This window comes from Xanthobacter autotrophicus ATCC 700552 (assembly GCF_043194565.1).
Lineage (GTDB): Bacteria > Pseudomonadota > Alphaproteobacteria > Rhizobiales > Xanthobacteraceae > Xanthobacter > Xanthobacter autotrophicus_F.
In genome coordinates this window covers 1-109,731 of sequence record NZ_JBAFVS010000002.1, presented here as the reverse complement: position 1 = coordinate 109,731, position 109,731 = coordinate 1, and the positions used below count along the sequence as shown (strand labels likewise).

General features: G+C 69.0%; 108 protein-coding genes and 1 other RNA gene (1 of these 109 only partly in view). 46 read left to right on the top strand and 63 right to left on the bottom strand.

What is annotated here, in order from left to right; translation table 11 throughout:
* From V5F48_RS02370 to purD, 4 genes are all read right to left on the bottom strand, one after another.
* Positions 1-359 carry the 5' portion of a DUF1254 domain-containing protein gene (locus V5F48_RS02370; protein WP_394040147.1) on the bottom strand. The gene continues 172 nt to the left of window position 1, outside the view, so only the first 359 of its 531 coding nucleotides appear in the window; it begins with the start codon at positions 357-359; its stop codon lies off the left edge, out of view.
* Between the two features lie 146 nt (positions 360-505).
* Positions 506-1,081, bottom strand: coding sequence for a DUF1214 domain-containing protein (locus V5F48_RS02365; protein WP_394039698.1), 576 nt, complete (start codon positions 1,079-1,081; stop codon positions 506-508).
* Positions 1,082-1,160: 79 nt separating this feature from the next.
* Positions 1,161-1,598 carry an acyl-CoA thioesterase gene (locus V5F48_RS02360; protein WP_394039696.1) on the bottom strand — a complete coding sequence of 146 codons (438 nt, stop codon included), beginning with the start codon at positions 1,596-1,598 and terminating at the stop codon, positions 1,161-1,163.
* Positions 1,595-2,938 (bottom strand): phosphoribosylamine--glycine ligase, encoded by a 1,344-nt coding sequence (purD, locus tag V5F48_RS02355; protein WP_394039694.1) that lies wholly within the window; start codon positions 2,936-2,938, stop codon positions 1,595-1,597. Before purD ends, V5F48_RS02360 begins: the two co-directional genes overlap by 4 nt.
* A 186-nt stretch (positions 2,939-3,124) precedes the next feature.
* Here purD and xseA point away from each other — a divergent pair, with 186 nt between their 5' ends.
* Together xseA and V5F48_RS02345 are read left to right on the top strand one after the other, a co-directional pair.
* A complete protein-coding gene (gene xseA / locus V5F48_RS02350; protein WP_394039692.1) occupies positions 3,125-4,588 on the top strand; it encodes an exodeoxyribonuclease VII large subunit in 1,464 nt (487 codons plus the stop codon).
* 186 nt (positions 4,589-4,774) lie between these two features.
* Entirely contained in the window at positions 4,775-4,996 is a 222-nt protein-coding gene (locus V5F48_RS02345; RefSeq protein ID WP_394039690.1) for a DUF2093 domain-containing protein, read from the top strand.
* 74 nt (positions 4,997-5,070) lie between these two features.
* Here the strand turns inward: V5F48_RS02345 and V5F48_RS02340 are convergent, their stop codons facing one another.
* Positions 5,071-6,411: a dihydroorotase gene (locus tag V5F48_RS02340; protein ID WP_394039688.1), complete on the bottom strand. Its 1,341-nt coding sequence runs from the start codon at positions 6,409-6,411 to the stop codon at positions 5,071-5,073.
* A gap of 77 nt (positions 6,412-6,488) precedes the next feature.
* Between V5F48_RS02340 and ygfZ the strand changes: the two genes are divergently transcribed.
* The 6 genes from ygfZ (at position 6,489) to V5F48_RS02310 (ending at position 11,043) form a co-directional block, all read left to right on the top strand.
* On the top strand, positions 6,489-7,367 hold the full coding sequence (gene ygfZ / locus V5F48_RS02335) for a CAF17-like 4Fe-4S cluster assembly/insertion protein YgfZ (protein ID WP_394039686.1): 879 nt from the start codon (positions 6,489-6,491) through the stop codon (positions 7,365-7,367).
* 8 nt (positions 7,368-7,375) lie between these two features.
* Positions 7,376-8,047, top strand: coding sequence for a DNA-3-methyladenine glycosylase I (locus V5F48_RS02330; protein WP_394039684.1), 672 nt, complete (start codon positions 7,376-7,378; stop codon positions 8,045-8,047).
* A gap of 76 nt (positions 8,048-8,123) precedes the next feature.
* Positions 8,124-8,487: a transfer-messenger RNA gene (gene ssrA, locus V5F48_RS02325) on the top strand.
* A 139-nt stretch (positions 8,488-8,626) separates the two neighbouring features.
* A complete protein-coding gene (locus V5F48_RS02320; RefSeq protein WP_394039682.1) occupies positions 8,627-9,211 on the top strand; it encodes an SspB family protein in 585 nt (194 codons plus the stop codon).
* A gap of 22 nt (positions 9,212-9,233) precedes the next feature.
* Positions 9,234-10,493 carry a flavin monoamine oxidase family protein gene (locus tag V5F48_RS02315; RefSeq protein ID WP_394039681.1) on the top strand — a complete coding sequence of 420 codons (1,260 nt, stop codon included), beginning with the start codon at positions 9,234-9,236 and terminating at the stop codon, positions 10,491-10,493.
* A 13-nt stretch (positions 10,494-10,506) separates the two neighbouring features.
* Positions 10,507-11,043, top strand: a complete 537-nt coding sequence (locus V5F48_RS02310) for a dihydrofolate reductase (protein ID WP_394039679.1) — start codon at positions 10,507-10,509, stop codon at positions 11,041-11,043.
* 43 nt (positions 11,044-11,086) lie between these two features.
* Here V5F48_RS02310 and V5F48_RS02305 read toward each other — a convergent pair whose 3' ends face one another.
* Complete coding sequence (locus V5F48_RS02305; protein ID WP_394039678.1) at positions 11,087-15,121, bottom strand: AsmA family protein; 4,035 nt, start codon at positions 15,119-15,121, stop codon at positions 11,087-11,089.
* 63 nt (positions 15,122-15,184) lie between these two features.
* Positions 15,185-16,597, bottom strand: a complete 1,413-nt coding sequence (locus tag V5F48_RS02300; RefSeq protein WP_394039677.1) for an FAD-binding oxidoreductase — start codon at positions 16,595-16,597, stop codon at positions 15,185-15,187.
* 213 nt (positions 16,598-16,810) lie between these two features.
* On the opposite strand from V5F48_RS02300, the gene V5F48_RS02295 reads away from it, so the two are divergent.
* Positions 16,811-17,320: a thioesterase family protein gene (locus V5F48_RS02295; RefSeq protein ID WP_394039675.1), complete on the top strand. Its 510-nt coding sequence runs from the start codon at positions 16,811-16,813 to the stop codon at positions 17,318-17,320.
* Positions 17,321-17,490: 170 nt separating this feature from the next.
* Entirely contained in the window at positions 17,491-17,664 is a 174-nt protein-coding gene (locus V5F48_RS02290; protein ID WP_394039673.1) for a hypothetical protein, read from the top strand.
* Between the two features lie 234 nt (positions 17,665-17,898).
* Here the strand turns inward: V5F48_RS02290 and V5F48_RS02285 are convergent, their stop codons facing one another.
* The 7 genes from V5F48_RS02285 to V5F48_RS02255 all read right to left on the bottom strand — a co-directional run bounded on the left by V5F48_RS02285 (position 17,899) and on the right by V5F48_RS02255 (position 25,365).
* Positions 17,899-18,813, bottom strand: a complete 915-nt coding sequence (locus V5F48_RS02285; protein WP_394039671.1) for a 50S ribosomal protein L11 methyltransferase — start codon at positions 18,811-18,813, stop codon at positions 17,899-17,901.
* Positions 18,814-18,823: 10 nt separating this feature from the next.
* On the bottom strand, positions 18,824-20,098 hold the full coding sequence (locus V5F48_RS02280) for a GGDEF domain-containing protein (protein WP_394039669.1): 1,275 nt from the start codon (positions 20,096-20,098) through the stop codon (positions 18,824-18,826).
* Between the two features lie 152 nt (positions 20,099-20,250).
* The gene (locus V5F48_RS02275; RefSeq protein ID WP_394040145.1) at positions 20,251-22,698 is read right to left on the bottom strand and encodes an ATP-dependent helicase; all 2,448 of its coding nucleotides are present in this window, start codon (positions 22,696-22,698) and stop codon (positions 20,251-20,253) included.
* 115 nt (positions 22,699-22,813) lie between these two features.
* Entirely contained in the window at positions 22,814-23,047 is a 234-nt protein-coding gene (locus V5F48_RS02270) for a hypothetical protein (RefSeq protein WP_394039667.1), read from the bottom strand.
* Between the two features lie 95 nt (positions 23,048-23,142).
* Positions 23,143-23,496 (bottom strand): cupin domain-containing protein, encoded by a 354-nt coding sequence (locus V5F48_RS02265; RefSeq protein ID WP_394039665.1) that lies wholly within the window; start codon positions 23,494-23,496, stop codon positions 23,143-23,145.
* 9 nt (positions 23,497-23,505) lie between these two features.
* Positions 23,506-24,921, bottom strand: a complete 1,416-nt coding sequence (locus V5F48_RS02260) for an MFS transporter (RefSeq protein ID WP_394039663.1) — start codon at positions 24,919-24,921, stop codon at positions 23,506-23,508.
* Between the two features lie 132 nt (positions 24,922-25,053).
* Positions 25,054-25,365 (bottom strand): hypothetical protein, encoded by a 312-nt coding sequence (locus V5F48_RS02255; protein WP_394039661.1) that lies wholly within the window; start codon positions 25,363-25,365, stop codon positions 25,054-25,056.
* A gap of 201 nt (positions 25,366-25,566) precedes the next feature.
* Here V5F48_RS02255 and V5F48_RS02250 point away from each other — a divergent pair, with 201 nt between their 5' ends.
* Positions 25,567-27,381 carry an AI-2E family transporter gene (locus V5F48_RS02250; RefSeq protein ID WP_394039660.1) on the top strand — a complete coding sequence of 605 codons (1,815 nt, stop codon included), beginning with the start codon at positions 25,567-25,569 and terminating at the stop codon, positions 27,379-27,381.
* A gap of 153 nt (positions 27,382-27,534) precedes the next feature.
* On the opposite strand, the gene V5F48_RS02245 is transcribed toward V5F48_RS02250, so the two are convergent.
* On the bottom strand, positions 27,535-32,367 hold the full coding sequence (locus V5F48_RS02245) for an NAD-glutamate dehydrogenase (protein WP_394039659.1): 4,833 nt from the start codon (positions 32,365-32,367) through the stop codon (positions 27,535-27,537).
* Between the two features lie 336 nt (positions 32,368-32,703).
* Between V5F48_RS02245 and V5F48_RS02240 the strand changes: the two genes are divergently transcribed.
* The 6 genes from V5F48_RS02240 (at position 32,704) to V5F48_RS02215 (ending at position 38,367) form a co-directional block, all read left to right on the top strand.
* Complete coding sequence (locus V5F48_RS02240) at positions 32,704-33,285, top strand: peroxidase-related enzyme (RefSeq protein ID WP_394040143.1); 582 nt, start codon at positions 32,704-32,706, stop codon at positions 33,283-33,285.
* 384 nt (positions 33,286-33,669) lie between these two features.
* Positions 33,670-34,440, top strand: coding sequence for an ABC transporter ATP-binding protein (locus V5F48_RS02235; protein ID WP_394039657.1), 771 nt, complete (start codon positions 33,670-33,672; stop codon positions 34,438-34,440).
* 1 nt (position 34,441) lies between these two features.
* Positions 34,442-35,161, top strand: a complete 720-nt coding sequence (locus V5F48_RS02230; RefSeq protein WP_394039656.1) for an ABC transporter ATP-binding protein — start codon at positions 34,442-34,444, stop codon at positions 35,159-35,161.
* Positions 35,162-35,211: 50 nt separating this feature from the next.
* Entirely contained in the window at positions 35,212-36,417 is a 1,206-nt protein-coding gene (locus tag V5F48_RS02225) for an ABC transporter substrate-binding protein (RefSeq protein ID WP_394039655.1), read from the top strand.
* A gap of 65 nt (positions 36,418-36,482) precedes the next feature.
* Entirely contained in the window at positions 36,483-37,364 is an 882-nt protein-coding gene (locus V5F48_RS02220; RefSeq protein ID WP_394039654.1) for a branched-chain amino acid ABC transporter permease, read from the top strand.
* Between the two features lie 10 nt (positions 37,365-37,374).
* Positions 37,375-38,367, top strand: a complete 993-nt coding sequence (locus V5F48_RS02215; RefSeq protein WP_394039653.1) for a branched-chain amino acid ABC transporter permease — start codon at positions 37,375-37,377, stop codon at positions 38,365-38,367.
* Positions 38,368-38,530: 163 nt separating this feature from the next.
* Here the strand turns inward: V5F48_RS02215 and V5F48_RS02210 are convergent, their stop codons facing one another.
* The 4 genes from V5F48_RS02210 to V5F48_RS02195 all read right to left on the bottom strand — a co-directional run bounded on the left by V5F48_RS02210 (position 38,531) and on the right by V5F48_RS02195 (position 42,136).
* Positions 38,531-39,676: a benzoate/H(+) symporter BenE family transporter gene (locus tag V5F48_RS02210; RefSeq protein WP_394039651.1), complete on the bottom strand. Its 1,146-nt coding sequence runs from the start codon at positions 39,674-39,676 to the stop codon at positions 38,531-38,533.
* A 71-nt stretch (positions 39,677-39,747) separates the two neighbouring features.
* Positions 39,748-40,635 carry a penicillin-binding transpeptidase domain-containing protein gene (locus V5F48_RS02205; protein ID WP_394039650.1) on the bottom strand — a complete coding sequence of 296 codons (888 nt, stop codon included), beginning with the start codon at positions 40,633-40,635 and terminating at the stop codon, positions 39,748-39,750.
* Entirely contained in the window at positions 40,635-41,477 is an 843-nt protein-coding gene (panB, locus tag V5F48_RS02200) for a 3-methyl-2-oxobutanoate hydroxymethyltransferase (RefSeq protein WP_394039648.1), read from the bottom strand. The genes V5F48_RS02205 and panB overlap by 1 nt, the downstream gene beginning before the upstream one ends.
* Before the next feature lie 92 nt (positions 41,478-41,569).
* Entirely contained in the window at positions 41,570-42,136 is a 567-nt protein-coding gene (locus V5F48_RS02195) for an NnrU family protein (protein WP_394039646.1), read from the bottom strand.
* A gap of 423 nt (positions 42,137-42,559) precedes the next feature.
* Between V5F48_RS02195 and V5F48_RS02190 the strand changes: the two genes are divergently transcribed.
* Positions 42,560-43,009 (top strand): L,D-transpeptidase, encoded by a 450-nt coding sequence (locus V5F48_RS02190; RefSeq protein WP_394039644.1) that lies wholly within the window; start codon positions 42,560-42,562, stop codon positions 43,007-43,009.
* A 25-nt stretch (positions 43,010-43,034) separates the two neighbouring features.
* Here V5F48_RS02190 and V5F48_RS02185 read toward each other — a convergent pair whose 3' ends face one another.
* Positions 43,035-44,492, bottom strand: a complete 1,458-nt coding sequence (locus tag V5F48_RS02185) for a sodium:proton antiporter (RefSeq protein WP_394039642.1) — start codon at positions 44,490-44,492, stop codon at positions 43,035-43,037.
* A gap of 237 nt (positions 44,493-44,729) precedes the next feature.
* Between V5F48_RS02185 and leuS the strand changes: the two genes are divergently transcribed.
* Genes leuS through holA form a run of 3 tightly spaced genes read left to right on the top strand, consistent with a single transcriptional unit; the run spans position 44,730 to position 49,047 of the window.
* On the top strand, positions 44,730-47,414 hold the full coding sequence (leuS, locus tag V5F48_RS02180; protein WP_394039640.1) for a leucine--tRNA ligase: 2,685 nt from the start codon (positions 44,730-44,732) through the stop codon (positions 47,412-47,414).
* The gene (lptE, locus tag V5F48_RS02175; protein WP_394039638.1) at positions 47,401-48,015 is read left to right on the top strand and encodes an LPS assembly lipoprotein LptE; all 615 of its coding nucleotides are present in this window, start codon (positions 47,401-47,403) and stop codon (positions 48,013-48,015) included. Before leuS ends, lptE begins: the two co-directional genes overlap by 14 nt.
* Positions 48,016-48,018: 3 nt before the next feature.
* On the top strand, positions 48,019-49,047 hold the full coding sequence (holA, locus tag V5F48_RS02170; RefSeq protein ID WP_394039636.1) for a DNA polymerase III subunit delta: 1,029 nt from the start codon (positions 48,019-48,021) through the stop codon (positions 49,045-49,047).
* 13 nt (positions 49,048-49,060) lie between these two features.
* On the opposite strand, the gene V5F48_RS02165 is transcribed toward holA, so the two are convergent.
* From V5F48_RS02165 to V5F48_RS02155, 3 genes are all read right to left on the bottom strand, one after another.
* The gene (locus V5F48_RS02165) at positions 49,061-50,422 is read right to left on the bottom strand and encodes an AmpG family muropeptide MFS transporter (RefSeq protein WP_394039634.1); all 1,362 of its coding nucleotides are present in this window, start codon (positions 50,420-50,422) and stop codon (positions 49,061-49,063) included.
* 124 nt (positions 50,423-50,546) lie between these two features.
* Entirely contained in the window at positions 50,547-51,221 is a 675-nt protein-coding gene (locus V5F48_RS02160) for a response regulator transcription factor (RefSeq protein WP_394039632.1), read from the bottom strand.
* Positions 51,222-51,328: 107 nt separating this feature from the next.
* Positions 51,329-51,802: a secondary thiamine-phosphate synthase enzyme YjbQ gene (locus tag V5F48_RS02155; protein ID WP_394039630.1), complete on the bottom strand. Its 474-nt coding sequence runs from the start codon at positions 51,800-51,802 to the stop codon at positions 51,329-51,331.
* A 157-nt stretch (positions 51,803-51,959) separates the two neighbouring features.
* Between V5F48_RS02155 and V5F48_RS02150 the strand changes: the two genes are divergently transcribed.
* Positions 51,960-52,916, top strand: coding sequence for an alpha/beta hydrolase (locus V5F48_RS02150; RefSeq protein ID WP_394039628.1), 957 nt, complete (start codon positions 51,960-51,962; stop codon positions 52,914-52,916).
* A 7-nt stretch (positions 52,917-52,923) separates the two neighbouring features.
* Here the strand turns inward: V5F48_RS02150 and V5F48_RS02145 are convergent, their stop codons facing one another.
* The 4 genes from V5F48_RS02145 to V5F48_RS02130 all read right to left on the bottom strand — a co-directional run bounded on the left by V5F48_RS02145 (position 52,924) and on the right by V5F48_RS02130 (position 56,076).
* A complete protein-coding gene (locus V5F48_RS02145; protein ID WP_394039626.1) occupies positions 52,924-53,427 on the bottom strand; it encodes a hypothetical protein in 504 nt (167 codons plus the stop codon).
* Positions 53,428-53,663: 236 nt separating this feature from the next.
* Positions 53,664-53,999, bottom strand: a complete 336-nt coding sequence (gene sorB, locus V5F48_RS02140) for a SorB family sulfite dehydrogenase c-type cytochrome subunit (protein WP_463595204.1) — start codon at positions 53,997-53,999, stop codon at positions 53,664-53,666.
* Positions 54,000-54,010: 11 nt separating this feature from the next.
* Positions 54,011-55,234 (bottom strand): SorA family sulfite dehydrogenase catalytic subunit, encoded by a 1,224-nt coding sequence (gene sorA, locus V5F48_RS02135; protein WP_394039625.1) that lies wholly within the window; start codon positions 55,232-55,234, stop codon positions 54,011-54,013.
* Positions 55,235-55,413: 179 nt separating this feature from the next.
* Positions 55,414-56,076, bottom strand: a complete 663-nt coding sequence (locus V5F48_RS02130; protein WP_394039623.1) for a 2-hydroxychromene-2-carboxylate isomerase — start codon at positions 56,074-56,076, stop codon at positions 55,414-55,416.
* Positions 56,077-56,242: 166 nt separating this feature from the next.
* Here V5F48_RS02130 and V5F48_RS02125 point away from each other — a divergent pair, with 166 nt between their 5' ends.
* Positions 56,243-56,491, top strand: a complete 249-nt coding sequence (locus V5F48_RS02125) for a hypothetical protein (RefSeq protein ID WP_394039621.1) — start codon at positions 56,243-56,245, stop codon at positions 56,489-56,491.
* Positions 56,488-56,934 (top strand): hypothetical protein, encoded by a 447-nt coding sequence (locus tag V5F48_RS02120; protein ID WP_394039620.1) that lies wholly within the window; start codon positions 56,488-56,490, stop codon positions 56,932-56,934. The genes V5F48_RS02125 and V5F48_RS02120 overlap by 4 nt, the downstream gene beginning before the upstream one ends.
* Before the next feature lie 151 nt (positions 56,935-57,085).
* Here the strand turns inward: V5F48_RS02120 and V5F48_RS02115 are convergent, their stop codons facing one another.
* The gene (locus V5F48_RS02115; RefSeq protein ID WP_394039618.1) at positions 57,086-57,547 is read right to left on the bottom strand and encodes a DNA polymerase III subunit chi; all 462 of its coding nucleotides are present in this window, start codon (positions 57,545-57,547) and stop codon (positions 57,086-57,088) included.
* Positions 57,548-57,802: 255 nt separating this feature from the next.
* Here V5F48_RS02115 and V5F48_RS02110 point away from each other — a divergent pair, with 255 nt between their 5' ends.
* On the top strand, positions 57,803-58,042 hold the full coding sequence (locus V5F48_RS02110) for a hypothetical protein (RefSeq protein WP_394039616.1): 240 nt from the start codon (positions 57,803-57,805) through the stop codon (positions 58,040-58,042).
* A 309-nt stretch (positions 58,043-58,351) separates the two neighbouring features.
* Here the strand turns inward: V5F48_RS02110 and V5F48_RS02105 are convergent, their stop codons facing one another.
* The 3 genes from V5F48_RS02105 to ffh all read right to left on the bottom strand — a co-directional run bounded on the left by V5F48_RS02105 (position 58,352) and on the right by ffh (position 62,213).
* Positions 58,352-59,851, bottom strand: coding sequence for a leucyl aminopeptidase (locus V5F48_RS02105; RefSeq protein WP_394039614.1), 1,500 nt, complete (start codon positions 59,849-59,851; stop codon positions 58,352-58,354).
* 331 nt (positions 59,852-60,182) lie between these two features.
* Positions 60,183-60,548 (bottom strand): 30S ribosomal protein S16, encoded by a 366-nt coding sequence (gene rpsP / locus V5F48_RS02100; RefSeq protein ID WP_394039612.1) that lies wholly within the window; start codon positions 60,546-60,548, stop codon positions 60,183-60,185.
* Between the two features lie 126 nt (positions 60,549-60,674).
* Entirely contained in the window at positions 60,675-62,213 is a 1,539-nt protein-coding gene (gene ffh / locus V5F48_RS02095; protein ID WP_394039610.1) for a signal recognition particle protein, read from the bottom strand.
* A gap of 343 nt (positions 62,214-62,556) precedes the next feature.
* On the opposite strand from ffh, the gene V5F48_RS02090 reads away from it, so the two are divergent.
* Positions 62,557-63,453, top strand: coding sequence for an alpha/beta fold hydrolase (locus tag V5F48_RS02090; RefSeq protein WP_394039608.1), 897 nt, complete (start codon positions 62,557-62,559; stop codon positions 63,451-63,453).
* 455 nt (positions 63,454-63,908) lie between these two features.
* On the opposite strand, the gene V5F48_RS02085 is transcribed toward V5F48_RS02090, so the two are convergent.
* The gene (locus V5F48_RS02085) at positions 63,909-64,514 is read right to left on the bottom strand and encodes a hypothetical protein (protein ID WP_394039606.1); all 606 of its coding nucleotides are present in this window, start codon (positions 64,512-64,514) and stop codon (positions 63,909-63,911) included.
* 158 nt (positions 64,515-64,672) lie between these two features.
* On the opposite strand from V5F48_RS02085, the gene V5F48_RS02080 reads away from it, so the two are divergent.
* Both V5F48_RS02080 and V5F48_RS02075 read left to right on the top strand, forming a co-directional pair.
* Positions 64,673-64,942, top strand: a complete 270-nt coding sequence (locus V5F48_RS02080) for a DUF6460 domain-containing protein (protein WP_394039605.1) — start codon at positions 64,673-64,675, stop codon at positions 64,940-64,942.
* A 6-nt stretch (positions 64,943-64,948) separates the two neighbouring features.
* The gene (locus tag V5F48_RS02075) at positions 64,949-66,274 is read left to right on the top strand and encodes an MATE family efflux transporter (protein WP_394039603.1); all 1,326 of its coding nucleotides are present in this window, start codon (positions 64,949-64,951) and stop codon (positions 66,272-66,274) included.
* On the opposite strand, the gene V5F48_RS02070 is transcribed toward V5F48_RS02075, so the two are convergent.
* Complete coding sequence (locus tag V5F48_RS02070) at positions 66,275-66,661, bottom strand: DUF952 domain-containing protein (protein WP_394039601.1); 387 nt, start codon at positions 66,659-66,661, stop codon at positions 66,275-66,277. It lies immediately after the preceding gene.
* 324 nt (positions 66,662-66,985) lie between these two features.
* On the opposite strand from V5F48_RS02070, the gene V5F48_RS02065 reads away from it, so the two are divergent.
* Positions 66,986-67,663, top strand: a complete 678-nt coding sequence (locus tag V5F48_RS02065) for a S24 family peptidase (protein ID WP_394039599.1) — start codon at positions 66,986-66,988, stop codon at positions 67,661-67,663.
* A gap of 11 nt (positions 67,664-67,674) precedes the next feature.
* Here the strand turns inward: V5F48_RS02065 and V5F48_RS02060 are convergent, their stop codons facing one another.
* Both V5F48_RS02060 and V5F48_RS02055 read right to left on the bottom strand, forming a co-directional pair.
* Entirely contained in the window at positions 67,675-69,303 is a 1,629-nt protein-coding gene (locus V5F48_RS02060) for a cisplatin damage response ATP-dependent DNA ligase (RefSeq protein ID WP_394039597.1), read from the bottom strand.
* Positions 69,300-70,346 carry a ligase-associated DNA damage response exonuclease gene (locus V5F48_RS02055; protein WP_394039595.1) on the bottom strand — a complete coding sequence of 349 codons (1,047 nt, stop codon included), beginning with the start codon at positions 70,344-70,346 and terminating at the stop codon, positions 69,300-69,302. Before V5F48_RS02055 ends, V5F48_RS02060 begins: the two co-directional genes overlap by 4 nt.
* A gap of 65 nt (positions 70,347-70,411) precedes the next feature.
* On the opposite strand from V5F48_RS02055, the gene V5F48_RS02050 reads away from it, so the two are divergent.
* Positions 70,412-71,338 carry a class I SAM-dependent DNA methyltransferase gene (locus V5F48_RS02050; protein WP_394039593.1) on the top strand — a complete coding sequence of 309 codons (927 nt, stop codon included), beginning with the start codon at positions 70,412-70,414 and terminating at the stop codon, positions 71,336-71,338.
* Positions 71,339-71,386: 48 nt separating this feature from the next.
* On the opposite strand, the gene V5F48_RS02045 is transcribed toward V5F48_RS02050, so the two are convergent.
* Together V5F48_RS02045 and V5F48_RS02040 are read right to left on the bottom strand one after the other, a co-directional pair.
* On the bottom strand, positions 71,387-71,893 hold the full coding sequence (locus tag V5F48_RS02045) for a tyrosine phosphatase family protein (protein ID WP_394039591.1): 507 nt from the start codon (positions 71,891-71,893) through the stop codon (positions 71,387-71,389).
* On the bottom strand, positions 71,890-72,504 hold the full coding sequence (locus tag V5F48_RS02040) for an HD domain-containing protein (RefSeq protein ID WP_394040139.1): 615 nt from the start codon (positions 72,502-72,504) through the stop codon (positions 71,890-71,892). The genes V5F48_RS02045 and V5F48_RS02040 overlap by 4 nt, the downstream gene beginning before the upstream one ends.
* 247 nt (positions 72,505-72,751) lie before the next feature.
* On the opposite strand from V5F48_RS02040, the gene V5F48_RS02035 reads away from it, so the two are divergent.
* The 3 genes from V5F48_RS02035 (at position 72,752) to V5F48_RS02025 (ending at position 74,151) form a co-directional block, all read left to right on the top strand.
* Complete coding sequence (locus V5F48_RS02035; RefSeq protein ID WP_394039589.1) at positions 72,752-73,219, top strand: NUDIX hydrolase; 468 nt, start codon at positions 72,752-72,754, stop codon at positions 73,217-73,219.
* 47 nt (positions 73,220-73,266) lie between these two features.
* Positions 73,267-73,671 (top strand): TIGR02301 family protein, encoded by a 405-nt coding sequence (locus V5F48_RS02030; RefSeq protein WP_394039587.1) that lies wholly within the window; start codon positions 73,267-73,269, stop codon positions 73,669-73,671.
* A 207-nt stretch (positions 73,672-73,878) separates the two neighbouring features.
* The gene (locus tag V5F48_RS02025; RefSeq protein WP_394039585.1) at positions 73,879-74,151 is read left to right on the top strand and encodes a hypothetical protein; all 273 of its coding nucleotides are present in this window, start codon (positions 73,879-73,881) and stop codon (positions 74,149-74,151) included.
* Positions 74,152-74,336: 185 nt separating this feature from the next.
* On the opposite strand, the gene acs is transcribed toward V5F48_RS02025, so the two are convergent.
* Positions 74,337-76,292 carry an acetate--CoA ligase gene (gene acs / locus V5F48_RS02020; RefSeq protein WP_394039583.1) on the bottom strand — a complete coding sequence of 652 codons (1,956 nt, stop codon included), beginning with the start codon at positions 76,290-76,292 and terminating at the stop codon, positions 74,337-74,339.
* A gap of 492 nt (positions 76,293-76,784) precedes the next feature.
* On the opposite strand from acs, the gene V5F48_RS02015 reads away from it, so the two are divergent.
* Positions 76,785-77,156, top strand: coding sequence for a DUF423 domain-containing protein (locus tag V5F48_RS02015; protein WP_394039581.1), 372 nt, complete (start codon positions 76,785-76,787; stop codon positions 77,154-77,156).
* 11 nt (positions 77,157-77,167) lie between these two features.
* Here the strand turns inward: V5F48_RS02015 and lpxK are convergent, their stop codons facing one another.
* From lpxK to V5F48_RS01980, 7 genes are all read right to left on the bottom strand, one after another.
* Positions 77,168-78,229 carry a tetraacyldisaccharide 4'-kinase gene (gene lpxK, locus V5F48_RS02010; RefSeq protein ID WP_394039579.1) on the bottom strand — a complete coding sequence of 354 codons (1,062 nt, stop codon included), beginning with the start codon at positions 78,227-78,229 and terminating at the stop codon, positions 77,168-77,170.
* Between the two features lie 2 nt (positions 78,230-78,231).
* A complete protein-coding gene (locus V5F48_RS02005; protein ID WP_394039577.1) occupies positions 78,232-79,527 on the bottom strand; it encodes a 3-deoxy-D-manno-octulosonic acid transferase in 1,296 nt (431 codons plus the stop codon).
* Positions 79,524-80,222, bottom strand: coding sequence for a lysophospholipid acyltransferase family protein (locus V5F48_RS02000; RefSeq protein ID WP_394039575.1), 699 nt, complete (start codon positions 80,220-80,222; stop codon positions 79,524-79,526). Before V5F48_RS02000 ends, V5F48_RS02005 begins: the two co-directional genes overlap by 4 nt.
* A gap of 169 nt (positions 80,223-80,391) precedes the next feature.
* Positions 80,392-80,637, bottom strand: coding sequence for a DUF4170 domain-containing protein (locus V5F48_RS01995; RefSeq protein ID WP_394039573.1), 246 nt, complete (start codon positions 80,635-80,637; stop codon positions 80,392-80,394).
* 12 nt (positions 80,638-80,649) lie between these two features.
* Positions 80,650-81,516, bottom strand: coding sequence for a 3'(2'),5'-bisphosphate nucleotidase CysQ (locus V5F48_RS01990; protein ID WP_394039571.1), 867 nt, complete (start codon positions 81,514-81,516; stop codon positions 80,650-80,652).
* 94 nt (positions 81,517-81,610) lie between these two features.
* Positions 81,611-82,555 carry a 4-hydroxybenzoate octaprenyltransferase gene (gene ubiA, locus V5F48_RS01985; RefSeq protein ID WP_394039569.1) on the bottom strand — a complete coding sequence of 315 codons (945 nt, stop codon included), beginning with the start codon at positions 82,553-82,555 and terminating at the stop codon, positions 81,611-81,613.
* Positions 82,556-82,592: 37 nt separating this feature from the next.
* Positions 82,593-83,081: a hypothetical protein gene (locus tag V5F48_RS01980; RefSeq protein WP_394039567.1), complete on the bottom strand. Its 489-nt coding sequence runs from the start codon at positions 83,079-83,081 to the stop codon at positions 82,593-82,595.
* A 455-nt stretch (positions 83,082-83,536) separates the two neighbouring features.
* Here V5F48_RS01980 and V5F48_RS01975 point away from each other — a divergent pair, with 455 nt between their 5' ends.
* The 5 genes from V5F48_RS01975 to V5F48_RS01955 all read left to right on the top strand — a co-directional run bounded on the left by V5F48_RS01975 (position 83,537) and on the right by V5F48_RS01955 (position 87,768).
* A complete protein-coding gene (locus V5F48_RS01975; RefSeq protein ID WP_394039565.1) occupies positions 83,537-85,297 on the top strand; it encodes an acetolactate synthase 3 large subunit in 1,761 nt (586 codons plus the stop codon).
* A 195-nt stretch (positions 85,298-85,492) separates the two neighbouring features.
* Positions 85,493-86,008, top strand: coding sequence for an acetolactate synthase small subunit (ilvN, locus tag V5F48_RS01970; protein ID WP_282641254.1), 516 nt, complete (start codon positions 85,493-85,495; stop codon positions 86,006-86,008).
* 179 nt (positions 86,009-86,187) lie between these two features.
* Positions 86,188-87,207 (top strand): ketol-acid reductoisomerase, encoded by a 1,020-nt coding sequence (gene ilvC / locus V5F48_RS01965; RefSeq protein WP_394039562.1) that lies wholly within the window; start codon positions 86,188-86,190, stop codon positions 87,205-87,207.
* 89 nt (positions 87,208-87,296) lie between these two features.
* Positions 87,297-87,611: a BrnT family toxin gene (locus V5F48_RS01960; protein ID WP_394039560.1), complete on the top strand. Its 315-nt coding sequence runs from the start codon at positions 87,297-87,299 to the stop codon at positions 87,609-87,611.
* A gap of 19 nt (positions 87,612-87,630) precedes the next feature.
* The gene (locus tag V5F48_RS01955; protein WP_394029348.1) at positions 87,631-87,768 is read left to right on the top strand and encodes a hypothetical protein; all 138 of its coding nucleotides are present in this window, start codon (positions 87,631-87,633) and stop codon (positions 87,766-87,768) included.
* Positions 87,769-87,880: 112 nt separating this feature from the next.
* Here V5F48_RS01955 and V5F48_RS01950 read toward each other — a convergent pair whose 3' ends face one another.
* The 17 genes from V5F48_RS01950 to V5F48_RS01870 all read right to left on the bottom strand — a co-directional run bounded on the left by V5F48_RS01950 (position 87,881) and on the right by V5F48_RS01870 (position 103,037).
* Positions 87,881-88,366, bottom strand: a complete 486-nt coding sequence (locus V5F48_RS01950; RefSeq protein ID WP_394039558.1) for a YybH family protein — start codon at positions 88,364-88,366, stop codon at positions 87,881-87,883.
* Between the two features lie 122 nt (positions 88,367-88,488).
* Positions 88,489-89,100, bottom strand: a complete 612-nt coding sequence (locus tag V5F48_RS01945) for a cysteine dioxygenase family protein (protein WP_394039556.1) — start codon at positions 89,098-89,100, stop codon at positions 88,489-88,491.
* 21 nt (positions 89,101-89,121) lie between these two features.
* Positions 89,122-89,907, bottom strand: coding sequence for an alpha/beta hydrolase (locus tag V5F48_RS01940; protein WP_394039554.1), 786 nt, complete (start codon positions 89,905-89,907; stop codon positions 89,122-89,124).
* 270 nt (positions 89,908-90,177) lie between these two features.
* Positions 90,178-91,224, bottom strand: a complete 1,047-nt coding sequence (locus V5F48_RS01935; protein WP_394039552.1) for a 5-oxoprolinase subunit C family protein — start codon at positions 91,222-91,224, stop codon at positions 90,178-90,180.
* Positions 91,221-91,994 (bottom strand): 5-oxoprolinase subunit B family protein, encoded by a 774-nt coding sequence (locus V5F48_RS01930; protein WP_394039550.1) that lies wholly within the window; start codon positions 91,992-91,994, stop codon positions 91,221-91,223. The genes V5F48_RS01935 and V5F48_RS01930 overlap by 4 nt, the downstream gene beginning before the upstream one ends.
* Entirely contained in the window at positions 91,978-92,733 is a 756-nt protein-coding gene (locus tag V5F48_RS01925) for a LamB/YcsF family protein (protein ID WP_394039548.1), read from the bottom strand. Before V5F48_RS01925 ends, V5F48_RS01930 begins: the two co-directional genes overlap by 17 nt.
* A gap of 11 nt (positions 92,734-92,744) precedes the next feature.
* Positions 92,745-93,485, bottom strand: coding sequence for an ABC transporter ATP-binding protein (locus V5F48_RS01920; RefSeq protein WP_394039546.1), 741 nt, complete (start codon positions 93,483-93,485; stop codon positions 92,745-92,747).
* A complete protein-coding gene (locus V5F48_RS01915; protein ID WP_394039544.1) occupies positions 93,442-94,176 on the bottom strand; it encodes an ABC transporter ATP-binding protein in 735 nt (244 codons plus the stop codon). The genes V5F48_RS01920 and V5F48_RS01915 overlap by 44 nt, the downstream gene beginning before the upstream one ends.
* Entirely contained in the window at positions 94,173-95,183 is a 1,011-nt protein-coding gene (locus V5F48_RS01910) for a branched-chain amino acid ABC transporter permease (protein ID WP_394039541.1), read from the bottom strand. The genes V5F48_RS01915 and V5F48_RS01910 overlap by 4 nt, the downstream gene beginning before the upstream one ends.
* Before the next feature lie 2 nt (positions 95,184-95,185).
* Positions 95,186-96,061 carry a branched-chain amino acid ABC transporter permease gene (locus V5F48_RS01905; RefSeq protein WP_394039539.1) on the bottom strand — a complete coding sequence of 292 codons (876 nt, stop codon included), beginning with the start codon at positions 96,059-96,061 and terminating at the stop codon, positions 95,186-95,188.
* Positions 96,062-96,114: 53 nt separating this feature from the next.
* Positions 96,115-97,371 (bottom strand): ABC transporter substrate-binding protein, encoded by a 1,257-nt coding sequence (locus tag V5F48_RS01900; protein WP_394039537.1) that lies wholly within the window; start codon positions 97,369-97,371, stop codon positions 96,115-96,117.
* A gap of 96 nt (positions 97,372-97,467) precedes the next feature.
* A complete protein-coding gene (locus V5F48_RS01895) occupies positions 97,468-98,319 on the bottom strand; it encodes a putative hydro-lyase (RefSeq protein WP_394039535.1) in 852 nt (283 codons plus the stop codon).
* Between the two features lie 168 nt (positions 98,320-98,487).
* Positions 98,488-98,955, bottom strand: coding sequence for a RidA family protein (locus V5F48_RS01890; protein ID WP_394039533.1), 468 nt, complete (start codon positions 98,953-98,955; stop codon positions 98,488-98,490).
* Between the two features lie 39 nt (positions 98,956-98,994).
* Positions 98,995-100,062: a DUF4392 domain-containing protein gene (locus V5F48_RS01885; RefSeq protein ID WP_394039531.1), complete on the bottom strand. Its 1,068-nt coding sequence runs from the start codon at positions 100,060-100,062 to the stop codon at positions 98,995-98,997.
* Between the two features lie 108 nt (positions 100,063-100,170).
* Positions 100,171-101,193: a threonine ammonia-lyase gene (locus tag V5F48_RS01880; RefSeq protein WP_394039529.1), complete on the bottom strand. Its 1,023-nt coding sequence runs from the start codon at positions 101,191-101,193 to the stop codon at positions 100,171-100,173.
* Between the two features lie 80 nt (positions 101,194-101,273).
* Positions 101,274-102,188, bottom strand: coding sequence for a LysR family transcriptional regulator (locus tag V5F48_RS01875; RefSeq protein ID WP_394039527.1), 915 nt, complete (start codon positions 102,186-102,188; stop codon positions 101,274-101,276).
* Between the two features lie 156 nt (positions 102,189-102,344).
* A complete protein-coding gene (locus V5F48_RS01870) occupies positions 102,345-103,037 on the bottom strand; it encodes a hypothetical protein (RefSeq protein ID WP_394039525.1) in 693 nt (230 codons plus the stop codon).
* 438 nt (positions 103,038-103,475) lie between these two features.
* On the opposite strand from V5F48_RS01870, the gene V5F48_RS01865 reads away from it, so the two are divergent.
* Together V5F48_RS01865 and V5F48_RS01860 are read left to right on the top strand one after the other, a co-directional pair.
* On the top strand, positions 103,476-104,033 hold the full coding sequence (locus V5F48_RS01865) for a helix-turn-helix domain-containing protein (RefSeq protein WP_394039523.1): 558 nt from the start codon (positions 103,476-103,478) through the stop codon (positions 104,031-104,033).
* A complete protein-coding gene (locus V5F48_RS01860) occupies positions 103,936-105,306 on the top strand; it encodes a DNA-packaging protein (RefSeq protein ID WP_394039521.1) in 1,371 nt (456 codons plus the stop codon). Before V5F48_RS01865 ends, V5F48_RS01860 begins: the two co-directional genes overlap by 98 nt.
* 310 nt (positions 105,307-105,616) lie before the next feature.
* Here V5F48_RS01860 and V5F48_RS01855 read toward each other — a convergent pair whose 3' ends face one another.
* On the bottom strand, positions 105,617-105,895 hold the full coding sequence (locus V5F48_RS01855; protein WP_394039519.1) for a hypothetical protein: 279 nt from the start codon (positions 105,893-105,895) through the stop codon (positions 105,617-105,619).
* 170 nt (positions 105,896-106,065) lie between these two features.
* Between V5F48_RS01855 and V5F48_RS01850 the strand changes: the two genes are divergently transcribed.
* The 5 genes from V5F48_RS01850 (at position 106,066) to V5F48_RS01830 (ending at position 109,638) form a co-directional block, all read left to right on the top strand.
* Complete coding sequence (locus V5F48_RS01850; RefSeq protein ID WP_394039517.1) at positions 106,066-107,247, top strand: phage portal protein; 1,182 nt, start codon at positions 106,066-106,068, stop codon at positions 107,245-107,247.
* A gap of 51 nt (positions 107,248-107,298) precedes the next feature.
* Positions 107,299-107,487 carry a hypothetical protein gene (locus V5F48_RS01845; RefSeq protein ID WP_394039515.1) on the top strand — a complete coding sequence of 63 codons (189 nt, stop codon included), beginning with the start codon at positions 107,299-107,301 and terminating at the stop codon, positions 107,485-107,487.
* Positions 107,488-107,616: 129 nt separating this feature from the next.
* Positions 107,617-107,829, top strand: a complete 213-nt coding sequence (locus V5F48_RS01840; protein WP_394039513.1) for a hypothetical protein — start codon at positions 107,617-107,619, stop codon at positions 107,827-107,829.
* A 3-nt stretch (positions 107,830-107,832) separates the two neighbouring features.
* The gene (locus V5F48_RS01835; protein ID WP_394039511.1) at positions 107,833-108,309 is read left to right on the top strand and encodes an HK97 family phage prohead protease; all 477 of its coding nucleotides are present in this window, start codon (positions 107,833-107,835) and stop codon (positions 108,307-108,309) included.
* 27 nt (positions 108,310-108,336) lie between these two features.
* Positions 108,337-109,638, top strand: a complete 1,302-nt coding sequence (locus V5F48_RS01830) for a phage major capsid protein (protein ID WP_394039509.1) — start codon at positions 108,337-108,339, stop codon at positions 109,636-109,638.
* The last annotated feature ends 93 nt before the right edge of the window (positions 109,639-109,731 follow it).

Genomic DNA, 109,731 nt, shown 5'->3' with positions numbered 1-109,731 from the left:
CGCGCCGTCATGAGGTCGAGTTCGATCACCTTGCCCGCCGCCTGGTCGCTGAGCGCGTAGAAGGCGAGGCCCTCCGCCGTATAGAAGGACACCGAGGTGTAGTCGGCGGTCGCCGGCACCCGCACCTTCAGCGGCGCTTCCGACAGATCGTAAAGGCACACCGCCGAGACGAAGGCGGGGTCCATCATGGGCAGCACCTGCTCCTGGGGCGAGGGGTCCGGCAGCAGGGTGAGGACATTGGACTCCATCCGCTCGGACAGCCGGGCATAGGCGTTGCGCTCGGCGAACGCCGGCATGGCCAGGATGGAAACGATGTGGGCGAGGGCGCCCAGCACCACGGCAAACGCGACGAACAGCAATACCTGCGCGGGCGAGCCGAAGCGTGGCCGCGACAGGCGCGGGCGGGAGAAATGCGGGCGCGGCAGGCCGGCGATGAAACGTCCGGCGCGTCGGGCGAGGCGCCCGGCAACGGTTGTGGCTTCCTCGCGCAGGTCGTCCAGCGTCGTCACAGGCAGGTCTCCTGCGTGATCCTGGGCAGGACGGCCGCGTCCGCCGCACCGGAGGCGAAGGAGAACGGCGCGTCATACAGCCGGAGCGCTACCTTCAGCCGCGGCCGCGCGCCGGTGGGCAGCCAGTTGCCCGCGCGGGCACGGGGCGACAGGCGCACGTCGATGGCGCCGTCGTCGCGATAGACCACTTCGGCGCTGGTGAAGCCGGAGCGGCCGGCATCGTTGGCGATGAGGTGGCCGTCCGGGTCCATCAGCGTCAGCGTCCACAGCCGGGCCTGGGGCAGCACGCCGACGATGCGCGTCTCGCAGCGCCCGTCGATGGGCTTGCCGGCATCGTCGGTGGCGGCGAGGAAGAGCAGGCCGTCGGCCAGTTCCAGCGGCAGCTCGCCGGAGCGGGCGAAGGCGGCGCGCGCGTAGGGGTCGGCCTTGGCCGTGCCGGCGCGCGGCCAGCCCTGCCAGGCCCCGGCGCGCACCACGTCGAGCCCGCGCGAGTGGGTGACGGAAAACCAGGTGACGCCGAGCCCGAGAATGGTGGCGACGAGGAGCGTGAAGGCAAGAGGCAGAAGGCGCACGGCACATCCGGGGCTGTCGGCCCCCTATCTAGAGCACAATGCCGGCCGGCGCAAAGCGGCGGCCGCAAAAGGCCCTCGCCTACCGCACCAGATAGGATTCGAGGATGGCGCGGCTCGCGTCGGGCAGGGGCAGGGGGCGGCGGTGGGTGGTGTCGAACAGGACCACCACGGTCTCGGCGGTGGCAGTGCAGACGCCGTTCTGGAACAGGGCCTGCTTGACGGCCACCGAGCTTCTGCCCACCGAGAGCACGCCCGTGCCGATCTCCACCTCCCCGGGCCAGTGCATTTCGGCGCGGTAGTCGAGGACGAGGCGGGCGATGACGAAGCCGGCCCCTTCCGGCGCCACCTTCTCGCGCGAATCAAGCAGCAGCCGCGTGCGGCCGGTCTCCAGGAAGGTGGAGAAGACGGCGTTGTTCACATGGCCAAGCTTGTCGGTATCGCCATAGCGGATGGTGTCGCGCGCCTTGACGGGGAAATCGTCCAGGACGGGCAGGGGGGGCTTCTCGCGGGCGGTCATCGGGCACCCTTGTCCATGGTGCCCTTGTCCATGGTGCCCTTGTCCATGGTGCCCTTGTCCGTCGTGCTCTCGCCGAATGTATCCTTGCCCAGCGCCCGCCAGCCGATATCGCTGCGGAAGAAGCCATCGGGCCATTCGATCCGGGCCAGTCCCGCATAGGCCCGGTCGCGGGCCTCGCCGAGGGTGGCGCCGGTGGCGGTGACGTTGAGCACGCGCCCGCCGTTGGAGATCAGCCCGACACCCTTGCGCCGGGTGCCGGCCTGGAACACCAGGACGCCGTCCAGTTCCGCCGCCGCATCGAGCCCGCCGATGGGGCTGCCCACCTGATGCGGGCCGGGATAGCCGCGCGAGGCGTAGACCACCGTCATGGCCGCGTCCTGCGACCATTCGGGCGTTACCTCGGCAAGGTGGCCGGTGGCGGTGGCATGCAGCACCTGGACGAGGTCGCCGGTAAAGCGCGGCATCAGCACCTGGCATTCGGGATCGCCGAAGCGGCAATTGTATTCCACCAGCTTCGGGCCATCGGCCGTCAGCATGAGCCCGGCATAGAGCACGCCGCGATAGGGCGTGCCGGCCGCCACCATGGCGCGAGCGGTGGGGATGAGGATTTCGTCCAGCGCCCGGCGTTCCAGCTCGGGCGTCAGCACCGGGGCGGGGGAATAGGCGCCCATGCCGCCGGTATTGGGTCCGAGATCGCCGTCGAACGCGCGCTTGTGGTCCTGGGCGCTGCCGAAGAGAACCACCGTTTCGCCATCCACCAGGGCGAACAGGCTGGCCTCCTCGCCCTCCATGAACTCCTCGATGAGCACTTCGGTGCCGCCGCCGGCGAACACCTGCTCCACCGCGTCCACCGCCTCTTCCTCGGAGAGGGCGACCACGACGCCCTTGCCGGCCATGAGGCCGTCCGCCTTCACCACGATGGGCGCGCCCTGCTGGCGCACATAAGCGGCGCCCTCGGCCGCCGAGGTGAACCGGCCGAAGGCGGCGGTGGGAATCAAATTGGCCTTGCACAGCTCCTTGGTGAAGAGCTTGGAGCCCTCCAGCCGAGCGGCTGCAGCCGTGGGGCCGAAGGCGGGGATGCCGACCGCTTCGAGCCGGTCCACCAGTCCTGCCACCAAAGGCGCTTCCGGACCCACCACCACGAATTCGATGCCGTGGTCCTGACACCATTTCACGATGGTATCGTGGGCCGACAGGGGGATGCCCTCGATCAGCTCTGCGTGCTCGGCGATGCCAGGATTGCCCGGTATGGCATAGAACTGGCTCATGTTTGGGCTCTGCGCCAGCTTCCAGGCGAGCGCGTGCTCGCGGCCTCCCGATCCGAGCAGCAGGATATTCATGCGGCCTCCCCCGTGCGTTGCCCCATGTCTCACTCGAACGTCTCTGCCAACGTCTCTTGCGAGAGTCTTCTGTCACAATCGCCTATCGGCTCAGGGGCGCGCAAACAAGAGGCACGGCTCTGCGCTCGCCGCATGGGGGGCTTTCCCGCTATGCTTATTTCTTAACCAAGCTTTGACTGTGATTCGATGGTGGATGTCGCCGAACCCCGCGCCAATGCCCCGGAATGGAGCGTTTCCGAGCTCTCCGCCGCGCTCCGGCGCACGGTTGAAGATGCCTACGGCCACGTGCGGGTGCGCGGCGAAATCTCCGGCTATCGCGGGCCGCACGGCTCGGGCCACGCTTATTTCAGCCTGAAGGATGCCGGTGCCCGGCTCGACGCGGTGATCTGGAAGGGCACCTTCCAGCGCCTGCGCCTGAAGCCCGAGGAGGGGCTGGAGGTGGTGGCCATCGGCCGCCTCACCACCTATCCGGGCAAGTCCGGCTACCAGATCGTCATCGAGGCGCTGGAATTCGCCGGCGCCGGCGCCATCATGGCCATGCTGGAGGAGCGCAAGCGCCGGCTCGCGGCCGAGGGCCTGTTCGATCCGGCGCGCAAGGTTGCGCTGCCGTTCCTGCCGCAGGTGATCGGGGTGGTCACCTCGCCCACCGGGGCGGTGATCCGGGACATTCTCCACCGCCTCGCCGACCGTTTCCCGCGCCGGGTGCTGGTGTGGCCGGTGCGGGTGCAGGGCGAGACCTCGGCGGCGGAGGTGGCGGCGGCCATCCGCGGCTTCAACGCCCTGCCGCAGGGTGGCGCCATCCCGCGTCCCGACGTGATCGTGGTGGCGCGCGGCGGCGGCGCGCTGGAGGATCTTCTGGGCTTCTCCGACGAGGAGGTGGTGCGGGCGGCGGCGGAAAGCACCATCCCGCTGGTCGCCGCCGTGGGCCACGAGACCGACGTGACCCTCATCGATTTCGCCGCCGATGTGCGCGCGCCCACCCCAACGGCCGCCGCCGAGATGGTGGTGCCGGTGCGCTCCGAGCTGATCGCCGCCGTGGAGGACCTGGGTGGGCGCCTTGCCGCCGCCCCCGTGCGTCTTCTGGAGCGGCGGCGGGCAGACCTGCGCGGCTTGTCCCGCCTTCTGCCCAGCGCGGAGAACCTGCTGTCCGTGCCCCGGCAGCGGCTCGATGCCGCGAGCGAGCGCCTGCCGCGCGCGCTCAGGGCCAATGCTGCCGCCCACCGCCTGCGCCTCGTCGCCGCCCGCGCCCGCCTGTCGCCGGAGGCGCTGAAGCTGCGCCTGGAGCGCGCGAGCGACCGGCTGGAGACGCTCGACGGCCGGCTGAAACGCGCCTTCATCGTGGCGCGCGAGCAGCGGGCGGCGCGGCTGAAATCGGCGGGCCAGTTGCTCGACGCCTTGTCCTTCAAGGGGGTGCTGAGCCGTGGCTTCGCTCTGGTGCGCGATGCGCAGGGCCAGCCGGTGCGCCTTGCCGCCGGCCTCACGCCGGGCACGGCGCTGGACCTTCAGTTCGCCGACGGGCACGTGGCGGCGGTCACGGGGGATGCGGTGCCGGCTGGATCGGCGCCGGTGCCCGCCGCGCCAGGGCGGCCGCGCGGGGCCAGATCCAAGAAGCAGCCCAAGGTGGAAGGGCCGACCCTGTTCGACCCGTGAGAGGGGTGATATCTCGGGTTGAGACGGTGCGCTGGTGCCACCCCCTCTCCCGCTTGCGGGGGAGGGGCCCCCGGTCCCGGCAGCGTTCGCCCCAGCCGGGTCACGATCCGTGAGCCGGCGCCTCTTTCGCGCAGTGGGGCGAATGGCTATGTTAAAAATTCTTCTTTCAGGACGAAGACCGCGGCGATGAACAGATTCGAACGCTTCCCCGAGCCCCATGGCGAGGCGGAGCTCCGTTACCTTGATGGCGAGTTCCGTATCCTCCGGCCGGGCAGCTTCGTGCGCTGCGCGGTGACGGGGCAGGCCATTCCGCTCGACGAGCTGCGCTACTGGAGCGTGGACCTGCAGGAGGCCTATGCCGGCCCCGAGGCGGTGCTGACCCGCGTCAAGGAGCGTCCGGCGGGCTGACGCCTCCGGACCCTGTCCCCGAAAAGAAAGGGCGCGCCGGTGGCGCGCCCTCTTTTGTTTTTAGCAGCTTGCGCTCAGCCCTGGGGCTGCAGCGTCTCCAGGAAGCGGATGGGCGCGCCGGAGGCGGGGCCGGTGAGGTCGCCTTCCCACATCACCTTGCGGCCGCGCACGAAGGTGCCCACGGGCCAGCCGGTGACCTCCTTGCCGTCATAGGGCGTCCACTTGGAGCGCGAGGCGATCCAGTCCGCGGTGATGGTGGCGCGGCGCTTCAGGTCCACCACCGTGAAGTCGGCGTCATAGCCCACCACGATCCGCCCCTTGCCGGCAATGCCGAACAGCCGGGCCGGCCCGGCGCTGGAAAGGTCCACGAAACGCTCCAGGGTCAGGCGGCCGGCGGCGACGTGGTCCAGCATCAGCGGCACCAGGGTCTGCACCCCGGTCATGCCCGAGGGGCTTTCGGGGTAGGGCTTGGCTTTCTCCTCCAGCGTGTGCGGGGCGTGGTCGGAGCCGAGCACGTCCACTACGCCGCTCTGGAGCGCCGCCCACAGGGCGTCGCGGTGGCGACCATCGCGCACCGGCGGGTTCATCTGCACCAGCGTTCCGAGCCGGTCGTAACAGTCCGGCGCCGCAAGGGTGAGGTGATGGGGCGTCACCTCCACCGAAGCTACGTCGCGGGCATCGGCGAGAAACTCCATCTCCTCCGCCGAGGTCACGTGCAGCACATGCACCCGCGCCCCGGTCTCGCGGGCGAGGGTGACGAGGCGGCGGGTGGCCGTGAGCGCGGCGATCTCGTCGCGCCACACCGGGTGCGATGAGGCATCGCCGGGCACGCGCAGGCCCTTGCGCTCCTGCAGGCGCGGCTCGTCCTCGCAATGGAAGGCGGCGCGGCGGCGGATCACCTTGAGGATGTTGCGCACCCCGTCGTCGTCCGGCACCAGCAGGGAGCCGGTGGACGAGCCGATGAACACCTTGACGCCCGCCGCCCCCGGCAGGCGCTCCAGCTCGGGCAGGTCCTTCACGTTGTCGTGGGTTCCGCCCACATAGAAGGCGAAGTCGCAGTGCATGCGGTTGGTCCCGCGCGCGATCTTGTCTTCCAGGGCGGAGGCGGAGGTGGTCTGGGGAATGGTGTTCGGCATCTCGAACACGCCGGTCACCCCGCCCATGACGGCGGCAAGCGAGCCGGTCTCCAGATCTTCCTTCTGCTCCAGCCCCGGCTCGCGGAAATGCACCTGGGTGTCGATGACGCCGGGCAGGATATGGAGGCCCGTGGCGTCCACCACTTCGCCGGCGCTTGCCCCCCCGAGAGCACCGATGGCGCGGATGCGTCCGCCTGTCACTCCGATGTCCGCAACGGCAATGCCGGCGGGGGTCGCGACCACGCCGCCCTTGAGCAGCAGATCGAAAGTCACGGGCATGGCGGAAGCTCGCTCTTGATGGGGACAGGCAAGCGGCCTTAAATCTGGTTTTTATTTTTCTGACAAGGACGGCCCCCATGCCCGTCGTTTATTTGACCGATCGTGTGCTCATTCGTGCCACCGGCCCCGAAGCCTCCAAGTTTCTCCATGGCGTGATCACCTGCAACGTGCAGACCATGGCCAAGGGCGACTCGCGCTACGGCGCGCTGCTCACCCCCCAGGGCAAGATCATCTCCGACTTCCTGTTCTACGCGGAAGGCGAGGATGTCTTCCTGTTCGACGTTCCCGCCGAGCGGGCCGAGGACCTCTTGAAGCGCCTCACCTTCCATCGCCTCAGGGCGAAGGTGACCTTCGAGAAGGCGGACGATTTCGCCGTCGCCGCCGTGTTCGGCGATGCGGGGGAGGTGCCTGACGGCGCGCTTTATCCCGACCCGCGCCTTGCCGCTTTGGGCCAGCGGCTGGTGCTGCCGCTGGCGGTGGCGCAAGCCCTGTCGTCGGACGCGGCGCCCTATGAGGCGCACCGCATCGCCCTCGGCATCCCCAGGGGCGGGCCGGACTTCGTCTATGGCGACACCTTCCCCCACGAGGCCGACATGGACCAGCTGGGCGGGGTGGACTTCAAGAAGGGCTGCTACGTGGGCCAGGAGGTGGTGAGCCGCATGGAGCACCGCTCCACCCCCCGCAACCGGCTGGTGGAGGTGCTGTTCGACACGCCCCTTGCCGCCGGGCAGGAGATCATGGCCGGCGACAAGAGCGTGGGGCAGGTCCTGTCGGTGACCGACGGGCGGGGCATCGCCACGGTGCGGCTCGATCGCGCCAACGACGCCAAGACCGACGGCGTGCCGCTGCTTGCCGGGGACGTTCAGGTGGAGCTGCGCCGTCCGGACTGGGCGGTCTTTTCCATGGAATGGGAAAAGAAGGTGAGCGAGCTGGACCGCAAGTTCAAGGGCAGCTGAGAGGGGCGATGACAGAGCCGAAGGCGGGAAACGCGAAAAAGAGTGCGCCGGAGGCGGGACACGCGAAAGAGGTCGAGCCGGCGGCGAAGGCCGAACGCGCGCCGCTGCTCCAGCACGGGGACGGGCGCGCGCGCTGCTTCTGGTGCGGCACCGACCCGTTCTACATGGCCTATCACGACGACGAATGGGGCGTGCCCGAGCGCGACAGCCGCGCCCTGTTCGAGAAGCTGCTGCTGGACGGCTTCCAGGCCGGCCTCTCCTGGATCACCATCCTGCGGAAGCGGGAGAATTTCCGCCGCGCCTTCGACGGCTTCGATCCCGAGACCATGGCCCGCTACGACGCCGCCAAGGTCGAGGCCCTGATGGCCGACGCCGGCATCGTGCGCAACCGGGCCAAGGTGGAGGGGGCGGTGGCCTCCGCCCGCGCCTATCTCGACCTTCGGGACAAGGGCGTCGCCTTTTCCGATCTCCTGTGGGAGGCGGTGGACGGCAAGACGCAGGTGAACCGGCCCCGCCGCATCGCCGATATTCCGGCGCAGACGGCGCAGTCCGTCGCCTTGTCCAAGCGCCTGAAGGGGCTGGGCTTCAAATTTGTCGGTCCCACCATCGTCTATGCCGCCATGCAGGCCTGCGGCCTGGTGGACGACCACCTTGCCGGCTGCCACTGCGCCAGGGCCTGAGCGAAACCGCCCGGTGCCGTTGGCAAAAGGTGCCGCGACAATGGGTCGGGGATGGCGGCGGACTTTGTGGCACGCGCCCCTTTCATCGACGGCGGGCGACGCCTATATTCGTTCTGCCGACGCAAGTCGGATACGGCGATAAATGGGTGTCGGAATAAGCCTTTCGGACCCGGGGGCGGTACCCGGCGCCTCCACCAAAGCCCAACTTCCCGTCAGGGAGGCGGGCTCCGGCGGGGGCGAAATAGGATCGACGAGGGTGTAAAGGGCATACTTTCGCTCGGCATGGTTCCGCCGTCATCGGGCCGAACTGATAGTTGCGAATGACAACTATGCTCCGGTTGCTCTGGCCGCGTGAGCGGTTTGACGATCGAAATCAAAGTCCTACCGGGTAGCACTGGCTAGGCGGGGTTCGGAGGCACCTGGCAACAGAAGCCTCCACTTCCCTTCCATCCGGCCGGACGAGGGAAGGTTGGAAGCTCCTTAGCCAGACCCTCCGGATACGGCGCGCCCGTATAGCCCCCCGGAAGGTGCCCGGAGCCTTCTGGATCACCGGGCCGGACGGGGAAGTGCTGCGGGCTCATGTCGGTCGATCATATCCGCTACGATCTTCTCGCCCAGGAGGCTTTGCGCTCCGTGGTGCGTCGCGTGCTCCTGGATGTGGCCAAGACGGGCCTGCCGGGCGAGCACCATTTCTACATCTCCTTCGACACCCGCGCGCCGGGCGTCCGCCTCTCCCCGCGCATGCTGGAGAAGTATCCGGAGGAGATGACCATCGTTCTCCAGCACCAGTTCTGGGATCTCATCGTCACCGACACCACCTTCGAGGTGGGCCTGTCCTTCGGCGGCATTCCCGAGCGGCTGCTGGTGCCCTTCTCCGCGCTGAAGGGCTTCTTCGACCCGTCCGTGAAGTTCGGCCTCCAGTTCGAGCTTGCCGCGAACGAGAGCGAGGCTGAGGAACTGGACGATTCGCCGTTCGAAGCGCCCCGCTCCGCCAACGCGCCTTCGCCGCTCAAGCCGGCACGGGGCGCTGCCTCCGAGCCGGTGCTGGCGAGCGCCGTGCCCACCGCCGCATCCGATGCGGCCGAGACCGGCCAGGAGGCCGGCGCCCGGCCCGCGAGCGGCGCCCAGGTGGTGCAGCTCGACGTCTTCCGCAACAAGAAGTAGCCGGCCCTTCGGGACCGCATTGGTGACCGCCGAAACCGATGTGGTGGTGATCGGCGCCGGAGCCTCCGGCCTCGCCGCCGGAACACGCCTGCGCCAGGCCGGCATCTCCTTCCGCATCCTCGAGGCCGCCTCCACCCCCGGCGGACGGGCGGCCACCGATACCACCACCCTCGGCGTGCCGTTCGATCTCGGCTGCCACTGGCTCCACGACGCGCGCGCCAATCCGTTCACGGCTTTGGCCGCGCGGCTCGGCTTCCGGGTGGCTGCGACCAATCCCAGCCCGCGCCGGCTGCACCTCGGCGCCCGCTTCGCCACCCCCGCGGAAAAGGCGCAGGCGGAAGCAGAGGTGGATCAGGTGTTCGCGGCCGTCATCGCCGCCGGACGCGCGGGGCGCGATGTGGCGGCCGCCGAGGTTGCGGGACCGTCCGGCCGCTTCGGGCCGCTGGCGCGCCATTGGCTGGAGCTCATGTCCGCCGCCGGGCCGGATGCCATTTCCTGCGCGGATTTTGCGTTCTATCACGACACCGACGACAACTGGCCGGTGCTCGACGGCTACGGCGCCCTCGTTCTGGCGGCGGCCGGCACCCTGCCGGTGACGCTCGACTGCCCGGTGACGCGGATCGACCGCTCGGGCGCGCGCCTGAAGATTGAGACCGCCCATGGCAGCCTCACCTGCCACAAGGTGATCGTGACGGTCTCCACGGCGGTGATCGCCTCCGGCCGCCTCGCCTTCGCGCCCGCTTTGCCGCCGGACATGGCCGAGGCGTTCGCGGCGCTGCCGCTGGGCTTTGCCGAGAAGGTGGCGCTGGCGTTCGAGGAGGATGTGTTCGGCGTGCCCGAGCGCACGGCCCTCGACGCCATCGACCTCGACCACCCCGCCCGCGCCGGAGCCTCCGCCCTGCTCAAGCCCGGCGGGGCACCGGCGGCGCTGGTCCATGTGGCGGGGCCGGAGGCGCAGGCCATCGCGGCGGACGGGGAGGGGGCGCTCGTCGCCTTCGCGCTCGATGTGCTGGGCGCGGCCTTTGGCTCTGGCCTCAAGACGAAGGTGAAGCGCAGCCGGGTCACCCGCTGGGCCGATATGCCCTATATCGGTGGGGCCTATTCCTGCGCCCTGCCGGGCCGCGCCGGCCTGCGCGCGCGGCTCCATGAGCCCCTCGACGGGCGCATCTTCTTTGCCGGGGAGGCCCTGGGGCGGGAGGCCTTCTCCACCTGCCACGGCGCCCACCTCAGCGGCCTTGCCGCCGCCGACGCGGCCCTCGCCGCCCTGAAAAGCGCCCGATGATGGAGACCGCCCCATGACGCCCAGCCATCCATCTCGCCATCCTCTGGCCCTCGTGGTCGCGGTGTCGCAGAACGGGGTGATCGGCGCCGACGGCGGCCTGCCGTGGCGCCTGCCCTCGGACCTCAAGCGGTTCCGCGCGCTCACCTGGGGCAAGCCGCTGCTGATGGGCCGGCGCACCTATGAATCCATCGGCCGGCCGCTGCCGGGGCGGACCTCGGTGGTGGTCAGCACCGATCCCGCCTTCACGGTACCGGACGGGATGCTGAAGGGCGCGAGCCTCGATGAGGGGTTGCGCCTTGCCGATGAGGCGGCGGACGCCATGGGCGCAGACGAGATCATGGTCATCGGCGGCGCCCGCCTGTTCCACGACACGCTTCCCCTGGCCCGCACGCTGCACCTTACGCAAGTCCATGCCGCGCCGGAGGGCGATGTCTTCTTCCCCGCCTTCGACCATGCCGAATGGCGCGAGATTGCGCGGGAAGGTCCGATCCAGGGCGAGAAGGACGAGGCCGCCTTCACCTCCATGACCCTGGTGCGAACCGGCGCCTGAGCGTAACCCACTTGGCATCGGTCAAAGACCGAGGCCGATGGTATTATTGCGCGCCCACGAGGCCCGGTGGGCGGGGCAGGTCGCCGAAGCCACGGGTGGGCGGCAGCGAGGTCTCCGGTGGCAGCGGCGTGAACGCGCGGGGCGGCGGCTCCGGCTGTGCCCGCTCGGTCCGCCGCGGGGGCGGCTGGCGCACCACGGGGGCGCGGCGCTCGGTGGCGGCAGCCTCCGGGGTGGCGCGGGAGCCTTCGCGCGCGTCCTGATGCGATGGGGCGGGTTGCGATTCGGCCGGGGTTGCGGTGCCGGCGGCGCCCGACGCCGTGGGCACACCGAAGCCGACCGGCGGCGCCTCCCGCCGCTCGATGGCCTGAGGAAACGGAGCCGGCTGAGGCATCGCAGTGGGCTGGGGCGCCGCTGCTTGCGCCGGTGCGGTGGGCGCCGGTTGTTGCTGCGCGGGGGCAGCAGAAACCGGTTGCTGGGCGGGCGCCGCCTGGGCCGCAGGTGCCGCCGGGATCGGGGCCGGGCCGGCCGGCCGCAGTGCCGGGACGGCCGGCGGCGGAGCGCGGGTCTCGGCCGGCGCTGCGGGCTTCGGCGCGGCCGGAGCCAAAGGTGCAGGTTGAGCCTGCGCAGGCAGGGCAGGCGCCGCCGGCGCGAGGGCGGACGGCGCGGGAGATGCAGGAGCGGCCACCGGCTGGGCCACGGGCTGGGCCACCGGCTGGGCCGACGGTGGCGTCTCTTGAGGGACCCGCCCCTGGCGCTCTTCCAGCCGGCGTGTCTCGCGCTCGATGGCGCGCATGGCGATGACGCTGGTGAGGGCGGGGGCGCTCACCCGCCGTTCGGGTCCTGCCACCGGGCCGCGCCAGACGATGCTGCCGCCCGCTGCGCCACCGGCGCCTTCGGGCGCGTCCAGGTCCACGGTGGTGTCCAGGGCGAGGCGGGCGAGATCGAAGCTGCCGTTGAAGCCCACGCGCACGCCATCGGCGGTGGCGCGGGCCGGGGAGAGGCGGGCAATTCCGTTCACCACGCCCAGGGTGGTCTCGACGAAGCCGATGCGTAGCGGCCCCTTGGCAAAGGCACGGTCGAGCATCTGCGCCGCGCGCCGCTCGTCGGGCGGCGGCGAGAGGCCGGCGGCTTCAGCCAAGGCCTGGTCGAGGCCGGCCGGGCTGGCGCCGTCGATGACGAGGTCACGCACGCCCAGGGTGCCCTGGCCGGACAGGTTCTGCACCACGGCCAGCACGCTGCGGCCGGACCCACCGAGATCCACCAGCAGGTTTACCTTGGCCTTGGGCGTTGCGCGCGCGCCGGTGGGAGCCAGCAGCGCCGCCGCATCCACCTGTTCCAGGACGAGGCGACCGTCCGCCTGCACCCCGTCGCCCTGCCGGCGCAGCCGCAAGGCGGCGGCCGCCCGGCCTCCGCCGAAACTGCCGGCCATGTCGCGCACGTCGAGGTCGGCGCCGTCGCTGCCGAGCACCAGGCGGCCGTTGCCCAGGGAATAGGGACCCACCACCGCAAGGCGGGCGGCGGTCAGCTCCAGATTGAGGGCGTAGCCCGAGACCGCAGCCGGCTGCAGGCGCGCCATGCTCCAGATGCCGGCGCCTGCCGGCTCCGCGCCGGTGCGGGCGGCGAACATGCCGAGAATGCGCGGCAGGGAGAGGCTTTCAAACGCGAGCTTGCCGCCGATGCGGGGCACCGGGCCGGGCTCGAATTCGATGTTGCCGGAAACCGGCGCCGCGGCCAGCGAGCCGGTGATGGTGTCGAACCGCCACACCCCGCCGCTGCGGGCGAGGGTGAAGGCGAGGGCCGTGGGCACCGGACCTTCCACCGCCGCCGCGATCTGCGGCAGCACGCGGCCGAGGTCGCCGCCGTCGAGCCGCACGGCGAGGCTGGGCGCGATGGCGCCGCCGGACAGGCGCGCCGTGCCTTCCGCCTGGGCGGTCATGTCGGCGAGGGTCAGTCGGCCGCGCACCTGCGCTTCGCCCTGGGTGAGGGGGGAGACGGACAATTCCACATGGGCGGGGCCGAGGCGCGGGCCGAGCCCGTCCACGCCGAAGGCCGCAAGCGCACGCGCGCCATCCGTGGCATCGGCCTTGAGCGCGATGCGCAGGGGCACCCCGGCATTGCTGCGGGCAAAGGTGACGTCTCCGGAAATCTGTCCCAGCGTGCCGGCCACCGTGATGTTGCGCCCGCCGGCCTCGCTCCACACCACGGTGCTTGTAAGCTTCACCGGGGCAGCAATGGGCTGGAGGGTGGCGAGCACCTGCGCCGTCTGCTCGCCGGCCACGAGGCGGGCGAGGGGGACGAGCCCATCCGCCTTGGCGCCGGACAAGGCGAAGTTGAACTCGCCGCGCGGCGTGGTGGAGAAATTCTCCATGCGGCCCGCGCCTTCGAGGCGAATGCCGGCAAGATCGTCCATGACGATGCGCGACAGCCGCCAGTTGCCGCCGGTGGCCGCCGCATCGAGGGCGAGACCGCGCAGGGGCAGGCCGGAGATGGTCAGGTTGCGCCCGTCGAGCGTCAGGGCACCGTCGGCGCCGCCGCCCACGGCGGCCGCGGCGGTCTGCAGCGCCGCCACCAGCGGGTCGAGGTCGAAGCCGTCGAGGGACAGCTTGAGATTGAGTTTGGGCGGCGCGCCCGCATCGAACGCCGCCACCGCCGAGCCGCGCACCCGGCTCGCCGCGAAGGTGGCGTCGAGCCCGTCCACGGCGATCCGCGCGGGTGCGGCGGAGACCTTGCCGGTGATGCGCACCGGGCCTTTCGCCGCCGCCACGTAGTCGCGCGGCGCGGTGGGCGCCGCCCAGCGCAGGAAGATGGCGGGGTCGTCCGCCGAGAAGGTCATGGTGCCGTCGAAACCGCCGCCGCCGGGCCCGCGCGTGGGCATGCCGGAGAGGCGCAGCGCCGCCTTGCCGGGCAATTGCGCCTCGGCATTGTCCACCCGCCAGCCGGCGGAGGAGCCGGAAATATCGGCCCGCACGTCACGCACCAGCGTGCCGCCGAGCATCAGCTGCTCCACCGACAGGCCGATGCGGGAGGCGATATCCGGCGCCGGCAGGGCCGCGATGCCCGAGAGGAAGCGCGCCAGTGCGGCGGCGGGGTTCTGGTCCGCCGGAGCCTTGTTTACGGCCGTGTCCTTGGCCGCGTTCGGCACGCCGTCGGTGGCGGCGCGCAGGGCGTCGAGGTCGAGGCTGCGGGCATTGAGCACGGCGTCGAGCCCTACGGCCCGTCCGAGCGCGAGGCGGGCGGAACCGGAGAGCTGGGCCGGCGTCTGCGCCCCGCCCAAGGCAAGGTCGAGGCTGTCGGCGAGCACGGCGTCGGGGCTGGCCTTCAGCGTGCCGGACAATTGCCAGGCCTCCAGTCCCTCGCCGCCGTGGCGCGAGAGAATGGCGCGGCCCTCAAATTTGGGCTTGGCGCCGGCGAAGGCGAGGCCGCCGTCGAGGTCGAGGGCATAGGGCCGGTTGCGGCCGTCGAGCACGAGGCGCAGGCGGCCAGTGCCGTCATCACCGATCTTGCCGAGGGTGGAGCGGATGGCGAAGCGCGCGCCCTTGGCCTCCACCTCGCCGTCGAGGCGGAAGGGGCCGGACAGGGAGCGCGCCTCGCCCTTCAGGTTGAGGCCGTCCAGGGTCTGGGTATGGTCGGAGGCGCGGTCGAGGATGTCGAGGGTGCCGTCCTTCACCTCGAACCGGGCAATGGAGAGGGCGGCGGGACGCTGGGCGCCGGTGGGCAGGGCAAGCCGCCCGGCGCTGTCGATGACGAGGCGGATCTGCGGCCGGTCCAGGCTGACGCCGGTGGCCTCCACATCGCCCCGCAGCAGGGCGCCGAGGGAGAGTTCGGCCCGCAGCGCCTTTACCGTGCCGCCGGTGGAAACCACATCGCCCAGGGTGACATCCCGCAGCAGGATGCGCGGGGCGGGCAGGATTTCCGCCTCGATGGGGCCGCGGATGACCACCGGAACGCCGAGCGCCTGGCTGATCTGCGTCTCGAACGTGCCGCGCCAGGCGTTCCAGTCCACCACGAACGGGGCTGCGAACGCCCCGCCGATGGCCAGGATCACCGCCGTGGCGAGGCTGATCAGTATCCCCTGCACGCGTGTCTCCCCCAAAGGTTCCCCTCATATGGGGAACCCGTTCCCTATGCGCAGGGAATGCGATCAGATCGCGACGATCTTGCCCGGATTCATGATGTTTTTAGGATCCATGGCGCGTTTGATGGCGCGCATGACCTCCAGCGCCCCCTCGCCGTGCTCGGGCAGCATATATTTCATCTTGCCCTGGCCGATGCCGTGCTCGCCGGTGGAGGTACCGCCCATGGCGAGCGCCCGCTCCACCAGCCGCTTCATGTAGAGCTTGGCCTTGGCGAAATCCTCCGGGTCGTCCACGTCCACCATGAGCGTGGTGTGGAAGTTGCCGTCGCCCACATGGCCGACGATGGGGGCGATGAGGCCCATCTCGTCGATGTCGCGCTTGGTCTCCATGACGCATTCGGCCAGCCGCGAAATGGGCACGCACACATCGGTGGCCACCGCCTTGGCGCCGGGCCGCAGCGGCAGCACCGACCAATAGGCGTCGTGCCGGGCCTGCCACAGCTTCGAGCGCTCCTCCGGCTTCACCGCGAACACCGAGGGCCCGCCGCCGAACTCGGCCGCCAGCTCGCCGAAGCGGTCGGCCTGCTCGTGGACGCTGGTCTCGGTACCGTGGAATTCCAGAAACAGGGTGGGGGTCTCGGCGAGGGCGAGCTTGGCATAGGCGTTGGAGGCCTTCACCTGCACTTCGTCCAGCAACTCGATGCGGGCCACCGGAATGCCGCTCTGGATGGTGGCGATGACCGTGTTGCAGGCCGCCTCCACGCTGGGAAAGGGGCAGACCGCGGCGGAGACCGCCTCCGGAATGCCGAACAGGCGCAGGGTGATCTCGGTGATGATGCCCAGCGTGCCTTCGGCGCCCACATAGAGGCGGGTGAGGTCGTAGCCGGCGGAGGACTTGCGGGCGCGCGTGGCGGTGGTGATGACCTCCCCGGTGGGGGTCACCACTTTCAGGGAGAGCACATTGTCCTTCATGGTGCCGTAGCGCACCGCATTGGTGCCGGAGCAGCGGGTGGAGGCCATGCCGCCGATGGAGGCGTCGGCGCCGGGATCGAGTGGGAAGAACAGGCCCTGGTCGCGCAGTTCCTCGTTGAGCCGCTTGCGGGTGACGCCGGGCTCCACCACGCAGTCGAGGTCTTCCGTGTTCACGGCGAGGATGCGGTTCATGCGCGAGAGATCCACGCAGATGCCGCCATAGGGTGCGTTCACATGGCCTTCCAGCGAGGTGCCCGCGCCCCACGCGATCACCGGCACCTCATAATCCGCGCAGGCCCGGACCACGGCCTGCACATCTTCTGTGCATTCTGCAAAGACCACCGCATCTGCCGGCTCGTTGGGCAGGTAGGTGGTAACGTTGGCGTGTTGTTCCCGGACAGCGCGGCCGGTCACGACCTTGTGATCAAGCTCGGCCTTCAGCCGTTCAACGACGGCAAAGCTTCGCTCCAGAAGCGTCAGCTCGGATTTCGCGGCTGCAACAACCATTTACGATTCCTTAACTTTGCCTCGCACCTGCCGGCCGGGGGCCGGGCAGGGGCCTTGGAGTCATCCCCAGAAATAGCTCGTTTTGAGCCATATTGAACTTGACAGTGACTTTTGTGATTCGGTTTTCGCGCCGTTTGGGGCGTGACGAATGCCGTTTATCGCGTCACAGTGTGTCCATCAGCGGCACATTAATGCAGATGAAGCGAGGCGGCCATGCTTGACCGGATCGACTTTGAGCCCGTGTTTTTCGCTCCGTTCGTGTCCTCCGCCATGAAGGTGGAGGGGGAGTGGATCGATTATAATGGTCATCTGAACGTGGCCTATTACACGCTCATCTTCGATCGGGCGGTAGACGAGGCGCTATGCCTTCTGGGTCTTGGCCCCACCTATGCCGCGAAACGCGGCGCCTCATTCTTCACCGCGGAAAGCCATATCCGCTACCTGAAGGAACTGGCGCCCCATTCCCCGGTCCGGGTCACCCTTCGCCTCGTGGATTATGACGAGAAGCGCCTGCACCTGTTCCAGACGCTGCATCATGCCTCGGAAGGGTGGGTCGCCGCCACGACGGAGCAGATGGTGCTGCACGTGGACCTGCGCACCCGCCATGTGGCGCCCTTCCCCGACGACGTGCTGGAGCGTATCGCCACCATGCGTGCCGCCCATGCCGCCCTGCCGCCGCCCGAGGGCCTCGGCCGCAAGGTGAACATGCCGGCGCGCTACTGAAGCCAACGGCCCCGGCCCGGCGCCGGGGCCCACCGGTCGCCGTCCCAGGCAAATCTCTTTCCTTGCGCTTGGCGCAGGGCAGGCATGTCGGTTGACCAGTTCTGCTGCGTTGCGCTGGGGGATATATTGCACTGCAAAAGGGCAACAGAGCCCATTTGCAGGAGGCCTCTATGAGCGCCGTCACCTATACCGACAAGATCGTCCGCCCCTCCAAGACCGCGTCTGCTGCCAAGAAGGGCTTTTTTGCCCGTTTCCTTGAGGCCGTCGTCGCGGCCCGCATGGAGCAGGCCGAGCGTGAATACGCCCGCTACGTGCAGGTCAACGGGCGCGATCCCGTCGCCTGAGGCGTTCCGTCCGGATCGCGCTGCGGTCCGGCGGTCACCGTGGAGACGTTACCGCGGGGACCATGCCTTGGCGAGAACGATGCCTTGCCGCTCCGATTGCAAAGCAATCCGGGCGGCACAGGGCTTTCATCTGAGTTCCAGGGCTTTCATCTGAGTTCTCGGTAAGTATTTTCCGACGCCGGACCGACCGCCCGCACCTGTTCGGCGCGGGGGGCTTCGGCATGGGCCTTCCAATCATCTGCGCAGGGGACGCCCCGCATCCGCGGCGAGGGTGAGCGTCGCCCAGCCCTCGATATGCCGCTGCGACACTAGGCGAAGCCCCTGGGCGCGATAGGCCGCGAGCGCCGCCGACACCTGGGCCGTCAACAATCCCGACAGAACGATGCGGCCGCCCGGCGCCATCAGCCGGCGCAGCGGCCGCGCCAGCCGCTTCAGCGGCGGCAGCAGGATATTGGCCAGGATCAGATCGTAGGGACCGCCGGCGCGGAGCACCCGCGCCCCGGCCCCCGCCGCATGGATCATCTGCACGCCCGGCGCCTTGTTGGCCTTGGCATTGGCCCGGGCGGTACGCACCGCGATGGTGTCGATATCGCTGCCCACCACATGGGTGTGAAACAGCCGGTCCGCCGCGATGGCGAGCACGCCGGTCCCGGTTCCCACGTCCAGCACCCGCCGCGGCGCACCACGTCGCGCCGCATCGGTGATGGCGTGGAGGCAGCCCTGGGTGGTGCCGTGGTGACCGGTGCCGAAGGCCAGCGCCGCCTCGATCTCGATGCCGATGAGGTTCGGTCCGACCTGGCCGCGATCATGGCCACCATGGACGACAAAGGTGCCCACGCGCACCGGCGCAAGGCCTTCGAGGCTCGCGGCCACCCAGTCCTTTTCCTCCACGTCGCCGAAGGTGACGCCTTTGGCGATCTCCGGCCCCGCGGCGATCTCCACCATCTCCAGGAGCCGGTCGGGGTCGAAGGCGGCCCCGGCATAGACCTCCACCACCCAGTCATCCTCCGTGCGCTCGAAATTGGCCACCGCCACCTCGGCGGGGTCGAACGTCTCGGAAATCATGTCGGAGATGCGCTGGGCGGCGACGCGCGGCGCTTCCACCCGCATCACATGGGTGGCGTCGTTGGGGGGGAGGCCTTCGAGCATGGGTGCGCAATCATCCGTTCATCTTGAGGGCGTCGGCCTCGGGCCCGCCCGCCGCGCGGTTCCGCCCGGCCGCCTTGGCCACGTAGAGGCGCTTGTCGGCCGCATCCAGCAGTTCAGTCAAGGTGCCACCGTCTTCGGGCGCGCTGGCGACGCCGATGGAGAGGGTCTGCCGCGCGACCCCCGGGGGCAGCGGCATGGCGCCGACGCGACGGCCCAGCTGCGCGGCGAGCGACAAGGCGCCGGCATTGCCCACGCCCGGTGCAAAAACGGCAAATTCGTCGCCGCCGTAGCGCACCACATGATCCGCCTGCCGCAGGCTTTCCGTGAGACAGCGGGCGAGCCGGCGCAGCACCTCGTCGCCGGTGGGATGCCCGAACTGGTCGTTCACCTCCTTGAAGTCGTCCACGTCGATCAGGAGCAGGCTCACCGGTCGCCCCGTGGTGCGCGCCACCGCGAGCAGGTCGCGACCCAGCGGCTCCAACTGGCCCCGATGCAGCACATGGGTGAGCGCGTCGCGGCGGGATTGTTGCTTCAAGTCCTCGTAGCGCTGGCGATAGGTGAGGGTGTGGAAGACGTCGGTGATGGTCCTGCGCGGCGCCTCGCCGGCCAGCTCGAAACGGGCGAGGTACTGGCCGAGCATGACGGCATAGAACCCCGCTGCGGCGAGCTTGCCCAGCCAGCCGCCGAGCCCGGCGGTGAGCGGCACGCCCATGGCGAGGGACAGGACGCCGAAGAACGCCATCTGATCGAAGGTGAGAACCAGCGCCAGCGTGGCCCAGATGGCGAGGATCGGCATGCGCCGCAACGGCCGCGCGATGCGCTCGTAGATCAGGATCATGGCGATGGCATCGATGAAGAGCAGCAGCGTGCCCCACATCATCAGCATGCCCATGGCGTCCATGAAGGACAGGTCCGCCGGCACGCTGGGGGCGGCCACCGCATCGTGCTGGCGCAGCAGGGCGACGAGGCCGATCAGCAGGATGTTGCCGATGAACAGCCCGTAGATGGGCTGGCGGGCGACGAGGGCATCCTCGCGGATATAGATGAGCAGGATCAGCGCAAGCTTGCCGGAAAACAGCACCACCGATCCCGGCGACAGCGAGATGCCGAAGGGCAGGGGCACATAATAGGCCGCTGCGAGATACGTCTCCATGAAATGGAAGCTGCCCAGGGCGCAGAAGAAGACACCCAGTCCCAGGGGCTCGCGCAGGCGAAACAGAGCCAGCATGGCGGTGAAGTATACCGCCATCTCGACGACAAGCAGGAAGATGTTGAAGCCGGCCATGGTGATTCACTGCGCCCGTCCGGATCGCGGCCGGGCGGCGATCCTAGCAGGCGGCGGGCGGAAGAAAACAGGAGATGTGTCAAGCCGGATTGGCAACTTGAGGCTTTATCCAGTCCCGGCGAGATCCTGCCACGGCCATTGGCGTCCGGCGCTCACACCTTGTCGACGAAGGTCTCCAGCACCCGCTTCTCGCCGGCCTTGTCGAACTGCACCGTCAGCTTGTTGCCGTCGATGCCGGTCACCTCGCCATAGCCGAACTTGATGTGGAACACCCGCTCGCCGGTGCTGAAGGCCGATGCGGGGCCGGCGGAGGTGGCCACCAGCGTCCCCTCGATCACCAGGGGGCCGCGCCGGGCGGAGCCGCCCGCATCGTAGCGTCCGCCCCGCTCGGAGAAGCCGCCGCGGGAAGGACCCGAAGACGTGCCCGAAGAGGTGCCATGGTTGGTGCGATTGGCCTGCGCCCGCTGCCAGCCGGGGGTGGAATAGGAGGAGGCGGAAAACGGCTCGGCCCGGTCGAAGCGGCTTTGCCCGTAGCTGCCGCCGCCATAGCTCGACCCGCCCCAGCCGGCGCCGCCGCGGCTTTCCTCCACCCGCACATGGGCGTCGGGCAGTTCGTCGAGGAAGCGGGAGGGAACCGTGGAGTTCCACATGCCGTGGATGCGCCGGTTGGAGGCGACGAAGATCCGCGCCGAGGCCCGCGCCCGGGTGATGCCCACATAGGCGAGGCGGCGTTCTTCCTCCAGCCCCGCCTTGCCCTGCTCGTCCAGTGCCCGCTGGTGGGGAAACAGGCCCTCTTCCCAGCCGGGCAGGAAGACAGTGTCGAATTCCAGCCCCTTGGCGGAATGCAGGGTCATGATCTGCACCGCGTCCTCGCCGGCGCCATTGTCGGTGTCCATGACGAGGGAAATGTGCTCGAGGAAGCCGGAGAGGTTCTCGAACGGCTCCATGGAGCGCACCAGCTCCTTCAGGTTCTCCAGCCGCCCGGCCGCCTCCGCCGAACGGTCCTTCTGCCACATCTCCGTATAGCCGCTTTCGTCCAGCACGATTTCGGCCAGCTCGGTGTGGGACAGCACCCGCGCCTGCTCGCGCCAGCGCCCGAACGCGTCCACGAGGCCGCGCATGGTGGCGCGCACCTTGGGCTTCAGCTCCTCGCTCTCGGTGAGCACGCGGGCCGCCTCCTGCAGCGGCAGGCCGGCAGCGCGCGCCACATCATGGATCTGCTTGACCGTGGCGTCGCCGAGGCCGCGCTTGGGCACATTCACGATGCGCTCGAAGGCGAGGTCGTCGGCGGACGAGTTGACGCAACGCAGATAGGCCAGCGCATCGCGGATTTCCGCCCGCTCGTAGAAGCGCGGTCCGCCGATGACGCGATAGGGCATGCCTAGCGTGACGAAGCGGTCCTCGAACTCGCGCATCTGGAACGAGGCGCGCACCAGGATGGCGATTTCCGAGAGGCGATGCCCGGCCCGTTGCAGCGCCTCGATCTCCTCGCCGACGGCGCGGGCTTCCTCGCCCGAATCCCAGGCGCCGGTGACGGTGACGGGCTCGCCGTCCTCGCCTTCCGAGAACAGGGTCTTGCCCAGCCGGCCCTCGTTATGGGCGATGAGATGGGCGGCGGAGGCAAGGATATGGCCGGTGGAGCGGTAGTTGCGCTCCAGCCGGATTACCTTGGCGCCGGGAAAGTCGCTCTCGAACCTGAGGATGTTGTCGACCTCGGCGCCGCGCCAGCCATAGATGGACTGGTCGTCGTCGCCCACGCAGCACACGTTCTTCGAGCCCTGGGCAAGCAGGCGCAGCCATAGATACTGGGCCACGTTGGTGTCCTGATACTCGTCCACCAGCAAATACTTGAAGCGCTTGTGGTATTCGGCGAGCACGTCGGGATTTTCGCGGAACAGGCGGATGCCTTCCAGCAGCAGATCGCCGAAATCCGCCGCGTTCAGCGCCTTCAGCCGCGCCTGATAGGCGGCATAGAGGGTGCCGCCGCGGCCGTTGGCGAAGACCGCGCCCTCGCCGGGCGGCACGTCCTTCGGCGACAGGCCGCGATTCTTCCAGCTGTCGATGGTGGAGGCCAAAAGCCGCGCCGGCCAGCGCTTCTCGTCGATGTTCTCGGCGGCCAGCAACTGCTTGAGCAGGCGGATCTGGTCGTCGGTGTCGAGGATGGTGAAGCCGGCCTTCAGCCCCACCAGCTCGTGGTGGCGGCGCAGGATGCGCACGCCGATGGAGTGGAAGGTGCCGAGCCACGGCATGCCCTCCACCTGGTCGCCCACCATGGCGTGGATGCGGTCCTTCATCTCCCGCGCCGCCTTGTTGGTGAAGGTCACCACCAGGATCTGTGAGGGATAGGCGCGGCCCTGGGACAGGATGTGGGCGACGCGGGCGGTGAGCACCCGCGTCTTGCCGGTGCCGGCGCCGGCCAGCACCAGCAAGGGGCCGTCCAGCGTCTCCACGGCCTCGCGCTGCTCGGGATTGAGGCCGTTGAGATAATCCGGCGTGGGCGCGGCGGCAGCAGTAGCGGTGGCCCGCGCGGCGATGCCGCCCGCGCGGGGGGCGGGACGCTCGGGCGCCGGCTCAGCCGGGCGCCGGCGCGGATCGGTCAACTGGGTCACGGGCAAACTCTCGCAAGGCCTGATTCTCTCTTGAGAACAAAATGGCACTCAATGGCGGCGATTGCGAGGGCGGGCCGCCGGAACTGGCCCGGCGGTCACGTTCGTGTCATTTCAGCGCTTCAATCGTGCCCTCGCGCCGCCAGGTGCGGGCCCGCAGGCGGGGCGCCAGCCACCAGGACAGCGGCAGCGAAACGACGGTGGTCGCGCCCACCACCCACGGCATGAGGGCCATGGCCTCTTGCGACAGCGGCGTCAACAACAGCAGAAGCAGGCCTGCGAAGAACAGCACCGCCTGGATCATCATGAACAGCATGGCGGCGATCTGAAGCCGGATGGACATGGCTTTCACCCTTCCTGATTTAAGTCTCGGAAGGGCAACAGCTGCCGGCCCTGCAATGTTCCGGGGCGGCAATGCCGTCAAACGTCCTGCGCCGATCAGGCCGGGGGTGCGGAGGTCTGGTCGGCGGGCGCCTTGGGCAGGTGCACCACATAGAATTTACGCACCGCCGTCACGCTCTTCCAGGTCCCGGTGAAGCCCGAGGGGATGAGGAAGGAAGCGCCGGCCTCAAAGGTCTCGGTGTGGCCGGAGGCGTCGGTGAGTTCCACCGTGCCCTCAATGAGGACGCAGAATTCGTCCTCCTCATAGCTCACGGCGATCTCGGAAGGGTGCGAGGCCCAGAAACCGGCGGAGAAGGCGCCGGTGCGGTCCTGATACCACTCATGGACGGTGGTGGCGGCCGCCGCCTCCACGGCCGGCTTGGGATCGAAGCGGATGGAGCGGATGGTCATGGGGCCTCCCTAATTCTGTGTCGCGTCGGCATCATGTCCCCCCGTCCGTCCCGCCACCAGCACGGCGCCGAGGGCGAAGAAGGCGACGAGGACGGCCACCCCCGTCTTCTGGCTGCCGGTGGCGGCCGTCACCAGCGCCACGCTGGTGGGCGCGGCGAACGAGGTGATCTTGCCCGAGAGGGCGAACAGCCCGAAGCATTCGGCCATGTTTTCGGCCGGCGCAAGCCGCACCAGCAGGGTGCGCGAGGCCGCCTGCAGCGGACCGGCCACGGCGCCGATGAGCAGTCCGAGCCCCACATAGACCTTCTCCGGCACCGAGCCGAACAGGCCGTGGCCCGGCGTGGTGGGCACCAGCCCGAACATGATCGCGCCGCGATCCAGCGAGAGCAGGCCGATGCTGGCAAACAGCAGCACCAGCAGCGCGCCGAAAATCACCACGCGTGGCCCCAGAGCGTCGTCGAGCCAGCCGCCGGCCAGCGCCCCCGCAGTGCCGGCGAGGGTGAGCAGGATGCCGAAGATGCCGATCTCGATGGAGCCCCAGCCGAAGGTCCCCGCCGCATAGATGCCGCCGAAGGCGAACAGCGCCACCAGGGCATCCGTATAGACCATGTTGGCGAGGAGGAAGCGCGCCAGCACCGGCCGCTCCCTCAGCCGTGGCAGCAGCCGGCGGATTTCGCCGAGCCCGGTGCGGATGGCTGCGCCCATGGGCATGGCGCGGGGCGCGTCGGGCACGAACAGGAACATGGGAATGACCAGCACGGCATACCACAGCGCCGTCAGCGGGCCGCTGAAGCGGTCGCCCTCCCGTGCCGCCGCATCGAGCCCGAAGGCCGGTGGATGGCCAAGCAGGGTGAGGCCCGTATCGGGCTGGGTGGCGAAGAAGGCGAGCATCAGCGCCAGCGCCACCAGCCCGCCGAAGTAACCCGCGGCCCAGCCGGCGCCCGACAGCCGGCCCAGCCGCTCCTTGGGCACAAGGGCCGGCATGATGGCGTTGTTGAAGACGGTGGCAAACTCCACCCCGATGGTGCCCATGGCGAAGGCGGCGAGCACGAGGGGGATGCGCGCCGTGTTCCCCGGCTCGGCGAACCACAGCGCCGTCGCGCCCGTCATCATCAGGAGCCCGAAGGCGAAGATCCACGGCTTGCGCCGGCCCGCCGCATCCGCCACCGCCCCCAGCACCGGCGAGCACAGGGCGATGACCAGCCCCGCTGCGCCCGTGGCGAAGCCCCACAGGGCCTGCCCCTCAGCCGGCGTCGTGGCCACGGCCGAGGCGAAATAGGGCGCGAAGATGAAGGTGGTGATGAGGGTGAAATAGGGCTGGCAGGCGGGATCGAACAGGATCCAGCCGAAGATGGCCCGGCGCGGCACCGGCAGGGAAGGAACAGGCGGGGATGGGCGAGGCGGGGGAGAGGGGGTGTCGGGCATACGGGATCAGGATGGGACAGGTCCGGCCAAGGGCGCACAGGACGCGCCGCCGCGCAAGGGTGCGGGGGAGGCCGACCGGTCTGGACCGCTGCTCTGCGGGCGACCGTGCATCAGGCTGCCATGCGGGGAAGCTTACTCCGGCAGGTCCGGCATGGGCTCGGCGTCCTTGGGCACCACGTGCACCACCAGCGTCGCCACCGCCTCCTTGACCAGCACGGCGGCGCCGATGGGCGTGGTGGAGAAGAAATCCTCCATCACTGTGTTGCCATCGGGGTCGTCGAAGGCGGATGAGGCCGCGCGCACGCTCACCGCTTCGGTCACGAGGTAGCCGTCCTTCACCAGGTCCCGGGCCATGGCCTTGGGCCGGCGCTTGTCGCGCACATGCATGTCCTCCTCGGGATTTCCGCCCGAGTGGCCACGCAGCATCACGCGATAAATGAACATGCCCTCGTCTCCTGCAGTTATGGGTTTGAACGCCCTTGGCGGCGGTGGCGTTCCGCGCCATCGCCGGACGGGCGCGGATCAACGTGGCTGCGGATCAACTTGGCCGCTTTCAACGTGGCCGTGGATCGCAATGTGGTGCTGGAGCGTTGTGCCTGTCATCGCGAGGCGATCGCGCAGTGCGCGCGTGAAAGGTGTTCGGTGATGCTGCGTTCGGGTGACCCCTCCATCAAGCTGCCTGTGCTCGGAAACGGGCAGGACCGCCTCGTCACCTTCTTCGCCGCCATCGCCATCGTGACCGTGATTTACCTGGGGCGCGACGTGTTCGTGCCCATCGCGGTGGCGATCCTGCTCGCCTTCGTGCTGGCGCCGGTGATCATGGTGCTGCGCCGCATCCGCATCCCCCGCACGGCGTCGGTGGTGGCGGTGGTGCTGGTCACCTTCCTCGGCCTCATGGCGCTGGGCGGCGTGCTGGCCCTGCAGGTCACCGACCTTGTGGCCGAGCTGCCCCAATACCGCATGAACATGCGGGACAAGATCAAGTCCCTGAAGGAGGCCGCCGGCGGCTCCGGCACCTTCGAGCGCACCATGGACCTGGTGCAGGATCTCAGCCGCGCGATCGACGGTGCCGAGGCAGGGCCGGGGCTTGCGGGCGGCGCCGAGGGGCGGCCGGTGCCCGTTGAAATTCGCCAGCCGCCGGCGGGCACCCTTGAGACCCTTTCGGCGGTGGTGGGGCCGCTGCTGCATCCCCTCGCCACCTTCGGCATCGTCTTCATCTTCGTGCTGTTCATCCTGCTGCAGCGGGAGGACCTGCGAAACCGCTTCGTGCGCCTCGCCGGGGCGCACGACCTCCAGCGCACCACGGCGGCCCTCGACGATGCCGGGAGCCGGCTGTCGCGCTTCTTCCTGGCCCAGGTGGCGCTCAATGCCGCCTTCGGCGTGGTCATCGGCCTTGGCCTGTGGGCCATCGGCGTGCCGAGCCCGTTCCTGTGGGGCCTGGCGGCGGCGGTACTGCGCTTCGTGCCCTATATCGGGGCGGCGATTGCCGCGGCGCTGCCCATCGGCCTCGCGCTGGCGGTGGACCCCGGCTGGACCATGGTGGTCTCCACCGTTGCCCTGTTCCTGGTGGTGGAGCCGGTGGTGGGCCATGTGATCGAGCCTTTGCTCTATGGCCGCTCCACCGGCCTGTCGCCGGTGGCGGTGATCGCGGCGGCCACCTTCTGGACCTGGCTGTGGGGGCCGGTGGGGCTTTTGCTCTCCACCCCGCTTACGCTCTGCCTCGTGGTGTTGGGCCGGCATGTGGAGAGCCTTGAATTCCTCGACGTGGCGCTGGGCGACAAGCCGCCCTTGTCGGCGAGCGAACTGCTCTACCAGCGCCTGCTCGCCGGCGATCCGCTGGAGGCGGCGGCCGCGGCCGAGGAGCATCTGAAGCAGAACTCATTTGCCGATTACAGCGACGGCGTGGCGCTGCCGGCGTTGCGCCTCGCCCAGCGCGATGCCGCCCGAGGCGTGCTGGATGAGGCGCGCCAGACCCGCCTCAAGGAAACCCTCGCGGAGCTGCTGGACGATCTGCCGGACGAGGCCGACGAGGCCGGCGAGGCTCAGCCGCACGGGGCGGTGGCCCCCCATGTGCTGGTGGTGGCGGCGCGATCGCCCCTGGACGAGGCGGCGGCCCTGCTGTTCGCCCATCGCCTGCGCCAGTCCGGCACGCCATGCGAAATGCGCCCGCGCAGCGGGCTCGGCCGGCCGGTGGGCGAGGAGGTGTCCCTGCTGGTCCTGTCCTACCTGTCGCCGGCGACGCCCGCGCACCGGCGCTACACCATCCGCCGCCTCAAGCGCGATGCGCCGGGCCGGCGGGTGATCGTCGCCGATTGGGGTGCCGAGGACGGGCAGCCGGAACGGCTCGAAGGCGAGGACGCGGCCGTCGCCTCCATCGCGGCGGCGGTGGAGGCGGTGGAGGCGCCGTCGGCACCCTCGACCTCTTCCGCTGTGGCTCCATTGCGGGCCGGCGCGGCCTGATCCGGCTCACAGGTCATCGGGCGCACGCAGCACCCGGACAAAAATGCGGCCCCGGTCGTGGACCGGGGCCGCAGGTTTGAGGCCGCAGGTTTCATATCAACGGCCCCGGTCCCTGATCAGGGCCGAGCAAGACCTGGGCCGAGAGGGTGCAGCTCAGTTGCGCACCAGGTCCGAGAGCAGGCTCGCCGCCAGCGTCAGCTTGGAGAGGCTGAGGCCGGAGGCCGCGATTTCGCGCACCGTGCGGCGCATGCGCTCCACCTCCTCGTGGCGGGCGCAGATGAAGGCATTCACCGCCGCTTCGCCCGCCACGTCGTCCACCAGCATCAGCTCGGTGATGCGGCGCATGAAGGTCTCCAGCTGCGCCAGAGAGCGGTCGAGGGCGAGCCGGTCGTAATAGTCCGGCGCCAGGATGCTGCGCGCCTGCATGAACAGGTCGTCGATGGCGAAGGTCCGCCCGGCCGCGAAGAAGGTGCTGGCGGCGCTGGGGATGGACTTGCCGGTGGTCTCGGCAATGAGGGCGATGTCGGACGCCGCCGCCAGTCCCGGCATGAAGGCGATCTTGCGGGCGAGCTCTTCCGGCACGTTGTGGCCGATGAGGTCGGCCATGCGCGCCTCGCGCTCACGGCGCCAGGCCTCCGGCAGGCTCTCTTCCAGCACGGCCGCCACCGCCGCGATGCCGGTGCGATAGCGCTCCACCACCCCGGCGATGCCGTCGGCGAAGGAAACATTGCCGAGGAACCAGATGGTGCGCCCCACCACCAGGTCCTGCACCGCGGCGTAGAGGCCGAGCTGAACGGCGCCCGGCACCTTGGTGTCGAGGTCGTCGATGGCGGCGTTCAGTTCCGGCACATGGTAGCTGTCGCGCACGGCGGCGAAGGCGCGGGCGATGGCGGGGGCGTCGGCGCCGGTCTGGTCGGCGATGCGGGCGAGGCACGACGGCCCGCCCTGGTTGACGATGGCGTTGGACAGACCGGTGGCGATGATCTCCCGGTGCAGCCGGTGGGTCTCGATGGCGTGGGGATAGCGCTCCTTGATCTCGCGCGGGAAGTAATTCACCAGCTCCCCGGAGAGATAGGCGTCGTCCGGCACGTTGGAGGCGACGAGGTCCTGGTCCAGCGCCAGCTTGGCGTAGGCGAGCAGTACCGCCAGCTCGGGCCGGGTGAGGTGCTCCCCGCGCGAGCGCCGGTCGGCGATCTCGGCGTCGGAGGGCAGGAACTCCACCGTCCGGTCCAGCTCGCCGCGCGCTTCCAGCATTTGCATCAGGCGCTGCTGGAAGGCGAGGTCGTCGGCGCCCTTGTGCTCGGCCAGGGAGAGCGCCAGCGTCTGCAAATAGTTGTTGCGCAGAACCAGGGTGCCGACCTCGTCGGTCATCTCCTTCAGCAGGGCGGCCCGGTCGGGGGCGGTCAGGTCGCCCCGCTCCAGCGGCAAGGCGAGGGCGATCTTGATGTTCACCTCCACGTCGGAGGTGTTGACGCCGGCCGAATTGTCGATGGCGTCGGTGTTGAGCTTCACGCCCCGGCGCGCCGCCTCGATGCGGGAGCGCTGGGTCATGCCGAGGTTCGCGCCCTCGCCCACCACCTTGGCGCCGAGGTCGGCGGCGGCGATGCGCACCGCGTCGTTGGCACGGTCGCCCACCTGGGCGTCGGTCTCGCCGGAGGCACGCACATAGGTGCCGATGCCGCCGAAGAACAGCAGGTCCACCTGCGCCTTCAGGATGGCGGTGATGAGTTCCGCCGGCGTGGCATGGGCCTTGGGGAAGCGCAGCAGGGCCCGCACCTCGTCCGACAGCTCGATGCTCTTGGCGCTGCGCGGGAATACGCCGCCGCCCCTGGAGATGAGGGCGGCGTCGTAGTCGGCCCACGAGGAACGGGGCAGGTTGAACAGCCGCTGGCGCTCGGCGAAGGAAGCGGCCGGGTCCGGGGTGGGGTCGATGAAGATGTGGCGGTGGTCGAAGGCCGCCACCAGCTTAAGGGCGCGCGACAGCAGCATGCCGTTGCCGAACACGTCGCCGGACATGTCGCCCACGCCGGCCACGGTGACCGGGGTGACCTGGATGTCGATATCCATCTCGCGGAAGTGGCGCTTCACCGCCTCCCAGGCGCCGCGGGCGGTGATGCCCATGGCCTTGTGGTCGTAGCCCACCGAGCCGCCGGAGGCGAAGGCGTCATCCAGCCAGAAGCCGTGGTGGGCCGAGATGGCGTTGGCGGTGTCGGAGAAGGTGGCCGTGCCCTTGTCGGCCGCCACCACGAGATAGGGGTCGTCGGCGTCGAGGCGCACCGTGTCGGCGGGGTGCACCACCTGCCCGCCCTTCAGATTGTCGGTGAGGTCGAGCAGGCTGGAGACGAAGATGCGGTAGGCGGCGGTCCCCTCGGCCATCACCGCCTCACGGCTGCCGCCGGCGGGCAGGCGCTTGGGCACGAAGCCGCCCTTGGCGCCCACCGGCACGATCACCGCATTCTTCACCTGCTGCGCCTTCACGAGGCCGAGCACCTCGGTGCGGAAATCCTGCGGCCGGTCGGACCACCTGAGGCCGCCGCGCGCCACCTTGCCGAAGCGCAGGTGCACGCCCTCCACCCGCGGCGCATAGACGAATACTTCAAAGAGCGGGCGGGGCAGGGCGAGGCCCTCCACCTTGGCGCTCTCGAACTTGATGGCGATGGCCTCCTTGGGCCGGCCGTCGGCATCGCGCTGGTAGAAGGTGGTGCGGATGGCCGCGTCCACGAGGTTCACGAAGCGCCGCAGGATGCGGTCCTGGTCGAGGCTGGACACCTCGGCGAGTTCACTGTCGATGGTGGCGCGCAGGGGCGCCTCCCGGGCAGCGCGCGCCTCGGTGGAGGGGGCGAGCGCGGGGTCGAAGCGGGCGTGGAACAGCGCCACGATGGCGCGGGAGAGCGCGCCGTGGGCGTTCAGCGTCTGCCAGATATAGTCCTGCGAGAACGGGATGCCGGCTTGCCGGATATAGTGGCCGAGGGCGCGCACCAGCGCCGCCTCGCGCCAGGTGAGCCCGGCGTCGAGCACCAGCGCGTTGTAGCCGTCGTTGGCCGCGGCCCCGCGCAGCACCGCGTTGAGGCAGTCCTCCAGCCTTGCCGCCGAGCCTTCGATGGAGATGGCGCCGCCGTCGTGGCGCTCCAGTGTCATGTCGTGGAGCCAGCTGCGTTCGATCTCGCCGGCCGGGTCGATGCGGTAGGTGCGCTCGTTGATGGCCTTGAGGTCCATGTTGTCCAGCATGGGCACCCGTGTGGCGAGCGGCAGCGGCGCGCCATAGGACAGCAGGCGCAGGGAGATGCGACGGTCGTCGTCGCCGCGCCGGCGGTAGAAATCGAGGGCCACCGGCCGCTCGCTGGACAGGCGCTCCATGCTGTCGATGTCGGCCAGCGCCGTGGACACGTCGTAGGCGGCGACATAGCCCGGATCGAACGCGGCGGCGTAGCGCCGCTTCAGCCCCGCGGCGATGTCGGCGTCGATGCCCGGCAGGGCGGAAATGGCGGCGGACAGCCGGTCGCTCCACGACAGGATGGCGTCGGCGACCTGCTGCTCCAGCGCGGCGCGGTCGACGGTCGGGATGCGGCCTTCGCTGCGGTCGATGATGTATTGCACGCGGGTGAGGGGCAGGCCCGGGACGAAGGCCTGGTCGAAGGAGGAGACCTCGCCGCCATAGGCGCGGGCGAGGATTTCGCCGATCACGTCGCGCACCTGGGCGTCGAAGCGCTCGCGCGGCAGAAAGGCGAGCACCGACACGAAGCGGTCGAAGCGGTCGGCGCGGGGCAAGAGCTTGAGGCGCGGCCGGTCGTAGAGCGAGAGGATCTCGCGGGCGTGGCCGAGCAGGGTCTGGGCGTCGATCTGGAACAGGTCGTCGCGGGGGTAGGTCTCCAGCACGGAGGTCAGCGCGCGCGCCGAATGGCTGTCGGGCTCCAGGCCCGCGCCCTTGATGACGGAGGCCGCCTTGAGGCGCAGGTAGGGAATTTCGCGCACCGAATGGGTATAGGCGGTGGACGCGAACAGGCCGATGAGGCGCACCTCGCCGATGAGCCGGCCTTTCTCGTCGTGGGACTTGATGCCCACATAATCCATCACGTCGCTGCGATGGACCCGCGAGCGCAGGCTCGCTTTGGTGAACAGCAGCGGGGTGGGCGCTTCCAGGAAGGCGCGGATTTCAGGCGTCGTCACCACCGGCTTGTCGCCGAAGCGCAGTTCGTGGACGGACGGATCGCGCAGGATGCCGAGGCCGCTGTTGGCCTCCGCCTGAAGGCCGTCCTCGGTGAGTTCGTAGTGCCGCAGGCCGAGGAAGATGAAATTGTCCTCGGTGAGCCATTCCAGCACGTCCGCCGCCTCTTCCTGGGCGTCTTCGTCATACGGGCGCTTCTCGCGGCGATAGCCCTTGCTGAGGCTCTTCACCTGCTTGCGCATGGCGGAGAAGTCCTCGTTGGCGCCGCGCACGTCGCCGAGCGCGGCTTCGAGAGCCGCCCGCAGCTGCAGGCCCTCCGCAGCATCGATGGCGGACACGTGGATGTGGATGAGGCTTTCGCGATTGTCCTCGGAGCGCTCGCCCGTGGTCGAAGGCGTCTCCAGCCCGGTCACGGCGCCCGATGCGTCGCGCTCCACATGCAGGATGGGATGGGCGGCGAGCTTCAGTTCCAGCCCGCGCTCGGCCAGCGCGCCGGCGATGGAATCAAACAGGAACGCCATGTCGTCGTTCACCGCCTCGACCACGGTGACCGCCTCGCCCCTGATTTCGGGGTTGAACACCCGCACGCTCGGCTCGCCCCGGGGGCGGCCGGCCACATGGGTCCACGCCGCCTTCAGCAGCACCGCGAGGCAATCCGGGGTCAAGGGCGCGAGATCTTCAGGCGCCACCGCCGTCAGGACCGCTGCGACGAACCCCGCGGGCAGGTCCGGGGCGTCGGCGGACAGATGCGCGGCGAGCGCCGTGAGGTCGTGGGTCCCGTCCTGCGTCTTGTCGGTGGCTTGAAATCCCAAGACGTTCATGGCCATTCCCCTGTGGAGTGCCGGGCCGAGGGGTTGTCCCCCAACGGATCGCATGACGGGCAGGTTGCGCACCCGGATGTGGGCCCGCAGTCTTGTCCCAAGTTCTGGACCAAGTTCTGGACCAGGCTGGCAACGCGACAATGACGAGGCGACGCTATGGCAACGAAGGTGAAGGCTGGCGTGGGCGTGGAAAAGGGCAAAAGCAGGACCGCTGAAATTAAGGGCACGCCTGTAAAAAAGGCGGCTGCCGGCAAGGCGCCGGCCAAGGCGGCGGCCAAGGCGGCGCCGGTAACCGCAGCAAAGGCGGCAGCGCCCTCCGCCACCCCGTCGGCGCGGGTGCGGGACGATCTTCCCGCCATCGCCCTTCCGCTCGCGCCTGCGGAGCTTGATGCGGCCAACCGCGCGTATTTCGACAAGTGCCTGGAGAAGATCGGCTTCGTTCCGAACGTGCTCCAGGCCTATGCTTTCGACGTGGCGAAGCTTTCAGCCTTCGCTGCCATGTACAATGACCTGATGCTCGCGCCATCCGGCCTGTCCAAGCTGGAGCGGGAGATGATCGCGGTGGTCGTTTCTGCCGTGAATCGCTGCTATTACTGCCTCACGGCCCATGGCGCGGCGGTGCGGCAGCTCTCCGGAGACCCGATCCTCGGCGAGCAGCTGGTGATGAATTATCGCGCAGCGCGGCTCGATCCGCGCCGCCGCGCCATGCTCGACTTCGCCGCCAAGCTCACCGAGCGCCCCAACGAGGTTGAGGAGGAGGACCGCGAGGCGCTGCGCCGGGTCGGCTTTTCGGAGCGGGACATCTGGGACGTGTCGGCGGTGGTGGGCTTCTTCAACATGTCCAACCGAATCGCCTCGGCCACCGACATGCGCCCCAACGAGGCCTACCACGCCCAGGCCCGCACCCTGCCCGAGTGAGGCCGCGCCCGTCCTGTCGGCGTGACCAGGTGTCGGTGTGATCGCCTTTACCGGGGTGCGTGCCTGTCCTGGCCTGCGCAAGAGCCTGCGATTCAGGATTCCCAGCGGTGACGTCCGGCTTCAGGCGTCGGGCGCGGAGGGTGCGCGGCTCGATTTCCTGATCACGCCCGTGGATTAAGCAATCATCAGGCCGCGCTGCACATCCACAAGCTAAGATCGAGATAGACAAACGTCGCGATAGCAGTCTATTGACGCTTCCATGGCGCAACGTGCTAGTTTGCGACGCAAGATGAAGTGCACCGCAAAAGGTGCCGATCCGGAGGAATTGGCCAGGGGAACGCTCGCTGTCTCCGCAGGCCACAATAGCGAGGGCACCTTACGATCATGGACACCGTCTCAGACGTGCCCTTTATCGTTGAAGCGTCTGGTCTTACCAAGGAATTCAAAGGATTTGCTGCGGTCAAGAACGTTGACCTCAGGATCCGCCGGCACACCATTCACGCCCTCATCGGGCCGAATGGCGCGGGGAAGACCACCTGCTTCAACCTGATCACCAAGTTTCTGGAACCGACCCGCGGCACCATCCGCCTGAACGGGAAAGATATCACGCGCACGCCGCCGGCGGATGTTGCCCGGCTCGGCATGGTGCGCTCGTTCCAGATCTCGGCGACGTTCCCGCACCTCACCGTGCTGGAGAATGTGCGCATCGCGCTGCAGCGTCCCATCGGCAACTCCTTCCATTTCTGGAAGTCGGAGACCTCGCTGGACGCGCTGAACGACCGCGCCATGGCGTTGCTGGCCGATGTGGATCTCATCTCCTACGCCCAGCATTTTGCGGTTGAACTTCCCTACGGTCGCAAGCGGGCGTTGGAGATTGCCACCACGCTGGCGCTGGAGCCGGAGATGCTGCTGCTGGACGAGCCCACCTCCGGCATGGGCCGCGAGGACATCGCGCGGACATCGGACCTCATCAAGCGGGTGTCCGAGGGGCGAACCATCCTGATGGTGGAACACAATCTCTCGGTGGTCTCGGACCTGTCCGACATGATCACCGTGCTCGCCCGCGGCGAGATCCTCACCGAGGGACCCTACGCCGAGGTGTCCAAGAACCCGCAGGTGATCGAGGCCTACATGGGCACCGGTGGAGCGCATTGAGATGGCCGCATTGAACGGGACGGCGCCCCTTCTGTCGGTGAAGGACCTGCACGGCCACTATGGCGAGAGCCATGTGCTGCACGGCATGACCTTCGACGTGCATCCGGGCGAGGTGGTGACGCTGCTCGGGCGCAACGGCGCCGGCAAGACCACCACCATGCGGGCCATCATGGGCCTGTTGCGCAAGCGCGCCGGCTCCATCCGTTACGAGGGCACTGAAACGGTTGGGCTGCAGCCCAACAAGATCGCGCGCCTCGGCATCGCCATCTGCCCCGAGGAGCGCGGCATCTTCGCCTCGCTCTCGGTGCGCGAAAACCTGCTGCTGCCGCCGGTGGTCCTGCCCGGCGGGCTCTCCGTGGACGAGATCCACCAACTGTTCCCGCGCCTCGAAGAGCGGCGCAACAGCCAGGGCACCAAGCTGTCGGGCGGCGAGCAGCAGATGCTGGCCATCGCCCGCATCCTGCGCACGGGGGCGAAGCTCTTGCTGCTCGATGAGCCCTCCGAGGGTCTCGCTCCGGTCATTGTCCAGCACATCGGCCAGATCATCCGGGACCTCAAGAAAAAGGGGTTCACGGTTCTGCTGGTGGAGCAGAACTTCCACTTCGCCTCCACTGTCGCCGATCGCCACTATGTGGTCGAGCATGGACGCGTGGTGGACATGGTTCCCAATGACAAGATCGCGGAAAACGCGGCACGTCTCGAAGCGTTCCTCGGCGTCTGAAGCCGGGTTCCTGACAGAAAATCCGGCTTGCAGCCGGTGGGAGGAAACACATGCGTCTTGCAGCCATTTTCCTGGCGGCCAGCAGCCTCATGGGCGCCGGCGCCGCTTACGCCCAGGTTCCGGTGAAGATCGGCGTCCTCAACGACCAGTCCGGCCTCTATGCCGACCTCGGCGGCCAGGGCTCGGTGTGGGCCGCCAAGAAGGCGGTGGAAGACTTCGGCGCCGCCGCCAAGGGGCTCAAGGTGGAGGTGATCTTCGCCGACCACCAGAACAAGGCGGACGTGGGCACCTCGGTCGCCCGCCAGTGGTATGACGTGGATGGCGTGGACGCCATCTTCGACACGCCCAATTCCGGCGTCGCCCTCGCGGTCAGCGGCGTCACCAAGGAAAAGAACAAGGTCTTCGTCAATTCCGGCGCGGCCACCTCCGACCTCACCGGCAAGGCCTGCACGCCCAACACCGTGCACTGGACCTACGACACCTGGGCGCTGGCCAACGGCACCGGCAAGGCCATCGTGAAGACCGGTGGCGACACCTGGTTCTTCCTCACCGCCGACTATGCCTTCGGCCACGCTCTCGAGCGCGACACCGAGGCGGTGGTGGTGGCCAACGGCGGCAAGGTGCTGGGCAAGGTGCGCGTGCCGCTCAACAATGCCGACTTCTCGTCCTTCCTGCTGCAGGCGCAGTCGTCCAAGGCCAAGATCATCGGCCTCGCCAATGCCGGCGGCGACACCATCAACTCCATCAAGCAGGCGTCCGAATACGGCATCGTGGAGGGCGGCCAGAAGCTCGCCGGCCTGCTGATCTTCCTCACCGACGTGCATTCGCTCGGCCTGAAGGTGGCGCAGGGCCTGAACCTCACCTCGGCCTGGTATTGGGACATGACCGACGCCAACCGCAAGTTTGCCGACGCCTTCGCGGCGGCCAATGGCGGCAAGCGGCCCACCATGGTGCAGGCCGGCGTGTATTCCGGCGTCACCCACTACCTGAAGGCGGTGGAAGCCGTGAAGTCGGCCAAGGACGGCGCTGCCGTGGTGGCCGAGATGAAGAAGATCCCCACCGACGATCCGCTGTTCGGCAAGGGCGAAGTGCGCGCCGACGGGCGCCACATCCACCCCATGTTCCTGTTCGAGGTGAAGAAGCCGTCGGAGTCGAAGGGCCCCTACGATTACTACACCCTGAAGGCGACCATTCCGGCGAACGAGGCCTTCCGTCCCATCGGCGAGGGTGACTGCCCGCTGGTGAAGAAGGGCTGATCCTCCAATGCAGGCGGGCCGGCCTTAAGGGTCGGTCCGCATCCTCCTGACGAGACGGATCTTCGATGTTCGAGCTTCTCGGCATTCCTCCCCAGGCCCTGTTCGGGCAATTGCTGCTCGGCCTGATCAACGGCGCATTCTACGCCATGCTGAGCCTCGGGCTCGCGGTGATCTTCGGCCTTCTGAACGTGATCAACTTCACCCACGGCGCCCAATACATGATGGGCGCGTTCGGGGCGTGGATGTTGCTCAACTATGCCGGCATCCCGTTCTGGGGCGCGCTGGTGCTGTCGCCCATCATCGTGGCGGCCGTCGGCATGCTGATCGAGCGAACATTGCTCAAACGGCTGTATCATCTCGATCATCTCTACGGCCTGCTGCTCACCTTCGGCCTCGCGTTGATCTTTGAAGGCCTGTTCCGGCGGCAGTACGGCTCATCGGGCCTGCCCTACAACAATCCGCTGCCGGGCGGCACCAACCTCGGCTTCATGTTCCTGCCCAATTACCGCGCCTTCGTGGTGGTGGCCTCCATCGTGGTGTGCTTCGCCACCTGGTATGTGATCGAACGCACCAAGCTCGGCTCCTACCTGCGCGCTGCCACCGAGCGGCCGGACCTGGTGCAGGCCTTCGGCATCGACGTGCCGCGCATGATCACGCTCACCTACGGCTTCGGCGTGGGCCTCGCCGCCCTCGCCGGCGTGCTGGCCGCGCCGGCCTACCAGGTGAGCCCCACCATGGGCTCCAACCTCATCATCGTGGTGTTCGCCGTGGTGGTGATCGGCGGCATGGGGTCCATCATGGGCGCCATCGTCACCGGCTTCGGCCTCGGCATCGTCGAGGGCCTCACCAAGGTGTTCTACCCGGAGGCCTCCTCCACGGTGATTTTCGTCATCATGGCCATCGTGCTCATGGTGAAGCCCGCCGGCCTGTTCGGCACAGCCAAGTGAGCGCGGCGCGATGAGCACCTCCACCCCCACCCATCCCGCCGGCGCGCCCGCGGCCTCCAGCTCCGGCGCCAGCATCGGCACCATCTTCGGCATCCTCGCCATCGCGGTGCTGCTGGCGGCGCCGTTCGGCGTCTATCCCGTGTTCCTCATGAAGGTGATGTGCTTCGCGCTGTTCGCGTGCGCCTTCAACCTGCTGCTCGGCTACACGGGCCTGCTCTCCTTCGGCCATGCCATGTTCTTCGGCGGGTCGGCCTATGTGTGCGCCCACACCATCAAGGTGATGGGCTTCTCGCCGGAGCTGGGCCTCCTTGCCGGCGTCGTCTTCGCCGCCGCGCTGGGCTTCCTCTCCGGCCTGCTCGCCATCCGCCGCCAGGGCATCTACTTTGCCATGGTGACGCTGGCGCTGGCGCAGATGTTCTTCTTCTTCTGCCTGCAAGCCCCTTTCACCGGCGGCGAGGATGGCCTTCAGGCGGTGCCGCGCGGGGCGCTGTTCGGCCTCATCGACCTGTCGAAGGACATCAACCTCTATTACCTGGTGCTGGCCATCTTCGTGTTCGGCTTCCTGGTCATCTACCGGACGATCCACTCGCCGTTCGGGCAGGTGCTCAAGGCCATCCGCGAGAACGAGCCGCGCGCCATCTCGCTGGGCTACCGGGTGAACCAGTACAAGCTGCTCGCCTTCGTGCTCTCGGCGGCGCTGGCCGGCCTTGCGGGGGCGACCAAGGTGCTGGTGTTCCAGCTGGCCTCGCTCACCGACGTGGCCTGGCAGATGTCGGGCGAGGTGATCCTGATGACGCTGGTGGGCGGCATGGGCACCATCCTCGGCCCCATCGTGGGCGCGGCGGTGATCGTGACCATGCAGAACTACCTGGCGGGCCTCGGCGAATGGGTGCTGGTGATCCAGGGCGTCATCTTCGTGCTCGCCGTGTCCCTGTTCCGCCGCGGCTTCGTCGGCGAGGTCATCGCCATCATCCAGCAGTTCAAGGCCAAAAAGGCGGACTGATGCAGGCGGACTGATGCGCGCCGGCGGACACCGCCGGCTGAGCACATGCAGATCCCACGGGCGACCGGCGTCGCCCGTGGGATTTCTTGTTTCAAGTCCTGTGCGTCACATTCCGCGCTTCAGACCTGAGGTCCCGGTCGCTGGCCGGCCGTGAAGGTCGCGCTCAGACCCGCCGCAGGTGATCCAGGCCGACAATGAGAAGCCCCGCCGCCAGCCCCCACACCGGTGCGCCGAGGCCCAGGGCGGTGACCCCCGAAGCGGTGGTGGCGAAGGTGGCGACCGCCGCCACCCGGTGCTTCTCTTCATTCAGCGCCGCCGTCAGCGCGCCGGTCAGCGGGGACAGCAGGGCGAGGCCGGCGATGGTGGCGATGAGGGCGGGCGGCAGGGCGGCGAACACCCCCACCAGCGAGGCGCCGGCCGCCGCCAGCAGCAGGTAGAAGCCGGCATAAACCGGTCCCGCCAGCCAGCGTCGCTTCGAATCGGGATGGGTCTCCGGCCCCGTGCACAAGGCGGCGGTGATGGCGGCCAGGTTGGTGGCATGGGCGCCGAAGGGCGCGCTCGCCATGGAGGCGAGGCCGGTGACGGCGAGGATGGGCCGCACCGGCGGCATGTAGCCGCTCGCGCGCAGTACCGCGAAGCCGGGCAGGTTCTGCGAGGCCATGGTGACGAGGAACAGGGGCAGGGCGAGCCCCACCAGCACCGAGGGCTCGAACCGCGGCGTGGTCCACACCAGGGCCGACAGTTCCGGCGTCGGCATGGGGCCGACCCGGCCGAGCAGGACGGCCCCGGCGCCGCCCGCCACCAGCGCGGCGGGCACCGCCCAGTTGGGCGACAGAAGCCGCACGATGAAGAACACCGCGATCACCGGCAGCACCAGGGCCGGGGATGCCGCCGCATGCTCGGCCAGCGCCATGACGAACCGGGCAAGCACGCCGGCCAGCATGGCGGCAGCCACCGCCACCGGAATGCGCGCCACCAGCGTGCCCAGGGGCTTCACCGCCGCGCACAGCACCACCAGCAGGCCGGCGACCAGAAAGGCGCCGGTGGCCGAGGCCATGCCGATCCCCGATCCGAAACCGGCGATGAGCGCTGCCCCCGGCGTGGACCATGCGGCGATGATGGGCATGCGGTAGCGCATGGAGAGCAGGGCGGAGCTTGCCGCGATGGCAAGGCAGATGGCGGCGACCCAGGAGGAGGCCTCGGCGGGGCTCGCCCCCACCTCGGCGGCGGCGGCGAGGATCAGGGCGAGGGTTCCGCCGAATCCCACGAGCGCCGCGACGAAGGCGGAGACGATGACGGAGACGCGCACGGGCCTGTCCTTGGCTGAATGGCGTGTGGGCGGGAGCGGCAAAGGAAAGGAAGGGGAAGCCGCCGGCCGGATCAGGGCGCCTGCGCCGCCAGCACCGGGGCGAGGATGGCGATGGCCTGCCGCCGCGCCAGTGGGCCGAGGGGCTCGGGGGCGGCGATGTCGAGGGCGGTGAAGCGTACGAACACCACGGTGTGCGCCGCCTTGCGGGCAAAGCCCACAAACCAGCCGAACGGCCGCCCGCGGTCCAGGCCGCCGTCGGCGAGCCGGCCATAGCCGGTGCCGGTCTTGCCGAACACCAGCCAGCCGGCGGGCTGCTCCTCGATGGCCATGAGGCGCTCGGTGGCGGCGACCGCTTCGGCGGAGACGGGCAGGGTGCCCTTCAGCATGCGGCGCAGGAAATCGATCTGCTCGCGCGGCGAGAGGCGCAGCGACGAAGAGAGCCAGAACCGGACCAGCGGCTCGTCCTCGCCCTGCAGCCCGCCCATGTTCTCGTTGCCGTAGGCGAAGCCCTTCAGGTATCCGGCAATGCGCTCGCGCCCCAGGTCGCGGGCAAGGATCTGGGAATACCAGACCACGGAGTTGCGCATCCAGGAGAGGGGAGTCTGCGGGCCGCGCGCGGCTTCGCGCTCCGGCGTCTCGCCGGCCGGCGGGGAGAAGACCGGCTGGGTCTCGCTCTTCAGCAGGCCGGCATCATAGCCCATGAGGGCGAGGGCGATCTTGAAGGTGGAAGCGGGCGGATGGCGGGTGGCGCACAGGCCCTGCTTGGCCAGCACCCGCCCGGTATCCAGATCGGTGGCGATGAAGCAGTCTTCCGCGGCCCGCGCCGGCGTGGCGGGCACCACGGCGGCGAGGGCGAGGAGAAGGCCAAAAAAGGCGCGACCAAAAACGGCGCGACCAAGAAGGGTGCGGCCGAGAAAGGCGCGATCGAGGGAGACCCCCGCAGTCCGGCGCGCACCCATCAGGAGGCTTTCGCCGGCTTCTCGACCAGGCGCGGGGCGTAGGTGTGCTCGGCGGACGGGAAGGTGCGGGCGCGCACCTCGTCGGCATAGCTGGCCACCGCCTTCTCGATGTCCGGGCCGAGATTGGCGTATTTCTTGACGAACTTGGGCACCCGGTCGCCGAGGCCCAGCATGTCCTCCAGCACCAGGATCTGGCCGTCGCAGGCGGGCGAGCCGCCGATGCCGATGGTGGGCGGCGCCACCTCCTCGGTGATGCGGCGGGCCAAAGGCTCGGCGATGGCTTCGAGCACGATGGAGAAGGCCCCGGCCTCGGCGATGGCGCGGGCGTCGTCGAGGATGATGGAGGCCTCGGCATCGTCCCGGCCGCGGGCCTTGAACGAGCCGAGCGTGTTGATGGCCTGGGGGGTGAGGCCCACATGGCCCATCACCGGCACGCCACGATCCACCAGGAAGCGCACGGTCTCCGCCATGCGGCGGCCGCCTTCCAGCTTCACCGCGCCGGCGCCGGTCTCCTTCAGCACGCGGGCGGCGGTGTGGAAGGCTTCCGTGTGGCTCGCCTCGTAGCTGCCGAAGGGTAGGTCCACCACGATGAGGGCGCGTTTGGTGCCCCGCACCACGGCGCGGCCGTGGACGATCATCATCTCCACGGTGACGGGCACGGTGGTTTCCATGCCGTGCATCACCATGCCGAGGCTGTCGCCCACCAGGATCACGTCCACATGGCGGTCGAGCAGGCGCGCCGTGTGGGCATGGTAGGAGGTGAGGGAGACGATGGGCTCGCCTCCCTTGCGCGCCTGGATCTGCGGCGCCGTGATGCGGCGGGCATCGGCCTGACTGGACATGGCGTTCCTCTTGTTCCCTTGCGGATGCGACAGGCCCGCGCGGCACCTGAGCGAAACCTTCCGGCATCGGTCGAGGTCCGACGCCTGTGGGATCACATGACGGGCACGCCGATCACATATGGATGGAATAGGTAGGCGAGCGCAGCATAGAGCACCAGCCCCCCGCCCACGACGAGGGCGTCGCCGGCAAAATTGTTCGGCGCCACCGGCAGGGGATCGCCGCGCCGCTTCACCGCGATGCGGTCATAGACCGCCCAGGCCAGCACCGCGCCGAACAGCACGATGGAGGCCGCGTCGCCATTGGCGAGGAGGTGGGCGAGGGCCCAGATCTTCACGCCCACCAGCATGGGATGCTTCAGCCAGGCCTTGATGTGGCTCGGCACATAGGCCGCCACCAGCGCGATGGAGGCGAACAGCATCAGCAGCAGGGTGAGGTGGCGCAGGCCCCGCGGCGGGGTCCACAGCTCCGGTGCGCCATTGGCCCGCCACAGGGCAAATCCATAGGCGGTGAGCAGCAGCCCGCTGACGGCAAGCAGGGAGAAGAAGCCTTTGTAGGTCGCCTCCCCGAATTGGGTGATGAGCTTGGCCCGAAGACCCCTGAGGCTAGCCACCACATGGATGCCGAGGAAAACGAAGAGGCCGAACAGCATCATCACCATGGATTGATCTCCCGCGCCGGCGCCCGTCCGGCGGCCGTGAAGGGCCGGCCGGTCCTGAAGGACGGCGCGGGGACCATAGACCATTTTGGAGGAAAGCGGGCGGCGCACCGCGTGAAGAAAATGCGACGGAACAAGCAACTAGGTCGCCTTCGCGCAAGCGTGAAGCGGGTGCGGCCAGACCGTGCAACCGACGCCGTAGCGGAAAGGGCTACCCCTCACCGGGCGGGATCGTGCCGGCCGTGCAGCCTTGCGTTGCAGCCTCGGCGTGGCAGTATGATTTCCCCAAGGGGAGGAGGTGCGGCCATGGCAAGGGTAAGCGCCGGTTTCCATGCTGCGGGACGCACTATCACGTGGTTTGCAGTCACGCGACTTGCAATCATGAGGCTTGCCACCATAACGCTTGGGGCCGTCAAGCGTGAGGTCGTGACGCATCGGACGGGGGCGCCATGGCGGGCCGTACCGGCGGCGGTGGCCCTGCTCCTCCTGTCGGGTGTCCTGTTCCGGGCCGAGGCGGCGGCGGTGGTGGCGCGGGTGGACCTGTCGTCCCAGCGCATGACGGTCTCGGTGAACGGGGTGCCGCGCTATTCCTGGCTCGTCTCCACCGCGCGGCGGGGCTATGTGACGCCCACCGGCGTCTACCGGCCGCAGCGGCTCTACCGTGAGTATTATTCGCGCAAGTACTACAACTCACCCATGCCCTATTCGATCTTCTACAGCGGCGGCTTCGCCATCCACGGCAGCTATGCGGTGAGCCAGCTGGGGGGACCGGCCTCCCACGGCTGCATCCGCCTGCATCCGGCGAACGCGGCGACGCTCTATTCCCTGGTCCGGAGCTATGGCCAAGGCAACACGACGATCGTGATCACGCGCTGAGGCGACCGGCAGCGCGCTCCGCCGGTCAGATGAAGTACAGCACCGTCAGCAGCGCGAAGCAGGGCAAGAGGAACACGATCGACCAGCCCATGTAGCCGAAGAACGTCGGCATCTTCACGCCGCGGTGGCGGGCGATGGAGACCACCATGAAGTTCGGCGCGTTGCCGATATAGGTCATGGCGCCCATGAACACCGCGCCGGCCGAGATCGCCTCCAGCGTCACCGCGAGCGGCCCCATGAGCTGGTGCGGGTCGCCGCCGGCGAGATTGAAGAACACCAGATAGGTGGGTGCGTTGTCGAGGAAGGCGGAGAGCGCCCCCGTCAGCCAGAAATACCACACGTTCACCGGCTGCCCGTCCGCTCCCGTCACGAGGTTCACCAGCGGGGAGAAGGCGCCGCGCGAGCCGGCCTTGAGAATGGCAATGACCGGTATTATGGTGAGGAAGATGGCGGCAAACAGCTTCGCCACCTCCACGATCGGCTCCCAGTCAAAGCCGTTGCGCTCGCGCACGATGGCGGGGGTGATGACGAGGGAGACCAGGGCCAGGGCCACCAGCAGCACGTCGCGCACGATCCACTGCAACTCCACAGGGGTGCCGTAGATGTTGAAGGCGATGCCGGGCTTCCACAGGGCGCTGAGCAGGATGGCGCCGATGATGCCCACCAGCAGCGGCAGGTTCTGCACGCCGCGCAGCCCGATCCCTTCCGTCGCCGGGGTCGGATCGGGCCGTTTCACGGCGGCGTCCTCCTTGGCGTAGAAGTGGCGGTCGAGCAGGTAGAAGGCGACCAGCAGGATCGCCGCGATCACCGCCGTGTCGTGCAGCAGGTGGGTGGTGGTCCAGAAGAAGTTCACGCCCTTCAGGAAGCCGAGGAACAGGGGCGGGTCGCCCAGCGGCGTTAGCGAGCCGCCGATGTTGGACACCAGGAAGATGAAGAAGATCACCGTGTGCACATTGTGCCGCCGGTCGTCATTGGCGCGCAGCAGCGGGCGGATCAGCACCATGGAGGCGCCGGTGGTGCCGATGAGGCTGGCGATCAGGGTGCCGATGGCGAGGATGAGGGTGTTCACCGCCGGCGTGCCCTTGATATTCCCCGTCACCAGCACGCCGCCGGAGACCGTGAAGAGGGCGAACAGCAGGATGATGAAGGGGATGTATTCCAAGAGCGCGGTATGCACCACCTCGTGACCCGTGGCCGATGGGCCGTAGACCGCGGCGAACGGCACGACGAAGGCGAGGCCCCAGAACAGGGCGATCTTGCCGTAATGGTGATGCCAGAAGTGGTTCGCCAGCAGCGGAAACAGGGCGATCGACAGCAGCATGCCGGCGAAGGGCAGGGCCCAGAGCGGGGACAGCCGCGCCCCGTCGAGCACCGGCAGGCCCTCCGCCGCGACGGCGGGCGAGGCGGCCGCCAGGAGGAGCGTGAAGAGGAGCGTGAAGGGGGGTAGGGCAAAGGCGGCCGCGGACCTGAGACCAAGCTTCATCCCGCGACCCTGCGCTGCCATCGCCACCCCCCTCGGATTACCCCTCAAGGCTTGATGAACGAAGCCTACGCCGGTGGCAAGCTTGGACCTTCGCGCGATGGGACCCCGGCATGCGGCCAAAAGCACACCAACGTGGCCTCCCGACGGATCGGGGCGGGCCCGTCCGGACCGGGAGAATGGTTGACCGGGCGGCCTGTTTCTGTCCTAGTCCCGCCCGATTTTACCCTTGACGGATCCATGACCCAAGATCGTACGACGGAGCGCGACCAGGATCGTGCGCAAGACCGTAGCCTCGACCGCTACAATGCCCGCGAAGCCGAACCCCGGTGGCAGAAGACCTGGGCCGAGCGCGGCATCTTCCGCACGCGCAACGACGACCCGCGCCCGAAATTCTTCGTCATGGAGATGTTTCCCTATCCGTCGGGGCGCATCCATATCGGCCACGGCCGCAACTATGTGATGGGCGACGTGCTCGCGCGCTACAAGCGCATGCAGGGCTTCAACGTGCTGCATCCCATGGGCTGGGACGCCTTCGGCCTGCCGGCGGAGAATGCCGCCATCGAGCGTGGCATCCATCCCAAGAGCTGGACCTACGAGAACATCGCTTCCATGCGCGAGCAGCTGCAGCTGCTCGGCCTCTCGCTGGACTGGAACCGCGAGATCGCCACCTGCGACCCGTCCTATTACGCCGAGCAGCAGCGCATCTTCCTCGATTTCCTCGACCATGGCCTCGCCTATCGCAAGGAGAGCGAGGTCAATTGGGATCCGATGGACAACACCGTGCTCGCCAACGAGCAGGTCATCGACGGGCGCGGCTGGCGCTCGGGCGCCATCATGGAGCGGCGCAAGCTCAGCCAGTGGTTCCTGCGCATCACTGATTTCGCCCAGGAACTGCTGGACGCCCTCGATACGCTGGACCGCTGGCCCGAGAAGGTGCGCCTTATGCAGCGCAACTGGATCGGCCGCTCGGAAGGCATGGAGGTGCTGTTCGAGTTCACCAGGGCCTCGGTGGCGGCCGGCACGCTGCCGGCGGCGTCGAAGGCGGTGAAGGTCTACACCACCCGTCCGGACACCCTGTTCGGCGCCTCCTTCCTGGCGCTGTCGCCGGATCATCCGCTGGCCCAACACCTGGGGCAGAAGGATGCGGCCCTCGCCGCCTTCATCGCCGAATGCAAGCGCGGCGGCACCTCGGCCGAGGAGATCGAGACCCAGGAGAAGAAGGGCTACCCGACCGGCCTCGAGGTGGTCCACCCGCTGGACGACAAGCGCACCGTGCCGGTCTATGTGGCCAACTTCGTGCTCATGGACTACGGCACCGGCGCCATCTTCGGCTGCCCGGCCCACGACCAGCGGGATCTCGACTTCGCCCGCAAGTACGGGCTTTCCGTCACCCCCGTGGTGCTGCCGGCGGAGACCGATCCCGGCGCCTTCGCGGTGGACGACGTGGCCTATGACGGCGACGGCAGCCTGTTCAATTCCGGCTTCCTCGACGGCATGAGCGTGCCGGAAGCCAAGGAAGCCGTGGCCCGCCGGCTGGAGCGCTATCGCATCGGCGATGAGCCCCAGGGCACGCGGCGGGTGAATTTCCGCCTGCGCGACTGGGGCATCTCGCGCCAGCGCTATTGGGGCTGTCCCATCCCGGTGATCCATTGCGACACCTGCGGCCCCGTGGGCGTGCCGCGCGAGCAATTGCCGGTGGTGCTGCCCGACGATGTCACCTTCGACCGTCCCGGCAATCCGCTGGACCGCGCCAAGGCGTGGCGCGATGTGCCGTGCCCCAAGTGCGGCAAGCCGGCGCGGCGCGAGACCGACACCATGGACACCTTCGTGGATTCGTCCTGGTATTACCTGCGCTATGCGTCGGACAATCCGCAGGTGCCGCTGGACAAGGACGCGGTGGCCCACTGGCTGCCGGTGGACCAGTATATCGGCGGCATCGAGCATGCGATCCTGCACCTGCTCTATTCGCGCTTCTTCACCCGGGCGCTGAAGCGCTGCGGGCGCGTGGACCTGGACGAGCCCTTCGCCGGCCTGTTCACCCAGGGCATGATCGTCCACGAGACCTATAAGGATACCGCTGGCAAGTGGCTGTTCCCGGAGGAGGTGAAGCTCCTCGGCAACGGCCGCGCGGTGAAGATCGCGGACGGCTCGGACGTCACCGTTTCCCCGCCGGAGAAGATGTCCAAGTCCAAGCGCAACGTGGTGGCCCCCGAGGTGGTGGCGGATACCTACGGCGTGGATTGCGCCCGCTGGTTCATGCTCTCCGACACCCCGCCCGAGCGTGACAGCGAGTGGACGCAGGGCGGCATCGAGGGCGCATGGCGCTTCGTGCAGCGGGTCTGGCGGCTGGTGAACGAGGCGGTGGAACTGGGTGCCCCCGCCGGCGCACTGCGTCCCGAGGCCTTCTCGGATGTGGCCACCGGCCTGCGCCGGGCCGCCCATGGCCTGGTGGCCACGGTGGCCGAGGACATCGAGCGTCTGCGCTTCAACGTGGCGGTGGCCCACGTCCACGAATTCGCCAACGCCTTCGGCAGCGCCATCGCCGCGGCCCGGGCGGAGACGGACGTACCGCCCGACCTCGCCTTCGCCCTGCGTGAGGCGGCGGAAATGCTCGCCTGCGTGGTCGCGCCCATGGTGCCGCACCTGGCAGAGGAATGCTGGGTGGTCCTCGGCGGCGGTACGTTGGTGGCGCAGGCCCCGTGGCCGAAGGTGGAGGCCGACCTGCTGCGTCAGGACACGGTCACACTTCCGATCCAGATCAATGGCAAGAAGCGGGATGATATCGTCGTGCCGCGCGATGCCACGGCGGCGGAAGTGGAAGCCCTGGTGCTGAATCTGGAAAGCGTGCAGCGGGCACTCGACGGCCGCGCGCCAAAGCGTATCATCGTGGTGCCGCAGAGGATCGTGAATGTCGTTGCCTGATCCCTCGACCCAAGCTTCCCGCCCCGCTTCCCGGCTGGGGCGGCTCGCCGCTGCACCGCTTGCGGCGCGGCTGGTGCTCGTGTGCGCCCTCGCCGGCACGCTGGCCGGGTGCTTCCAGCCGCTCTACGCGGAAAATTCCACGGTGGGCGGACCGGCCCTCATGGACAAGTTCCGGGACGTGGATGTCATCGAGATCCGTGGCCGGCTGGGCAACGACCTGCGCAACGACCTCATTTTCGCCCTCACCGGCGGGTCGGGTAATCCGAAGGGCGCGCCGCTGCAGCTGATCATCGCGGTGGATACCTCCACATCCACGGCCATTGTGAACTCGTCTTCGGGCCTGCCCGAAAACCAGGTGATCCGCGTGACCGCCAACTGGCGCCTGGTGAAGGCGGCCGACGATCCGAAGAAGGCGGTGGTCGTCACCTCCGGTGCGGCATCGGGTACCGCCACCATCGACACGAGCGACCAGCGCTTCGCCAATTACAGCGCCACCATCGACGCCGAGAAGCGCGCCGCGCGCGGTGTCGCGGACCAGATCAAGGCCCAGCTTGGCGCCTTCTTCATCCGGAACCCCAGCGCCCCCGGCTCGGCGAGCTGAGCCGTGGTCGCGGTGCGGCCCGGCGACGCCGAGTCGGCGCTGGCCCGGCGCGATCCGGGGAAAAGCGTCGTCCTCATCTTCGGACCCGATACCGGCCTCGTGCATGAGCGTGCCCAGGGTCTGGTGCGCCGGGCGGTGCCCGATGCGCATGATCCGTTCGCCCTGGTGCGCCTCGAAGGCGACGACATCTCCGCCGACCCGCGCCGCCTGATCGACGAGACCTCCACCATCGGCCTGTTCGGCGGCGAGCGGGTGGTGTGGGTGCGCGCCGGCAGCCGCAACATCGTGCCGGCGCTTCAGCCGGTGCTCGCGGGCCGCTGCGACGCGCTGGTGGTGGTGGAGGCCGGCGACCTCAAGAAGGGCGCCCCCTTGCGCGCCCTGTGCGAGAACGCCCCCAACGCCCTCGCCATCGCCTGCTATGCCGACAGCGATCGCGACCTCTCCCGCCTGGTCGATGCGATGATGGCCGAGGCGGGACTTGCCATTGATCGGGACGCCCGGGACCTGCTCGTCTCCCTCATCGGCGGCGATCGGCTGGCCTCCCGCGGGGAGATCGCCAAGCTGATCCTCTACGCCTTGGGGCAGCAGCGGGTGAGCCTTGTGGATGTGCGTACCATCGTGGGCGATGCCTCGGCGCTGGCCCTCGACGACGTGGTGGATTCGGCGCTGGCCGGAGAAACGCGGGAGGCGCTGGCCGCTCTCGCCAAGGCCCTCGGCGCCGCCACCCGGCCCGATGCGGTGCTCGGCAGCCTGCTGCGGGCGCTCACGGCCCTGCACCCCATGGCGCTGGCGGTGGCCGGCGGAGCCAGCCCCGACCAGGTGGTGGGATCGGCCCGCCCGCCGGTGCATTTCTCGCGCAAGGCCAAGCTGGAGAAGGCGTTGCGCGCCCTCGATCCGGACCGCTGCCTGAAGGCGCTGCTGGCGGTGGACGACGCGGTGCTCGCCGCCCGCCGCAACGCGCCCCTCGCCCCCGCCATCTGCGAGCGGGTGGTGCTTCAGGTGGCCCAGCAGGCGGGACGGGGGCGGCGGTAGACCCGGTGCGGGGTCAGCCGGCTTCGTCCGGCCTCAATCCCCGGAAGTGCCCCTTCGCCTGCAGCCAGCCCAGCGCCGCGAGGCCCGGCAGGCCCGCCACTGCGGTGAGGGTGAAGAACAGCGGCCAGCCCGACGCCTGGGCAATGGCGCCGCTGGAAGAGCCGAGCAGGGTCCGGCCCACGGCGGTGAGGGCCGTGAGCAGCGCATATTGGGTGGCCGTGTGCTCGCGCGCGCCGCACAGGGCCGAGAGATAGGCGACGAAGATCACGGTGCCGATGGCGCTGGTGAAGTTCTCCACCAGGATGACGCCGGTGAGCACGCTTGCGTTCGGCCCGGCATAGGCCTGCAAGGTGAAGCCGAGGTTCGACGTCATCTGCAGCACGCCGGAGATCCACAGGCAGGTGACGAGCGGATAGGCACGGGCGAAATAGGCCCCGACGAAGCCGCCGACGATGGTGCCGCCGAAACCCACCACCTTCACGATTTCCACGTAGGTCGCCTTGCTGAAGCCGATATCGAGCACGAACGGCCCGGTGAGCACGCCGGCGAAGGCATCGCAGAATTTGAACAGCATGACGAACAGCAGGACCATCACCGCCTGGTCGCGGGTGAGGAAGTCGCGGAACGCCCCCACCGTGGTGGCGATGAGCCGCTGTCCGGTGCCCTCGCCCGGGACCCGTTCCGGAGCCTTCGGCTCGCGGGCGAACAGGGTGGCGATGACGCCGATGGCCACGCACGCCCCCGCCAGCATGTAGCCCCAGAACCAGCTGGTGCCACGCGGCAGGCCGTGCGCCTCCTCAAGATACGCCACCAGGGCAATGACACCGGCGCCCGTCGCCAGCATGGCCAGCCGGTAGCCGGTGACGTAGCCCGCCATACCGGCGGCCTGCTCGCTGGAGGTGTCCAGCCGCTCCACGCGGAAGGCGTCCACCGCAATGTCCTGGGTGGCGGAGGCGATGGCGACCACCAGCGCGCAGGCGGCCACCGCGAATGGGGTTGCTACCGGGTCCTGCACCGCGAGCGCGGCGATGGCCGCCATGAGCACGATCTGGCAGGCCAGCAGCCATCCGCGCCGCCGGCCCAGCAGCCGCGACAGCAGCGGCACGTCGACGGCATCGAGCACCGGCGCCCAGAGGAATTTCAGGGTGTAGGGCAGGCCGACCAGGCTGAAGAGGCCGATGGTGGTGAGCGTCACCCCCACGTCCTTCATCCACAGGGCGAGGGTGCCGCCGGTGAGCGCCAGAGGCAGGCCGGATGAGAAGCCGAGCAGGCTGACGCTCAGCACGTCGCGCTGGGTATAGAGCGCGAACGCCTCTTTCAGGGAGCGGCGCTGGGGCTCGGTGCTGCCGGGCGGGCTGAGGGTTTGCTCGGTCATGGGGCTCCTTCGGCCGTGCGGGTGGGCAAGCGCGCTCGTGGAACCCCGCGCTTGCCTGTCCCGACCGTTTAAAGCCTGACCGGTGAAAAGGTCCCTACTGCGGCGGCGCCATTGGCACTGGCCCTCAGGCCTGCGACTGGCTCCAGAGCCCGGCTTCCACCTTGGAGACCGCGATCACGGCTTGGGTGCGGCTTTCCACGCTGAGCTTCTGCAGGATGGCGGAGACGTGGGCCTTCACCGTTGCTTCCGAGACGCTCAGCTCATAGGCGATCTGCTTGTTGAGCCGGCCTTCGGACAGCATCATCAGCACCCGCACCTGCTGCGGTGTCAGGGTGGCAAGGCGGGCGATGATGGCATCCGTCTCGGCGTCGGCGCGCGCGGCGAGGCTGATGTCCGACGGCACGAAGGTCTCGCCCCCGAGCACGCTCGCCACGGCGTCGCGCATGGCGGCAACGCTCATGGTCTTGGGGATGAAGCCCGACGCGCCGAGGTCCATGCAGCGGCGGATGACGGCGGACTCTTCGTTCCCCGACACCACGACCACCGGCAGGCTGGTATATTGGGCGCGCAGATAGATGAGGCCGGAGAAGCCACGGGCCCCCGGCATGGTGAGGTCGAGCAGGATCAGGTCGAAGTCGCGGTCGCGTTCCAGGAACGCGGTCAGGTCGTCGAAGGTGCCGACCTCCTCGATGGTGGCGTCGGCGTGACGTCCCAGCACCGCCTCCCGCAGGGCACCGCGGAACAGGGGGTGATCGTCGGCGATAACGAGGCGCAGGCTGCCCCCAGCGGCTTCTCCCAATGCTCCCTCCCCAACGGCTCCGCTCTTCTTATCACCGCGGGGGGATGGCGCCCGCCGCGAATCGGCCTGTCCGATCATCAATCCATGGCGGAGCGGTGACAAGCCGGTCACGCCATATGACCGATTGTTCCCGTGAATACCAGCACCACCTCGCGGTGTTGGGGACGGTTGCGGTGTTCGATCAGGTAAAGGCCCTGCCAGGTGCCGAGCGCCATGCGGCCCCCGGTCACCGGAATGGAGAGGCTGGTGTCGCTCAGAAGGGTGCGCACATGGGCCGGCATGTCGTCCGGCCCCTCGGTATCGTGGACCCAGCCGAAATCGCGCGGGGCGAGGCTGTCGAGGGCGCTGAGAAGATCCGTGCGCACGTCCGGGTCGGCATTTTCCTGGATGGTGAGCGAGGCCGAGGTGTGGCGGCAGAACACCGTCAGCACCCCCGCGCCGGCCGTGATGTCGTCGAGGAAAGCCGCCGCCTCGGCGGTGATCTCGGTGAAGCCTTCCCCCGGCGTTTTCACCTGAAGGCGAGCCTCGGCGTGGCGCACGGCATCGCTCAGGGTCGGGGCGGAGCGGGTGATGCGGGCCATGGCGGGTCTCCTGCGGGGCGCCGGTGCGCAGGATCCGGCCAGCGTGGTTTCTGGTATCGGCGTCTTGCGTGGAGCGGTTCCGGCTCGTACCAGTTTTCGCATCTCCCCGTCTTCCCTCGCGATCGCGGCTGGCCGCCGCTGCCAAGGACAGTCGCCGATGTCGAAGCTGGTTCTCGATGCCGCCGTGTTCTCGCCGGCGGCCGTCGCGCCCGATACCCGCATGGTCAACGACGCCATCGTCAAGATCATGAAGACCATTCCCGACCGCTGGGCGGTGCCGCTGCCGGAGATCCGCGCCGCGCGGCTGTCCGGCAAGGGGGTCTTCCCGCTGGCGCCTGAGAGCGCGCGGGCGCGGCAGGAGACCATTCCCGGCCCGCGCGGCCCGGTGCCGGTGCGCATCTACATGCCGGACGGCCCGCCCAACGGCGTCTACCTCCACATCCATGGCGGCGGCTGGACCATGGGCTCGGCGCGGGAGAACGAGGCGATGCTGGACCGCATCGCCGGCCAGTGCGGGCTCGCGGTGGTCTCGGTGGACTATGCGCTCGCCCCCGAGGAGCCGTATCCCGCCGGCCCCGACGATTGCGAGGCGGCGGCGCTGTGGCTGGTGAAGGACGGCGGCGCGCGCTTCGGCACTGCCCGTTTCGCCATCGGCGGCGAATCGGGCGGGGCCACGCTGGCGGTGGCGACGCTGGTGCGGCTGCGCGACACGCACCAGCTTTCGCCGTTCTCCGCGGCGGTGCTGACCGCTGGCTGCTTCGATTTGCGCCTCACGCCCTCGGCGCGCAACTGGGGCGACGAGCCGCTGGTGCTGAACACGCGGGATATCGTCTTCTTCGTGAACAATTATCTGAGGCTGGAGGGCAGGGCGGATGCGCCGGACGTGTCCCCGCTGCTCGGCAACCTGAAGGGCCTGCCGAAGGCGTTGTTCATGGTGGGCACGCGCGATGCGCTACTCGACGACACCCTGTTCATGGCCAACGCCTGGCTGGCCGCCGGCAATGCCACGGCACTCGATGTCTATCCCGGCGGCTGCCACGTCTTCATCGGCTTTCCCGGCACCCTCGCCGACCAGGGCCTGAAGCGCATGTGCGACTACCTGACGGAATTCTGAAGGCCGCTCACAGGCGCTCCTCGCCGGTCGGGGCGCGCAATTCGTCGATGAGGCCTTTCAGGCGCCGGTAGAAGCGTTCCGCATAGGCGAACGCCTGGTCGAGGTCGGTGGTGTCCGGAGCGGCGCCCGGCGGCGGGACCGGGGTTCCCGGCTGGGGCTGGGCTTGCGCTTGGGCCTGGCCGGTCGTGCGGCGCAGGGTGTCCACCTCGGCCTTGAGGCGGGCGATCTCGGCCTCATAGGCATCGCGGGCGTCCGGCACCACCTCGCAGGTGAAGCCCGAGGGCCGCTTGGCGCACAGGGACACAAGGCCGGTCTCCCGGTCGAGCTTCAGCGCGCCGCCCTCCACCGGGGCGAACGCGAAGCGCGGCGCCGAGGTCTCGCCGGACGGTGCCGCCTGGGGCGTTGCCGGCGTGCCCTGCGCCACGGCGGGGGCGAGCGGGAGGATGACCAGCAGGGAGAGAACCGGGGCGCACAGGGTGACGCGGCGCAGATCAGCGGCGGAACGGGTCATCATCGCCTCCCGTGAGGGGCGGCTCGCGCGGCCGCCCGTTGGCGAAACATAAGCGCTCCGGCCCGCTCCGGAAGGGGTCGGCCTGACCTCTACAGGGTGTCTCAAGGCATAACGGAACAGCCTCGATCACGTTCTAGAGCGTTTTCCGCTCGCCTTGGCTCACGGTAATCGCTCTAGAATATTGTTTTGACGCATTTTCTTCACGCGAACCGGTATCCACTTCGCTCGAAAATGCTCTAATAGGTCGCCGCTAGATAATCGATAATCGCCTTGGCGTCGTCATTGTCGATCGGGGCATGGTAGGCCGAGATCATCTTGTGGACTTCAGCCTCCCAGAATGGCCGTCCCATCTTTGGCGGCTGGGTGGTGATGTAGTCCGCCGAGTGGCATGCGGCGCAATTGTTCTGCGCCGCCTCGATCCCCGGTCCGGGCTTGAAGACCGCGGTCTCCTCCGGGAGCTCGTAGGTCAGGGGCTTGGCCGCGGCCAAACCGGCGAAAGCTCCGGCGAGCGGCCCGGCGACGGTACCGGCGATCGCGACCGCCATGGCGAGGGATTTGAGACGGTGTTTCATAGCTCTGTCCCTCACCCTGCTACGACGTTTGTGGTCTCGACGGCGCTGCGCAAGTAGCCGGATGGGTTCCAGCTTGCCGCCATGGGCTGGGTCTGGCCGAGGGTGTTGGTCGCCCGCACCATGAGCGCCTGCCTGCCGGCGGGCAGCGTCACATGCGCGGTCCATTCGCGGAACGAGTATTTGCCGAGATCCGCGCCGAGCGATGCGGGGATGAAGGTCTTGCCTCCGTCGGGCGAGACCTCGACCCGTGCGATTCCCGAGCCGCCGTCGAAGGCAATCCCGCGCAATAGCACCGGCTTGCCCGCCGCCACCTTCGCGCCATCAAGAACGTTGGTGAGAAACGAGCGGACGGCGAAGCGGCCGATGGGCACGGTCTTCTCGGGCTTCCCGCCCGCGGGCACGCAGGCGCAGTCATTGTCGGGGATGCGATAGGCCGTGCTCATCCAGAAATTGTCGAGCGGGGTGTCGAGAACGGCGATCTGGTTGAGGTGCTTGACCCAGTAGGTGCCGAAGTAGCCCGGGACGACGAGGCGAAGCGGGAAGCCGTTCAGCCAGGGCAGGTCCTCGCCGTTCATCTGGTAGGCCAGCATGACCTCGCCATCGAGCGCGTGATCAAGTTTCAGCGACTTGGCGAAGCGCGGCGTCTCCGGGATGACGGGACCGTCGAGCCCGGTGAAATACACTTCCACGGCCCCGCTGGCGATGCCGGCCTTTTCCAGCACCGCTTTCAGGGGCACGCCTTTCCACCGGGCATTTCCCATCAGTCCGTTGCCGGCCTGCCCGCCGCCCACGCGCGGCTCGAAAAAGCCCCGGCTGTTGCCCGAGCATTGATGCACGGCGACGTATTCGACCGGATCGAACCTGGTCTTCAACTCGTCGAGCGAGAGCGAAAGCGGCGTCGAGACCTTGCCCTTCACCTCCAGGCGGAAGGCGGCCGGGTCGATCTCGAGCGGGATGTCAGCCAGATGATAGCGCACGAAAAACGCATCGTTCGGCGTCAGGATCCCCTCGTTGAACACGGAAAACGGGGTTTCGAGCTGCGGCGGACGCGAGGTCAGGCCGATCAGCGCCCGCTTGCCGGGATAGGTCACAAGCGGCCGCTCGCCGTTGCCGAAGGGAAGTGTGACGGTGGTTTCCGCGGCGGAGGCCACGGCCCGGGAGCCAGCGATGAGCCCGGCCCCATAGCCCAAGACCATGCCGCCGACCGACTTCAATGCCTGTCGTCTCGTGACCATTGCATGTCCTCCCGTCCGGACCGGCCCGGTTGAATTCGGCCTTGTCTCAATTGACCCGCTCCGAGTTTGCCCGAAGCTTGGCTGGATGGCTCACACTCTTTTCGCGCTCGTCAAAGCCGATCCGGCATCCCCATGGTCCGACCGCCCCCGATCCTGCCAGCATTGCGGCGGAAGGGCTCTCACGCGGTCGGCCGGAACGGTGGGCGGCCGCTGGCGAGGGCGTCGTCCAGCAGTTCGATGCGGTCCTGCCCCCAGAACACCTCGCCGTCAAGCACATAGGACGGGGCGCCGAATACGTCCGCCGCCATGGCCTTGGCCCGATTGTCCAGATAAGCGGCTTTCGCCGCCTCGCCCTCGGCCGCTGCGACGAGGCTGGCGCCGGGCAGGCCCACGGAATCAGCAAGGGCGGCGATGACCTCCGGCAGGGCGAGATTTTCCTGCCGCTGCCAGACGCCGGAACAGATGCGGGCGATCAGGGCATCCACCGGCAGGCCGGCCTGAAGGGCGGCGATGATGGTCTGGTCCGCCAGCGCGCCGTCGAAGGGCCAGAAGGCCGGCGCAAGATGAAGCTCCACCCCGCGCTTCGCCCGCCAGCGCTGGAGTTCCACCAGCCGGTAGCGCTGGCGCTCCGGCGCCCGTTTGGCCAGCGGCAGGCCGCCGGTCTGCGCGAACACCGGCCCCAGCTCCACCGGATGGAAGGCCACGGTGGCCTTGTGCCGCTGCGCCACGGCCATGACGGGCGCGTGGCCGAGGAAGCTCCACGGGCTGACGCAGGAGAAGAAATAATCGATGCGGCGGGCGGCTGTGGTCGCGGGTGGTGTGGTCAGGTCTGGCGCGGTCATGGGCCGGAGGGTCCTGTGGGCGGTGGCTGGACGGGATCAGGCGGCACGGATCAATTGCCGCCTCCGACAGTTGTATACGCAGGTTAGCTTGACAGGGATCAAGCTTGACAGGGAAACGCCGGTGGTTCCCTCTCAGGCGGCCCGCAGGGTGGTCCGGGAGGCATCATTGGGCGAAGAGCAGCATACGGAATTGATGCGGCTCCAGAGCGAGCTTTCGGGCGCGGCCCTGAAGGCGGCCATGGAGACGGACGCGGCGGGCCTTGATGGCGCCGCGGATGCGGGAAGCGGGGGCGCGCGGCGCGCGGTGCGGATCAATCCCCTGGCCTGGATGGCGGTGTCGTTCCTCGCCGGGGTGGTGGTGGGCGCGCTGCTGCGGCCGGTGACGATCGTGCGCACGGGAAGGAACTCGGAATGAACTTCGATCAGCTGGCGCGGAACCTCAAGATCCTGCTGCGCACCAACACCATCATCGCCGAGATCCACCTGCGCCATGTGGCGGCGCGGGCGGGCCTGTTCGCCTTCGCGGCGCTGGTGGCGAGCTTCGGCGTGGTGATGCTGGGGGTGGCGCTGTTCCTCGCGCTCGAGGCCTCGCTGGGCGCCATCTGGGCGGCGGTGGTGGTGGGCGCCGGCGGGCTGGTGCTGGCCCTCATCGTGGCGGTGGTCGGGGCCACGCTGAAGCCGGCGCGGGAGCTCGGCCTTGCCAACCAGGTGAACCAGGCGGCCATGGATGCGGTTCAGGCGGAGATGAAGGCCACCTCGTCCAGCCTGTCCCAGTTCGCCTCCTTCGCGGCGGTGCCGGGGCTGGTGGTGCCGATCCTCACCTTCCTGCTGAAGGCCTTCCGCCGCCCGACGGCGTGAGCGGGCTTCGCTCAGACGCCGCGCGGGCGTGGTTCGTGCGTTGTTTTCGCTCAAGCGCCGCGCGGGCTTCGCTCCTGCGCTGTTTTCGCTCAGACGCCGCGCGGGCTTCGCTCCTGCGTTGTTTTCGCTCAAGCGCCGCGCGGGCTTGGGATCACGCCTTGCGCACCCAGCGGCCGTTTTCGTCCTGCTGCCAATAGGTCAGCTCGTGGCCCTGCGCCGTGGCGGCGGCCTTGGCCTCGCGCCAGCGCTCGCGGGCGGCGGCCACCTGCTCGTCGTCCCGCCCGTCGAACAGATGCACCACCCGCACATAAGGCGCCGAATCCGCCAGCGGCACGGCGTCCACCAGAAAGCGAACCTGCGCGCCGTTTGGATTGGCCTCGCTGGTGGCGAGGAGCACCGGCTGGCGCTCCGGCACCGGCTGGGCCTCGGTGCCGTGGGGCAGGAAGGAGGCATCGCTATAGGTCCACAGATGCGCATCGAGCGCATCGCGCCGCTCCGCCGAGCCGCACTGCACCACGCACCGCCAGCCGCGCTCCAGCGACTTCTCCAGAAGCGTCGGAAGCACCTGCTCCAGCGGGCGGCGTTCAAGGTGGTAGAAGAGGATTTCGGTCATGGCCGGGGCGGGTGAGGGGCGGGTTGAGGTTAGAGCAATCCCAGCAAAAGTGTGAAGCGGTTTTGCGTTGGGAATTGCGATGAAACAAAGGTTTGGAGCACGTTCCGGTGGATTTGCACCGGGAATTCGGCCGCGTCCTCCTGTCTCCGGGCGTCCTCCTGTCTCCGGGCCTCCTCCTGTCTCCGGGCGTCCTCCCGCCATTCGGGGCGGCCGTGGCGCTTGACCGGGGCGGGGACGCCTTCCATATGCGGCTCCATGAGCCTGATCCACAACGAGCGCACCAAGCTGATGGCCAATGCCCTCGACCGGGCCTCCACCGCCTGTCTCACGGTGGGCGCGTTGGGACCGGCGGTGGCCTCGCTCTATGGATTGGGCGCCGCCGGCGCCGCGGCTGCGTCCCATGGCGTGCTCATCGCCCTGGGCAGCCTCTTTTGGCTGGCTGCGGCCGGTGTGCTACACTTCATGGCAAGAAGCGTGCTTGGACGACTGATATGACCGGCCTCTGGCTTTATGCGTATGTGGTGCTGCCGCTCGTGGTGATCGCCATGGGCTATGCTGCCGTGCGCCTGACCGAGCCCCATCCCCCGCACGCCGGCCCGGCCGAGTAGTCTCTCGGGGTATCCCGCAGAGGCTGCGCCCCTCGCGCCCAGCCCTTCGCCCCTACATCCCCGTCATCCTCCGGCTTGACCGGAGGGTCCATGGCGCCGCTTGTCCCATCGCTTCGGCGGCTGTGCTGGCCGGCAGATGGGCCCTCCGGTCGAGCCGGAGGGCGACGGTGGAAAGGGGAAAGAGAGGCGTGCCGCCTCAGCCCTCGTAATGATCCTTCACCAGCTGGTTGAGCAGGCGCACGCCCCAGCCCGAGCCCCAGCTCTTGTTGATGTCGGAGGCTGGCGAGGACATGGCCGTGCCGGCGATGTCCAGGTGCGCCCACGGGGTCTTGTCCACGAAGCGCTGGAGGAACTGGGCGGCGGTGATGGAGCCGGCATGGCGGCCGCCGGTGTTCTTCATGTCGGCGAACTTGGAATCCACCAGCTTGTCGTATTCCGGGCCGAGCGGCATGCGCCACACCCGTTCCCCGGTCTCCTTGCCGGCGGTGGCAAGGCGCTCGCTCAGGTCATCGTCGTTGGAGAACAGGCCCGCATATTCCGACCCCAGCGCCACCAGGATGGCGCCGGTGAGGGTGGCCAGGTCGATCATGAACTTGGGCTTGAACTGCTCCTTGGCGTACCAGAGCACGTCGCACAGCACGAGCCGGCCCTCGGCATCGGTGTTGATGATCTCGATGGTCTGGCCGGACAGGGAGGTGACGATGTCGCCGGGGCGCTGGGCGGCGCCGTCCGGCATGTTTTCCACCAGGCCGATGAGGCCCACCGCGTTCACCTTCGCCTTGCGGGCGGCGAGCGCATACATGAGGCCGGTGACGCAGGCGGCGCCGCCCATGTCGCCCTTCATGTCTTCCATGCCGGCCGCCGGCTTGATGGAGATGCCGCCGGTGTCGAAGGTCACGCCCTTGCCGATGAAGGCCACGGGCGGCTCGCCCGCCGGCCCGCCGTTCCAGCGCATGATGACGACGCGGCTTTCCTTGATGGAGCCCTGGCCGACGCCCAGCAGCGTGTGCATGCCGGCGCGGGCGAGGGCGGCGTCGTCCATCACTTCGATCTCGACGCCCACCGAAGACAGGTGCTCCTCGGCGCGGCGGGCGAACTCGGGCGGGTCGAGCACGTTGGCGGGCTCGTTTACCAGGTCGCGGGCGAACAGCACGCCGTCGCCCACCGCATCGGCGGCGGTGACGGCGCGCTTGGTGCCGGCCTCGTCGGACACCAGCAGGGTCACGGCGAGGGCGCCGCGCTCGGTGTCGTCCTTCTTCTTGGTCTTGTAGCGGTCGAAGCTGTAGGTGCGCAGGCGGATGCCGAGGGCCACTTCGGCCGCGGCCTCGGCGCCGATCTTGGCGCCCGGCAGGTCGAGCACGACCGTCGCCTCGCGGGCGGAGGACGGGATCTTGCCCGCCGCCACGCCGCCCAGCTTGAGGAAATCGGCGGGCTTCAGCTCCGCCGCCTTGCCCACGGAGATCACCACCAGGCGCGGCGCGTCAAGGCCGGCGGGGGCGAGCAGGTCGATGGTGCTCCAGGCCTTGCCCTTGTAGCGCTCGGCGTCGAAGGCGCGGGTGACGGCGGCATCGGCGGCGCCCTTGAGGAGCTTCTGCGTCTGCGCGCCGAAGGCAAGGGTCTCGTCGGTCAGCACGATCAGCACGCCCTTGGGGGCGGCGGTGAGCCGTGCGAACGAGAGGGTGACGGGTTCGGACATGCGAGGCTCCGGGCAGGAAGGCTTTTCAAGGAATCGGTCTGTTGCCTTAGTCTCTAGACCGGCTGGCGCGCGGGTGAAACCGCGCAAGCCGCCGCGCCCGAGCTTTAAGGCTCCCGTCTAGATGGGATGCCGGCTGGGGATGGAAAGAGCGCAGCGGCACCCGGCGCCGCGATTTCGGCGGCGGACCGAAGGGAAGCCGGCATTCGGCGCGAGCTTTTCGGCGCAAGTCCTTCGGCGCATCAGCCTCCCGGGCAAAAGAAAAGGGGGGCGACGGGCGCCCCCCTTTGAACTGTCAGAGACGAGGCCGCGCGGGCGGGCCTCAAGGCCAGCCTCACTCGGCGGCGGCGTCCTCGGTGCCGGCGGCGGCCTTCTCGGCGCGCTCCTTGGCGCGCTCCTTGGCCTTCTCGCCGGGCTCGCCCTTCTTGGGGTTGTTCTTGGCATCGCGCTTCAGCAGGCCGGCGGCATCCAGGAAGCGGGCGACGCGGTCGGTGGGCTGGGCGCCCTTTTCGAGCCAGGCCTTGGCCTTGTCGGCGTCGAGCACCACGCGGTTCTCGGCATCCTTGGCCAGCAGCGGGTTGAAGGTGCCGATCTTCTCGATGAAGCGGCCGTCGCGGGGCGAGCGGGCGTCGGCGATGACGATGCGGTAGTAGGGGCGCTTCTTGGCGCCACCGCGGGCGAGACGGATCTTCAGGGACATGGGTTTCTTCCTTTGGTCGTTCGATTAAGTGATCGTGCGATTAAGTGATCGTGCTGGTCGGGATCGTCAGGCCCGGCCTGTGCCGGGCCTGACGATCCCGGCCGTGACGGAGAGTGGAAATCCGCGTTACTTCTTCTTCGAGCCTCCCAGTCCAGGAAGGCCTTTCGGCAGGCCCGGCAGGCCGCCGGGGAATTTGGGCGGCAGTCCGCCCGGCAGGCCGGGGAAATTGGGGGGCAGCCCGCCCGCACCACCGGGGCCACCGGCGCCCATCTTGTCGGCCATGTCCTTGAGCATTTCCGGTGAAGGTCCGCCGCCGCCGAAGCCCATCATGCCGGCAAGGCCCGCCAGCGGGCCGCGCTTGCCGGCGGGGCCGCCCAGCGACTTCATCACGTCGGCCATCTGGCGGTGCATCTTCAGGAGGCGGTTGATCTCCTCCACCTTGGTGCCGGAGCCGGCGGCGATGCGGCGCTTGCGCGAGGCGTCGAGCAGTTTTGGCGCGCGGCGCTCCTTGGGGGTCATCGAGTTGATGATGGCCACCTGCCGCTTGAACACCTTGTCGTCGAGATTGGCGGAGGCGATCTGGTTCTTCATCTTGGCGACGCCGGGCAGCATGCCCATGAGCCCGCCGAGGCCGCCCATCTTCGCCATCTGCTGAAGCTGGCTGCGCAGGTCGTCGAGGTCGAAGGTGCCCTTGCGCATGCGATCGGCGGTGATCTTCGCCTGCTCGATGTCGATGGCCTCGGCGGCCTTCTCCACCAGCGCCACCACGTCGCCCATGCCGAGGATGCGGCCGGCCACGCGATGGGGGTCGAAATCCTCCAGCGCGTCCATCTTCTCGCCGGTGCCCAGCAGCTTGATGGGCTTGCCGGTGACCGCGCGCATGGACAGGGCCGCGCCGCCGCGGCCGTCGCCGTCGGCACGGGTCAGCACGATGCCGGTGAGGCCGACCCGGCCGTCGAAGGCCTTGGCGGTGATCACCGCGTCCTGGCCGGTGAGGCTGTCGGCCACCAGCAGCACTTCGTGCGGGTTGGTGGCGGCCTTCACCTCCGCCACCTCGGCCATGAGCGCTTCGTCCAGCGTCACGCGGCCGGCGGTGTCGAGCATGACCACGTCGTAGCCGCCGAGCTTCGCCGCCTCGATGGCGCGGCGGGCGATCTGCACCGCGCTCTGCCCGGCGACGATCGGCAGGGTCGCCACCTCCACCTGCTTGCCCAGGGTGGCCAGCTGCTCCATGGCGGCGGGGCGGCGGGTGTCGAGGGACGCCATCAAGACCTTGCGCTTGCCGCGTTCGGTGAGGCGCTTGGCGATCTTGGCGGTGGAGGTGGTCTTGCCCGAGCCCTGCAGGCCCACCATCAGGATGGGGACGGGGGCGGGGGCGTTGAGGTCGATGGGATCGGCGTCGGAGCCCAGGGTGGCGACCAGCTCGTCATGGACGATCTTGACCACCATCTGGCCGGGGGTCACCGACTTGATGACCTCCACGCCCACGGCGCGATTCTTCACCCGGTCGGTGAAGGAGCGCACCACGTCGAGGGCCACGTCCGCCTCGATCAGCGCGCGGCGCACCTCGCGCATGGCCTCGCCCACGTCGGCCTCGGTGAGGGCGCCGCGCCGCTTCAGCTTGTCGAGTATGCCGCCGAGGCGGTCGGAAAGGGTATCGAACATGGCCGTCCGTGGTTTGGGTTTCACATGAGACGGGCCGGTGCCGGCCCCGCGCTCGCATCAAGACGACAACGCATCAAGACAACGCAGATCGCGCCCGAGGGCGCAACGCGCTGTCGGGCGGTGACCTCCGGACTCAAGGTCCGGTCGGCGGGATCGGCATGGCCGTCCTCGTGAAGTGCGGGTGGTTAGCACCTTTGCGGGCGGGAGGCAAATTCCCGATCGTTGTCGTCGCGGCGGGTTGATTGTGCGGCGCGCAGGCAACTGGCGACGCGACACTACTGCGCGCGGTCATTTGAGGCCATAGTTCCCCGCGCGCGCCGGGCTGCGGCGACGGAGGGATTTTATGTCTGACACGGCCACGACCGGCGCCACCCCTGCGGCTGCGCAGGTGGTCCCCTTCCCCGCGGATTTCCGGACCCGGGAGATCGCGACCAACGGCACCACGATCCATGTCCGCTTCGGCGGCAGCGGGCCGGCTGTGGTCCTGCTGCACGGCTATGGCGAGACCGGCGACATGTGGGGCGCGATGGCTGCCGCTCTGGCGCCGGCCCATACCGTGGTGGTGCCGGACCTCAGGGGCATGGGGCTTTCGGCAAAGCCGGACGGCGGCTTCGACAAGAAGACCCAGGCCGGCGACGTGGCCGGCGTGCTGGATGCGCTGAACATCGCGAAGGTCGCCCTCGTCACCCATGATATCGGCAACATGGTCGGCTTCGCCTTCGCCGCCCTCCATCGCGAGCGGGTGACGCGGTTCGCCCTCATCGACGCGCCGCTGCCGGGTGTCGGCCCGTGGGAGGAAATCCTCAAGAATCCGCTGCTCTGGCATTTCCGCTTCGGCGGCCCGGACATGGAGCGGCTGGTGGAGGGGCGCGAACGCATCTACCTCGACCGCTTCTGGAACGAATTCTCCGCCGATCCCAGCCATTTCGGCGAGGCGGCGCGGGCGCACTACGCCGCGCTCTATGCCTTGCCGGGCGCCATGCGGGCCGGGTTCGCCCAGTTCGCCGCCTTTGATCAGGATGCGATCGACAACCAGGCCTTCCTCGCCGCCGGCAAGCTCACGGTGCCGGTGCTGGCGCTGGGGGGCGAAATGTCGTTCGGCCTGACCATGGCGGAGGTGATGAAATTCGCCGCCACCCATGTCGAGGGCGCCGTCGTCCCCGGCAGCGGGCACTGGATCATGGAGGAGAATCCGGCCGCGACCGTCGCGCTGGTCAAGGCCTTCCTCGCCGCCGGATGAACGGGATGCCGGACGGGAGCCGGCGTCGCGGGCTGCCGGCGCGGCAAATCACGGCGTCTCTGATTCGAAACGCTCGCGGTGCGCGCATGGGGACTTGTCATCATCCGAGGGCTGAGTAAGCATACATCGATCAGGTCAATGGACACTCAGATGATGACTTCAGAGCACCGAGTCACAGAACACGAGGTTGGGGTAGCGGTATTGCGGATTCTGATTGCGGAGCCGAGCGGTTCCGCTACCATTTTTCGTCTGAAAAAGGAAATCCCCAACTATCTATCTCTTTCGTCTTTAGATCGAGAGCCCTCATCGACGCGAATCGGTGAAGAGGTTTGGGAGCAACAGGTGCGTAATTTGGTTTCGCACCGAAATGCGGCGGGTAATATCGTAGCGGAGGGCTTCGCATCATATTCGCCGAGGCGACTCACAATCACCGATGCAGGTCGTCGCCACATCAGCTAGGCCTGTTTTGCAAATTTGGCTTTATAGCCGGGCTTGAGCCATTTCAGCTCTGTCGTTTTTGGTGCGTCTCTATCCCAAACAAACCATGCGTAAGCGGTAGTTCCGCTTCCTTGCTGGACAGCGCCTGCGGGATAAAATGTGATGCGCTCACTAAAAACCCAAACCCGACTAGGAGGGGTTTCGGTAAAGATAGTATTGGCTCTGTTTGCCCCTTCTAAGAAGGCTAAGCGGAGAAGGAGGGCAAATTTTCGTTTGGCAAGGCGCGTGCCATTATGAACAAAGCCTTCTGCCGCATTGTATGGCGGGTTTGTAACTATGTTGTCAGACCGTCTATTTGTCGTAAGAAAATCGATTCCAACGTCTCCAAAACCTCGGTTGTATAGATCTGAGCTCGCAACAGATCTTGCTGCCTTTTCGAGAACCTTCGACATTGCGCCGTCGCCACAGGCGCATTCCCAAACCTCGCCATCGAATTGTTCATTGTCGATCAGGGCATAAGTCGCCCAGGCCGGGGTCGGAAAGAAGTCCGGTCCGTTTAGGTCGGCGAAGCGCTTGATTGTCGGCTTGAAACCGCCGTTCAAATTGTAAGTCGCGTCAGACATGGCAATCCTCAGGTTCGAATAAAATATATACGAATCAATTACTTATGATACCATTAATCGTTGAGTCAATTTGCCCCATGCTGTGCGCTCCGTTAAGCCATCGCTCCCCAATGTTGTGGAAGCTGTGCTAGACCAGCCGCCCGACAGGAGGACCCCCCATGCCCGAGAACAACGAGATCACCCGGTTCTTCGGCGGCTCGCCCGCCTGGGTGCTGGTGCGCCTCGTCCTCCTTTCGGTGGTGGTGGGCGTCATCCTCGCGGCGCTGGGGATCGACCCCATGAACATCCTCACCAGCCTGGAACGGCTGGTGCGCAGCCTGTTCAACTTCAGCTTCGAGGCGGTGGAGCGGCTGTGGCGCTATTTCCTTCTGGGCGCCGTGGTGGTCATCCCGCTCTGGCTCATCCTGCGCCTCCTCGGCCGGCGCTGATCGCCCATGACCCTCGCCGCTTCTGACGGGCGGGTCACGCACGCGCGCGTGCTCGCCATCGCGCTGCCCATGACGGTGGCGCACCTCACCACGCCGCTGCTCGGCATCGTGGATGCGGCGGTGGTGGGGCGGCTGGGGGATGCGGCGCTGCTGGGCGGGGTGGCGCTCGCCGCCGTCATCTTCGACATGCTGTTCTGGGTGTTCGGCTTCCTGCGCATGGGCACGGTGGGCCTCGCCGCCCAGGCCGTGGGCCGGCGCGACGGCGTGGAAGAGCGCGCCGTGCTGGCCCGCGCCCTGCTGCTTGCCGGGGCGCTGGGGCTGGCCCTCATCGCCCTTCAGGCGCCCATCGCCTATGCCGCCATCGCCCTTGCCGGGGCGAGCGAGGAGGTGAACGCGGCGGTGCGCGCTTATTTTGACGTGCGCATCTTCGCCGCCCCCTTCACCCTGGCCAATTATGTGGTGCTGGGCTGGCTGGTGGGCCTCGGGCGCACCGGCCGCGCTCTGGCGCTGCAGGTGGGCATGAACCTGCTCAACATGGCGCTCACCGCCGGCCTGGTGCTCGGCGGCGGCTGGGGCGTGGTGGGCGCGGCCGCCGGCACGCTGATGGCGGAGATCGCCGGCGCGGCGGCGGGGCTGCTGTTGTGCCAGAGGATGCTGGGCCGTGCCGTCGCCCTGCCGCGCGGCGTGCTGTTCAACCGGGCGCGGCTCGCCGAATCGTTCCTGCTCAATCGCGACATCATGATTCGCACGGCGGCGCTGATGTTCGCCTTCTCCTTCTTCGCGGCGCAGGGCGCGCGGGCGGGGGATGTGACGCTGGCCGCCAATGCCGTGCTGCAGAACATGGTGATGGTGGCCGCCTATTTCCTCGACGGCTTCGCCACCGCCGCCGAGCAGATCTGCGGCGCCGCGGTGGGCGGGCGCCGGCGGGCGGACTTTTCCGCCGGAGTGCGGCTGTGCCTCATCTGGGGTCTGGTGTTCGCTCTGGCGGCCTGCGCGCTGTATCTCGCCATCGGCCCGGCCATCGTGGATGCCATGACCACGAGCGAAGAGGTGCGCGCGGCGGCGCGCGATTTCCTCATCTATGCCGCGCTGCTGCCGGTGGCGGGCGTTGCCGCCTATGCCTTCGACGGGGTCTATATCGGCGCCCTGTGGTCGCGCGACATGCGCAACCTCATGCTGTGCGCGCTCGCGGTTTATCTTGTGGCCTGGTGGGGGCTGCGGGGGCTGGGCAATCACGGCCTGTGGCTGGCCTTCCTCGCCTTCCTCGTCGCCCGCGGGGCGTTTCAGGCCCTGCGCCTGCCGGCGCTGGAGCGGCGCACCTTCGAGGCGTGATCAGGCCAGATCGGGGAAGATGTGGGCGCCATCCGGCCCCGGCGGCAGGTCCTTCACCCACCGCACGGCGGTGAGCGGCAGGGGGCCGTAGAGGTGGGGGAAGAGGGCGCCGCCGCGGGAGGGTTCCCAGCGCAGGGCATGGCCGAGGGGAGCGATGGCCACGGCGACGAGCTTCAGGTCGCCCGCGCCCTTGAAATGCCGCGCCGCCGTCTCCCGCACCTGCGCGGCGGTGGAGAAATGGATGTAGCCGTCCGCGTGGTCCACCGGCGCACCCGAGAACACGCCATCAGTCTCGGCCTGAGCCCACAGGGAAGCCGGGCAGATCTTGAAGATGACGGTAGGGCAAGGTTCGGCGGGGGACAGGTCGGCGGGGGACAGGTCGGGCACGGGGCAGCTCCACGACGGGGATCTTCAGCCGCCCCCTTATACCAAAGCCTCGGTCTTTGACCGATGCCGAGAGGGCTGCGCTCTACACCTCGAGTGTTCCCGAGGTGTAGATTTTTGACACTGATTCCAGCAACAGCCGGAACCAGGCGCGGCGCGGGCCTGCACCAGCGGCCCATGAGCCAAGCTCACCGGCCGCAGGTAGTACGCGGGATCGAACAAAGCAGCAACCTCCTGCGTCTCAGGGTTGCATCAGGACAGAAGTCCTGTACAAAAAGGGAACAAATTCTTATTATCCAGACTCACGTACGGGGATACGGAAGCTCCATGCTCACTCACGGCCAGGTCTGGCGCGCCATCGACCAGCTCGCGGAACAGCATGGGCTGTCCACGTCGGGGCTGGCGCGGCGGTCCGGGCTCGACCCCACCACCTTCAACCGCTCCAAGCGCATCACCACGGACGGCCGCCTGCGCTGGCCGTCCACCGAGAGCATCGCCAAGGCGCTGTCGGCCACCGGCACCAGCGCCGAGCTGTTCTTCGCCATGCTGGTGCCCGCCGACGAGCGCCACGACGGGCCCCACGGCTTCGCCGAGAGAAACCGGCCGTTTACGGGGCCTATCCACGCCATCCCGCAGATCGGCTTCGCCCAGGCGGGCTCGGGCGGCTTCTTCGACGACGCCGGCTTTCCCGTGGGCACCGGCTGGGACGAGATCGCCTTTCCCGAGGTGGACGACCAGCACGCCTATGCGCTGGAGATCGCTGGGGATTCCATGCAGCCGGTCTATCGCGACGGCGACATCGTGGTGGTTTCCCCCGGCACGCCGGTGCGGCGCGGCGACCGGGTGGTGGTGAAGACCCGGGAGGGCGAGGTCCTGGCCAAGGAACTGGTGCGCAAGACCACCCGTCATGTGGAACTGCGCTCCCTCAACCCCGCCCACGAGGACCGGCAGATTCCGCTGGACCAGCTGGAGTGGATGGCCCGCATCATCTGGGCGAGCCAGTAGGAAAGTAAATCCTACCGCAGCAGCGCTTCCAGCGTCTCCAGCCGGTCGGCCTCTCCCGGCGGCTTGTCCCACCGGAGGCGGGCGATGCGGGGGAAGCGCATGGCGATGCCGGAGCGGTGGCGGGTGGAGCGGGAAAGGCCCTCGAAGGCCACCTCCAGCACCAGCCCTTCCTCCTTCTCGTGCACCACCTCCCGCACCGGGCCGAAGCGGTTGATGGTGGCGCGCCGCACGAAGGCGTCGATCTGCTTCAGCTCCTCGTCGGTGAAGCCGAAATAGGCCTTGCCCACGGGCACCAGCACGTCACCCTCCTCGCCCTGCGTCCACACCCCGAAGGTGTAGTCGGAATAGAAGGACGAGCGCTTGCCGTGGCCGCGCTGGGCATACATGAGCACGGCATCCACCGTGTGCGGATCGCGCTTCCATTTCCACCACGGCCCCTTGGGGCGGCCGGGCAGATAAGGGCTGTCGGCGCGCTTGATCATCACTCCTTCCACCGCGTCGGCATCCGGCCCGGCGCCGGCCGAGGCGGGGTCGGCGCGGGCGCGGGTGAGGTCGTCCCAGCCGGCGAAGGGCACCAGCGGAGAAAGGTCGATGCGCGGCGACGACAGTCGCGCCGCCAGCGCCTCCAGCCGCGCCCGGCGCGCCGCGAAGGGCAGGGCGCGCAGATCTTCCCCGCCCTCCACCAGCAGGTCGTAGGCGCGGATGTGGGCGGGAAATTCCGCCAGCATCTTCACCGTGACGCTTTTGCGGTTGAGCCGCTGCTGGAGCACGTTGAACGGCTCCACCCGGCCCTCGCGGACGATCAGCAATTCGCCATCCATGGCGCCGTCGAAGGCGATGGCGTCCGCAAGATCGGGGAAGGCCTCGGAGATATCCTCCCCGGTGCGGGAATAAAGCCGCACCGCCCGCGCCCCGTCCGGCCCGGTGCCGGCCACCGCCTGCACGCGGATGCCGTCCCATTTCCATTCGGCGCTGAAATCGCCGGGGTTAAGGTCGGCGAAATTGGCTTCCTCGATGGCGTGGGCCAGCATCACCGGGCGGAACGGGGCGGGGTTGGAGGTCTCAGGCCGTGGCCCACGACCCTCCACCCAGGCGAACAGGTCCTCGTAAGGCGGCGCGAGGCCGGGCCAGACCAACTCCACCTCATCCGGCGTAAGGCTTCCAAGGCTCGCCACCGCGGTCTTGGCGAGGCGGGCGGAGGCGCCCACCCGCATGGCGCCGGTGATGAGCTTCAAGAGCGCCCAGCGGCCGGTCTCGTCCAGCCCGTCCAGCCAGTCGGCAAGGCGGCGGGGCAGGGTGGACCGGGAGAGGGTGGAGAGGCCGTGGACGATCTCGGACAAGAGCGGCGCGTGGGCGGGGGTGTCCTCCAGCTTCGGCCACATGAGGGCGACGGTTTCCGAGAGGTCGCCCACATAATCGTAGGACATCTCGAACAGCACCGGGTCGGCCCGCTCCATGATGAGGGCGCGCACCACGCCGGGCTTGGCATTGGCGAAGGAGAGCGCGCCGGTGAGCGCGGCCAGCGCAAAGCCCCGCTCGGGGTCCGGCGTGGTGCGGAAATAGTCCGCCATCAGCCGGATCTTGGCATTGCGCCCAGCCTCGTAGGACATGCGGTCGAGCAGGGCGGCGAAGCGGTTCATGGTGCCGCTCCCGGCGCGGGGTCCTCAGTGGGAGCCGCCTCCTCGTCCTCCTCGCCATAGCCCACCATGTGGAGCGGGCGGGCGCGCAACTGGCGGGTCTGGGCCCAGTGCACCAGGGCATCCTCGGCGCCGTGGGTCACCCACAATTCCTCGCAGCCGGTGGCGTGGATGGAGGCGCAAAGGCCGTCCCAGTCCGCATGGTCGGACACCACCAGCGGCAGCTCCACGCCGCGCTGGCGGGCGCGGGCGCGCACCCGCATCCAGCCGGAGGCAAAGCAGGTGATGGGATCGGCGAAGCGCCGTGCCCAGATGTCGGTCATGGATGAGGGCGGGGCGATCACCACCGCCCCGGCGAAGGCGGCCTTGTCCGTGCCCTTCACCGGGCGGATGTCGCCCAGGGCCAGGCCCTGCGTGCGGTAATAGTCGGTGATGGCGTCGAGGGCGCCGTGGACGTAGATCGGCGCATCGTGGCCGGCGGCGCGCATCAGCGCCATCATGCGCTGCGCCTTGCCGAGTGAATAGGCGCCGACGATATGGGTGCGCTCGGGGAAGATGCGCACCGAGGCGAGCAGCTTGTCGGTCTCCCCCGCCGCCGGCGGATGGCGGAACACCGGCAGGCCGAAGGTCGCCTCGCTGACGAAGACGTGGCAGCGCACCGGCTCGAACGGCGCGCAAGTGGGGTCGGCGGCGTCCTTGTAGTCGCCGGACACCACCATCACGAGCCCGTCCTTCTCCAGCCGGACCTGGGCCGAGCCGAGCACATGGCCGGCGGGATGCAGGCTCACGCGGACGCCGTTGATGGCCACCGCCTCGCCGAGGGCCAGCGCCTGCGTCGCGCCGGCAAAGCCTGCGCCATAGCGGATGGCCATGAGGTCCAGGGTCTGCCGGGTGGCGAGCACATAAGCGTGGCCGGCGCGGGCATGGTCCGAATGGCCGTGGGTGATCACCGCCCGCGGCACGGCGCGCGTGGGGTCCACGTAGAAGTCGCCGGCGGGGGAATAAAGGCCCTTGGGCGAGGGGCAGAGCAGGTCTTCCGGGCGCATGTCTTTATCGCAGGGCTTGCCGCCTATATGGGAAGCGCAAAGCGGTTTCGCGAGGTTTCGGTCCAGTGGCTCACAGCGCCTTCACTCATCTGTCCGGCGATCCCGTGCTCGACCGGCGGCTCGACTGGGCCCGCGCCTTCCTCGCCGAGGGCGATGCAAGCGCCTGCGCCGAGCTGCTGGCCGAGACGGTGGCGGACGCGCCCCATTTCGCCGCTGCCTGGTTCCTGCTGGGCGAGGCCCGCGCCGCGCTGGCGGACCGCGACGGCGCGGCGGAGGCCTTCGCCCGGGTGCGCGCGCTCGATCCCGACGACGCGCTGGGGGCGGGGCTGCATCTGGCCCGGCTCGGCGCTGCGCCGGCCGAGGGCGCCATGTCGGCGGCCTATGTGCGCACCCTGTTCGATCAATATGCCGACCGCTTCGACACCGCCTTGCGCGACAAGCTCGCCTATCGCGGGCCGGAGCTGCTGTTCGAGGCGCTGGCGCGGGCGGCATCCGCGCGGGGCCGCACGCTCGCCTTCGCCGAGGGGCTGGACCTGGGGTGCGGCACGGGGCTCGCGGGAGTGCTGTTCGCGCAGGTGGTGGAGCGGCTTGCCGGCGTGGATCTCTCCCCCGCCATGCTGGAGAAGGCGGCGGCCCTCAACCTCTATGCCCGGCTGGAGGCCGGCGAGATGGGCGCGGCGCTGGAGGCGGTGCCGGACGCGAGCCTCGACCTCGTTCTCGCCGCCGATGCCCTGTGCTACGTGGCGGACCTTGCCCCCATCCTCCGCGCGGCGCGGCGGGCGCTGCGCGCGGACGGGCTGTTCGCCTTCACGCTGGAGACCCATGAGGGCGACGGCGTGATGCTGCGCGACACCCTGCGCTACGCCCATTCCGCCGAGCATGTCCGCGCGCTGGCGGAGGCGGCGGGGCTCGCCATCGTGCTGCTGGAAGAGGCGTCCACCCGCGCGGAAAAGGGCGTGCCGGTGCCCGGCCTCGTCTGCGTGCTGGGGTGACGCCGCCCCTCTCATCCAGCACGCGCGCGCCGGCCCGATCGACCCGCCTCAACTCACCGGCAGGCTGAAGGGTTCGCCCTCGAACGCGTCGGTGCCGCGGCCGATGGCGTGGATGGCGGCCACCATCCGTCCCTCCCGCTTCAGCACCGTATCGGCCAGCGACACGATGCGCGGATTGGGGGTTGCGGTCGCCGAGGCGTGGCGCAGGCGCTGGGCCAGCTCCATCTCGTCGCGCTCCGGCAGCAGCGCGCACAGGGTGGCATAGGCCGCCGCGGTGGAGCGCGAGATGCCGGCATAGCAATGGATCACCAGAGGCGCCTCGCGCGGCCAGGCATGCACGAACTCGAACAGCTCGTGCATGTGGGTCTCGTCCGGCGCCACCATGCCTTCGATTTCCTCGACGATGTCGTTGATGCCGAGGAACAGATGGTTGGTGGGGTCCACATTGCTCGGACGGGTCAGAACCGTGTTCCCGTTGATGAGCGTGATGACATGCCGCGCGCCCGTGGTCTCGACCGTCTCGTGCAGCTTGGCGAGGGAGCAGACATGGATCATGGCTTCAGCTCCTCGAACCGTTTCAGAAACCGCGCTTTTGCGGTTTCCGCCTCCCATGGGGTGAGATAGTCCTTTTCCGCCGCATCGTCGAGGCGGGGCGGACGGCCGAAGAAGGCGCGTGCCTCCTCGGCGGCGAATCCGGCAAGGCGGGTTGCCTCGAAATAGGCTGCGGCGTGGTCCGATGCCTTCACGATCTTGACCAGGGGCGCGGGCCAGAGCGTCGGCAGGCCGAAGCGGATGGAGATGGCATTCAGCAGCCGCGCCTCCACCGCCTTGTAGTCGCCCCCCAGCACCGCCTTGAACGGCGAGATCATGTCGCCGATCACATATTCGGGGGCGTCGTGCAGCAGCACGCACAGCCGCCAGCGCGGATCGAGATCCGGATGGGTGCGGCGCGACAGGCGCTCCACCAGCAGCGAGTGCTGGGCCACCGAAAAAATGTTGGCACCGGAGGTCTGCCCGTTCCAGCGGGCGACGCGGGCGAGGCCGTGGGCGATATCCTCGATTTCCACGTCGAGGGGGGAGGGATCGAGCAGGTCGAGCCGCCGCCCGGACAGCATGCGCTGCCACGCTCGCGGCGGCGCCGGCTGTTTCCGGCGGGCGGGCGACAGGCCCGGCGCGGGTTTCGCCGGTGCCTCGGGCGGGGCTTGCGGCGTCTGCCCGGGCGGGGGCGCGTCCCCGGCGGGGGGGACTTGGTCCTTCATCTTGGCCGTCACGAATCGCGTGCTCCACGTTGACGGGAAGGGTAAGCTCCGGCCCACCCACGACAAGCCGCCCGTTACGGGCGGGCCGAGCCTTTCCGCCTGTCCCCCTCGTTTCGAGCCGTTCAGGCCGAGCCTTCCCACCGCGAGCTTTGCCATGACCGAGACCCTTTCGCCGCAGACGCCCGCCGCCGCGCCGCGCCCGCCGGTGCGCCCGACGCTGGCGGCCAGCGCCGCCGTGTTTCGCGGCCCGCTGGTGCTGCTCGCCCGCCGCGCCGCCAATCCCGGCGCCGGCCTGTGGAGCCTGCCCGGCGGCCGGGTGGAGCCCGGCGAAACCCTGGCCGAGGCCGCGGTGCGCGAAGTGATGGAGGAAGTGGGGGTGACGGCGGACATCGTCGGGTTCGCCGCCGCGCGCGACATCATCATCCGCGACAAGGCCGGGGAGCTTGCCGCCCATTTCGTGGTGATCGCCCACGCCGCCCGCTGGCGCGCGGGCGAGCCGCAGCCGGGCGCGGAGGCGGCGGAGGTGGGCTGGTTCCGCCCCAACGAGGTGGCGGCCCTGCCCACCACGGAGGGGCTTGCCGAGGTGGTCGCGCAGGCGGCCCTTCTGGTGATCGAGCCTTGACCGCAAGCCCGCCGCGCCGCAGGAGTGGATGCGGAAACGGCAAGGTCATGCGCATCCTCGTTCTTCTCACCGTCGGCGTGCTCGCGCTCTCCTCCCCCGGTCTCGCACCGCCAGCCTTGGCCGCGGGCCCGACCGAGGGCGCCCCGCCGCCCTATGATTCCGACCTCATGCGGCTCGCGGAGATCCTCGGCGCGCTGCATTACCTGCGTCCCCTGTGCGGCGTTGCCGCCGAGGGGCAGCGCTGGCGCACCGAGATGCAGGCGCTCATCGACACCGAGCAGCCCTCCGAGGCGCGCCGGATGAAGATCATATCGAGCTTCAACCGCGGCTATTCCAGCTATGCGGAGGTCTACCGCGCCTGCACGCCGGCGGCGCGGGTGGCGGTGGAACGCCAGCTCGACGAGGGCGCGCGCCTCGCCCACGACATCGTGGTGCGCTACGGCGGAAACTAGCGCGCTATCGAGCGAAGTGGATGCCGGTTGGCGCGAAGAAAACGCATCGGAACAAGACGCTGGAGCGATTGCCGCCCGCCATGCGAATGGAAGGCGTCCTTGATGCTCCTGCGTTAACCTTTTGGTCAGAACTCCCCTGAACGCCCGCGCACGGCATGCTAGAGAATGCGGAGCGCCGCAGGATTTTCGCGGTGCGGAGGCCTTGCCGTGTCGACCTTGCCCACCCCAGCCATCGCCCTTCCCGAGATCGCTGACATGGCCGCGGACGACCGCCACGCCGCGCTCACCTATCTGAACGATGCGTGGGTCGAAGCCGTGCGCGAGGGGCTGGACGAAGACTGCCTGGTGCAGGCGGCGCTGTTCACCGCCCTGCGCAGCCTCGTCGCCACCTACGGCGAGACCGCGAGCGCCGAATTCGTCACCCGCCTCGCCGAGCGCGTGGAAACCGGCGAATATACCATCGCTGGCCTGACGCACTGAGGGGGCGGCGCAAGGCGCCTGTTCATTTCGCAAAGCTCGTGAAGGGTGCAAGTGACTCCGGGCGCGTGCGGAATCGCCCGTGGGGCCACATCCCCGTTATGCCGGGACCAGCCCGCCCATAGCCATCCCCAAAACAAAACCGGCGCCCCGAGGGGCGCCGGTCTCGTTTCAGAAGGCGGTGCGGCTCAGGCCGCCGCGTCGCGCTTGTTCTGGCGGTTGTGGATGAGGTCTTCCACCACGCCGGGATCGGCGAGGGTCGAGGTGTCGCCCAGGCTCTCGAACTGGTCCTCGGCGATCTTGCGCAGGATGCGGCGCATGATCTTGCCCGAGCGGGTCTTGGGCAGGCCCGGCGCGAACTGGATCAGGTCCGGCGAGGCGATGGGGCCGATCTCGCGGCGCACCCAGTTCACCAGCTCCTTGCGCAGTTCCTCGGTGGGCTCCTGGCCGTCCATCAGGGTGACATAGGCGTAGATGCCCTGGCCCTTGATGTCGTGGGGGAAGCCCACCACGGCGGCTTCCGACACCTTGGGATGGGCGACGAGGGCGCTTTCCACCTCCGCCGTGCCCATGCGGTGGCCGGAAACGTTGATCACGTCGTCCACGCGGCCGGTGATCCAGTAGAAGCCGTCCGCGTCGCGGCGGCAGCCGTCGCCGGTGAAGTACTTGCCGGGATAGGTGGAGAAATAGGTTTGCTCGAAGCGCTCATGGTCGCCGTAGACCGTGCGCATCTGGCCCGGCCAGCTGTCGGCGATCACGAGGTTGCCCTCGCAGGCGCCGTCCAGCACCTTGCCTTCCGCGTCCACCACCTCGGGCAGCACGCCGAAGAAGGGGCGGGTGGCGGAGCCGGGCTTCAACTTGGTGGCGCCGGGCAAGGGGGTGATGAGGATGCCGCCGGTCTCGGTCTGCCACCAGGTGTCCACGATGGGGCAACGCTGCTCGCCCACCACGCGGTAGTACCACTCCCAGGCTTCCGGATTGATGGGCTCGCCCACCGAGCCGAGCAGGCGCAGGGAGGACCGCGAGGTCCGCTTCACCGGCTCCTCGCCCGCCTGCATCAGCGAGCGGATGGCGGTGGGGGCGGTGTAGAAGATGTTCACCTTGTGCTTGTCGATCACATCCCAGAAGCGCGACACGCTGGGATAATTGGGAATGCCCTCGAACATCAGCGTGGTGGCGCCGTTCGCGAGCGGGCCATAGACGATGTAGGAATGGCCGGTCACCCAGCCCACGTCGGCGGTGCACCAGTAGATGTCGCCGGGGTGGTAGTCGAAGATGTATTGATGCGTCATGGACGCATAGACGAGATAGCCGCCGGTGGTGTGCAGCACGCCCTTCGGCTTGCCGGTGGAGCCGGAGGTGTAGAGGATGAACAGCGGATCTTCCGCGTTCACATGCTCGGCCGGGCACTCGTCGGTGACCATGGCGCAGGCTTCGTCGTAATAAACGTCGCGGCCGGGGAGCATGTCCACCTTGCCGCCGGTGCGGCGCACCACGATCACATGGTCCACGCCCTCGGGAATCTGGGCGACGGCCGCATCCACATTGGCCTTCAGCGGCACCTTGCGGCCGCCGCGCAGGCCTTCGTCCGCGGTGATGATGCATTTGGAGCCGCAGTCGGCCACGCGGCCGGCGAGGCTGTCCGGCGAGAAGCCGCCGAACACGATGGAATGGACGGCGCCGAGCCGCGCGCAGGCGAGCATGGCGTAGGCCGCCTCGGGGATCATCGGCAGGTAGATGGTGACGCGATCGCCCTTCTCCACGCCACGGTTGCGCAGCACGTTGGCGAGCTTGTTCACCTCGGAGGACAGTTCGCGATAGGTGATGTTGCGGCTCTCGTCGGGGCTGTCGCCCTCCCAGATGATGGCCACCTGGTCGCCGCGGGTCTCAAGGTGACGGTCCACGCAATTATAGGCGACGTTGGTGATGCCGTCCTCGAACCACTTGATGGAGACGTGGCCGGGATCGAACGAGGTGTTCTTCACCTTGGTGTAGGGCGTGAACCAGTCGATGCGCTTGCCGTGCTCGCCCCAGAAGGCATCCGGGTCGTTCACCGAGGCGGCGTACATGGACTGATAGTGCGCATCATCCACATAGGCCTTCTCGGCCCATTCGGACGGAACGTCATAGATCTTGTCGGACATGCTCTTGCCTCCCTCGCGCGGGCGCGTTTCCCGCGATCCTTCGTTGCGGCGGATTGTTCCGCCTTGGTTGGGCCGGATTATGGGGAGAGGCAGGAAGCTCCACAAGGCGGTCGCGGGGCCGACTTTGGGTGCATAGCCCTTCGTCGCCTCCGCAAGAGCCCGCGCCGGCCGGCCTGCATCGCAGGCCGATCATGCAAGGTGTTCTCTTGCCTCGTTCTCTTGCCTCGCGTTCGCGGCCGTCCCCGCGGATTGGCCCGATGCAACCGATCGGACCGTCCCGGTGGAAATGCTGCCCCGCACCTCTCCTGTCCCGCACCTCTCCCGAACCGTTCACACATGCCGCGGCATCCCGGCATTTCACCGTTCCGGCCGCCGCCCTATAGAAGAGTTGAACCGCCGCGCGCGAGATGCCGCAAGATTCCCCAATGGGAACCCTGCAACGCGATCCTGCGACGAGACCCTGCCATCCCTTCGCCTTGCGGACCCCGCTTCATGAATCCCTGGACCCGTAGTCTTCTTGTCCTTGCCGGCCTCATGGGGGCCGCGGGCGTTGCCAGCGCTGCCGCCGCAGCCCATGTGGGCGGCGGGGCGAACCTGGAGACGGCCGCCCACTTCCTCCTGTTCCACGCCTCGGCCCTGGTGGGGCTTTGTGCCCTCAGCCTCATGCTCGGGCGTGGACGCGCGGTTCTGCACCTGGGTGCGAGCGCCATTGCGCTCGGTGCCCTGCTGTTTTCCGGTGATCTGGCGTCGCGGGCCTTGATGGAAGTCAAGCTTCTGGGCGGCAGCGCGCCTTTCGGTGGCTCGCTGATGATCCTTGGCTGGCTGACGATCGCGGCCTCCGCCCTCGTCGCGCGCCGGGCCTGAACCTCTGCTTCTTAAGCGCGACGGTCCCGCCAGCGCGCCTCGGCACGATCGATCAGGGCGTCGAGCGCCTGGGGATCATCAAGGGTCAAGGTGACCGGCAGGGTGGCGATGGCGTCGAGGACGCCCGCCAACGCCTCCCCGGCGAAGGTTTGCCCGGCGAAGGTTTGCCCGGTAAAGGCTTGCCCGGAGAGGCGCGCCCGGTCCTTTTCGGTGGTCACCAGCCGCGCGCCCTGCGCCCGCGCGGCCTGCGCCAGGCGGGCGATCTCGGCCGGGTGGAAGGGGTGATGGTCGGCGAAGGCGTGCCGCGCCAGCAGCGTCAGTCCTTCCCCCTCCAGCGTCGCGAAGAATTTCTCCGGCCGGCCGATGCCGGCGAAGGCGATGAGCGGCACCCCGCGCAATGCCGCCACCGCCGCCGGATCGGGCACCAGCCGGCCGCGCAGCACGGCGCATCCGGCTTGAGCGGCCTCAGTCGCCATCGCGTCCCCGGCCGGGCCGTCGCCCACCACCAGCACCGCATCGGCGCGCGCTAATTGGGGCTTGAGCGGCGCGCGCAGGGGGCCGGCGGGGGTGATGCAGGCGTTGCCGACGCCCACCGTTCCGTCCACCACCAGAATCGAGACATCCTTGTGCAGGGATGGATTCTGGAAGCCGTCGTCCATGACGATGTGGCTCGCGCCTGCTGCCACCGCCATGTCTGCACCCGCCCGCCGCGCGCCGCCGGCGACGATGGTGGGGGCGTGGCGGGCAAGGAGAAGCGCCTCGTCGCCCACGGCGTCGGCGCCGTGGAGCGCCGGGTCCACCTGCAGTGGCATCCGCGCCGTGCCGCCATGGCCCCGCAGCAGGGCGAACGGCGTCGCGCCACGGGCTTTGAGGTGCTCAAGGAGGGCGATGGCGGTGGGCGTCTTGCCGGCGCCGCCCACGGTGGGATTGCCGATGCACAGCACCGGCGCGTCCACCTGCCCGCCGGCCTTGCCCATGCGGGCGAGCGCGATGGCGCCCACCACGGCGCCGATGGGGGAGAGCAGGGCAGAGGCAAGACCGGGACGGCGCCACCAGAAGGCGGGCGCGCGCATCCTCAGCGGGCCTCGAGGCGAATCTGGATGAGATAGGGCTCGATGGCCGACAGCGTGCGATCCAGCGCACCGCCCAGCGCCGTGACCGTGGCGAAGGCGGCATCGGCCATCTGGCCCTGAAGCTGGCTGTCCTGCATCAGGGCGTAGGCGGCGCGGGCGATGCCCATGGCGTCGGCCACTTCCGCCGCGCCCTCGGCGGCGTCGAGGGCGTCATAGACGGCGGCGAAGTTCCACACATGGGGGCCGTGGAGCACCACCGTCCCCAGCTTGGCCGGCTCGATGGGGTTCTGCCCGCCGTGCTCCACCAGCGAGCCGCCCATGAAGGCCACCTGCGCGAGGCGGTAGAACAGGCCCAGCTCGCCGATGGTGTCGGCCACATAGATGCCGGTATCCGCGTCGGGCCATTCCTCGAAGGCGCGCTGGCGCGGGGCAAGGCCGGCGGCCTCGGCCAGCTCCGCCACCTCGCTGCCGCGCTCGGGATGGCGCGGGGCGATGATGGTGAGGAGGTCGGGAATCCTTGAGGTGATGATGCGGTGCGCCTCGATGATCGCGCCTTCCTCCCCCTCGTGGGTGGAAGCGGCGAGCAGCACCGGGCGCTTGCCCACGGCGAGGCCGAAGCGCTTCAACGCGGCGGCATCGACGCCGGGCGGCGGCACGTCGAACTTGATATTCCCGCAGATCTCCACGCGGGGCGTGCCCAGGGAGCGGAAGCGTTCCGCGTCCACCTCGCTCTGGGCCAGGCACAGGTCGATGCGCGAGAGCAGGGCGCGGGCGCTCTTGGGCAGGCGGGCCCAGCGCTTGGCCGAGCGCTCGGACAGCCGGCCGTTCACCAGCACCACCGGGGTGCCGCGCCGGCCGAGCTCGGCGATGAGGTTGGGCCACAGCTCCGATTCGGCCAAAAGCACGAGGTCCGGCGCCCAGTGGTCGAGGAAGCGGGCGATGAAGCCGCGCGCGTCGAGGGGCACGAACTGGTGGATCACCCCGGGTGGCGCACGGGTCTCGGCTACCCGGCTGGAGGTGAGGGTGCCGGACGTCAACAGCACCTTGAAGCCGCGCTGGTCGAGCCGCTCGATCAGCGGCAGCACCGAGATCACCTCGCCGACGCTGGCCCCGTGCACCCACACCAGCGGCCCGTCCGGGCGCTCGGCGCTGGGATGCCCGCGCCGCTCCGCGAGGCGGGTCGGGTCTTCCTTGCCCTTGCGGACCCGGTAGGAGAGCCAGGCCGGCGCGAGGAGCGAGGCCGCAGCGCTCGCGCCCCGGTAGAGGCGCAGGGTCATGGGCAGGGTGCGACCCTTCATGCAGTGCCTGCTTCGGCGGCGATGGCCTCGGCGCGGGCGGTGACGGCCTCAAGCCGGGCCTGCACCAGGTCGCGGGCGGCTTTCAAGGTCGCCTCGTCGGCGTCGCGCGGCACGAAGATGGGTTCGCCCACCACCGCGGCGCCGCGGCCGAACGGAAGGTTGAGGCTGGCGCGGTCCCAGCTCTTCAGGGTGATGCGGTTGCGGGTGGCCATGGCGAGCGGGATGATAGGGCGTCCGGAATACCGCGCAATGGTCACGACGCCCATGCCGGCCCGGCGGGCGATCTTCGGCACGTCGGCGGTCATGGCCACGTTGATGCCCTGTTCCAGGGTGTCGAGCATTTCATAGGTCGCGGAGACCGCGCCCTTGCGGTGAAAATCGGTGCGGGAGGTGGCACCCGAGCCGCGGATGGTGCCCACCCCGAGCTTCTCCGCGGCGATGGCGTTGATTTCCGCATCCGCGTGGCGGGAGATGAGCACCTTCGCCTTGTGATGGGGCTTCATGGCGAAGGGCGTGAGGAAATGCTGCCCATGCCAGAAGGTGATGATCACCGGCATGCGCTCGTCGATGGTCTCGAAGATGTCCGGCGGCTCGATCACGAACCGCGTGGTGCGCGCCACGAGCTTGAAATAGGACGCGAACGTCGTGCCCGCCGCCACTTTGAAGGCGTGGTTTGTCCTCAGTCGCCGCCACATCTTTTGGTCTTTTCGCTCCAGGCTGCGTGGCCGGCGGCTCCTTGCCGGGACCGGCCGACGCTCCTTCTTATTCGATCTTGGAGACGAAAGTACAGGCCGGATCTGTGCAACCCGACCGCTTCCCCCTCATGGGTCCCGCCCCCTCGCAGGGGGCGGGCATGATGCCGTGTCAGCTGCCCTGGACCTTGCCGGTCTCGGGATCGAGCAGGCGGTGCAGGTGCACGACGAAATAGCGCATCAGGGCGTTGTCCACCGTCTGCTGCGCCTTCGCCTTCCAGGCGGCGGCCGCGCTGGCATAGTCGGGGAAGATGCCGACGATGTCGAGCTTGGAGAGATCCTTGAACTCGGCACCGTCCAGGGTGGTGAGTTCACCACCGAAAACGAGGTGCGGCAACTGTTTGTGCGTGTCAGTCATGGCTTGTCCCAACTAGCGCTGATCTAAAGTGGCGTTGAAAAACGGAGGCTGCGGCGCGCGCTCCACCAGCGCGGCATGAAGCGCGGGGCCGGCGCAGATGAGCTCCGGGTGGCGCGGCTCCGGCGCGTTGTAGGTGAGCGGCGTGCCGTCGCGCGTGGTCAGGAGGCCGTGGGCCTCGTGCACGATGAGGTCGGCGGCGGCCAGGTCCCAGTCGTTGCTGTTGCCGGCGGCGAAGGCGACATCGATCTCGCCGGTGGCGACGCGGGCGAGGCGCAGCGCCAGAGAGCGCACGCGCGGCAGGCGCTCCACCGGCGCGCGCCGGGCGAGGGCGTCGAGGTCGGCGGGCGGGCCGGCGACCCGTGCGCCGTCGAGGGTGTGGCGCGGCGCCACCTTCAGGGGGACGCCGTTGCGCACGGCGCCGCGGCCGGCAGCGGCGGTGAACAGCTCTCCGGTGGCCGGTGCGAACAGGGCGGCGAGGATGGGCCGGCCTTGCTCCACCAGCGCCACCGAGACCGCCCAGTCGTGGCCGCCGGCCATGAAGCCGCGGGTGCCGTCGATGGGGTCCACCACCCACAGCCGGCGGGCGCCGAGGCGCGCCGGGCCATCGGCGGATTCCTCGGAGAGCCATCCGATGCCGGCATCCAGCGCGGTGAGGTGCCGGTGGAGAAAGGCATCCACCGCCATATCCGCCTCGGTGACGGGGGAATTGTTGCCCTTGGTCCACGACTTCACGCCGGCCTGGAACATGGCGAGCGCAATCTCCCCCGCCGCCGTCACCGTTTCGGTGAGCTGGCGCGCCAGGGTGTCCGTGGCCGGGATGTCCGTGGCCAGGGTCGCGGGGTCAGGCCCGTCGGGGCCGCTCGTGGGCTCGACGCTCATGGTCCTGCCACATAGGGGCGTCGGCGTCCCGAGGCAAGATGACTCGTGCTGCACTGCGTCAATGCCGCGCCCCTGTGGAGCGCTCGAACACGCCTCAGGGCAGAAGCGGGGCGAGCGTGTTGGGCGCGAGGGTGTCGAGGGCCAGGCCCGCGAACAGGATCAGGCCGGCGTCGCGGTTGGACTTGAAGACGGCAAGGCAGCGCGCGCCGTCATCGATGTCGAGCCGGCGCACCTGCCCGGCCAGGTGCAGGGCGAAGCCGATCAGTCCCATCACCGCGAACGGGCCGGCCGGAACCGAGAGCAGGGCGAGGCCGAACAGCACCACCACCAGGGTGTAGCACAGGGCCACCACCAAAGCGGTGCTGCGGCCGAACAGCAGCGCGGTGGAGCGCACGCCCACGATGGCGTCGTCCTCCTTGTCCTGGTGGGCATAGATGGTGTCGTAGGCGAACACCCACAGCACGCAGCCGGCGAACAGCAGCAGGGCCGGATCGGCGATGGTGCGCATCACGCTGGCCCAGCCCATGAGCGCGCCCCACGAGAAGGCGATGCCCAGGATGAGCTGCGGCACCGAGGTGACGCGTTTCATCAGCGGATAGATCGCCACCACGCCCAGGGACGCAAGGCCGGTGATGATGGCGAAATGGGGCAGGGACAACAGCACCGCGAGGCCGACGAGGGCCTGCGCCGCCAGGAAGGCGAAGGCCGCCGGCACGCTCACGGCACCGGAGGCGACAGGGCGGTTGCGGGTGCGCGCCACCTGACGGTCGATCTTGCGGTCGAGGATGTCGTTCCAGGTGCAGCCGGCGCCGCGCATGGCCACGGCGCCGATGGCGAACAGCACCAGCAGCCAGGGATCGGGAAACGGCGCGTCGTCGGCGATGGCCGCGAGCGCGGTGGACCACCAGCACGGCAGCAGCAGCAGCCAGGAGCCGATGGGCCGGTCCAGCCGGGCGAGCCGCAGATAGGGACGCACGCGCAGGGGCGCGAAACGATCGACCCAATTGCCGCGTGCAGCGTCGGCGACGGGTGGGGTCATCGCCCCATCGCTGGAACCTGAGGACAATCCGACCGCCTCACTTCAGCGCGTTGCCGTTCAGCGTGTCGAACACGCCACCGCTCTTCTGCGAGCCGAGGCTGTAGCCGGTGGTGATGCCGAGCGCGCTCGACAGGGAGCCCTGCGGCGGCGGCTTGGCGGCACCGCCGCCGGGCGCGGCACCGCCGTTGGCGGCGGCTTCGCAGATCTTGTTGCGGACGCCCACCGCCTTCTTGGCGCCTTCGGCGGCATTTTCGATGGCCTGGGGCGGAATTTGGCACCAGTCCTTGTTGTCGCCCAGGAACTTCACCCACTTGGCCTCGGCGGTGGTGTAGGCGCGGAACAGCGGGCACAGGGTCTGCGGGTCGGCCTTCTTCTTGATGGCGGCCTGCAGGGTCTTGCCCTTCTCTTCCAGCTCCCCGCGCACGGAGGCGACATCGCTCTGGCAATCCGCCAGGGCGGCGCCTGCCGACAGCACGGTCCCGACCAATACGGCCGAGGTGGCGAATGCGAGCGTCAGTTTCTTCATGAGGCCGAGCCCCTCCTCATTCCACCCCTGCGGAACCTTGTGGTGATATACACAGCCCAAAGATGGGGCAATATCGGGGCGGATGGCGAACAGAGCCTATCATTCGTTCCCTAACGGAATTTTGCCGCCTGGCATCGGAAGGCCAGTGGCAGCGCTTGACGGGCGGCCCGCGCATGGGTAGCTTCGCGCAACTTTTGAAAGGGACAGCGCCCACATGCGCAAGATCGTTATTCTTCTCGTAGGGTGGCGCGCCACTTTTTGTCCAGCCTGAGGGCTGCGGCAGACGAGGTGGCGCGTGACGAGGGGCCTTCGGGCCCCTTCGTCGTTTCTGAAGGGTTTCGGCGTCCGGCCTCGGCCGCCGTTCGTGACCGAGATGCCGGCGAGGCCGGCGTTGATGCAGGATTTGCCGGCACATGCCGGTGGGGCCGAAGGTGCCCCCGATGGAGTTGCAGACCATGAGCATCCAGATGACCGGCGCCGAAATGGTGATGCGCGCCTTCGCCGACCAGGGGGTCGAGCACTTCTTCGGCTATCCGGGCGGGGCGGTGCTGCCCATCTATGACGCCCTGTTCCAGCAGAACGCCATCGAGCACATCCTGGTGCGCCACGAGCAGGCGGCGGTCCACGCGGCGGAGGGCTATGCCCGCTCCTCCGGCAAGGTCGGCGTGGTGCTGGTCACCTCCGGCCCCGGCGCCACCAATGCGGTCACCGGCCTCACCGACGCGCTGATGGATTCGATTCCCCTCGTCTGCATCACCGGGCAGGTGGCGACCCACCTCATCGGCAACGATGCGTTCCAGGAATGCGACACGGTGGGCATCACCCGCCCCTGCACCAAGCACAATTACCTTGTGCGCGACGTGAACGACCTCGCGCGCGTGCTGCACGAGGCCTTCTATGTGGCGCAGAACGGCCGGCCCGGCCCGGTGGTGGTGGATATCCCGAAGGATGTCCAGTTCGCCACCGGCACCTACATCGGCCGCGAGAACATCCAGCACAAGACCTACCGCCCCAAGCTGAAGGCCGAGGACGCGCAGATCGCCGCCGCGGTGGAGATGATCGCGGGCGCGAAGAAGCCCATCTTCTACACCGGCGGCGGCGTCATCAATTCGGGGCCGGAGGCCAGCCGCCTGCTGCGCGAGCTGGCGCGCCTCACCGGCGTGCCGGTCACCTCGACGCTGATGGGCCTCGGCGCCTTCCCGGCGGCGAACCGGCAGTGGCTGGGCATGCTGGGCATGCACGGCACCTATGAGGCCAACATGGCCATGCACGATTGCGACGTGATGGTCTGCATCGGCGCGCGCTTCGACGACCGCATCACCGGCCGCCTCGACGCCTTCGCGCCGGGCTCCAAGAAGATCCACATCGACATCGACCCGTCCTCCATCAACAAGAATGTGAAGGTGGACCTGCCCATCATCGGCGACTGCACCCGCGTGCTCGCCGACATGGTGGAGGCCTGGAACGCAAGGTCGCTGAAGATCGACCAGCCGGCGCTCGCCGCCTGGTGGACGCAGATCGAGCGCTGGCGCTCGCGCAACTGCCTCGCCTATCGCGCCTCGGACGAGATCATCAAGCCGCAGTTCGCCATCGAGCGCCTGTATGCGGCCACCAAGGACAAGAATGTCTACATCTCCACGGAAGTGGGCCAGCACCAGATGTGGGCGGCGCAGTTCTTCCGCTTCGAGGAGCCGAACCGCTGGATGACCTCCGGCGGCCTCGGCACCATGGGCTACGGCCTGCCCGCCGCCATCGGCGCGCAGAAGGCCCACCCGGACGCGCTGTGCATTGATATCGCGGGCGAGGCCTCCATCCTCATGAACATGCAGGAAATGTCCACGGCGGTGCAGTTCGACCTGCCGGTGAAGGTCTTCATCCTCAACAACCGCTACATGGGCATGGTGCGCCAGTGGCAGGAGCTGCTGCACGGCGGGCGCTATTCCCACTCCTACTCGGAAGCGCTGCCCGACTTCGTGAAGCTGGCGGACGCCTATGGCGGCGTCGGCATCCGCTGCGAGAAGCCCGGCGACCTCGACGCGGCGATCCAGGAGATGATCAACGTGAAGCGCCCGGTGATCTTCGACTGCATCGTGGACCAGCAGGAGAACTGCTTCCCCATGATCCCGTCGGGCCGCGCCCACAACGAGATGATCCTCGGCGACATGGCCATCGACCTCGACGCGGCCATCACCGACGAGGGCAAGATGCTGGTGTGAGGGCGGGTCGCATGCGCCCCCCGCGCTCCCCCCCTCTCCCCTGGCGGGAGAGGGGCCGGGGGTGAGGGGGAGACGCCGGGACCACCCCCCGGCCACCGACAAGCCGCGACATACCCCTCACCCCGTCCCTCTCCCGCAAGGGGAGAGGGAGATTCTTCCCTGGCGCCCCGCCTCCTTTTCCTTCAGAGCCCCGCCATGTCCCAATCCCCCGAGACCATTGAACGCCACACCCTCTCCGTCCTCGTCGACAACGAGCCGGGCGTGCTCGCGCGCGTCATCGGCCTGTTCTCCGGCCGCGGCTACAATATCGACAGCCTCACCGTGTCCGAGGTGAGCCACGAGGGGCGGCTGTCGCGCATTACCATCGTCACCACCGGCACGCCCATGGTGATCGAGCAGATCAAGAACCAGCTTGACCGCCTCGTGCCGGTGCACAAGGTGCGCGACCTCACCGTGGAAGGCACCGCGCTGGAGCGGGAACTGGCCATGGTGAAGGTGCGCGGGCTGGGCGAGGCCCGCGGCGAGGCGCTGCGCCTCGCCGAGGCGTTCCGCGCCCGGGTCATCGACGCCACCCGCGAGAGCTTCGTTTTCGAGATCACCGGCAAGTCCGACAAGATCGACCAGTTCGCCTGGCTCATGGAGCCGCTGGGCCTGGTGGAAGTGGCGCGCACCGGCGTGGTCGCTATCTCCCGCGGGCCGGAGGCCATGTAGCCTGGAGGCCGGCCGGGCAGGTGAGCCTCTTCGTCATGTGAGGCAGCGCCTCGCGCCGGGCAGGGCGGAAAGCGGCCCTCCGGTGCGAACGGCTGTTCCCATTTGCCGCGATCCGGTGCAAAGGGACGCCCGGCGCGGATCACCCCGACATTCAAGACAACGCCCATAAGGAGAAAACCATGCGCGTTTACTATGATCGCGACGCCGACCTGAACCTGATCAAGGGCAAGAAGGTCGCCGTCGTCGGCTATGGCAGCCAGGGCCATGCCCATGCGCTCAACATGCGCGATTCGGGCGTGAAGGACGTCGTGGTCGCCCTGCGTCCCGGTTCCGCCACCGCCAAGAAGGCCGAGGCCGAGGGCTTCAAGGTGATGAGCCCCGCCGACGCCGCCAAGTGGGCCGACGTGGTGATGATGCTCACCCCCGACGAGCTGCAGGGCGACATCTATCGCGAGAGCCTCGCCGACAACATGAAGCACGGCGCGGCGCTGCTGTTCGCCCACGGCCTCAACGTGCACTTCAACCTCATCGAGCCGCGCCCGGACCTCGACGTGCTGATGGTGGCCCCCAAGGGCCCCGGCCACACCGTGCGCTCCGAATACCAGCGCGGCGGCGGCGTGCCGACCCTCATCGCCATCGCCCAGGACGCCTCGGGCAATGCCCATGACCTCGGCCTCTCTTACGCCTCGGCCATCGGCGGCGGCCGCGCCGGCGTCATCGAGACCACCTTCAAGGAAGAGTGCGAGACCGACCTGTTCGGCGAGCAGGTGGTGCTGTGCGGCGGCCTCGTGGAGCTGATCCGCGCCGGCTTCGAGACCCTGGTGGAAGCCGGCTACGCCCCGGAAATGGCCTATTTCGAGTGCCTGCACGAGGTGAAGCTCATCGTCGACCTCATCTATGAGGGCGGCATCGCCAACATGAACTATTCCATCTCCAACACCGCCGAGTATGGCGAATACGTCACCGGCCCGCGCATCATCACCCCCGAGACCAAGGCGGAGATGAAGCGCGTGCTCACCGACATCCAGACCGGCAAGTTCACCCGCGACTGGATGCTGGAGAACAAGGTGAACCAGGCCTCCTTCAAGGCCACCCGCGCCCGCGTCAACGCCCACCCCATCGAGGAAGTGGGCGAGAAGCTGCGCGCCATGATGCCCTGGATCAAGGCCAAGGCCCTCGTGGACAAGACCAAGAACTGAGGGTTCGGATTACAGCCACGGTAAATTTTCTTTTAACGTGGCTGTAATCCGTCCGATGTAGGTATTTCATTCTGCATCGGAGGTGCTTCGTGGGCGAAACCGACGATCTCGAATGGGATGACAGGAAGGACGAGGCGAACCGTGATGCGCGCGGTTTGCCTCTCCCCCTTGCGGCGCTTCTTTTCGATGGCCGCCCGCGCGTAGACGACGTCTCGGTGAAATCGCCTGACGGAGAGACCCGTTTTGAAACGTTGGCGCAATACGACGGGCGCGTGCTATTCTGCGTTTGGAAATGGAACGGCGAGCGGCGCCGCGTCATTTCCCTGAGGATCGCCCATCGGAGTGAACGCCGTGCCTACCAAGAAGCAATTGGAAGAGGCCGATCGTCTCGCAAAGACGATTGATTGGGCGAAGTTCGATGCCATGTCGGACGAGGAAATCCGCGCGCACTGGGCCTGGGACAAGGATATGACCTGGCCCACCGACGAGGAACTCGCCGAGTTCGATCTCGTCATTCCCGCGAAAAGCCGGCGCAAGCCGCCGAAGGAAGCCGCCGAATAGGTTCGCGCGCTCCTGCGCGACCGACTGGCGCATGCGGATGGCCGCCGTGGCCGGGCGGAAGGCCTTGCGCCGAGGATTTCCCGCCCCAAATCCCCCGCCCGGCTTTCCAGCCTCACCGCGTCCCATAGGCCATGTAGCGGACGATGCGCCAGACGCCATCCGGATCGCGCCGGAAGACGTCGAGGCCCTGCTCGGCCCAGCTTTCGCCCTTGTCCGGCCCGCTGTTGTCCGGGGCGCTGAGCGTGGAGGTCCAGGTGAGGCGCACCGCGGCCATGTCGCCCGAAACCAGAATGTCGTGGATCGCCACGGCGTAGGTGAGCCTGCGGTCCGGCTTCGCCAGCGCCGCGTTCAGGCGGGCGCAGACCGAGGCCTTGTCGCCCGCCGCGGCGGTTTCCACGTCCGATTGCAGGTCGGCGGCGAAGAGGTCGCAGGCGCGGGTTGCATCCCCCGCGTTGAAGGCTTCGGCCCAGCCCGTGAGTCGGGCGCGGATCGCGGCGGCATCGGATGCCCGGGCCGCCTCGCCGGCCGCTGCGGCCCCAAGCGAAAGCGGCAGCGCCAGAGCCACCGATGCGAGAAGCAGGGCGGCGCAACGTGGCATGGGCGGCTCCATGAAGGACGGGGACCCGAGGAGACGGGGACCTGCGAGATGGGTTCCTGCGGGGGATGTCACACCCGTCCGGCTCCCGGCCTCGGGCGAGGATAGCGCGCTTGTGCCCGGCTTCAATCCACGATCTGCGTCTGGATGGTGAGGATGTCGTAGGCCGGCGCCTCGGGCGGGTTGGCGTAGAGGCTGGTGAAGGAAGAGGCGCCGCCATCCGCCGTGATGGCACGGCGTGCGAGGCCGCCGATCTCCCCGCCATAGACCTGGATCGCGATGGCCACTTCCACCTCTGAGGCATTGGCGATCTTCAGGCCATCGCCGCCCTTGGGCGAGAAGGTCTCCACCACCCCGGCAACCAGCGCTTTCACCGCAGCGCGGGGCGCGGGCGCGGCGCCATCGGGCAAGGCGAAGCGCTGGCGGTGGAGGGTGCCGCGCAGCACGCCGAAAATCTCCCAGAACGGCTCCTGGCACAGGGGCAGGTCGGCGCCGCCCGACAGCACCGTGGCCACCACGCTGAAGCGCTCCATGCCGTCCGCATAGAGCTGGTACTGGCGGAACGGCGCCTCACCGGCGATGGCGAATGCCGCCGGCAGCCAGTCGTCGGCGGCGACGAGACGGCCCATGAGGTCGGCGCCGATCATCAGGATCTCGCGCGGATCATCCGCCAGCTCCACCATGGACTGGATGTCCCAGATGAAGCGCTTGAGGGCGGGCGGAACGGGTTCTGTCACGGGCGTGTCCTCGCGGCGGCTTCAGTGGTCATGATCATCGTGATCATGGTCGTCGTGATCATGATCGTCGTGATCGTCGTGGTCATGATCGGCCTTCGCGGCGCGGGGCTTCACCAGCGTGGCGGCGAGGACGGTGCCGGCGGCGAGGATGCCGTCGTCGTCGATGGCGTGGCCGAGGCCCGGCCGGCGCATGCTTTTCGCCGGCACGCCCAGCGTCTTCAAAAGCTCGCGGGTGGCCACCATCTGCGCGAAGGGGACCACCGCGTCCTCCTCGCCGTGGATCAGCAGCACCGGCGGCCGCGCGCGGATCTCGCCGACCAGATCGTCCCCCTCCGGCAGCGCGCCGCAGAAGCCGATGACGAGGGCGGGGGATGCGGCGCGGCGCAGCCCCACATGGAGGGCCAGCATGGCTCCTTGCGAGAAGCCGACAAGGGCGAGGTGGCTGTCGGGCAGCCGGCGCTCGGCCAGCATGCGGTCGAGGAAGGCGTCGAGCCACGGCCCGGCGGTGGCAAGGCCTTCGGAAATGGCGGCGGGCGTCATGTCGCCGGAGGGGAACCAGCGCCGGCCGCCGCCGGGGGCCGGGAAGGGAGCCTCGGCGGCGAGGAAGTCGGCCTTGGGCATCTCCGGCGCCCAATTGAGGGCGAGGTCGATCACGGTCTGCCCGTCGGCGCCCTCCTCGTGCAGCAGCACCACGAGCCAGGCCGGCTTGCCGCAGGACAAGGCGGCGATCTTCGGCCCCGCGGCGATGGGGAAATCCGCCGGCAGGTCCGGCCCGGCTGTGGCTGTTCCGGCGAGGTCCGTACTCATGGACGCGCCCCCGCGGATGACAGGTGCGGGGCCAACCGTCCGGTGTCACACGCGTGTCGGGTTCCGCACGCGGAGGGGCGGGTCGCGCGTGCGATCAAAACGTCATGTGTCGTCAAGGCCATGGCCGGCCCCACTTGCCATCGCGCCCCTGTCGCAGGGGCTCCACGGGGGTGATCTGGCAAGAAATGGGCCGCAGCCCGGTCCCGGCTCTTGCCGGGCGCGGTCACAAGACCACCGGTCCCGGTCTTGGACCGGGGCCAATGGTGGGTCTCAGCCTGCCGGCGCCGTGGCGCTCACCACCCCGCTCACCAGGTTGAGGCCCAGCAGGAAGTCGGACGGCAGCTCGGTGCGGATGAGCGGCACGCGCTCCACCGGCCGCGCCAGCGCCTCGGCCTGGGTGCGGCGCGCCGCCACCGCAGTCGCGATGTCCACCGCGGCGAAGCGGAAGCGGGCGCCGGGGCGCAACTGGGCGAAGCTGCCGAGATCGGCGCCGATGACGGTGGCGATCTTGGGATAGCCGCCGGTGGGCGCGCGGTCCGCCATCTGCACGATGGGCAGACCCTCGCCCGGCACCTGTATGGCGCCATGGGCGATGCCGTCGGAGACGATGTTGAAGCCGCCGGCGTGGGTGAGGGGCTCGCCTTCCAGCAGGTAGCCCATGCGGTCGCTGCGGCCCGAGAGGGTCCACGGCTGGGTGAGGAAGCGCTCCACCACCTCACGCGCGAAGAAATCATCCTGCGGGCCGAGCACCACGCGGACCACGTCGCGCGAGCGCTCCAGCCACGGGGCGATGAGCCGCGCCGGGGCGGTGGGACTGAGCTCCGCGTTCGCGCCTACGGGCAGGCGGTCGCCGGCCTTCAGCGGTCCGCCGTCGAGCCCGCCGAGGCCGGAGCGGGTATGGGTGGCGGTGGAGCCGAGCACCGGCGCGAGGGCAAAGCTCCCCGCCGCCGCCACGTAGCACCACGCCCCCGTGGGGCCGGCGCGCAGGGAAAGGGCGGCGCCGGGCTGAAGCGTCAGCACCAGCGGGGCTTCCAGCTTCTGGCCGTCCAGCATCACGGCGAAGGGCGCGCCGGCGATGGCAAGCGTCACCGGCCGCTCTTCCGCCGCGAGCGAGAGGCCGCCGAGCCCCACCTCGATGGCGCTGGCGCCGGCCGTATTGCCCACGGCGAGGTTGGCGGTGGCGTGGGCGAGGGCATCCATGGGTCCGGCCCCGGTGACGCCGAAGCGCAGGTAGCCGTGCCGGCCGCTGTCCTGGATGGTGGTGCCGGGACCGGCGGAGACGATGCGCAGGGCGGCTGCGCAGGTTGGAGCGCTCATCGGCCCGCCTCCCGCCGTGCCACCACCTCGCCCGCCGCGGCGCGGGCTTCCAGCGCGTCGAAGGTGGCGCGGTCGATGGGCTCGAACATCAGGTCGTCGCCCACTTCGAGCAGCACGGTCGGGGTGCGGGTGAGGGAGAACATGCGCTCCGGCGTGCGGCCGATGAGGAACCAGCCGGTGGGCATGGAGACGGTGGCGATGCTGGCGAGCCCGCCGGCCATCATCACCACGTTCGGCGGATGGGGCGGGCGCGGCTTGAGCCGGCGCGAGACCTTGGCGAACGCTTCCGGCAGGCCGCCGAGATAGCAGAAGCCGGGGGCGAAGCCATACATGTAGAGCCGGTAGCGCGCACCGGAATGCAATGCCACCACCTGCTCCGGGGTGAGGCCGGTGGTTTCGGCGATGGTGGCGATGTCCTCGCCGAATGCGGGATCATAGCAGCAGGGAATGGTCCAGAGCGCGCCGCGCCGCCCTTGCGCGGGAGCGGCCTGCGCCAGAGCGGTCACCTCGGCGGCGAGCGTGGCGCGGTCGATCACCAGCGGGTCGTAATGGATCATGAGCGAGCGATAGGTGGGCACGCTCTCGCGCACGCCGGGCAGGGCGCGGGCGGTGACGGCGGCATCAAGGGCAAGCACCCGGTCGCTGAGGACCGGGTCAACCTCATCGCCGAACTCGGCGACGAGGGCGGTTTCCCCGGCATCCAGCAGGCGCGGCGCCGGCAAGTCCGGCGAAGGACCACCAGGCGAGGGACCGTCAGGCGAAGGGGACAATGGAAATGCCCTCGTCTTCGAGCCGCGCCCGCACACGCCGGGCGGTCTCCACCGCATGGGCACTGTCGCCATGCACGCAGATGGAGCCGATCTCGGTCGGCAGCGGCGTGCCGGATGCGGTGACGATGGCCCCGGCCTTCACCATGGCCACGACCCGTGCGGCCGCTTCGTCCGGATCGGTGATGACCGCGCCGGGCTGGCCGCGCGGCATCAGCAGGCCGGCTTGCGTGTAGGCGCGATCGGCGAAGATCTCGGCGATGGGGGTGAGCCCGGCCGCGCGGGTGGCCTCAGCCTGCGCGCCCAGCGGCCCGGCGAGGATGGGCAGGCGTTTATCCACCGCCTGCACCGCGCGGGCGATGGCGGCGGCGACCTCCGTGCTCTCCTCCGCCATGTTGGAGAGGGCGCCGTGGGCCTTCACGTAGGACACGCGGTGGCCGGCATAGGCGGCGAGCCCCTGGGCGGCACCGACCTGATAGGCCACCAGCCGCTCGATCTCCCCGGTGGAAAAGGGGATGCGGCGCCGGCCGAAGCCCCACAGGTCGGGAAAGCCGGGATGGGCGCCGACGCTGACGCCCTTTTCCTTCGCCAGAGCGAACACGCGGGCCATGATCTCCGGGTCCCCCGCATGCAGGCCGCAGGCAAGGTTGGCCGAGGAGACGATGTCGAGCAGCGCCGCGTCGTCGGTGATGGCGTAGGCGCCGAAGCCTTCGCCGAGGTCGGAATTGAGGTCCACTTGCATCGCGCGCGTCCTCAGATGCCCAGATAGGCGCGGCGCACATCCGGATTGTCGCGCACCTCGGCGGCGGAGCCTTCGAGGATGACACGGCCGGTCTGCAGCACATAGGCGCGGTCGGCGATCTCCAGGCTCTCCACCAGCCGCTGCTCCACCAGCAGGATGGTGACGCCGGTGTCGCGGATGGTCTTCACCGCGTCGAAGATCTCGTCCACGAGCTTCGGCATGATGCCCTGGGACGGCTCGTCGAGCATCAGCAGGCGCGGGCGGGTCATCAGCGCGCGACCGATGGCGAGCATCTGCTGCTCGCCGCCCGACAGCGTCGCCGCCTTCTGGGGCAGGCGCTCCTTCAGCCGCGGGAACAGGGTGAAGACCTGCTCCAGCGGCGCCTCGCGGTCGGCCTTGTCGGCGTGCAGGTAGCTGCCGAGGCGCAGATTGTCCGCCACCGTCAGGCGCGGGAACAGGCGCTTGGCCTCCGGCACGTAGGCGATGCCCCGCGCCGTGATGAGGTGGCCGGCCATGCCGTCGATGCGATCGCCGGCGAAGGTCACGGTGCCGCCCCTGGGGCGTTCCATGCCGGCGATGGATTTGAGCAAGGTGGACTTGCCCGCGCCGTTGGCGCCGGCCACCACCACGATCTCGCCCGCCTTCACCTGAACCGAGATGTCGGAGATGGCGATGAGGCCGTCATAGGCCGTGGTCAGGGATTTCACATCAAGCAGCACGGTGGCGATCCCCGAGATAGGCGGTGATGACATCCTCGTTGCGGACGATCTCGGCGGGGCTGCCCTCGGCCAAAAGCTTGCCGAGATTGAGCACGATGGCCCGGTCCACCAGCTGCATGACGATTTCCATCACATGCTCCACCATCACCACGGTGATGCCGCGGGCGCGCACCTTGCGCACCAGATCCATGCCGAGGCGCGCCTCCGACGGGGTGAGGCCGGTCAGCACCTCGTCCAGCAGCAGCAGCTTGGGCTCGGTGGCGATGGCGCGGGCCACCTCCAGCCGGCGCTTCTCCGGCGGGGTGAGCTGGCCGGCGGTGGCGTCGGCGCGGCCGTCGAGGCCCACATAGTCCAGCACCTCCAGCGCGGCGGCGCGGGCGCGGGTGGCGTTGGCGTGGCGCACGAAGGCGCCGATCATCACATTCTCGGCCACGCTCATGGAATCGAAGGAGCGCGGCACCTGGAAGGTGCGGGCGATGCCCAGCCGGCAGCGCTCGGCCGCCGGCATCTGGGTGATGTCCACGCCCTCGAACAGGATGGTGCCAGAGGTGGGCACCCGCGCCCCAGAGATGGCCGCGAACAGGGTGGACTTGCCCGCCCCGTTGGGACCGATGAGCCCCAGGATCTCGCCGCGCCGGATGGAGATGGAGACATCCGAATTGGCCACCAGGCCGCCGAAGCGCTGGGTGACGCCGCGCGTCTCGAGCAGGATATCAGACGTCATGCCTTGCCTCCACTCTTGCGGGTGAAGAGGCTGAGCAGGCCCTCGGGCTTGGCCAGCGCCACCACCATGATCAGCGCGCCGTAGATGATGAGGTCGAGGCCAGAGCCCGACCCGCCGAGATAGGAGCGGGTGATCTCGGTGAGGGGGATGAGGATGGCCGCGCCGAGCGGCGCGCCCCACAGGGTGCCGATGCCGCCGAGCACCGCCGGCAGGGCGAACAGCAGGGAGAAGCGGAAGCTCATCACGCTTTCGGGGTCGATGTAGGAGACGAAGGCCGCATAGAAGCCGCCGCCCACCGCGGTGAAGAAGGCCGACACCGCCGCCGCCGCCAGCTTGGAGCGGAACACTTCCACGCCGAGGCTTTCGGCCGCCTCCGGATCGTCCTTCACCGCGCGCCACCAGAAGCCCCAGCGGGAATTCTCGATGAAATAGGTGACGAGCCACACCACCACCAGCAGCCCGAGGGCGAAGTAGAAGTAGGGTACCTTGTCCCGGGCGAACTGGAGGGTCCAGATGCTGTCGGTGCCGAACGGCCACTGGATGCCCAGGGCGCCGCCGACAAAGTCCCAGTTGTGGACCAGGACGAGGCCGATTTCCGCGATCACCAGGGTGGCGATGGCGAAGTAGTGCCCCTTCAGCCGGAAGGTCATGAAGCCGAGGCCCACCGCCAGAATGGCCGAGAGCACGCCGCCCACCACCATGCCGAACCAGGGCACGATGTCGTAGTTCACGTAGAGCACGGACGCCGCATAGGCGCCGATGCCGAAGTAGAGGGCATGGCCCAGCGAGATCTGGCCGCAATAGCCGCCGAGGATGTTCCAGCTCTGCGACACCGCCGCATAGAGCAGGGTGAGGATGAGGACGTTCTGGAGATAGACGTCCCGGATGCCGAGCGGCAGGCAGGCCACGGCGGCGAATACGGCGGCCGCGACCACGAGCTGGCGCCGGCGCTTGGCGATGAACGCATCGCCGCGCAGCTTGAGGGAGGTGAGGGTGCTGTCGGTCATCTTCACAGCTTTCCGAACAGGCCGCTCGGGCGGAAGAACACCACAGCGAGATAGAGGGCGAAGATGCCGACGGCCTTCATGGTCGGTGGCAGGATGAGGGCGGTGATGGCCTCCACCAGCCCCACGATGACGCCGGCCACCAGCGCGCCGAACACGCTGCCGAAGCCGCCCAGCGCCACCGTCACATAGGCGATGGTGCCGAAGGTCGCGCCCACCTGGGGGTGGATGTAGTAGAAGATGGCGAGCACCGTGCCGGCGAGCCCGACGAGGGCGGCGCCGAGGCCCCAGCCGATGGCGAACACCTTGTTGCGGTCGATGCCCACGAGGGCCACCGCACCGGCGTCCTCACGCGTCGCTTCCAGCGCCTTGCCGAAGTCGGTCCGCGAGATCAGGGACAGGGCGGCGAAGGCCGCGATGGAGATGAGGCCGCCGTAGATCTGCGGCCACGGCAAGAAGATGCCGCCCAGTTCCAGCGTATGCCCGCCCAGCCACGAGGTCTTGATGGAGCGGTAGTCGGGCGTGAAGAAATACTGTGCGCCGCCCTGGATGAGGATGGCGAGGCCGAAGGTGGAGAAGATCTGCACCATGCCGGCATTCGCCTTGGTGCGCATGGCATAGCGCACCACCGCCACGTAGACGAACGCGCCCACGCAGAACATGAGCCCCACCACCAGCGGCGCGACGACGATGGGATCGAGCGTCGTCCACAGGACGAGGCCGAAGGTGGCGTACATGGCGATCATGAGGAATTCGCCATGGGCGAAATTCACCACATCCATGAGCCCGAAGATGAGCGAGAGGCCGACTGCGATCAGGGCATAGATGAGCCCCATGAGCAGGCCGCTCGCAAGCACCTGGATCAGCGCTTGCGCGGTCATTGTGTGTCCTTCCAGCCGGAACGGCAGCCGTTGCTTTGGCTTTGGCTTTGGCGTCAGCCGTTCATGGGCCAGATGGCCGCGGCGATGGCCACGTCCTCGGGGAAGATGGTGACGAACTTGCCGCCGGTATATTGCAGCAGGACCGGGCTCGCGTCCGGGTTCTGGCCTTCCTCGTTAAAGTGCACGCGCGCCCAGGGCATGATGGTGCGGGTGCCGGGAATGTCGGTGGCCACCAGCGCATCGCGGATCTTGGCGCCGTCCGTGGCCTTGGCCCGGTCGATGGCGTCGGCGAGGATGATGAGGCCCATCAGCTCGCGGGAGGAATTGTCGTTGAGGTCGCGCGAGGAGCGGGCCTTGTACATCGCGTTCACCTTGCCGATGAACGGGCGCTTGGCGGCCAGATCCAGCGAGAAGGAGGCGCGGGAAATGGCGCCGACGAGCTTGTCGCCCACCGCGTCGAAGGTCACCTGCTCGGAGAAGCCGGAGGCCTGGGCGACCAGGTTCTTGGGCTTGTAGCCCAGCTCCGCCATGGTCTTCACCAGCAGGATGGCGTCGGTGGTGTAGGTGGACGGCATCAGCACGTCCGGATCGGCGCTTTTCAGCTGCTGCACCTCGGCGGAGAGCGAGGGCGAGTTGGACTTGTACTTGATGTCGGCGGCGATCTTGTAGCCGCGCTCGGTGGCCAGCTTGCGCTGCACGTTGGACGAATCCACGCCGAAGATGGTGTCCTCGTAGAACAGGCCGACGCTGTCGATCTTCTTGCCCTTCTTCTTCTGGGCGTCGAAGAAGTCGAACATGGCGGCGGAGAACATCTCGTCCTGCGCGGCGGGGCGGAAGAAGTATTTCAGCTTCTTGCGCTGGAGGCTGGGGGAGGAACTGTCCGCGCACAGGAACGGCACGCCGTAGCGCTCGGCCACCGCGCTGACGGTGGAGGAGACGGCGGACTGGTAGCAGCCGATCAGGGCGGCCACCTTGTCCTGGGTGATGAGGCGCTCGGCCTCGGCGCGGCCCTTCTGCGGGTCGGACTGGTGGTCCGCGTAAACGAGGCGCACCTTGGCGCCGCCGAGGCCCTGGAGGCCCGCCGCCTTGGCGGTGGGCATGTCGAAGTCGAACGAGCCATTGATGATTTCGGCGGCGGTCTCGAAGGCGTGGCGGGCATCAATGCCCACCTGGGCGCTCGGACCGGACATGGCGTAGAGCACGCCGATGACCACTTCCGGCGCGCCCTGCGCGAAGGCGCGGGAGGCGGAGCCGGCGAGGCCGACGAGCGGCAGGGCGGAGGCGGCGAGAAGAAGCTCTCTGCGGTTCATGGTAGATCCCCTCTGGAAGTCAGGATGGCTGGACAGGTCTTGGTTGCAGTCTGCGCCGCTTTCGGCGTCAGTCCGAGCGTTGCCGCCCGGGGATGATCACAGGATCGAAAATTCGGTGTTGCGCCGGTCGGTGACCAGCATGCAGCCGGGCGCGTGGGTGATGGCGAAGGCGGGCTTCGCCTCGGCGATCACCGATTGGGGGGTGACGCCGCAGGCCCAGAACACGGGCAGCTCGGTGTCGAGCACCTCCACCGCGTCGCCGTAGTCGGGCTGCATCAGGTCGGTGATGCCGATCAGCTCCGGCAGGCCCACATGCAGCGGCGCGCCGTGCACGGCGGGAAAGCGCGTGGTGATCTGGATCGCGCGGATGGCGTGGGCCGGCACCAGCGGCCGCATGGACATGACCATCCGCCCCGAGAAGCGGCCCGCCGGCACGCACTGCACATTGGTGCGGAACATGGGCACGCGCACGTTGCGCTCCACATGGCGCAGGGGCAGGCCCTCGGCCATCAGCGCTTCCTCGAAGGACAGGGAGCAGCCGATGACGAAGGCGACCAGATCGTCGCGCCAGTAGTCCGTCACGTCGGCGGTATCGGCGATGACCTCGCCGTCCTGCCACACCCGGTAGCCGGGGAAATCGGTGCGGATGTCCATGTCCTCGCCCAGCACGGGCACCTTGAAGCTGCCGGGCTCGGACATGCCGATGACCGGGCAGGGGCGCGGATTGAAATGGCAGAAGCGCAGGAATTCCTCTGCCAGATCCTTGGGCAGCACGGCGAGGTTGCCCTGCACATAGCCCGGCGCCATGCCGGCGGTGGGGCCGGCGAGGGCGCCGCCGCGGCAGGCCAGCCGCACCGCAAGCGGGGTCCGGTAGGCGGAATAGGCGTCCAGCTCAGGTGCGACGCGGAGGCTTGCGATGCTGGTGTTGGCCATGGTGAGGCTCGTCATGTTCATCGCCGCGGCGATTTCGGTCCGGTCTGGCGTCGAGTGCGGTTGGCAACTTGCCCACGGATTAAGCGCGCTCGATCCATGGGCATTATCCAGACGAAAGACGCACAAGGTCCAATGATGATTCAGGATTGTTTTGGATAAGGTGTGCTTATAGTCGGTGCCGCCTCAGGGTTTGACGGCGAAGCAGGCTTCCACCTCCACGCTCATTCCGCTCGGCAGGGAAGAGGCGCCGCTGGCGATGCGGGCATGCCGCCCGCGGTCGCCGAACACGGCGCAGAGCAGGTCGGACGCCCCGTTGATGACGCCGGGATGGCCTTCGAACGTCTCCACGCAATGCACCAGCCCGGCCACGCGCACCACCTGCGTCACCCGGTCGAGGTCGCCGTCGCAGGCCACCTTGAGCTGGGCGAGCAGGTTGAGCGCGCACAGCTTTGCTGCCTCATAGCCCTCTTCGGGGGTGCGCTCGGCGCCCACCTTGCCGACATAGAGGAGCTGGCCGTCGCGGCGCGGACCCTGCCCGGAAATGAAGACGAGGTTATCCACCCGCACGAAGGGCACATAGGTGCCGCGCGGGGTGCCGGCCTGCGGCAATGTCAGGCCAAGGGCGGCGAGCTTGTCTTCCACTTCACTCATGTCCAATTCCCCATTTCACCGTCTTCACTTCACGGCATTTTACTTCACCTGGCGCCAGTCGCCCCGGTCGCCCTTCCAGTTCACACTGTCGCCCAGGGTGCGCGCAACGGTGAGCTTGAGGGTGCGCACGAGGCCCTCCCATTCCTGTGCGGAAAGCCCGTCCACGGCGGGCTCGGGCGCCATGAACATGCCGTCCACGCCGCCGAAGGCCACGCACTGCGCGATGGCGCGCACCTCCAGTTCCGGCTCGTGGAACACCACCGGGTTTTCTAAAAGCGCCGAGAGCGCCGCCACAAGGCCGGTGGCGCCCAGGTTGGAGATGTTGGCCACCACCAGGTGGCCCGCCGCGGTAGCCGCCGCGACCCCACCGCGGCCGGGAATGCCGCAGTCCGCCGCCTTGGGCGAGAAGGCGGGCAGGTCCTGCGCGATCACGCCCATGCCCAGCTCGTTGCCGCCGTCGCCGATGCCGATGAAGGGCAGGCCCATGGCCTTGCCGGTGCGGAACAGATAGTCGAGGTCGCCCACCATGCCGTCCAGCGGGCGGCCGCCGAGGCCGTGGTAGAGCCCGTTCGCATTGGCGCCCGGCCGCTCGATGGCGATGAGCAGCTGCGGGTGGGTGTGCTCCAGCAGGTCGTCGGCCACCGCGCGGCAGCCCTCCGCATCCTTCGGCACGGTGCGGATATAGACCGGGCGCAGGAACGGGACGGGGGTGATGACGCCATCGGCCGGGAAGGGCAGGGGGGCGAGCCCCGCGCCCCGGCAGGTGGCGGCCATCATCTCCGCCCAGTCCTCGTCGATGACGATGACGCTCTCCACCCCGAAGCCGAGGAACAGGGCGCGGGCGATGAGCGCGGCACCCACCGGCCCGTCGGTCTCCGGCACGCCGCCGCCCTCGGGAAAGCCGGTGGCGATGAGGGCGGGGCCGCCCTTGGTGGTGAGGGTCTCGGCGATGATCTCCGCCGCCCCCATGGCGATGAAGCCTGGCTGCCGGCGCGCCAGCGCCGCCCGGATCGGCCCGATGAGGCCGACCCCGGTGAAGTCGAGGCACATGAAGTCGTCGATGGTGCGCGCGACCCGCGCGTAAAGGGCCGTGTCCTTGGCAAGCATGGCGAAGCCTTTGGATTGGAAGGGGGCCTAAAGCCCGCGCGGCGCTTGAGCGAAGCTTTCGAAGAGCCACCCGCGCGGCGCTTGCGCGAAGCCGTCTTGGCGTGGGGCTCAGGCGCCGATGCAGGCGGCGAAGGTGCCGGGATCCACATTGCCGCCGGAGAGCACCACGCCCACGGTCTTGCCCTTGGCGTCCACCTTGCCGGCGAGCACGGCGGCGAGCGGGGTGACGCCGCCGGGCTCCACCACCAGCTTCAGCGCGTCATAGACAAGGCGCATGGCGGCCTTGACCTCGTCGTCCGTCACCGCCACGCCGCCGGCGAGCAGCGCGCGGTTGATGGGAAGGGTGAGCAGGCCGGGGGTGGGCACCATGAGGGCGTCGCACAGCGTCGTGGCGCCGGGCGCGTTGCGCTCCGGCTGGCCCGAGGCCAGCGAGCGGGCGGTGTCGTCGAAGCCCGAGGGCTCCACGCTGTAGACAAGCGTCGCCGGCGAGCGGGCCTTGAGGGCGGTGGCGGCGCCCGCCACCAGGCCGCCGCCGGAACAGGCGAACAGCGCCATATCGAGCTGCGCGCCGAGGGCGGCCGCCTGCTCCGAAAGTTCCAGGCCCACGGTGCCCTGGCCGGCGATGACGTGGGGATCGTCATAAGGCGGGATGATGACGGCGCCGGTGCGCCGGGCGATGTCGGCGCCGATCTCCTCGCGCACCTCGGTGGCGCGGTCATAGAGGCGCACGGTGCCGCCGAGCCGTTCGGCGCCTTCGATCTTGGCGCGCGGGGCGTCGGAGGGCATCAGGATGGTGGCCTTGATGCCGTGGCGCGCCGCCACCGCCGAGATGGCGAGGGCGTGGTTGCCCGAGGACCAGGCGACAATGCCGCCGGCGCGCTCGGCGGCGCTCATCAGCGCCACGCGATTGGACGCACCGCGAAACTTGAACGAGCCGGTATGCTGCAGCATCTCCGGCTTGATGAGAAGTCTTGCGCCGCAGGCCGCGTTGACGGCTGCATTCTCGAACAGCGGCGTGCGGATGATCTGGCGAGCAATACGATCCGCTGCTGCCTCTACGTCCGTGATGGTGGCAGCGAAGACTTGGGTATCGCCATGGGGGGCAGAATAAAGAGCGGAGCTGGAAGACATGATCGGGCCTCGGCGGAAGAGGCCGTCATGTCACCACGCACCATGCATGCATTCAAATTATGATCTGGCATGAACTTTAATCATGCCTGCTTATTGGTGGTTTCCCCCGCCCGATCCTCCCGTGCGATCTCGGCGGCGAGGGCGGCCAGCGGCCCGGCGATGCCGCCGCCCATGGCCATGGGATAGCTGGCGGTGAAGGCGAGGTCCGGCAGGTTGACCTCGGTCGCCACCACGCGGAGCTTGCCGGAGGCCAGCTCGGCGCGGATCACGTCGGGCGGGATGACGCTGAGGCCGATATGGTCCTCGGTCATGCGGATGATGGTGGAGAGGGAGGAATTGCTGAACAGGCGCGGCGATCCGATCTCCGGAATGCTCAGGATCTCGCGCAGGAAGGTGTAGGGATAGGTGGATTTGGGATAGGTGATGAGCGGATACTTCAGAAGGTCCCGCCGCGACAGGGGCTCGGCGGCGATGGGCAGGTCGCTGGCGGCCACGAAGGCCAGCGCATAGGTGCCGAGGTCGAGGTTGTGCATGTTGGGCTCGCTCACCGGGCCGAGCAGGAAGGCGAGGTCAAGTTCGCGCTTCACCAGCGCGTCGCGCATCACCGGCGTCACGTCCACGGTGATGTCGATGAGCACGTTGGGGTAGACCGCGTGGGCGCGCTCGATGAAGCGGGAAAGCCAGGTCTGCACGATGGTTTCGGAGACGCCGAGGCGCACCACCCCGCGCATGGCCTCGGGGGTCGCCACCGCCTCCAGCATGGCCGCGCGCAGCCGGAGGAAGCGCTCGGCATAATCCACCAGCACCCGGCCCTTCTCGGTGAGGCTGATGGAGCGCGAGGAGCGCTCGAACAGGCGTGTCCGCAGCTCGGTTTCCAGCGCGGCGATGCGCTGGGACACGGCGGGCTGGGTGGTGTTCAGCCGCTCGGCCGCCTTGCTGAAGCTTTCCAGCTGCGACACCCAGTAGAAGATTTCGAGGCTGCGGAAATCGACCATCGAACGCGGTACGCCTCAAGAGGGGCTGCGATTGTAGGCCGATGCCCCGCGCTGGCAATCGCGCCGTCCGAACCGATGAGGGTGACTCAAGGGCCGGTTGGCAATTGGCCCGGGCGGCGCCTGAGCCTTCAGCCGGAAGGATTGCGACCAGCAGCCTCAGCGCGGCGCCGGGAAGGCCAGCACGCCGGAGGTGTAGCGCTCGATCAATGCGCTGAAGGGCGTGCCGTCCGGCAGGGTCAGCACCGCGCGATGGGCCAGCACGAAGCGGGGCACCGCCAGCGCGCCGGAAGCCGGGGCTTCCTCCGCCGGCCGCCACAGTGCGCGCGCCTCCAGCGTGCGGCGGCGGAAGTCGAGCGGGCGCACCACCTTGCCGAAGGGCGTATCGGTGGTATCGAGGGTGGCGTTCATCTCGCCCGTCAGGCGATCCGGCCGGTAATAATTGTCCGCCTCCGACAGCACGATGGCGCCGCAGGTGAGCCGCACCCGGCGGTGTCGCACCAGGGTCTGCGCATCGGCGCCGAGCAGGTCGCGCACCTCCTGCGGGGCGGCGTCTTCCCCGGCGCGCTCGCGCTCCGCCCGCACCAGGGCGGGATCGCCGATGCCATGGGCGCCGCACCAGCGCTCCAGCGTCAGGGTGGCGCTGGGCTGGGCCAGCAGCGCGCGGTTCAGGGCCTCGATGAAATCCTGCGCGGCTTGGCGCGTGGCGGGGGTGTCGGGCCAAAGCATCGCAGGGGAAGGCATCTCGGGCTGAAGCGTGCCGGGCTGCGGCGTGCCGGACTCCAGCGCGCGGGCCGGCGCAAGGAGGCAGGCGAGGAAGACGAACGGCAGCGTCACCGGCAGGGGAAACATGGTGGCATCAGACCCATGGCAGCACCGGCGCGCCGGCTCGTCTTCCATAGCGCAGGCGGGCGACACTTGCCATCGCGCCGGGGCGCGCGGCCCTGGCGGACAATGTCGCAATGATGCCGTGTGTCACCCGCAAGGGATCGCAGAAGCTGGGCGGCCCGCCCGAATGCCTCGGCTGTCACGCCTTCGCCTGTCCTTGGGGCTGCATCAGGGGGGATAAGGTTTTTATTCCGTTATTCGGAATTTAGTCCTTGACAGCGTGACGCTGCCCCGCTAGGTTTTGTCCATGTTCCAGACGTGTGCCTGACGGGGTTTCGCCCGTCCCGACGGCTCGGTTTCGTCCGCCGCTTCCTCCGGTGGTCGTGCCTGCCCTTGTGGCTCTCGCCTTCAGGCTTTTCAGCATCCTGGCTTCAGGACCCAACCATTTTTTCGGACATGTCCATGCGCGAAGCGTTGCCGCCCCGCCGGGTGCCAGCCATGGCACAGCTTGCGCGCCAGCTCTATCTGGACGGCGCCCCCCTCAAGGAGATTGCCCGCCGCACCGCCCTGCCGCGCCCCCAGGTCTATTACTGGATCGACCGGGAGGTGGCCGCCGACGGCACGGTCACCCTGAAGCCGGTGGCCCGGCGGATGCCACCGGCGCCGGGCGTCCGCAGCACGGCTCTGGGGCGGAAGCATCTGCTGGCCCGGCTGTGGCGGGCTGCCGAGCGTCAGCTCGACGAGATCGAGCGGCGCCTCGCCAGTGCCGTGTCGCCGGAGGCGGCCGCCGCGGCGAGCCCGCCCCGCCCCGCCGCCGATGCGGAGAAGGACGCCCGCGCCCTCGCCGTGCTCGCCCGCACCCTGCGCGAACTCTCCGCCCTGGAGGCGGAGGCGCAGAAAAGCCGCAAGGTGAAAGCCGAAGATGACGCCGTCCGCGACCTCGACACCTTCCGCCGCGAGCTTGCGCGCCGCCTTGATCGCCTGCGCGCGGACGGGACGGGCGCAGAGCCTGCTGAATGACCTGCCCGAGGCCGAGGCCGAGCTTCTGCTCGCCGACTGGGCCTTGTGGGCGCGCGACGATCAGCTGCCGCCCGACATCTCGCCCTCCGGCGACCCCTGGACCACCTGGCTGGTGCTGGGCGGGCGCGGCGCCGGCAAGACGCGGGCCGGCGCCGAATGGGTGCGGGGCCTGGCGCTGGGCCGTCCGCCGTTCGCCGACCTGCCGGTGGGGCGCATCGCGCTGGTGGCCGAGACCATGGCCGACGTGCGCGAGGTGATGGTGGAGGGGGTCTCCGGCCTCCTCGCCGTCCACCCCCGCGCCGAGCGGCCGCGCTGGGAGCCCACCCGGCGCCGCCTCGAATGGGCCAATGGCGCGGTGGCGCAGGGCTTTTCGGCGGAGGACCCCGAAAGCCTGCGCGGCCCGCAATTCGCCGCCGCCTGGCTCGACGAACTGGCCAAGTGGAAGCGGGCCGAGGCCACCTTCGACATGCTGCAATTCGGGCTGCGGCTCGGCACCCAGCCGCGCCAGATGGTGACCACCACGCCGCGCCCCACCGCGCTGCTGCGGCGACTTTTGGCCGACCCCTCCACCGCGGTGACGCGGGCGCGCACCGCCGATAATGCCTTCCACCTCGCCCCGAGCTTCCTCGGCCAGGTGCTGACCCGCTATGGCGGCACCCGTCTCGGCCGGCAGGAGCTGGACGGTGAACTGATCGAGGACCGCGCCGACGCCCTGTTCTCCCGCCCGGCGCTGGAAGCCTTGCGGGAGGCCGAGGCGCCGCCCCTCGTCCGCATCGTGGTGGCGGTGGACCCGCCGGCCTCTTCGCGGGCCGGGGCGGATGCCTGCGGCATCGTCTGCGCCGGCATCGACGCGGCGGGCCTGGTGCATGTGCTGGCGGACGACAGCGCCGCCGGCCTTCGCCCCGCCCAGTGGGCGGCGAAGGCGGTGGCGCTGTTCCGCCGCTTCGAGGCGGACCTCATCGTCGCCGAGGTGAACCAGGGTGGCGAGATGGTGCGCGCCGTCATCGCCGAGGTGGATGACGGCGTGCCGGTGGAGCAGGTGCGGGCCACGCGCGGCAAGTTCCTGCGCGCCGAGCCCGTAGCCGCGCTCTACGAGCAGGGGCGGGTGCGCCATGCCGGCGCCTTCCCCGCCCTGGAGGACGAGATGTGCGATTTTGGCACGGATGGCCTGTCGTCCGGCCGCTCGCCGGACCGGCTCGACGCGCTGGTGTGGGCGGTCACGGCTTTGGCGCTCGGCCCCAAGGCCGGCGCGCCGCGGGTGCGGGGGCTGTGAGGCTGGGCTATGCTGACGATGCCGGTCTGAACCCGGCGCCGGCAGGGCTTTGCTCATGCGCCGTCCCGCGCCCCGTCGCCTTCCCGCGCTCCGTCGCCCTCCGGCGCTCCGTCGCCGTCCCGCGCCCCGTCGCCCTCCGGCTTGACCGGAGGGCCCATCTCTCCGCTTGTCCCGACCGCGTCCGTATGGTGGCGTTGCTCTCTGCCAGCTCCTGTGGCGGCATGGGCCGTCCGGTCAAGCCGGACGGCGACGGTGGTTTTCAGCCCCGTGCGTCTGGCCGGCTTTACCGTCTCGACTGCACCGCCCTCGTTCAGCTGCCGCCGACCATATCCGCGCCCACCGGGATTTCCACCTGCACGCACAGGCCGGTGACGCTCTGGCCCGGCGCGAAGTCCGGCCAGTTCTGGTTGCGCTTGATGCTGGCGCCGAGGCAGCCGCGCTCGGTGCGATAGTAGCCGATGAGCTTTTGCGAGGTGGTGGCGACCACCCCCGGCCCCGCGCCGTAGGGGTCGGGCGCATAGCCGTAAGCTCCGGAACCGGCGGGCTGGAACGTGGTGGTGGTGACAATGAGGACCAGGGCATAGAGCATGGCGCCCTCCCTTTGCGTCCCCCAGGCCCCGGGTTCGGGACCATCACGCAGGATCTTTATACGCCTGCTTAGCCGGTAGAGCACGTGCCGATCGGCATCTGCCCCCGGCTTTCATCCCTGCCATCGAGGCCGCCCCCACCGGGCGGCCTTTTTCGTTTCCGGAGCCTTTCATGCTGGCCGAGCTTCTCGCCCCCTTCCGCCGCCGCCCGCCCGAGGAGAAGGCGAGCCGCGCTGCCCCGCTCATCGCCCTGTTCTCCGCCGGGCGGCCGCGCTGGACCCCGCGCGATTATGCTTCGCTTGCCCGCGAGGGCTTCGCCAAGAATGCCATCGCCTATCGCGCCGTGCGGCTCATCGGCGAATCCGCCTCGGCCCTGCCGCTGGTGCTCATGGCCGGGCGGGAGGAGATGGAGACCCATCCGCTGCTCGATCTGATGCGCCGGCCCAACCCGCGCCTCACCGGATCGTCCCTCATGGAGGCCATCTGCAGCTACCTCATGGTGGCCGGCAACGCCTATGTGGAGGCGGTGGTGGTGGAGGGCGAGATCCGCGAGCTGCACCTCCTGCGCCCCGACCGGGTGAAGCTGGTGCCCGGCCCGGACGGCTGGCCCGAAGCCTACGACTACACCCTCGGCGCGCGCACCGTGCGCATCCCGCAAGACACGCTGGTGGAAGGCCAGGACGTGCCGGCCATCCTGCACCTCACCGCCTTCAACCCGCTGGACGACCATTACGGCTTCGCCCCGCTGGAGGCGGCGGCGCAGGCCCTCGACCTGCACAATGCGGCGAGCGCCTGGAACAAGGCGCTCATCGACAATGCCGCCCGCCCCTCCGGCGCGCTGGTCTACAGCGGCTCGGGCGCGCTTTCCGACGAGCAGTTCGAGCGGCTGAAGGGCGAACTGGAAGCCTCCTTCCAGGGCGCGGTGAATGCCGGCCGCCCGCTGCTGCTGGAAGGCGGGCTCGACTGGCGGCCCCTGTCGCTCTCGCCCAAGGACATGGATTTCGAGGCCGCGCGCAATTCCGCCGCCCGCGAGATCGCCCTCGCCATCGGCGTGCCGCCGCTGCTGCTGGGCATTCCCGGCGACAACACCTATGCCAATTACGCCGAGGCCAACCGCGCCCTGTGGCGCCAGAGCGTGGTGCCGCTGGTGCGTCGGGTGTGCGACGCGCTCTCCTCCTGGCTCGGCCCGGCCTATGGCGGCGGGCTGCAGCTTGTCCCCGACCTCGACCAGGCCGAGGCCCTGGCCGCCGAGCGCACCGAATTGTGGGCGCGCATCGGCGCGGCCGACTTCCTCACCGACGAGGAGAAGCGCGCCGCGACCGGCTATGGCGAGGGGGGACGGCGGCTGCGGTGAGGGGGGCTCGCCTCTCCGCCCCGCATCCACCACCCAATCCGGACACCCCCCATGGACGCCCTCATCCGCGCCTTCGCCGAGCGGGGCGATCTGGCGCATCTCGCGCTTTTGTTGTGGGCGCTTGCCGCCTCCGCCGGCCTGTGGCGGGCGCTGGGCGAGCTGTCTCGCGCCACCCACCGCATCGACGATTTCGTCCGCGAGCTGGCGCGCTTCAACGCCCGCGCCGACGACCTGTCCTGATCTGGAGCTATTTGCGTTCGCCCCGGCTCACGCAAATGGCTCCAGAGCTATGCATTAACGCGTTTTCTTCACGCGAACCGGGATCGGCTTCGCTCGAAACCGCTCCCCCCTCCCATCCCGGAGACCCCCATGCGCTCACCCTTCCGCAAGGCGCCGGAGACGGCGTCGTCGCCGCGCATCCGCGCCCTCACCGGCGCGCCCGCCAAGACAACGGCGCAGGCCAAATCGCCCCCGCCGCCCGCCGCCGGCGCCGTGTTCCGCGAATTCGTCGCCACCCTGGAGCGGCTGGAGAAGAGCCGGCGCCGCAAGAAGGCCCCCGCCGCTCCCACCGAGCGGAGCTGAGCCATGGCGGACGGCTTTCCCATCGAGGGCTATGCCTGCCTGTTCGACGTGGCGGATCTCGGCCGCGACCTGGTGCTGCCCGGCGCGTTTGCCGCCAGCCTTGCCCGGCAGGGGGCGGGGGGCGTGCGCCTGCTCTACCAGCACGATCCGGCCGAGCCCATCGGGGTGTGGACCGAGGCGTTCGAGGACACCCGCGGCCTTTATGTGCGCGGTCGTCTCTCGGCGGACGTGGTCCGTGCCCGCGAATGCGCGGCGCTGATCCGTGAGGGCGCACTGGATGGCCTCTCCATCGGCTTCAAGGCGGTGGAGGCGCGCACCGATCCGCGCGCCCGCCTGCGCCGGCTGTCCCGGATCGATCTGTGGGAGGTGTCCATCGTCACCTTCCCCATGCAGCCGGGGGCGCGCATCGCCCGCCCGCCCGCCACCCCCGCCGCCCTGCTCACGGCCGCCGCGGCCCGCCTGCGCGCCGCCCATCCCTGATTTTCGTTCATCGCAGAAGAGGTTTTCATGTCCCGTCCCGACACCGCCTTTGCCGACACCGCCCGCCCCATCACCGGCGCGCCCGAGACCAAGGTGGCCGGCGCCGAGCCCACCTCCGCCGAGGCCACCACCGCCGTGGCCGATTTCCTCGCCGCCTTCGAGAGCTACAAGCAGGTGAACGACACCCGCCTGGCGCAGATGGAGCGGCGCAGCGCCGACGTGCTCACCACCGAGCAGCTGGCCCGCATCGATGCCGCCCTGGACGCCCACAAGGCGCGGCTCGATGCCCTCGCCACCAAGGCGCGCCGGCCCTCGCTGGGCGCCGCGCCGGAGCGCATCGAGGCCCCCGCCGCCACCCGCGAGCACACCGATGCCTTCGCCACCTACGTGCGCCACGGCGAGGCCGGCGGCCTCAAGGCGCTGGAGGCGAAGGCGCTCTCCTCCGCCTCGGGCGAGGCCGGCGGCTACCTCGTGCCCTCGGAGACCGAGACCGAGATCGGCCGGCGCCTTGCCGTGCTGTCGCCCATCCGCGCTCTGGCCTCGGTGCGGACCATAGGCGGCGGCACCTATCGCAAGCCGTTCATGACCTCCGGCCCGGTCTCCGGCTGGGCGGCGGAGACGGCGGCCCGGCCCCAGACCGACAGCCCGGTGCTGGCGGAGCTGGCCTTCCCGGCCATGGAGCTTTACGCCATGCCCGCCGCCACCCAGTCCCTGCTGGACGATGCGCAGGTGAATGTGGAGGAGTGGCTCGCCGCCGAGGTGGACACCGCCTTCGCCGGCCAGGAGGGGGTGGCCTTCGTCACCGGCGACGGCGTGGCCAAGCCCAAGGGCTTCCTCGCCTACACCAAGGTGGCCGAGAGCGCCTGGGCCTGGGACAAGGTGGGCTATGTGGCCACCGGCGCGGCAGGCGCCTTCCCGGCGGCGGCCCCGGCCGATCCGCTGCTGGATCTGGTCTATGCGCTCAAGGCCGGCTACCGGCAGAACGCCACCTTCGTCATGAACCGCCAGACCCAGGGGCAGGTGCGCAAGCTGAAGGACGAAAACGGCAATTACCTCTGGGCCCCGCCCGCCGGGGTGGGCCAGGGCGCCAGCCTCATGGGCTTCCCGGTGGCGGAGAGCGAGGCCATGCCGGAGGTGGCGGCCGATGCCTACGCCATCGCCTTCGGCGACTTCCGCCGCTTCTACCTGGTGGTGGACCGCGCCGGGGTGCGGGTGCTGCGCGATCCCTATTCGGCCAAGCCCTACGTGCTGTTCTACACCACCAAGCGCGTGGGCGGCGGGGTGCAGGATTTCGACGCCGCCAAGCTGCTGAAGTTCGCCGCGAGCTGAGGGGAGGGGGCGTTCGCCCAGGATCGCTGGAGATCCCTCTCCCGCCCGAGGCCGGATGTTTCCGGCCTCGGCTCGTTGGAACCGAACTCGGCA

What these genes read in the sequence shown, in the direction of transcription:
- V5F48_RS02015 (WP_394039581.1), top strand. Translation starts at nt 76,785, where the DNA reads ATGAATCCCTGGACCCGTAGTCTTCTTGTCCTTGCCGGCCTCATGGGG.
- V5F48_RS02290 (WP_394039673.1), top strand. Translation starts at nt 17,491, where the DNA reads ATGAGCGCCGTCACCTATACCGACAAGATCGTCCGCCCCTCCAAGACC.
- V5F48_RS02080 (WP_394039605.1), top strand. Translation starts at nt 64,673, where the DNA reads ATGCCCGAGAACAACGAGATCACCCGGTTCTTCGGCGGCTCGCCCGCC.
- V5F48_RS01835 (WP_394039511.1), top strand. Translation starts at nt 107,833, where the DNA reads ATGGCGGACGGCTTTCCCATCGAGGGCTATGCCTGCCTGTTCGACGTG.
- V5F48_RS01890 (WP_394039533.1), bottom strand. Translation starts at nt 98,955, where the DNA reads ATGAGTGAAGTGGAAGACAAGCTCGCCGCCCTTGGCCTGACATTGCCG.
- V5F48_RS01895 (WP_394039535.1), bottom strand. Translation starts at nt 98,319, where the DNA reads ATGACGAGCCTCACCATGGCCAACACCAGCATCGCAAGCCTCCGCGTC.
- V5F48_RS01875 (WP_394039527.1), bottom strand. Translation starts at nt 102,188, where the DNA reads ATGGTCGATTTCCGCAGCCTCGAAATCTTCTACTGGGTGTCGCAGCTG.
- V5F48_RS02105 (WP_394039614.1), bottom strand. Translation starts at nt 59,851, where the DNA reads ATGTCCGAACCCGTCACCCTCTCGTTCGCACGGCTCACCGCCGCCCCC.
- V5F48_RS02345 (WP_394039690.1), top strand. Translation starts at nt 4,775, where the DNA reads ATGAACAGATTCGAACGCTTCCCCGAGCCCCATGGCGAGGCGGAGCTC.
- V5F48_RS01915 (WP_394039544.1), bottom strand. Translation starts at nt 94,176, where the DNA reads ATGACGTCTGATATCCTGCTCGAGACGCGCGGCGTCACCCAGCGCTTC.
- V5F48_RS02165 (WP_394039634.1), bottom strand. Translation starts at nt 50,422, where the DNA reads ATGACCGAGCAAACCCTCAGCCCGCCCGGCAGCACCGAGCCCCAGCGC.
- V5F48_RS02280 (WP_394039669.1), bottom strand. Translation starts at nt 20,098, where the DNA reads ATGGCCGGCTTCAACATCTTCCTGCTTGTCGTCGAGATGGCGGTATAC.
- acs (WP_394039583.1), bottom strand. Translation starts at nt 76,292, where the DNA reads ATGTCCGACAAGATCTATGACGTTCCGTCCGAATGGGCCGAGAAGGCC.
- ilvN (WP_282641254.1), top strand. Translation starts at nt 85,493, where the DNA reads ATGTCCCAATCCCCCGAGACCATTGAACGCCACACCCTCTCCGTCCTC.
- V5F48_RS02030 (WP_394039587.1), top strand. Translation starts at nt 73,267, where the DNA reads ATGCGCATCCTCGTTCTTCTCACCGTCGGCGTGCTCGCGCTCTCCTCC.
- V5F48_RS01880 (WP_394039529.1), bottom strand. Translation starts at nt 101,193, where the DNA reads ATGTCTTCCAGCTCCGCTCTTTATTCTGCCCCCCATGGCGATACCCAA.
- V5F48_RS02115 (WP_394039618.1), bottom strand. Translation starts at nt 57,547, where the DNA reads ATGACCGAAATCCTCTTCTACCACCTTGAACGCCGCCCGCTGGAGCAG.
- V5F48_RS01855 (WP_394039519.1), bottom strand. Translation starts at nt 105,895, where the DNA reads ATGCTCTATGCCCTGGTCCTCATTGTCACCACCACCACGTTCCAGCCC.
- V5F48_RS02110 (WP_394039616.1), top strand. Translation starts at nt 57,803, where the DNA reads ATGAGCCTGATCCACAACGAGCGCACCAAGCTGATGGCCAATGCCCTC.
- V5F48_RS02360 (WP_394039696.1), bottom strand. Translation starts at nt 1,598, where the DNA reads ATGACCGCCCGCGAGAAGCCCCCCCTGCCCGTCCTGGACGATTTCCCC.
- V5F48_RS02090 (WP_394039608.1), top strand. Translation starts at nt 62,557, where the DNA reads ATGTCTGACACGGCCACGACCGGCGCCACCCCTGCGGCTGCGCAGGTG.
- ilvC (WP_394039562.1), top strand. Translation starts at nt 86,188, where the DNA reads ATGCGCGTTTACTATGATCGCGACGCCGACCTGAACCTGATCAAGGGC.
- V5F48_RS02220 (WP_394039654.1), top strand. Translation starts at nt 36,483, where the DNA reads ATGTTCGAGCTTCTCGGCATTCCTCCCCAGGCCCTGTTCGGGCAATTG.
- V5F48_RS01830 (WP_394039509.1), top strand. Translation starts at nt 108,337, where the DNA reads ATGTCCCGTCCCGACACCGCCTTTGCCGACACCGCCCGCCCCATCACC.
- V5F48_RS02065 (WP_394039599.1), top strand. Translation starts at nt 66,986, where the DNA reads ATGCTCACTCACGGCCAGGTCTGGCGCGCCATCGACCAGCTCGCGGAA.
- purD (WP_394039694.1), bottom strand. Translation starts at nt 2,938, where the DNA reads ATGAATATCCTGCTGCTCGGATCGGGAGGCCGCGAGCACGCGCTCGCC.
- V5F48_RS01950 (WP_394039558.1), bottom strand. Translation starts at nt 88,366, where the DNA reads ATGCCACGTTGCGCCGCCCTGCTTCTCGCATCGGTGGCTCTGGCGCTG.
- V5F48_RS01975 (WP_394039565.1), top strand. Translation starts at nt 83,537, where the DNA reads ATGAGCATCCAGATGACCGGCGCCGAAATGGTGATGCGCGCCTTCGCC.
- V5F48_RS01900 (WP_394039537.1), bottom strand. Translation starts at nt 97,371, where the DNA reads ATGAACCGCAGAGAGCTTCTTCTCGCCGCCTCCGCCCTGCCGCTCGTC.
- V5F48_RS02245 (WP_394039659.1), bottom strand. Translation starts at nt 32,367, where the DNA reads ATGAACGTCTTGGGATTTCAAGCCACCGACAAGACGCAGGACGGGACC.
- V5F48_RS01990 (WP_394039571.1), bottom strand. Translation starts at nt 81,516, where the DNA reads ATGAGCGTCGAGCCCACGAGCGGCCCCGACGGGCCTGACCCCGCGACC.
- V5F48_RS02230 (WP_394039656.1), top strand. Translation starts at nt 34,442, where the DNA reads ATGGCCGCATTGAACGGGACGGCGCCCCTTCTGTCGGTGAAGGACCTG.
- V5F48_RS01995 (WP_394039573.1), bottom strand. Translation starts at nt 80,637, where the DNA reads ATGACTGACACGCACAAACAGTTGCCGCACCTCGTTTTCGGTGGTGAA.
- V5F48_RS01980 (WP_394039567.1), bottom strand. Translation starts at nt 83,081, where the DNA reads ATGAAGAAACTGACGCTCGCATTCGCCACCTCGGCCGTATTGGTCGGG.
- V5F48_RS02285 (WP_394039671.1), bottom strand. Translation starts at nt 18,813, where the DNA reads ATGCTCGAAGGCCTCCCCCCCAACGACGCCACCCATGTGATGCGGGTG.
- V5F48_RS01955 (WP_394029348.1), top strand. Translation starts at nt 87,631, where the DNA reads ATGTCGGACGAGGAAATCCGCGCGCACTGGGCCTGGGACAAGGATATG.
- V5F48_RS02340 (WP_394039688.1), bottom strand. Translation starts at nt 6,411, where the DNA reads ATGCCCGTGACTTTCGATCTGCTGCTCAAGGGCGGCGTGGTCGCGACC.
- ubiA (WP_394039569.1), bottom strand. Translation starts at nt 82,555, where the DNA reads ATGACCCCACCCGTCGCCGACGCTGCACGCGGCAATTGGGTCGATCGT.
- V5F48_RS02270 (WP_394039667.1), bottom strand. Translation starts at nt 23,047, where the DNA reads ATGTCCATCCGGCTTCAGATCGCCGCCATGCTGTTCATGATGATCCAG.
- V5F48_RS02265 (WP_394039665.1), bottom strand. Translation starts at nt 23,496, where the DNA reads ATGACCATCCGCTCCATCCGCTTCGATCCCAAGCCGGCCGTGGAGGCG.
- V5F48_RS02155 (WP_394039630.1), bottom strand. Translation starts at nt 51,802, where the DNA reads ATGGCCCGCATCACCCGCTCCGCCCCGACCCTGAGCGATGCCGTGCGC.
- V5F48_RS02045 (WP_394039591.1), bottom strand. Translation starts at nt 71,893, where the DNA reads ATGATCCATGTCTGCTCCCTCGCCAAGCTGCACGAGACGGTCGAGACC.
- V5F48_RS01865 (WP_394039523.1), top strand. Translation starts at nt 103,476, where the DNA reads ATGCGCGAAGCGTTGCCGCCCCGCCGGGTGCCAGCCATGGCACAGCTT.
- V5F48_RS02145 (WP_394039626.1), bottom strand. Translation starts at nt 53,427, where the DNA reads ATGACCCGTTCCGCCGCTGATCTGCGCCGCGTCACCCTGTGCGCCCCG.
- V5F48_RS02060 (WP_394039597.1), bottom strand. Translation starts at nt 69,303, where the DNA reads ATGAACCGCTTCGCCGCCCTGCTCGACCGCATGTCCTACGAGGCTGGG.
- panB (WP_394039648.1), bottom strand. Translation starts at nt 41,477, where the DNA reads ATGTCCAGTCAGGCCGATGCCCGCCGCATCACGGCGCCGCAGATCCAG.
- xseA (WP_394039692.1), top strand. Translation starts at nt 3,125, where the DNA reads ATGGTGGATGTCGCCGAACCCCGCGCCAATGCCCCGGAATGGAGCGTT.
- V5F48_RS02000 (WP_394039575.1), bottom strand. Translation starts at nt 80,222, where the DNA reads ATGTGGCGGCGACTGAGGACAAACCACGCCTTCAAAGTGGCGGCGGGC.
- V5F48_RS01935 (WP_394039552.1), bottom strand. Translation starts at nt 91,224, where the DNA reads ATGAGCGCTCCAACCTGCGCAGCCGCCCTGCGCATCGTCTCCGCCGGT.
- V5F48_RS02150 (WP_394039628.1), top strand. Translation starts at nt 51,960, where the DNA reads ATGTCGAAGCTGGTTCTCGATGCCGCCGTGTTCTCGCCGGCGGCCGTC.
- V5F48_RS02120 (WP_394039620.1), top strand. Translation starts at nt 56,488, where the DNA reads ATGAACTTCGATCAGCTGGCGCGGAACCTCAAGATCCTGCTGCGCACC.
- V5F48_RS01860 (WP_394039521.1), top strand. Translation starts at nt 103,936, where the DNA reads ATGACGCCGTCCGCGACCTCGACACCTTCCGCCGCGAGCTTGCGCGCC.
- V5F48_RS02310 (WP_394039679.1), top strand. Translation starts at nt 10,507, where the DNA reads ATGACGCCCAGCCATCCATCTCGCCATCCTCTGGCCCTCGTGGTCGCG.
- V5F48_RS02130 (WP_394039623.1), bottom strand. Translation starts at nt 56,076, where the DNA reads ATGACCGCGCCAGACCTGACCACACCACCCGCGACCACAGCCGCCCGC.
- V5F48_RS01905 (WP_394039539.1), bottom strand. Translation starts at nt 96,061, where the DNA reads ATGACCGCGCAAGCGCTGATCCAGGTGCTTGCGAGCGGCCTGCTCATG.
- V5F48_RS02005 (WP_394039577.1), bottom strand. Translation starts at nt 79,527, where the DNA reads ATGAAGGGTCGCACCCTGCCCATGACCCTGCGCCTCTACCGGGGCGCG.
- V5F48_RS01885 (WP_394039531.1), bottom strand. Translation starts at nt 100,062, where the DNA reads ATGCTTGCCAAGGACACGGCCCTTTACGCGCGGGTCGCGCGCACCATC.
- lptE (WP_394039638.1), top strand. Translation starts at nt 47,401, where the DNA reads ATGTCGTTGCCTGATCCCTCGACCCAAGCTTCCCGCCCCGCTTCCCGG.
- ygfZ (WP_394039686.1), top strand. Translation starts at nt 6,489, where the DNA reads ATGCCCGTCGTTTATTTGACCGATCGTGTGCTCATTCGTGCCACCGGC.
- V5F48_RS01870 (WP_394039525.1), bottom strand. Translation starts at nt 103,037, where the DNA reads ATGTTTCCCCTGCCGGTGACGCTGCCGTTCGTCTTCCTCGCCTGCCTC.
- V5F48_RS02235 (WP_394039657.1), top strand. Translation starts at nt 33,670, where the DNA reads ATGGACACCGTCTCAGACGTGCCCTTTATCGTTGAAGCGTCTGGTCTT.
- V5F48_RS02075 (WP_394039603.1), top strand. Translation starts at nt 64,949, where the DNA reads ATGACCCTCGCCGCTTCTGACGGGCGGGTCACGCACGCGCGCGTGCTC.
- V5F48_RS02035 (WP_394039589.1), top strand. Translation starts at nt 72,752, where the DNA reads ATGACCGAGACCCTTTCGCCGCAGACGCCCGCCGCCGCGCCGCGCCCG.
- V5F48_RS02085 (WP_394039606.1), bottom strand. Translation starts at nt 64,514, where the DNA reads ATGTCTGACGCGACTTACAATTTGAACGGCGGTTTCAAGCCGACAATC.
- V5F48_RS02055 (WP_394039595.1), bottom strand. Translation starts at nt 70,346, where the DNA reads ATGCGCCCGGAAGACCTGCTCTGCCCCTCGCCCAAGGGCCTTTATTCC.
- V5F48_RS02195 (WP_394039646.1), bottom strand. Translation starts at nt 42,136, where the DNA reads ATGGTGATGATGCTGTTCGGCCTCTTCGTTTTCCTCGGCATCCATGTG.
- V5F48_RS01840 (WP_394039513.1), top strand. Translation starts at nt 107,617, where the DNA reads ATGCGCTCACCCTTCCGCAAGGCGCCGGAGACGGCGTCGTCGCCGCGC.
- V5F48_RS02250 (WP_394039660.1), top strand. Translation starts at nt 25,567, where the DNA reads ATGCTGCGTTCGGGTGACCCCTCCATCAAGCTGCCTGTGCTCGGAAAC.
- V5F48_RS01845 (WP_394039515.1), top strand. Translation starts at nt 107,299, where the DNA reads ATGGACGCCCTCATCCGCGCCTTCGCCGAGCGGGGCGATCTGGCGCAT.
- V5F48_RS01910 (WP_394039541.1), bottom strand. Translation starts at nt 95,183, where the DNA reads ATGACCGACAGCACCCTCACCTCCCTCAAGCTGCGCGGCGATGCGTTC.
- V5F48_RS02320 (WP_394039682.1), top strand. Translation starts at nt 8,627, where the DNA reads ATGTCGGTCGATCATATCCGCTACGATCTTCTCGCCCAGGAGGCTTTG.
- V5F48_RS02255 (WP_394039661.1), bottom strand. Translation starts at nt 25,365, where the DNA reads ATGTTCATTTATCGCGTGATGCTGCGTGGCCACTCGGGCGGAAATCCC.
- sorB (WP_463595204.1), bottom strand. Translation starts at nt 53,999, where the DNA reads ATGAAACACCGTCTCAAATCCCTCGCCATGGCGGTCGCGATCGCCGGT.
- sorA (WP_394039625.1), bottom strand. Translation starts at nt 55,234, where the DNA reads ATGGTCACGAGACGACAGGCATTGAAGTCGGTCGGCGGCATGGTCTTG.
- lpxK (WP_394039579.1), bottom strand. Translation starts at nt 78,229, where the DNA reads ATGCGCGCGCCCGCCTTCTGGTGGCGCCGTCCCGGTCTTGCCTCTGCC.
- V5F48_RS02260 (WP_394039663.1), bottom strand. Translation starts at nt 24,921, where the DNA reads ATGCCCGACACCCCCTCTCCCCCGCCTCGCCCATCCCCGCCTGTTCCT.
- leuS (WP_394039640.1), top strand. Translation starts at nt 44,730, where the DNA reads ATGACCCAAGATCGTACGACGGAGCGCGACCAGGATCGTGCGCAAGAC.
- V5F48_RS02215 (WP_394039653.1), top strand. Translation starts at nt 37,375, where the DNA reads ATGAGCACCTCCACCCCCACCCATCCCGCCGGCGCGCCCGCGGCCTCC.
- V5F48_RS02225 (WP_394039655.1), top strand. Translation starts at nt 35,212, where the DNA reads ATGCGTCTTGCAGCCATTTTCCTGGCGGCCAGCAGCCTCATGGGCGCC.
- V5F48_RS02295 (WP_394039675.1), top strand. Translation starts at nt 16,811, where the DNA reads ATGCTTGACCGGATCGACTTTGAGCCCGTGTTTTTCGCTCCGTTCGTG.
- V5F48_RS01850 (WP_394039517.1), top strand. Translation starts at nt 106,066, where the DNA reads ATGCTGGCCGAGCTTCTCGCCCCCTTCCGCCGCCGCCCGCCCGAGGAG.
- V5F48_RS01920 (WP_394039546.1), bottom strand. Translation starts at nt 93,485, where the DNA reads ATGTCATCACCGCCTATCTCGGGGATCGCCACCGTGCTGCTTGATGTG.
- V5F48_RS01940 (WP_394039554.1), bottom strand. Translation starts at nt 89,907, where the DNA reads ATGAGTACGGACCTCGCCGGAACAGCCACAGCCGGGCCGGACCTGCCG.
- V5F48_RS02300 (WP_394039677.1), bottom strand. Translation starts at nt 16,597, where the DNA reads ATGGTTGTTGCAGCCGCGAAATCCGAGCTGACGCTTCTGGAGCGAAGC.
- rpsP (WP_394039612.1), bottom strand. Translation starts at nt 60,548, where the DNA reads ATGTCCCTGAAGATCCGTCTCGCCCGCGGTGGCGCCAAGAAGCGCCCC.
- V5F48_RS02185 (WP_394039642.1), bottom strand. Translation starts at nt 44,492, where the DNA reads ATGAAGCTTGGTCTCAGGTCCGCGGCCGCCTTTGCCCTACCCCCCTTC.
- V5F48_RS02330 (WP_394039684.1), top strand. Translation starts at nt 7,376, where the DNA reads ATGACAGAGCCGAAGGCGGGAAACGCGAAAAAGAGTGCGCCGGAGGCG.
- ffh (WP_394039610.1), bottom strand. Translation starts at nt 62,213, where the DNA reads ATGTTCGATACCCTTTCCGACCGCCTCGGCGGCATACTCGACAAGCTG.
- V5F48_RS01925 (WP_394039548.1), bottom strand. Translation starts at nt 92,733, where the DNA reads ATGCAAGTGGACCTCAATTCCGACCTCGGCGAAGGCTTCGGCGCCTAC.
- V5F48_RS02205 (WP_394039650.1), bottom strand. Translation starts at nt 40,635, where the DNA reads ATGGGTGCGCGCCGGACTGCGGGGGTCTCCCTCGATCGCGCCTTTCTC.